We start from the raw sequence: 115,343 nt of genomic DNA, 5'->3' as shown, positions 1-115,343 counted from the left end.
TCGTCATTCGGTATGAGTTTGAGGAGCCGTTGATGGATCCATTCGAGAATGTGCCGAACAGCGACTTCGCCCTGCTCGCCACACGCCAGAAAATGCAGGCGGACCTGGCCCAGGTGCGCGCCGAGCTCGGCCGCGAAGTGCCCCTGGTCATTGGTGGTGCCGCGGCAACCACCGGGAACTGGGGCACCTCGGTGAACCCTGCCCGGCCGAATGAAGTTGTCGTGCGCTACGCCGTCGCCGATGCCGAAGCCGTGGACCGGGCCGTTGCCGCGGCTGAGGCCGCCTGGAGCGCCTGGCGCCGCGAGACGCCGTTCACACGTGCCGCCGTACTGCGGCGCGCCGCGGAAAGCCTCGACGTGCGGCGGTTCGAGTTGGCCGCACTGCTGGCATTCGAATGCGGCAAGACATGGCGCGAGGCGGACGCGGACGTCTGTGAAGCGATTGACTACTGCAACTATTATGCGCGCGAAGCCGAGCGTTTCGCCGAGTTCCCGCGACGGCGTGACATCGAGGGTGAGACAAACGAGTATTTCTACGCCCCGCGTGGCGTCGTCGCGGTGCTCAGTCCGTGGAACTTCCCGTTGGCGCTGCTCGCGAACATGACAGTGGCTGCCGTGGTGATGGGTAATACCGTGGTGTTGAAGCCGGCGAGCGCGGCGGTCGGCTGTGCCGCCAAGTTTGTGGAGGTGCTGGCGGCTGCGGGCCTGCCGGCGGGTGTCGTGAACCTGGTCGCGGGTTCGGGCGCGGAGGTCGGCGCCGCGCTGGTGCAGCACCCGGGCGTGGACGTGGTGGCGTTTACCGGGTCACGCGCGGTGGGTGAGGAACTTTATCGCACGGCGGCCGGGGCCCCGACACGGCGGCCGGGGCTGAAGAAGGTGATTCTGGACCTGGGCGGAAAGAACGCGGTGATTGTCGACGGTAACGCAGACCTCGACGAAGCGGTGAAAGGCGTGCTGGCGAGCGCGCTGAGCTACGCGGGGCAGAAGTGCTCGGCCGCATCGCGGGTCATCGTGCTGGAGTCGATCTACGACCGCTTTGTAGAGCGGCTGGTCGAGGCGGCGCGGTCGAAGGCCGTGGGCCCCGCGGACGAGCCGACCACCGCGATACCGCCGGTGATCGACAAGGCAGCGCGTGCCACGCTGCTGGCGGCGATTGCCCAGGCGCAGCAGGTGGCCCGTTGTGTACTGGCGGTCGACGTGGAACGCCTGGTTGCGGAGACCGGCGGCTATTATGTCGGCCCGCACATCTTCGCGGATGTGCCGCCGGATGCGCCGCTGGCACAGGAAGAGCTGCTCGGTCCGGTGGTGGCCGTCATTCGCGTGGCGGACTTCGACGAGGCGCTGCGCGTCTTCAATGGAACGGCGTATGCGCTGACGGGTGGAATCTTCTCGCGCAGCCCGGCCAACCTGGAGCGCGTCCGGTCGGAGTGCGAGTGCGGAAACCTGTACATCAACCGGCCGATCACCGGCTCGCGCGTGGACTTGCAGCCCTACGGTGGGTTCAAGATGTCGGGGCTTGGCACGAAGGCGGGCGGCCCGGACTACCTGTTGCAGTACGCTGTGCCGCGCACCGTGACGGAGAATACGCTGCGCCGTGGGTTCGCGCCGAGTGAAGAGGTGGTCGAAGCGCTGGGGTAGACCGGCACGGCACGCGGGGTTCGGCAGCGCGTCGGTGGGCGCTACCGGCGGCCGGAGCGTGCGGAGCGAGACCCGGAACTGTGCGGGCTCGCTTACGGTGAACTCGTACTGCTCAGGTGTTTCCCCACCGGATCGCACGGCGGATCAGCTCGTAGCGCACACCCCACACCGCCAGCCACAGGGCGCTGATCAGCACGCCCAGGATCAATGGGTACGCGATCAGGAGCAGGGGATGGACCGCGGGGAGCGCCCAGCTCGATCCAAACGCACCGAGAAGCAACAAAACCGACAAGAGCAGCAGCAGGTGTGGCCACACCGTCTCGTACCCCATGGCGCGCGCCAACCACCCGCTGTCCGGTATCGCTTGCCAGCGGTGCCAAATCAGGAAACACGATGCCGCCAGTGCCCGATGCACAAGCCATCCGACGATCGGCAGGGCAACGGCCAGATTGAGCACGTTGACCAGCAAGAGGATGACATCCGACAACAGGGTAAACGGACTCTGCGAGAGCACTACAAACAGTGCCACTCCTGCGATGCCCAGGGACAGCGCGTGCAACGCGAGCAGACCGTAGCTCCAGGCGGCGAATGTTTGCGAGGGATCGTTCGCGCTGCGCAGCGGTAGCTGTCCGTAGAACAAGCGCGGCGCACGCAGGATCAGGAACGCCAGCCGCCACCACGCGGCGTGCCGCTGGTACAGTGGGGCGTGGCTCGTGAGCACCGTCAGTGCCGGGTGCCTGCGGCGAGACCGGTCGGGCAAAAGGGAATCCGCGACCTCGCGGCCGCACTCTGAGCAGCGCTCGGCGAGCGTTCTCCCCACCAGGAGATAACCACAATACTCGCAATGAGGCGGCCGCTCTGCGAGGTCTGGAGGAGGCGGAACGACGGCATGCACCGCCCGACGGCCCCACGCGATGGCGGTCGCGAGCGCTGCCGCTGCGAACGGAGTTTCGAGGAGCAGGTAAACGCTTTGGCTCCAGTGCCACGACCAGTTCGGCTGCCCTGCGCGGTATGCAGCGAAGGCCCCATAGATCAGCAGGTCGACAGTGAAGAGCACCACACCTGCAAGCATCTGAAGCAGCAGCACGGTCCATGCCGCCGACCACGACAGCCGCAAGCCCCGCCGAAATGCCGGCCCCAGAGGTCCAGTGCGGTGCAGCAGGGGCAGGTTGAACCACGCGTAGCCGCACACGCACATGGCCACAGCCAGCGCGCAGAGGCCGACTTCGAGGATGGCCTCAAGGATCGCTTCGGGGCCGGTGCCACTCCCATCAAGCTCGTTCGCCAGCCACATGTGCAGGCGGTCCAGTGCCTTGGGCCAGTACTGCGGTTCCAGCAGGAAATCACGCAGGTACATGACGTTCAGCGTGTCCAGCAAAAGCAGTCCGACGACGATGCCGAGCCACGAGCACGCCACGTAGCAGAGATAGGTGCGCCGCTCCGCGGTCGTCACGAGTTGGGCCGCGCGGCCCGGCGCACAGAGGTCAACCACCGGGCTCAACAGCAGACGTATCAAGGTCGGAGGCGACACCGGGAATCCTCCCACGGACGGCTGGCGTGGGCCCACTACGGTGCCAGCACGACTTCGCGCCCCGTTTCGGCGGATGTGTACAGCGCCTCCAGCACCCGCGCTACGATCAGACTCTGCTCCGCCGGCACCGGTGACGGCCCACCGCTGCGTATCGCCGCTGCGAACGCGAGCATCTCGTTCTTATGGCCGTCATGTCCGAGCTCGTTCGCCACCTGGCTGTCGAGCAGCAGATTGCCGGCCGTGCGGGAAAGTCGCAGGTCGGGCCACTGCACGCCGCCGGCTGTGCCGTAGAGCCACACGCCCCACAGCTCCTTTTCGAGCATGTTGAGCAGCCAGCTCACTTCGAGCGCGAGTGCCGCCCCGTCGGCGAAGCGGACCAGCCCGGCGGCGAACTCCTCGACCTCGAAGTCGGCCGGATCGTAGGCACCCCACTCGTTTTCCTGGCCAGCGTGCTCCGCGAGGTGCCGGACGGAAATGCCACTCACGGTGACCGGCCGGGGAAAGTCGAGCAGGTGCAGTGCCAGGTCGAGCACATGGACGCCCAGGTCCATGCCGGGGCCGCGCCCGGCCTGGGCTTTCTTCAGGAAACCCGGCGTACTGGGGGCGCGTCGCCGGCGCAGCCACCAGGCGCGGCTGTAGTACACCGGCCCGACCTGCCCGGTGGCGAGCAGCCGACGCAGGGCCTGCGTGCGGTGCTCGAATCGCATGTGCTGGGCAGTCATCAGCAGCTTGCCGCTGGCGTCGCGCGCGGCGATCATCGCCGCGATATCCACCGGCGTGACTGCAAGCGGCTTCTCACAAAGCACGTGCCGACCGGCACGCAGGGCCGCCACCACCGCCTCCCGGTGAAACATGTTCGGTGTGGCCACGACGACGGCCTCGACGCGCTCATCTCCCACGGCGTCCGCGAGCGTAGGAAATACCGTGGGGATTTCCCACTGGCGCGCCGCCGCCTCGGCCGCGGAGGCCTGCAGATCGTACACACCCACGCACGAGACTTCGGCCAGCTCGTGCCAGAGGCGCAGGTGATAGCGGCCGATGCCGCCGGTACCGATGAGCGCGACGCGCAGCGGAGCGGGGTTCATAGGGGGTGATCCTTTGGCAGTGTGAAGCGGGAACGATACGGCCGACGGTTGGCCGCGGGCAAGGGGACTCCCCCCGCTGCGGCGTCAGATCAGCGACCGGAAGCCGTACCAACGGTTATAGAGCCCGTTCAGCAGCACCCCGAGGAACAGGTCCAGCAGCAGGATCAGGATGAAGCTGCTGACGAAGCTTCGTGTGCAGGCGCGGCCGACGCCTTCTGCGCCCGGCGCGCAGTGAAAGCCGTTGTAGCAACTGAGCAGACCGATCGCCCCGCCGAAGAAGAGCGACTTGAAGAGCCCGGTATGGACGTCCCACAGCTCGACCGTCTGCCGCGCAAAGTACCAGAACGCGCTCGCATCGCCGCCATAGAACAAATAGACACCATACGCGCCCAGGGTCCCGACCAGGTTGGCGTAGCAAGTCAGCAAGGGGGCGAGGACCACGCAAGCGATGAAACGCGGCGTTACGAGATAGCGGACTGGATCGGCGCCCATGGACCGCAGGGCCAGCAACTGCTCGGTGACGTTCATCGTACCCAGTTCGGCCGTGAGAGCCCCACCCGCACGTCCGGCGAGCATCACACCCGCCAGCACCGGCCCCAGCTCGGAACACATGGAGATGATGATGATCGCGCCAAGGCGGTCGGTCATGCCGGCGGCATCGAACTGGGCCCAGCCCTGCACGGTCAGCACCATGCCGATGAACATCCCCGTCAGCATCACGACCGGGGCAGAGCGTGTCCCGATCTGATAGGCCTGCGGGAGCAGCCGGCGCCAGCCCCGGACCGACAGCAGCTCCTCCACGATGAACGACATCGCGAAGAGACTGAAGACCCAGAACCGCCCGAGCCGCTCGAGCATACCCACGATGGCCGCTCCGAGAGATTCGATCTGGCGAAGCACGGGATTGCCGTAGGCCATGCGCACTGCTCGGTTCGCGGGCCGACCCAGCGCCGTACGGAGCGGGGCCGGGGATTCCGTCGGGCAGGGTTAACACCCCGCGTGGGCCGACGCCGCGTAGATTATCGAATTCGGCTGCGGATTGCGATATAGTGCGGAACGCGCCCGGCGCGGGTGCGGGAGCAGTACACGGATGGCGACCACATTGCGCACGGATGAGCGCTCGGCGGCGTTGAGGTTCTGCCTCGTGGCGCTGGGGTGGCTGGTCTGCCTCTTCGGCTGGGCCTGCCTCCTCAGTTTTCATGTGGCCGATCCGCCGGCCACCGTGATCTGGCAGCATTCGACCGACGTACGGAACCTCTGCGGTCCGTTGGGCGCCTGGCTGGCCTATCACGCCTTCGAGCTTTTCGGGGTTGCGGCCTACCCGATGATGGCACTGCTGCACGGTGCGGTGCTTGCCGCCGGCCGTCCGGGACGACTCAACGACCTCTGGCTACGATTTTTCGGAACGCTGCTTGTGCTGGCGTCCTCGGCGGCACTCGGTCGGGTGTTCCTCACGCCGACGGATCGCTGGACGCTCGACGGCCCCGGCGGGATCCTGGGCCAGGCGACCGCTGGCTTGTTGCTACCCTATCTCGATCAGTTTGGCACGGTACTCATTCTGGCACTCGTACTCCTCGTCGGGCTGCTGTTGGCCGCTGACAACCTCGTGATGGCTGTGCTGCGAGGCCTGCGCTGGGCCGGCACCCAGTCCGGGCCGGTCCTTGTCCGGGGCGGCACCGCGGTGGCGGGCGCCGGGGCGGCCGTGGTGCAGACCGTGGCGCATACCCTGACCACCCGCGAAGATGCGCCCCGCACCCATGTTCGTCCGGCCGGGGTTCGCGTGCTCAAGAACGTGCAGAGAGGCCGCGGAGATGCGGCCGGACCATCCCCGTCGCGTCGCGACCACGCCACCGTGGAGCCACCCCATGGCCGCCGTCCCGCGGCTGTGCCCGAACCGGAGGAGGCAGACGAAGAAGACGATCCGGCCGCGCTGGCGGAGGAAGAAGAAGAATTCGAAGAGACGGATGAGGAAGTCGTCGACGAAGAGTCCGAGGAGGAGGTCGAGGAAGCGACGGACGGAGAGGAGGAGGAAGACGATGTCCCGGCCGCGCCGCCTGCTCCGCGCATCCGCGAGCCCGTCGGTGTGAAGGACCTGCGACCTGTAGCGGTGCCGCGGTCCAAGCCCTTGCCGGAGCGCCGCACCGCGGATGACAGTGATTACCACCTGCCGGCGATGGCGCTGCTCGAGCGTCCGATCCCGCTGGATCGCTCGCTGATCGAGCAAAGCTGCCGTGAAAAGGCCTTCGTCCTCGAGCAGACGTTGAATGAGTTCCGGCTGGAGGTCGAGGTGGTTTCCATCCAGACCGGCCCGGTCATCACGGTCTTCGAGCTCAAGCTCGCACCGGGCATCAAGGTCAGCCAGATCCAGTCGCTTTCGAACGATATGGCCCGCGCACTCAAAGCTCCCGCGGTGCGCGTGGTGGCACCGCTGCCAGGCCGCAATACGATCGGCATCGAGGTCCCCAACCTCGACAAGGAGAAGGTGCGGCTGCGCGAGGTGATGGAGCTGTCGGGCGCGCGGCTGGAGCAGTGCGAAATCCCGCTGTTTCTCGGGAAGGACCCCGCGGGGCAGCCGTTGCTCGCCGACCTGACGCGCATGCCGCACCTGCTCATCGCGGGCACGACCGGGTCGGGTAAAAGTGTCTGCGTCACCAGTCTGATCATGTCGATCCTGATGACGCGTACACCGGCGCAGGTGCAGCTTATCCTCGTCGACCCGAAGGTGGTCGAGTTGTCGATCTACAAAGACGTGCCGCACCTGATGTGCCCGATCGTCACCGAGGTGAGCAAGGCCGAAGGCATCCTGGAGTGGGCCGCGACGAAAATGGATGAGCGCTACGCGCTGCTGGCCGAGGCCGGCGTGAAGGACATCAAGTCTTACAACCGCCTGGGACCGGCCGGCCTGAAGGAACGGCTGGGGATCGAGGATGAAACCGAACTCGCGAAGATCCCCGTCAAGCTGCCCTACATGGTCATCATGATCGACGAGCTCGCCGACCTGATGATGATGTCGCCGAAAGAAGTCGAGTTCTACCTCTGCCGCATCGCCCAAAAAAGCCGCGCCGTCGGCATTCACCTGATTGTGTCGACACAACGGCCACAGGCCAACGTCGTGACCGGCTTGATCAAGTCCAACCTGCCCTGCCGGATCGCGTTCCGTGTATCGTCGCGCCTCGACTCGCGGATCGTACTCGATCAGAACGGTGGGGAACTGCTGCTGGGCCAGGGTGACATGTTGTTCTTGCCGCCGGGCAGCTCGAAGCTCGTGCGCTCACAGGGCACCTTCGTCGACGACGATGAACTGCGGGCGGTGGTCAAGCACTGCAAGGGACAGGGGGGGCCGCGCTTCGACCCGGAACTTGTCCGGATTCCATCGGCCGGCGGCGGCGGCGCGGGCAGTGCCACCGAGCGCGACGACCTGTTCGACGAGGCCGTCACACTCATCATCGAGGCCGGCCGCGGCTCGGTAAGCTTACTTCAGCGCAAGCTGACGATCGGCTATGGCCGGGCGTCACGCCTGATCGACCAGATGTACGAGTCCGGCATCGTCGGCGAGTACAAGGGCAGTCAGGCGCGCGAAGTCGTCGTGTCGATGGAGGAATGGGAGCAGATCCGCGCTCAGCGCGACCGCGAAGAGAGCGCGGCTGAAGGTGACTAGTCAGGAAAGGCCCGCGGCCCGCTTCGTCTGACCCGTGCCCAACCGCCCCCGGCTCACAGGGGCCGGCGGGCTGTACACCGCCTGCGTTGGCGTACGCAGCCGAGCTTAGGCCCCTACCAGTTTCGGCGTCCGCGGGCTCTTGGTCCCCCGCGCCCACGCCGACAGCCGCTCCAGTTCACGATCCCAGCGCTGCCCCAACCGCTGCTCCAGGAACAACTCAAAAAGAGCATCCAGCAGCGTGGCGGCGTCGGTGACCGACTCAAACCGCTGCTCGAACCGCACGCGCGGATCGCGTTCGGCCGCGTCTTCCGGCAACACCAGGCCGGAGATGGCAAAGGTATCGCTCGTCAGCGTCAGCGCGAACTCGCCCAGAGGGCTGCCGAGCACCAGTCCGGCACGCACGGGTTGCTTCCCGATCCCCAGCGCCGCGCGCTTCGGGCAGCGTGGTTGGCTGATCGGCCGCGATGGTATCCACGCCAGTGAGCCCGAAGTCGCACTTCATCCGTAGCAACTTGTCGAACAGCACGGTGACGTCGTCGCCGGAGCGCAATTGCACCGGGCCGTCATTGGCATCGGCCTGCGCCCACAGCCAGGTCAGAAACTCCTTGCCCAGGAAATTCACGTCGCCGCGGAACCCGCCGGCGCTTTCCTCGTAGCCCTGCGGCGGTTCAACCAGCACGCCGGGGGTTACGCCCTCCAGGGCACGCGCCCGACCGGCGCGCTGCGCGTAGCGCGTGGCCAGTTCCTCGGGTGTCAGCGGCTGAAGACTCGCCCCACACGTATCACCGAACAGCGCCATCAACCGGTCGGCCGCACTGTTCCCTGAGGTGCCCAGGTACACCATGCGATGGGCCACATCGATCAGTACGGGGTAGCTGCGCATGCGGCGGAAGTCGCCGTTGTGGGCTTCCTGTGTTGCACGCTCCCGGGCCGTGAGTCGGGCCTGTCGCTGCTCGCCCTTGCTCAGGTAGGGGCGTCCCGAGGCGGTGCGCAGTGCTTCCTCTTCGAGTTGCACGTAGGCCCGCACGACACCGGCCGGTGCCCGCAGGGTGTCCACGCGCAGCGCCAGATGAACGTAGTCACCGTAGATCAGTCGCTCGGCTGCGAGGTCGGTTTCAAAGAGGTGCCCCGGCCCGATCCAGCCCATCTGCGTGTCGTCGGATTGTACCGGCGCGCGTCCGAAGGTGCGGTTCTGCAGAGCGCGCAGCAGCGCGTCATCGCAGGACTCGGGGAACGGGCCGGTAATGGCGAAGCGGCGGCAGGTGACCGCGCCGGAAGCGAAAGCCATGCGAAGTTCTCCGTGATGCCCGTGACACACGGGTGCTGCGGAAACGTAGGAGCCCGCGCATGACGCGTCAAAGCGCCGCCCTGTGCATACACCTGTCAAATGCCTGTGTGTTAGCTGTCACGAACGCGCTTGGTGTCTGCGGCCACAGAAGTTGCGCGCGACACCCAGCAGGTGCCTTTTTTCTTGGCAACGTGCTGTTTTCGTGTTTCGCACGAGCACTGCGACGCAGCCCCCTGTGACCCACTCCGCTCACCAACCGGCCGGCATTACTCGAAAGATATGTGCCAGCGTGAAATACGCGCCGAGCAGAATAAAGAGCACCCCCGTCACGCGGCGCGCCCAGCGCTCAAACGCCGTAATCTGGTTGAACAGGCGTGCCATGGCGCTCGCGCTGCACACGATCAGAATCGCGAATGCGACCACCGGCAACGCGGTGGTCACGCCGTAGACCATCGGCAGCAGCACGCGTGACTCGTGTTGTATCGCCAGCGGAACGAGTCCGGCGAAGTAGAGCGCCGCAGACGCGGGGCAGAAGGACAGCGCGAAGAGCACGCCCAGCGCCAGACCTGACCAGACGCCACAACCGGAGACGCGCGTGCCCAGCCGCGCTCCGAGGTCGGACCCGCGGCTCTGCCAGTGGATCAACCCGAGCAGAAACATGCCCAGCAGGATCAGCAGCGGGCCGAGTATCTTGTTCATGTACTTCTGGAGGAAGCCGGACGCCGCCGGCGCCGCCAGCAAGCCCGACACCAGCGCCGCGGCGATGCCGATGTAAACGACCGTGCGCCCCACCGTGTAGAGCAGGCCGGTCACCAGCGCCGCGCGCGGGCTCGCGACACGCCGCCCGATGAACGAGATGGCGGCCACGTTGGTTGCCAACGGACAGGGACTGATCGCGGTAAGCAGGCCGATCCAGGCAGCGGCCGCCACGCCAACGAGGAATTCGGGCATCGCCTCAGGACTCCAGGTAGTGGCGCGTCTCGGCCACGACGTAAGTGCCGAAAGACTCGGCGTCGCTCACAAGCTGCCAGACCTTCTCCAGGTTGACCCAGGCGTCCTCGACCCCGTCACGGAAGTGGACCAGGATGAGCGAACTGGTGACGAGCTCGTATTTCTGGGCGAGCTGCGCGTTGGCCGGCTCCTGCACGTCCACCGCGCGCCATTCGAGCGTACCGTCGGCAAACGCATCCGGGAATGCTGTGCGCAGCGCTTCCTCCGCCTGCCTCTCAATCGTCAGGCACGTGCGACAACGCATCGTCCAGTGCAGGTAGTAGGCGATGACCTTGCTGCTGGGTGCCGCCACCTCTGTAGCGCCCGCGTCACCGCCCGCTTCAGCAGCCTCTGAAGGGCTGCTCCCTGAATGACCGGTGGCCACGGCTGCTGCGGGATTCCCCTCTGGGGCCTGTGGTTGAGGCGCAGCGCTTGTTTCCTGAAATGCCATGTACGCGACGCTGACCGCCACAAAGGCGACGAGAACCATACTGATGATGCCCTTCACGTTCATGCTCCTAGCTCCTGTGCTTGCTGTATTCATTGCCTCTTCCCGCCCCGCGCGATCCCATTCGTAAGGCACCACTCACTGCTTACTTGCTGATGCGGAGAGCGTAGTCCTCGCATGATCCGCGACGCGCCGGGTGTGGAGTACAAAATGGGGATTCTCCGGCTGCTTCTCGAGGCCGAGTGCCGTGACATCGACGTGCAGATCGACGGGAAGGTCAGCGGCTTCGAGCACTTTCCGCGCACAGTGCGCATCGCAGCCATCAATGACGATACGACCGGCCGCGGCACCGGCGCGTTGCAGCTTATCGGGTATCCGTGCAGCGACAGCCGCGGTGCAGAACAACCTCGCGACACCTTCCTGCGCCAGAAGCACGCCGACGCGATTGGCGATCTGCCCGCTGTAGGCGGCGCCGGCGCAAGTGAAGGCCAACACTTCGGCTTCCTGCCCCTGGCAACCGCTCGATACCATTGGATTGTCCTCTTGCTTGACTGTGCGACACGGTGCTCTACCCGAGCACCCGCGTGGTCTCAGGACTTCTGTAGTAGCTGGCTTAACTCCGACTCGCTCGGCACCTTGCCGACGACTTTCACCTTGCCGTCGATCACGAGTGCGGGCGTCATCATGACGCCGTAATCGGTGATCTTGCCGATATCAGTTACGCGCTCGAGCGTGTAGGCGATCCCCAATTGGTCGGCGACCTTCTTCGCAGCGTCGGCCAGCGCGTGGCACTTCGGACAACCGGTTCCAAGGACTACGATTTTCATGTCGGTGTGCTCCTCAGGCAGCGTACGAACCATAGATCAGTCCAGCCGTCGTGGAGAGCACCACGACCAGGACGACGTAAACGACGGTCTTCTGCGTTCCCATGACCGAGCGGATGACGAGCATGTTCGGCAGCGATAACGCCGGTCCCGCGAGTAACAGCGCGAGCGCCGGTCCGCGCCCCATGCCTGCCCCCAGCAGCCCCTCGATGATCGGCACTTCGGTCAGTGTGGCGAAATACATGAGGGCACCGGCCACCGCAGCGAACAGATTGGCACCCAGGCCATTACCGCCCAGCAGTCCGGCGATCCAGCTCTCGGGGATCAACGCCGGATGCCCGGGCCGCCCCAGCAGCAGTCCCGCTACCAGCACGCCCACGAACAGCAGCGGCAGAATCAGCTTCGCGAACGACCACGTGCTCGCGAACCACTCATGCAGTTCGGTGCGCGTAAACCAGAGGGCATTCATCACGACCACCCCGAGCAGGCACAGCCCCGTCAGTACCCACTTCACCCGCCAGAGCGTCGCCATCACACTGGGAACCGGTGTGAAACTAGCCACCTCACGCTGCGGCAGGAGCAATTCCTCGCCCACAGTCGCTCCCGCCGTCAAGGTCAGTCGCCAGTGTGGTGCGTGGTCCGTACCCGGCTCTGGCACTGCCACCACGACCGCTTGGATTTTGTCCCCGGCGATCGTGGTGAAGGTGTACTCGCTTGGTCGAGCCCAGTTGGCGAAGACCAGCACACCGATCAGCGCTGCGAAATAGAGTGCCGTCAGTCCGAGCGACCGGCCTTTCTCATCGTCCGGCAGGGCGAGTTTGCCTGCGCTTGAGCGTGCGGCCTCCTCCTTGCGATAGATCAGATGCATCGCGAGGCCGATCGCGACGGCGAACACGACCGCCCCGATGGCGCGTGCCAGCCCCAACTCCCACCCCAGGACGCGCGCCGTCAGGATGATCGCCAGTACGTTGATCGCTGGTCCGGAATACAGGAACGCCGTGGCCGGTCCAAGACCCGCCCCACGCTTGTAGATCCCTGCGAACAACGGCAGGATCGTGCATGAACAGGCCGCCAGGATAGTCCCCGAGACCGCGGCTACCGAGTAGGCGACGGCCTTGTGTGCCCTGGCGCCGAAGTACTTAATCACCGCGGCCTGCGAGACGAAGCATGCGATGGCGCCGGCAATGAACAGCGCGGGGATGAGACAGAGGATGACGTGATGCTGGGCGTAGTCCTGCAGCATCAGGAGTGCTTCGCGCGACGCGGATGGAAGGGCACCAGTCGTTGGGAGCTGGGCAAAAGGCAGAAAAAAAGCCAGCAGAAAGACCGTCAGCATCAGCAGGAAAATGGCAGTCGTCCGGGCACTTGAGCTCCACGTCTTCATGGCAAAAAGGCCATGGATGGAGCTAAAAAAGGAGACGAACTGGACGGTCAGGCGCTGATCGCGGCCTGCTGGGTCCGCAAGTTGTCCTTCAACACGTTCTCGATACATTCCCATAATCCCTGCAGGCAGCAGATTTTAAGTCGATAAAAGGTCATGGTCCCCTCTTTGCGATCGGCCACGATGCCGGCGTTGCGCAAGACCGCAAGGTGCTTCGAAACTGTGGACTGATCGACATGCAGCCACGCGGTGAGCTCGCATACGCAGCACTCGCGCTGGCTGAGCGCATCCAAGATTAATAGGCGAGTGGGGTGCGCCAAGGCCTTGGCAACCTGGGCCCGGGCTTGGTAGCGCTCGATCGGATGGAGGGTCAATTCGTTCATGCGTATATGTTCATTATCGCATCAATAGGTCCATTTATCAAGGTCTTGCATGAATTCTGTCGGGGAGTGGCGGGACTCCGGCCCGTGCGATACAGATTCGCAACACGGTGACTCTCAGCGGCGGTCGGATGTTGACGTAGGAGTCGGACACATGGCAGTTTCTTTGTTTGCGCGCTGGTGGCAGCGGCGCAATGCCTCCCAGCGCCTGTCCCGCCGGGACTTCCTCGCTGGAGCCGGGGCTGTTTCGGCCACGGTCCTGCTGGGCCGCCTGCCCGGGTGTACCGTGCCGCCGCGCGGGCCAGCCGCCCAGCCGGGCAGCGCCGATCGCCGCATCATTATCATCGGCGCCGGATTCGCTGGTCTGGCCGCCGCTTACGAGCTGCGGCAGGCGGGTTGTGAGGTTGTCGTCCTCGAAGCCCGCCGGCGTGTTGGTGGCCGCGTGCTCAGCTTCGGCGACCTGGTTCCGGGGAAAACGGCCGAGGGCGGTGCCGAGCTGATTGGCGCGAACCATCCGCAGTGGCTCGATTATGCCGATCGCTTCGGTCTCGACTTTCTCGCGGTGGAGGAGGACGAACTGGAGTTTTCGGTCACCCTCAACGGTCGGCGGCTCACGGCGGCAGAAGTGGATGCCGTCTTTGAAGAGCTCGAGACGGTCTTGGGTCGGCTTACGGATCTGGCCCGGCCCATCGACGCCGACCGTCCCTGGTTGAGCACGGACGCAGCGCGGTTGGACCAGCAGAGTGTGGCCGAGTGGCTCGCGGCGCAGCGCGATATTTCGCCTTTGTGCCGCCGCGCGTTTGAGGTGCAACTCGAAGCCGACAACACCGTACCCCTGGTGCGGCAGAGTCTGCTTGGTCTGCTTGCTTGCATCCGAGGCGGCGGGCTGGAGAAATACTGGACCGAAAGCGAGGCGTTCCGGTGCCGCGGGGGCAACCAACAGCTTGCGCACCGGCTGCGTGCCGCGCTCGGCGAAGAGCACCTGCGGTTGGAGTGTCCGGTCGCAGCGGTTCGCAGTGACGACCGCGGAGTTGTCGTGGAAGCGGCTTCGGGCGAGTGCCTCACCGCGGACGCTGTCGTCGTCGCGGTGCCCCCGAGTGTCTGGGACCGCATTCGGTTTGAGCCCGCTCTGCCGGCCCAGTTGCGTCCACAGATGGGTGTCGCGGTGAAGTATCTCGCGGCGGTGGCACGGCCGTTTTGGAGCGCTGCGGGCCTGTCACCGTGGAGCTTCGGTGACGGGCCGGTTAGCTGGACATGGGAAGGCACCGCCGGTCAGTCCCGACCCGCCGGTCCGGCCGTGCTGGTTTCGTTTTCGGGCGGTGCCGCGGCCGAGGCGTGCCGTCGATTTCCGACGGACACACGCGACGTGCGATACGCCCAGGAGTTGGAACGAGTGTATCCCGGCTTCACGGCCGAGCGACAGACAGCGCGCTTCATGGACTGGCCATCCGATCCTTGGACCCGGGCGGGCTACTCGTTCCCGGCGCCGGGCCAGGTCACCTTGCAAGGGCCGATCCTGCACGCGGGCTTGGGGCCGGTGCATTTCGCGGGCGAGCATGTCTGCTACAAGTTCATCGGGTACATGGAAGGTGCGCTGCAATCGGGCGTCGCTGTCGCACGGCGGGTGCTGAGCGCGCCTGCGACTGCGCGGGTCGCGATGGCAACTCGATGAAGATTTCCAGCAAAGGTCGTTGGGCCAGGTTCGTCACCACCTGGCCCAGCAAGGCCGTGAACAGTATGAATGGTGAGAAGGCCACCAGCAGCACCGCGCGGAACGCCGTCGAAACCACCGTCCACATCGAGTTCAACACCTGCCCGAGTACCGTGACGAGCACGCTGTTCAGCACGATGATCGGCACGAGCAACAGCACCGCCAGTGCGGCACCCTGACTCCGATCCAGCAGTTTCGCGACCCCGCTGCTTACATCCGGTAGTGGAATGGAAATGCCGGTCTGCCGTTCGATCGCGGCGGCCACCTCCGCGGCCGTGCGCGTGAGATCAATCTGCAGGGCGAAGGTCTCCGTGCTGCCGGAGACCGCGTCAAACACGTCTGCCGAGGCCGTCAGGCGCAGCGGTTCCGCTTCCGCGTAGGTGATTCGTACCGAACTGCCGTCCGCAGCGAGCAGTCGTACGGGGCGCCCGAATTCAAAGTGGATCTCGGCTTGACCCGCGGCTGTCCGGATCAGGATGGCATCGACTTCCCCAATTCCACCGGCGCTCGTGCGTGATCCGTATACGAAGAACGCGTCGCCGTTTACCACCCGACCAGCCGCAAGGGGTTCGCCGGCGGTATCAGTGTTCAGGAACAGGCCGACAGTGGTGCGGCCGTCGCCCGGAATCAATGGCCACTCAAGAGTACAGCCGACCGGAGCGACGGTCAGTGCGAAGGTAAGGACTCCGAGAAACGCTGCGCCTGTGTGCCCGCGCGTCGCTGCGCCGATCCAATTCAACACACCGTACCTCCTGAGTGGGGGTGCCGAGCACATGGTATCGGCTGCCGGGTGTCCGCACGCCCGGGGTGGATCGCCAAGTTTCTGGTGAATAATCGGTGGCCGTAAACGCGCACGATTTGACTCTGCCCCATGCGCGAGTTACGTTTCTAAACAGGAGCACTTCGAAGGGAGCAAGCCGGCTCTAGGTGTTCGAGCCCGGCTTCCATCCCATCTGATGTTCGGCCGAGGCACCCGATGGAGGCGTGTAAGATGGCTCGTGCTCAAGCACTTGTCGTAACCGCTCTCGCTGTGGCATTGCTGGGCGGCATGTTCAACGCGTCCGCGTGGGGCGCATCCGTCACTGTTTCCCTCGTCAATCCCGGCCCCATGCAGGTTACGCCCGGGACGCCTATTACTCTGGAAGTGCGGGCCACATTCGATACGCGGCTCTCCGGGATCGCCTTCCGGCTCAGCGCTGCCGGGGCACCGGGGGCGCTGTTGACCGCGCGCTCGCTCAATCCCACCGGACCCAACGGACTCACGTACGTCTCGCGCACATCGCAAAACCCCTTTCAAGCCAACTTGCCGCACGACTTGAAGTCTGCCGCGGTGCGTGAAGTGGCCTACGACAACGATTTCGGCGGCCTGCCGGGCAGTGCGGGGGATGGTCTCGCGCCCGGAGCGGGTGTCCTGATTGAGGAAATCACGATTGTCCCCTCCGGCACCGGCGTCTTGACCATTGTGTTGTCGGAGGTGAGCGCGGTGCATACGACCCAGGCACCGCACGGAAAGTTGTTCGAGCATGCGGCCATCGGCACAGGGCAGGTGCAGGTATTTGTCGGCGCGGGGTTGTTCGGTGATTTGAACGGCGACGGGGTGGTCAATTTCGTGGACTTTACGGCCTTGGCGGGCTGCCTGAACGGCCCGTTCGTCGGATTCCCGCCGCCGGGCTGCTCGCCGCTCAACTTCAGTTTGGCGGACCTTGAAGGCGACGGTGATGTGGACATGTCGGATTTCGCCTTGTTCCAGGCCGTCTTCGGAACCACGCGGTAAGTGGCAAGAGCACAGGACTTCGGGCGCAGTGGGACTGAGCGGCCGACGGGTGCAGCGGGCTGTCCGACAACGGAAATGCGATGGAGTGCATGCAGCGAATTGTTGGAGCTCCAGTGTTTCCAGCGGAGTGACCGGAGGAGGAAGTGGTGATGGCGCGACGACGCAATGACCGCGGACATTGGCGCGGACGGTGGGCAGCCGGTTGGGTTTGTGCGGTGCTGGCTGCCATGGCGCCGGGGGGCACGATCACCACTTGGCAAGGGGGCACTGGTCTCTGGAGCAACGCCGGCGCGTGGAGCGGTGGGGCGGTACCGGACAACGGTGGTGGCAGCACGTGGAACGTGTTCATCACGAACCCGGCGTCCGACGTCTCCATTGACCTGAGCGCCACGGTGGACACGGTCAGCAACGCGGGCACGCTCTGGTTCATGGCGGGGAATACTTTGACGGTGCTGGACCCGGCCGGATTGAGCAATTCCGGCTCATTGCGGGTGAGCCACGGCGGGACATCGACTCTTTCGGGCCGCCTGCACAACACCGGCTTTGCCTGGGTGGAGGCCGGGTCGCTGCAGCTTACACACGACGTGCTGAACACAAGCACGTTCTGGGTCGGCAATGGTACGAGCGGCGCGAACACCGCGACGCTCCGGGTCTTGCAGGATCTCACGCTGAGCGGTGGTGGCGAGTTGTATTTCGCCTCCTCCCAGATGGGTACCACGCAACGCCCGGCGGTGGAAGTCACCGCGGGCGCGACACTGACCAACGCGGCCGATCACCGGATTCATGGTGGCGCGGGTATTTTGCGCGGCGCCGGACGGTTGGTGAATCACGGGCTGATCGATGCGGATGTGCCGCTCCGGACGTTGACGATCGAAACGGGTGAATTGACCAACTCGGGCGAGTTGTGGGGACGCTCTGGGAATCTTGACATCCGGGTCAATCTCTGGACGAATGAAGGCGTGGTTCGGGCAAGCGGCGGCAGTCTTTCGACGATCACCGGCAACTGGCTCACGAATGCTGCCGGAGCTCAGATCGAGAGTGTCGGTGGAGCTCAGTTGGCCATCGATCAGAATGTACTGAATTCGGGCGACATTGCGGCGGTCGGCGGTGGTACGGTTGTCTTCAGCGGAAACGCGCGGATTCTGACGAACTTGCCGCAGAGCGGCCTGCGGGCCGAGAGCGGCAAGCTGCGGTTCGCCGCCACAAACGGTCTGGTACAGAACATCGGAACGCTATACGCGAATAGCGGGGAGATCGAGTTCGCGAACAACCACGGGCTGCTCGGGGGTGTGCTCGACCTGCACGACTCTAGCCGGGCGACTGTGCTGACCGGCACTTCGGCCCTGCGGCAGGTGGTGGCATCCCTCGATGCCACCAGCATGCTGGGCGTACGTGACGATGGCGCCGGAACGGCCACGATGACGTTCGACGGTGAGCTCCACAACAGCGGAGGTACGTTGTTCGCGGTTTCGCGGCCGGTGAACACCGCCACGTTCAATCTGAACGGGGAGATCTACAGCCAGGGCGGACAGCTCTTCGTCGATGGCGGGGATCTCAACGTTGCCAACGCCACGTGGTTCCAAACCGGCGGGCCCCTGTCGGCGGAATTGCGAAACGGCGGCGACCTGCGGTTCACAAATGTCGATGCCACCATTGCGCAGTTGCAGATGCAATGGAATGGTGTCGGAGGTGAGTTGCGGTTTGAGAATTATCGCAAGCAGGGCCCACGCACGCAGCTCGGTCTGGCGGCGTGGTCGGCGCACGGTAGCACGCTGAATGTGCTGACCGGTTCCGACCTACTGGCGACCGGGCCGCTCGCGCTGCCGACCAGCAGCACCGTGAATGTTACGAACGCCTTGCTCCAGATCGACCAGACCACGAGTCTGGGCGGCAACAGTGCGGTGAACCTGTCCGGTGCCAGCGCCGTCCTGCGCATGCCGGCACTGACACAAACGGCCGCGGGTTCTCTCGTCGACCTCACCGGTGGCAGCCGGCTGGAGACGGCGGGGCTGGTCACGGTGGGGGGGACAGTGCGCTACCGTGGCGGACAGATCGTCGGCGGGCTGCATCTGCTGCCGAACGCTGGGTTCGAAGTCACGACCGGAACGAACACGCTGACGGGGCCGCTGACCTGGGAAGGTGACCGCATCATCACGCTACTTGGCAGCAGCACGCTGAATGTGTCGGGAACGACAACGATCCCGGCGGGCTCGACTTTCGCGTTGCGGACGAACAATGCGCGTTTCGGCGGTAGCGGCACCGTCGTCAACAGCGGATGGATGGAGGGCGGAGCGACCAGCAACGGATCGAGCACATTTCTCGATAAACCCGTGACGAATCTGGCGGGGGGCGTCGTACGGTCGTTTCAGAACGGTGCGGCGACGAACACGTTCCTGCAGGTGCTGAGCACCGTGGACAACCAGGGTCTTTTCGAGGCCGATGGTGCCAATCTCTATTTCAATGGAGTCGCCTCCCAGTTCACCAACCGCGGCACGTTGCGCGCGGTCGACAACCCGGCCGGCAGCCGACTGATCTTCCTCAACAACGCCAGAATGTTCAACCAGGGTGGCGCGACGGTGCTCAGCGGCCCAGGCAGCAGCTTTGAGGTCAGCGCGGCGGCCCAGGTGGAGTTCGGAGCGCTCACGCTGGCGAACAATGCGGGCGGCACGGTCACCGGCGCCAACTCGCTCGTCGCGGCCACCGGCGCCACGACGCTCGGTCCGGCGGGGACACTGAACATCGTGACGAGCGGGCGCTTCCGCGCCGACTCCCTGCTGGTTGATGGCACCGTCAACCTGACCGGCAGCGGTACGCTCGAGGCCAACACGACGTTGCGTCCTGGCGGACGACTGCTGATGAACTCGGGAACAGGTACGCAACTCGGTGACCTGACTCTGCAAGCCGGGACGCGGGCCGATCCGGGACGGTTGGCGCTGCTGGCGAACAACGTGACCCTGGCCGGCGCGGGGACCGTTTTCAATGCGGGCCTGATCGAAGGTGGCGCCACGACGAACAACACAAGCGTCACGCTCGCGAAAGGATTGCGTAACGAAACCGGAGGGGTCGTGCGTGCCATTCGGAACGGGGCCACGCTGAACACCACGTTCAGTCTGACCGGGCCGATTGAGAACTTTGGACTGCTGGAGGGCGTGGGTGCGAACGTGCAGGTGGCGGGTAACACGGTGCTGAATGCCGGTACGCTGCGCGCGGCTCCGCATCCGGACGTGGCCAGCAAGGTACTGATCGCGGGCGGCGCAAACGTGCAGAACCAGGGAGGACACGCCGTCATCGACGGGCCTCTCAACATGCTCGAGGTTTCGGGTGCGAGTACGGCCGAGTTCAGCAGCGTTGGACTGCTGAACGGCGCTGGTGCGCTGGTCACCGGGGCAGGCAGCCGACTGACCGCACCGCTCACGGTACCGCTGGGTTCAACGGTGACGGTTGCGGAACAGGGCGTTCTGGCGGGTTCGCACGTGACCGTTGCCGGCCAGTTCGTGTCGTCACGGGGGACGGTGACCGCACCCGTGACGTTGACCTCCACGGCCAGCGCGCGCTCCACCTATCCCAATGTGAGCTTTCCGGCGCGGTTCGAGCAGAGCGTGAACATCGGACCGGGCGCCATGTTTACACTGCAGGGCAGTGGCGCGGGATTGGGCGGTGGCGGCGTGGTCTCCAACGGGGGCCTGCTCGAAGGAGTAGCCACGAGCACCAACGGCGTAACGTATCTGTTCAGCACGGTGCGCAACGAAACGGACGGCATCATTCGTGCCCGACAGAGTGGAGCATTCACGGGCACACGGCTGCAGGTCTCGGGGCGGATTGACAACCACGGCCTGATCGAAGCGGACGGTTCCGAACTGTACTTCACGGGTGCACAGGTGACCAACCGCGGAACTCTCCGGACGCTCCCGGGCGGCAGCTTTTCGCTGCGGGATGCCGCACAGTGGGACGGCGACGGGCTTGTACACATCACGCCCGGAACGACCGGGTTGGTGACCGGGGCGAATACGCGCGCCACCGTCGGCGATCTCCGCATCGATGGTATGTTGACGTTGCAGACGGGCGCGCGGGTCGAAGGGCCGGTGACCGTCAGCCCGGGCGGACAGCTCCGCGGTGACAGCGGGGTCGGAACGCTCGACGGGGTGTTGCATGTCGAGCGGTTTGGTGATGCTTTCGGCCGCCTGTCGCTCGTGACCTCGACCGTGCGCTTCAATGGTGGGGCGGTGGTCTACAACAACGGTCTGATCGAGGGGGGCTCGCCCACCAGCGGCGGCAGCACCTTCCTTGACTTGCCCGTGTGGAATGAGGTCGATGGAGTGGTGCGCGCGTTCGCCCCCGGGGCTGTGACGAACTCGCACTTCCGCCTTTCCGGCGCGGTCACGAATTTCGGGGTCCTCGAAGCTGAGGGTGGCAATCTCTGGTTGGAAGGGGCCCAGGTTGTCAACCACGGTGTGGCCCGCGCGCTGGCCGGTCGGCAATTGCGTTTTGTCGGCGGTGCGACGCTCCAAGGCAACGGCGTGATCCGAGGCGATGGTGCCGGTGCCCTCGTCGAGGTGAGTGGTGGCGCCGTCATCCAACCCGCTCTGTTTGAGCTTGTGAATGGTGCGAACGCCCTCTTGACGGATGCCGGTTCGCGCTTGGTCAGTCAGGTCCAGATTGCCCCCGGCAGCCAGTTGACAGCGCAAACCAGCGCCCGGCTGGAAGGCCCAGGCGTGGCAGTGGAGGGAACGCTGCTTGCCAACGGGGCCGCCCGGCTGTACGCGCCGGTGAGCATCGGCGCCACAGGCCAGGTGCAGATCACGAGCGGCACGGCCTTCTTCGACCAAACCGTCAGTGTGGCCCGGACCGGGGCCGACACGGCGGGCCGCTTTCGACTGCTCGGAAACAACGTCGTTCTGGACGGTGTCGGCAGTTTCGAGAATAGTGGTGTGATCGAGGGGGGGGCTCCCACGGCGAACAATGTCACGACGTTCGCGAACGAGATCCACAACCTGACGGGGGGCGTCGTTCGCGCCTTCAGCAACAACGGTGTCGCCAACACCACGTTTCGCCTGACCGGCAACATCACCAACCACGGACTGCTTGAAGCGGATGCGGCCACGCTGGATCTGAACAACCTCGTCGTAACGAACCAGGGCGGCCAGTGGCTGGCGCGCAATGGCGGGCGTTTGCTCAGTACCGCCGCATTCGTCAGCGGTGGCGGCACGGCCACCGTGGAGGGTGCCGGCAGCCGGCTCGAACTGACATCGACCAGCGTGGCTACGTTCGACGCGCTGGCCCTGTTGAACGGGGGGGCTGTCACAGCGACGGGTACGAACACGCTGCTGCACGTCGCGTCTCCCCTGAGCTGGGCAACGCCGAGTGCGGTCACCGTAAGTGCCGGCGCTCGGCTGTTGACGCCGAGCACGACGGTCGGAGGCGTACTGAGTCTGCAGACGGGCAACGTCACCTCCAATGTGCAGGTCGCCGGCGGCGGAAGGATCGAAGCCACTGCCGGCGCGTCGCGCATCGATGGGCCCCTGACCATCGGGACGGGCGGGCGCCTGGATGTCACGGGCGGGGCGACCACGCTCGTGCATGACGGTGTGCTGCTGAACGCGGCCGGCGGCATTCTCACGCTGAATACCAACGGCACGGCGCTCAGTGGAGCTGGCACCTTCACGAATGCCGGCCTGTTCGAGGGCGGCGGATTCAACAACGCCAATACGACCACGATCAGCAAGATGCTGATCAACCAGGGCGAGGTGGTGGCAAGCCCGCCGAACGGTGCGACCACCGCCTGGCTCCAGATCAGCGCGCCGACCACCGCGAACAGCGGTGTGCTACGGACCGGCACCGGCAACCTGCTCTTCACGGGCGGTTCGATCAACAACAGCGGGCAGGTCCGCGCTCTGGGCGATCGGATCGTGCGATTTCAGAGCAATGCGGTCGTTACCGGCGGTGGTACGGCGACCGTCGACGGTGACGCGAGCCGGCTGGAGCTTTTGAGCGGTGCGAATGTGCGGCTGGGTGGGATGTCATTGTTGAACGGTGGCGATGTCTCGATTTCAGGAGCACGTCTCGAAGTCGTGACACCGTTCAGCATCGGCGCGAGTTCACTGCTCAGTCTGGCTTCGGCCGGGCAGTTGGCGGGCGGACCAGTGACCGTTACCTCGGGTGTCCTTGATCTCAACAACGGCACGGTGTTCAACGCGTTGACGGTGGCGCCGACAGGTACGGTCACAGTGCCGGGCTCGACCGCCACGTTGGACGGCCAGGTGGCCCTGCAGCGCAGCGGTGCGGATCGCGGTCGGCTCACGATTTCCGGCAGCGGAACCATCGTGCGAGGCGCGGGCACGCTCAGCAACAGTGGCCTCATCGAAAGCGCTTCGACCGGCAACAGCCAGAGCGTGTTCCTCGACAGCGCCTACAACAACACGATCGACGGTCTGATTCGGGCCCGGCAAGGCGGCAGCGCCACGAATACATCGCTGATCATCCGCGGCGCCGGCTTGAACGCGGGTACGCTGGAAGCGGAGGGTGCCATCCTGAACCTGAGCGCAGCGAACCTGCTCAACAACGGTCTTCTGCGAGCCCTCCCCCACGCGGCGGGCAGCAAGATCACCATGTCCAGCACTGCCCAGATCACGAATCCGAGTGGGGTCGGCGCCCTGAGTGCCAGTGGTGCCGGCAGTGCCTTCGAGGTGCTCTCGAACGCGGATGCGTTCTTCAACACCGTCACGCTCACTAACGGGGCCACCGGCCTCATCAGCGGCACCGGCTCCACGCTGGCTGCGGCGATGACTGTGAATAGTGGCTCCACGCTGACGATTACCAGCGCCGGCGAATTGACCGTCACTGCGGGAGGGCTTACGAATTCCGGTCAGATCAACGTCACCGCCAATGGTCGCCTGATTGCGAACGGTCCCTTCTCGTCGGCCGCGGGCAGCGTGCTGAATCTTTCGGGTGCCGCCCTGCTGGACTTCAATGCGGCTGTCACCAGCGACGGCGCCATGGACCTCGCGAACCGGACGCTGGATGTCGCGGGTCCGTTGAGTTTGGGTCCGAACGCGACGCTCATCGCAAGCAGCGGAGCACGCCTGTTGACGGCCGGAGACGTGCTCATCCAAAGCACGCAGGCGAACGCCTTCGCTTCCCGCAACACCATCCTGGAACTGAGTGCGGCCGCGAATGTCGCCAACCCGGTTCAACTGGAAGCGGCCGGTGTGGATCTCGGCAGCGGAATCGGTGGTCTGACCAACAACTTCGCCTGGGGCACCCTGCTGATCTCGGGCATCGACGGCCATGTGCGGCTTGTCGATCTGGCGGATAACCCGGGTAACGGAGCCGGAAATGATGCCCTGTACGTGAGCACGCTGACGCTCACACATTCCGGGGCACGGCTGATTCTGAATGGCGTCAACGTTTACTACGGTACTTTCAACGGCACGCTGGCGCAGATCGACACGTCCGGCGGCGGCACCTTTGTGCAATTGACCGGGCTTCTGCCCGAGCCGGGTGCAGCGGTGCTCTGGCTGCTTGGTGCGATGCTGGTTCTGCGGCGGCGGAGATAGATAAGGTCGAAAAGGGTCGCGGGCTCGGCGGTTTAGTCGAACCGAGTCCGCCCGAGATGAGGTAGCTTGGGCATGAACCGAGCATCTTGGAAGGCCGGCCCGCGCGGACAAACACCGTGGGCGCTGGCAGTCTGCATCGGAATCACCCTGGTGGGCAGCGCGGTCACTCTGGCGGAACCGCCGGGCGATGCCGATGGCAACCAGGTCGTGGACCTGCGTGATCTGATCGCGATCCGCAACGCCTTTGGCCAGACCGGTCCCGGTGGGTTCAACGACGCCGATGTCAACGGCGATGGCGTGGTCGATCAGGCGGATCTGCTGCTCTGGCGGCAGAATTTCCCTTCTGTGGGCTCGCCTTTGGATCCGCTGCTGTTCATCCAGTTTCCGCTGGACGGCACACAGATCGGCGACCGCCGGCCTGTGATCCTGGTCGATTACCGCCCCGTAGGTCTGCCTATTGATGTAAACTCCATCACCGCCCGGCTCAATGGAGCGGATTACTCCGCGTCCCTCCTGCGGGGGTTTACGGGAGCGGCTCTGCCGATAGAGACGGCCTTGCCTGACGGACCCCACACCGTGGAGATCACGGTTGCGGACATTCTCGGGAACGCAGTCTCTGCGTCGAGCACCTTTACGGTGTCTGGGCTGACACTGCTGCCGACGGCCACGCCGCGGACCGGGCCTGCCCCCTTGACGGTCACGTTCCGCCCGGATGTGGTCTGGGCTGACTCGGCCCCGGCGTGGTATAGCTGGGACTGGAATAACGACGGTACGTACGAAATCGTCGATCCGCGGCCTGATCTGCGCGAGTTCACGTTTTTGGAGGAAGGCCTGCACACGATCCGTTTCCGTGTGCAACTCAGTGACAACTCGCTCGCGACGACTACGCTGACCGTGGCGGTCACGGAGACCCACGCCACGGTCTCACCGAGCAACGGGCGGGCGCCGTTGACTGTCTTCCTGCATGGCATCGCGGCGAATCTCGACGACCCGATTGTGCTCTACGAATGGGACTACGACTACAACGGCGTCGTCTTCACGCCTGATTTCACCTCCACCACCCAGCCCAATACGCTCCGGGTGTACGCGCTGCCAGGAATCTACCGGCCGCGCTTCCGGGCGACGCATCTTTCCGGAGCGGTGATCGAGCACCCGATCGTTCAGCAGGAGTTGCTCGTCACCGGTGCCGGGGCCCCGACGGCGATCGCATCGGCGGTGCAGAGCGCCCTGCCGCTCACGGTGAATTTCGTGGGGACGGGCAGTGATGCGGATGGGACGATCGTCCTGTACGAATGGGATTTCGAGAGCGATGGCGCGTGGGACTACGCCAGTGCGGTGACCGGTGCCACCACCCGGACTTTCGACACGGCCGGACGTCGGGTGGCCACGCTCCGCGTGACGGACAACAGCGGTCTGCAGGCGGTGGATCGCGTGGCGCATGAGACGTTTGCGCCGGGCGCGCTTGAATTGCTGAGCGACACCCTCATACCGGCGAACGGGGAGACGGTGACGGTTCGCACCCTGCTGACGACTCCCGCGACCGTCTGGCTGTACATCCGTGCGCCGGATGTGGTTCGGCCGGGAGGATTGGTTGAGCGCGGCCGGGTGATTCGTACGCTGGTTGACCATGTCTTGCGGGCGCCGGGTACCTACGACGACCCCTGGAACGGCCTCGATGACGAGTTCGAGGTGGCGCGCCCCGGGGCTTACTACGCGGTGCTGGAATACAGCTACCCCGGCCGGACGGATACGCTCGATGATGCGAACACGACCGGAGGCAATCATTCGTTCGCGGCGAAGTTGCCGCCGGATGTAACCGTGTTCGATCCGCTCGCGAACAACCCGTTACCGATGCGCTTCCGGATCACGCGGTCCTCACGTGCTGCGCTGTACATCCTGCCGGGCGGTACGAATCGCACGGCCACGATCTTCGACAACCTGCCCCTGGGAGCCGGTGACTATCTGTACTACTGGTCCGGCCTGACCTCGGACGGCAATTTCGCTCCGGCGAGCACGTACCTGTGGACCGTGAACCTCTGGACGCTGGGTGACAACGCGGTGGTGGTGCGCGGCCAGCCCGCAATCCACACGGTGTTCATCACGCCGACACGCCTGAGCCCGACGGATCGGCCGCTGGGTTCGGCGGTAGCCGAAGTTCTGTACGAACTGAACGCGCCGGCCTCGGTAGCGGTGGACATTATCCGCATGGACAACGGTGCCACGCTGCGGTCCTTCCGCTTCGCCAATCGGCCGGCCGGGGTGAATACGTTCCTCTGGGACGGCCGGACCGCGGACGGAGTATACGTATCACCCGGTTACTACCGGCTGTCGCTGCGCGCGGTCGATCAGGCGGGGAATCCGTCGATCGAACGCGAAGGTATCATGGAGATCCGCTACTAGCGCCCCGGTGAGTGACGCTGCGCGCGGATGTGTGACGCGCCGGCCGCGGGTCGGCGCCGAATCCTTCGGGAGAGCTGATGATGTGCAGCAACAATGCGCAACGGGCGAGTGCCCTGCTGGTCACGACCATGCTCGCAGCGCTCGGCCCACTCGTGGTCTGGGCCAACGACAACCCGGCGCTGGGGATCGGCGAGCCGAACACGCCTTGGGGACCGCCATGCACGGGCCCGAACTGCGACCCGTGCACCGGGTTGCAGTGTGATCCATGCAGCGGCTCGGGGTCCCCGGTCTTCGTGCGCACCGGGCAGCTTTACCACCAATTCCTTGACATGCGGCACGACATTGTTTTCGACGAGTTTCAGGTGCAGCGCGTGTTCCTCAGCCAGGAGTTCTACGTCGGACTCTTCGGCAAGCGCATGGTTTCGCTTTTCGACATGATGGCGATTCCCACCTTCCGGGGAAACCTGACGAACGAGGTGGTCATTCTCCGCTGGCCGGACGGGCAGCGCTCGGTATTCACCAAGCAACCGGACGAGACCTATTCGCAGTCGCTGGGGCGCAACGAGCGACTGGAGAAGGTCGTCGGCGGGTATCGTCTGATCACGCGCGACCAGGCCGTGTGGGAATTCGACGACTTCACCCGGTTGCTGCAGATCACGGATCACGTCGGGCGCAGCGCGACTTTCAGCTACGACGCCGAAGGTCGCCCGGCGGCGGTGACGCTGCCCGGGAATCGCACGTTCACGCTGGCCTATAACGCCGCGGGTTTTGTCTCGGCGGTGGCGGACTTCACCGGGCGGGAGGTGTTCTACGAATACGACGAGACTGGCCGACTGACGGCATTCACGGATGCGGACGGTTATGTGTGGACGTATCTCTGGGACGACAATGATCGCATCACGCAGATTCGCAGCCCGCTGAATGAAGTCGTGCTTGCAGTGACCTACGATTCACAGGGGCGGGCGAGTCGCGTGATCAGCGACGAGGGGGACTTCACCTACTCCTACACGTCAGCCACCGAAACCCGCAAGACAGACAACCAGCGCGGGGTCACATGGCAGTTCTTCTTCGATTCGCAGGGCGTCATCACGGAGATTCGCAACCCGCTGGGCGGCCGGATGCGCTTCACCTACAACGCGATGTACCACCTGACACAGATCACGGACGAAGCCAACCGCATCACCCGTTTCACCTATGACGGTAACGGTCGGCGGCTGTCCCAGATCGACGCCTTGAACCAGACCACCACGTACACCTACAACGCCGATGGGCGGGTGGACACGATCACCAATCCGCGCGGGGCCGTCAGCAAATTCTTCTACGATCCGCAGGGACGCATCATCGAGTCCTTCGTGGCGTGGGGCACCGCTCAGCAGGCCCGCACGCAGTACACCTACAACGCGCGCAGCCAGATGACGAGCCGTACCGACCCCCTCAATCGCACGGCCCTCATGGACTACGACGCGTTGGACAACCTCAGCCGCACCGAGAGTCCCGCCGGGCAGGAGGCGTTCTTCGTCTACGACCCGCTCGGGCGCGTGTTGAGCCGATCGACCGGCGGCGACCTTCAAATCACCATGACCTACGACGGGCGCGGCAACGTGCTCACCGAGACGGATTCGCGCGGTGGGGTCACAACATACGTATACGACGCGGCCGGCAACGTGATCAGCCGCACCGATCCGCTTGGCCGCACGACCACGATGCAGTTCGATCCGTGGCGGCGGGTGGTGGCCATGCAGCGGCCGAACGGCGCCGAGTACACGTATGCCTACACCTCGCACGGCCAGATCGCGACCCAGACCGATCCGCTGCTGAATGTGACGACGCATCTCTACGATGGTGCCATGCGGGCCATTGGGGCGCAGTTGCCGCTGAGCGCGGTGGTGTCGGCGACGCTCGACGCCGCCGGCCTGCCGACTTCGGTCACCGACGCAGGCAACCACACGATTGTGGAGACCTTTGACGCCATCGGACAGTTGCGTTTGGTACGGGACGGGCTCGGCCGGGAAACACGCTACACGTTCGACGGCGCGGGCAATATCCTGACTCGGACGAATGGGAAGGGCGAGGTTACAACCTACGTACATAACCTGCGCAATGCGCTCACGCAGATCAACTACCCGGGCGGCGTTTCCGTCGTGCTGGAGCGCAATCTCGCTGACGAGATCACGCGGGTGCTCGCGCCCGGCTTCGATTTCTCGTATGTGCGGGATGCCGACGGCCGCATCCTCACGGAGACGGACAACCTCCGCAGCCGCACCTACAGCTACACGTATCACCCCTCCGGCCGTGTTGCAACCAAGCTCGATCCCGAAGGTGTGCTGACGGAGTACAGCTACAACCAGGCGGGCGAACTCACCGAGGTGCGCGAGGGGGGGGTCGTGCTGCAGACGAACACGTACAACCTCGGCGGGCAACTGGTGGCCAGCACCGGCCCCGGCGGACTGACGACGACGTACCAGTACAACAGCGTGGGGGATGTGCTCGTGCAGGAGACGCAGCGCGGTGCGCAGCTCGTATCCAGCACCGTGTACGAGTATGACCTCATGCAGCGGGTCACGCGGAGTGTGCAGCGGATGCGGCTGCCGGATAACACGGTTGACGCGAGCGTGACGCGCTATACCTATGACGCACTGGGGCGCATGACCAGTGAAACACGCAAGAACGAGTCCGAATCGCTCACCTACTACACACGCGTCTATGAGTATGATCTCGCCGGCAATCGCACCTCGCTGACCACCGAAGACGGGACCGTGACGGTCTACACCTACAATGCCGGCCGGCAGTTGATCTCGGAGACGACGACCCCCGGGGGCGGCGGCCCACCGACGACCATCGAATACACCTACGATCAGAACGGTTGCTTGAGCAGTGAAACCAGCGGCGGTCAGACGGTTACGTACAGCTATAATGCCGACGGTCGCGTGGTTGGGGTGCAAACGCCCACCCACACCGTCGCGCACGTGCTGGCGCCGGACGGGAAGCGCCTCGCCACCACGCTGAACGGACAAACCACGCTGTTCGAGTACGACAACCTCAACGTCGACCGGGAGTTGCTGCCGAATGGCGACCAGGTGAAGTATACGCTGGCCCGCCACATCGACGGACTGATCGCGCGGCGGCTCAACGCGGGTCAGCACTATGCCTATGTCCAGAACCGGCTGAACTCGGTGCTGCAATTGGTCGACAACGCCGGCAACGTCGCCAACGCCTACGACTACGAGGGTTTCGGGGCTCCGTTCCAGACCGCGGAGACGGTGGACAACCTGATTCGCTTCGCCGGTCGGCGGCTGGAATCCGAGACGAACCAGTACTACTTCCGCGAGCGACAGCTCAGTGTCCGGGCCGGGCGCTTCACGTCGCTCGACCCGATGGAGGCGTACGCCCAGCGCAGTCTGCCGATCGGTTCGCTCGGCGGGCCGTCCGGCGACCGCGACATGTCGCCGCTCTTCGCCGCTCGGCAGATGGTCGGCTCTGCGACGATGCAGTTCGCCCCGACCCAGTACATCTATGTCGGTAATGATCCGTCCAATCACATGGATCCCACGGGTGAAGTGCTTATCTGGAACCCGATCAGTCTGAGCGCCCTCAGCGGCTGTGCCGCCAGCGCCTGCGGTGGCAGCGGTTGTGCCATCAGCGGTTGCGGTCTGAGTGGCTGCATCGCAAGCGGTTGTGGCGCGAGCGGCTGCGGCGGCAGCGGCTGTGCCGGCAGCGGCTGCGGCGGCAGCGGCTGCGGCGGCAGTGCCTGTGCCGGCAGTGCGTGCTTCGGCAGTGCCTGTGCCGGATCGGCCTGCGGCGGCAGCGCCTGCATGGGCACCGGGTGCCTCGGCAGTGCGTGCATCGGGTCGGGTTGTGGCGCCAGTGCCTGTGTCGGCAGCGTGTGCCTCGGCAGCCAGTGCTACGGCAGCGCCTGCGCGATGAGCAGTTGTGGATTGTCGGCCTGTATCGAAGGTTCGGCTTGTGCGGCCAGTGCCTGCGGCGGCAGCAGCGGGTGCGGGACGATCAGCACATGCGCGAACAGCATCTGTACCGGTGTCTCGAGTGTCTGCACGGGCCAAAGTGGTTGCAGCGGGCCCTCCAGTTGTGGCGGCAGTCGTTGCGGTGGCTGACGCCGGTCGGCGCCGAGGATGACGTAACCTTCCGGTCCCGCTAAGTTGTACGCACCCCGGTCGGTGCTCCGCCGGTCGCACTTCGGAGAGCCATGCCGCCGCGCAGTTACGTGGTTGTGCCCATCGTCATCGCCGCGCTACACCTGCTGGCCGGCAATCTTGGCCCGGTGAGTCCGTTGTCAGGGCGCGCGTGGGCGCTGTTGGCGCTGGTCGTTGTGTGGGTGCTCTGCGGGGCCGCCTGCCGCTCGGCGAGGCCGCCGGGTGTGCCGCTGCCCCCTCCCCAGCACCGCGCCGTGGCCGCCGCGTGGTTGGTCGCGCTTTTGGGGCTCACACTCTTGCTCATACCCCAGGGGCAGGCGGTCTGGCTCGCGGGGCTGACACTGCATCTTTATGGTGTGACAGGATTGATCGAGCGCCGCGTACCGGTTCTCGGGTGCGCGCTGCGCGCGCTGGGCCATATGAGCGCCGCTTATCTGCTGCTGGCGCTGGTTCTCTGGCATGTACCGATGGCCTGGAACGGCTGGCAAACGCTGAGTCTGAGTCTCTCTACACGCCTCGGAAGACGCGCGGGTACTTTCGTCCAGCAAGGCGCTGCGACGGGTGGGCTGCTGCTGAGTATCTCGTTCGCCGGCTATCTCCTGTTTCGTGCGTGGCCGTTGCTGCGATACCGCTGGTGGCTCGCACTGGTGGGGCTGGGCGGTGTGATTGTGCTGGCTGCGATCCAATTGGGACAGGGACCGTGGTTGGCAATCCGAATGATGCAGGTCGCGGGGCGTACCCTGGCTTCACAACCGCAACAGAATCTCGCAGCCGAAGTACCCACCGCGGTGATGGCCCTGTACTCGCCGCTGCTGCTGCTGATCGCAGGCGGACTGTGGGTGGCGCTGCTCGAACCATGGTGGCGACTGGGCTCTGCGTCACCACCGGTCAGGGTGGCCGCGTCCCCGCCCGCACCACGATCGGGTCGCTCGTTCATCGGAGCGCCGCTCGGTCTCGCCTGTGTCGTGGCCGGTGCCGTACTCATGATGATCCCGCACTGGCTCGGGGGGCGGCCCCTGCCTGCGGAGCAGCGCATCTTGTTCTATCAGGGGGCGGCCGAAAATCTGCGGGCGTTCAACGAACCATCGTTCGAGGCGCTCGGGTTGATGTCGGCCGGCATGTTCGGGCAATTGCCACACTACCTTCGGAGTGTCGGCTTCGTTGCCGAGGTCACGGCGGAGGGTGAGCCCCTGACGCCGGAACGCCTCGGACAGGTCGCGGTACTCGTGATTATCAATCCCGACGAGCGTTTCGAGAACGATGCCTGGCGGGCGATCTGGGAGTTTGTGGCGGCGGGCGGCGGCTTGCTTGTTCTGGGGGACCACACCGACATTGGCGGATCGCTCGACCCTCTGAATCACCTGTTGGCACCGGTGGACATCCGCTTCCGATTCGATTCGGCTTTCACCGCGACGCAGTGGGCGTACGCCTGCGAGTACTTTCCGCACCCGCTGGTGCGCGGCCTGGATCACGCCAACGAGAAACTGCAGCACAGCACGGGGGCATCACTGGAGATCGGACCACGTGTGCGGCCGGTGGTCAACGCGCGCTGGTCCTTTTCCGATCTGGGTAACCGTGCCCGGCCGGAGGACGCCTTCCTGGGTGACTACCGTTATCAGTTGCGTGAACAACTGTCTGACCTGGTCATCGTGGCCGAGGCGGGCTATGGCCGTGGGCGTGTGTTGGTGTTCGGTGATACCTCCGCGTTTCAGAACATCGCCCTGCCGCACTCCGCAGACATGCTCGTGCGCGCCTTCCGTACATTGACGGATGGAGCGCCTCCTGCAATGTGGTATGGTCAGGGCGGCGCTGTCCTGCTGCTGATCGCGTTCTCGACGCTTGCATCGAGGGGTGCCCGGGGCTCACTTGGTCTGCGACCCGCGGTTGCCGTACTGGTGCCGCTTGCGGGCTTGGCGTGGGCCGCGCCACAACTGACTCAACCGGCGCCGGCACCCCTCAGCGGTCCCCGTCCGATCGCGTACCTCGATGCTGCGCACGCTAATCGTTTTTCACTGGGGGCGTGGACCGATCGTTCCGTGGGTGGCCTGCTGCTGAATCTTGCGCGGAACCAGTATCTTCCGCGGGTGCTGCACCGCGGCGATTCGCTCGCCGACGCCCTGGCCCAGGCAGAGTTGCTGGTGGTCATCGCGCCAACGCGGCCCTACCTGCCGGAGGAGCTTGCGCAGGTGCGCATGTTCCTTGAACGAGGCGGCCTGCTGATGCTGACCGTTGGCTTTGAGGAAAAGGCCGGTGCCGAAGGTTTGCTCGGATTGCTGGAGCTCGACATCGCGGGACTGCCGCTCGGTCCGGTGCCCATTGAGGAACCGGGCGATCCGATCGCGAAGTTGCGCGAAGCCATGCAGCGCCCGCACTTCCGTGAGGCCTGGCCGGTCGTCACGCGTGGCGCTCCACTGGAGGTGCTGCATCAAGTGGGCGCGTTTGACGTGCTGGTTTTTCGCGCCGTTGGGCGTGGTGGCGCGCTCGTCGTCGGCGATTCGTACTTCCTGCATGACAAGATCCTGGAGGCCGAAAAGGCCTATTGGCCAGGGAACATCCAACTCTTGCGCGACCTCTTCGAACAGTTTCGCGCACAGCGGGGGCGTGACTGATGCTTGCATGGCTCGGGCTGGTGCTGGCGGCGGTCGCCTGGCTCTACGTCGTGGAGCTCACCGTACCGCCGCGTCCGGGGCACGCCTTGGCCTTGGGCATACTGGCAGCCGTCTGTCTCCTGTTGGATGCGGTGCTCCGCGGGCGTGCTGTGGAGGATCGCACGCCTTGGTGGCAGCGTCTGGGGGTGGCGTCTGGACTTCTGATCGGTGTGTTCGCCGGGCAAGCGGTTTTCCACATGAGCTATGAGCGGGTGGCGCCTTTTTACCGAGTCGCTTTCCTGAGTGCGCCGCTGGCAGCCCTGTGGAGTGGGCTCGGGGTGGACGCGGTCGCGACTGAGGATCTCCACCCGGAGGCGACCCGCGGTCTGGAGTCGGGCAGTGTGGGCAGCGACCCCCTGGTGGCTCTGCAAACGTTGCGGAACACGACCCTGCTCCGGCCGGCGCTGGAGCGGTTCGGCGTATACCCGCTGGGGCAGGTGCTCGCGGGTGGTCTTGTACTTGGCCTGACGCTGGCGCGCCGCCGTTGGCTGGTGCTGCCTGCGCTGTTTGTGCTGATCTGTGCTTATGCCATCGTGCGGATGGTGCTCCTGGGACTGCTTGCGGCCGAACTCGCGCTGCCCGCCATTTTCTGGAACCCATGGACCGTGCTCGTCTCACTGTTACCGCTGGTCCCGCTGCTCGCTGCCGGCCTGCCGCGACTCTCCTATGGGCGCACCAAGGTGGTGCCGCGGCCGGCTCTGCTGGTGAGCGCTGGGCTATTGGCAGCGGCCGGAGCAGCGGGGGCGACTCTGTGTCTGTACGGGGAAGTGCAGGGCGCGCGGAAACCGGGACGAATTCTGATCAACGACCTGCACAGCGATTTCTGGGAAGTCACTACGGGCGTTTTCGACGAGGAGGCGCTGGGGGAACGGACGATCTATACCTACACCTCGCTGCGCGACTGGCTGGACGAATTCTACGATGTACGTGTCAACACGGAGGCACCAATTTCCGATGCGCTGCTCGCCGATGTGGACGTCTTTCTATTGAAGACGCCCCTGCAACCGATTCGCCCGGATGAGCAGGCGGCGATTCTGCGCTTTGTCGAGCGCGGCGGCGGACTCTGGCTGCACGGGGACCACACGAATCTCTTTGGCATGAGCACCTTCCTCAACCCGACCGCGGCACCCTTCGGTTTCCACTTCCGGCATGACGATACGTTCGATCTGACCAGCGGCCAGCCGAGTCCCTACGCCGCCCCATGGCTCGGGCGCCATCCAGCCGTCGGGCGTGTGAACCATTTCATGCTGCAGACCACCTGCACAATCGCCGCACCGCTCCATGCCCGCCCCGTGCTGGTCGGCCGCCGCATGGGCAGTGAGATGGTGGACTACGGCCACACCAACTTCTTCGGGAACATCAAGGCCGATCCCGAGGATGACTTCGGGTTGTACCTGATTGCGGCCGCCCGCGCTTACGGCGCCGGGCGCGTGCTAGCTTTTGGCGACAGCACGATTTTTTCCAACTTCACAATGTTTCTGCCAGGCATCCCGGAGTTTGCACTCAGCTCAGCCGAGTTTCTGAATTACCACGCGGGCGCGCGTGACGGGCTGGTGTGGGCCGGATGGTTCGGAGTGTTGCTGGGAGCTGCGGCGGCCGGGCTCGGCGTACTAGCGCGTTCGCGTTGGATCGTGACTTGCCTTGCGCTCGGGTTGCTGACTGGGCATGTGGCGGCCGGTGTGTTTGTCACATCGCAGGCCCGCATGGTCTCGCCGGAGCCAACGCCCCCCGATCGCACGCGCTGGGCGGTGATGGATCAGGTGATCTGCTCGTACCGCCTGCCATCCAGTCTGGAGTACGAAGTCTTCGACTCCGATCGAAGCTATGACGCCTTCTACCTGAACTTGGTGCGGCTTGGCCTGCGGCCACGGCTTGGGCCGGGCATCGGCCCCGAGGCCTTGCCGGCCGGCGTCCGTATCTTTCTCCTGCCGACGCGGCCACCGACAGACGAGCAGCTTCGCGAGCTTCGGAGGTTCATCGAGGGAGGCGGCCGGGCGATCGTGTTCGAGTCGTCGCAGTACCTGGCACCGGCGACAATCACCCTGCTGAAAGCACTCGACGTGCAAGTGTCGGGCGGTGCCGGCCGTGTGCGCGTGAGCGGGGCTGACTCTGTCAGGATCGATGCCACGGTTCAGCCGCGCGTGGCGCACACGTTGAGTGTGCATCGTCGAGACGTCGGTTCCGGCCAGGTCGTATTTGTGGCGGGGGCAGAGTGGCTCAACCGGCGGTACATGGGCCAAGTCTACAAGACACCGGATCCGCTCGAACGCGAGTGGTACCGTATGCAATTTCATATCTTCCACCAGTTGCTGGACGTCACCCAGGAGAGTCGCAATGGCTCTGCCCCCCGTTGATCCGATTGGCCCGCGTCCTCTGGACGCCACCCAACAAGTGCTGCGCACCAACCGTATACTGATGGTGCTCGTCGCGGTGCTGCTCGTCGCATTAGCCGGACTGGGTGGTTGGGTCCTGGGACGTGGTTGCGCCGAGCACGGTTCGACGGCACATCCGAGCGCATCCGGTTTGAATCAGGTGGCACCGCGCGCGGTCGCCCTGCTCCGCGGAATTCGCTGTTCACACGGCACCCCCATCATCGAGGCCCAGTGCCCGGATGGCGAAGAACTGCGGCGCTATGTGAACGAACTGCTCACGCAGGGACTATCGGATGATGACATCAAAGTTGCAATGTTGCGGCGTTTCGGAGAGTCCGGCTTGGCCGGGCGGGAGTGGTAGCATGCCGTCGTTCTCGCACAATTCAACCGTTTTCATACGCTGGCACACCGGTGCCGCTTTCGGAATCTGCGTGAGTCTCCTCGGACTCTGGCTGTGCATGCCCGCAGCGTGGTCCCAGGACGCCACCCCACCAGTTACCACCGGCCCCGCTCTGGCTGCACCGGCGCCGCTCACCCTCCGCGAGGTGACGATTCTCGGCGGGCCGTTTCGCGTAGCCGCAGAAGAGCGTATTCCTATTCGATTTGAGCTTTCGCGCCCCGCCACCGTCACACTCACGATTCACGGTCCGAACCGGGAACTGATCGCACGGGTGGCGGATGGCGTCCCTCAGCAGGCCGGCGTGTGCATTCTCGAATGGGATGGTCGGGACGTGGACGGCGTCAATGTGCCCGATGAGGCCTACAGCGTGCACCTCCAGGCCGTCGCGGGGGAGGAGACGGCGATCTGGGCGCCGTGGCTTCATTCCGGTGGCGAGCGCCTGAATGCCGGTGAGGTTCGGCCGTTGAGTGCGACCGAACTCGGCTACACTCTGCCGCGACCCGCCCGTGTACTGGTACGCGCGGCCGTACTGAACGGTCCTCTTTTGAAGACGATTGTGAACTGGGAACCGCGTCCCGCCGGTTTGAACATCGAGCCGTGGGACGGTTATGACGAACAGCGCGTGCGGGTCGTCACAGGCCTCGCCCAGTTGCGTGTGGGTGTGATTGCCTTTGCGCTGCCGGACGCGGCCATTCTCACCGTGGGTAACACCACCGAGCGATATGGCGCCTACTACACACGCGTTGCAGCCACACGCCCGCGGCACCCGGAAGTCACGCGCGTTCGAGACGCAGCCACCGTTCTCTCCCCGCACGCGGCCATTCCGCCGCACCTCAATCGGGATCCGGGTCTCACGCTGGAATTTCTGGGACAGGAGACGCCTTCCACGACTGCGCCGGCGACCACTCAACCCGCGGAACCAGGCGCACCTCTGAAGCTCCGTGGCGACACCATCCTGTTTCGCGTGGACGTGCCCGATCCGGCCGAGCGAAGTTTTCTCAATGACCAGCGCTTCGAGTTGATCATCTACGTGAATGATCGTCGCCTGCTGGAGGTCGAGCAGGGGCATGTACCGTTCACCTACCCCTGGGACGTTGCTGCGCTGGCACCGGGGCGCCATGTGCTGACCGTGAACCTGGCCACGTTCCGCAATCACGTCGGGACCGTGAGCCGTGTCGTGGAGATCGAGCGATGACCGATACGCCCGCCCGTGCCACGCTCTGCGCCGCACCCCGTCATCGAAATCTTCGCTGCGCGTCGGCGACGGCATTGTTACCGGTGCTCACGTGTGTGGTGCTGGTCACCGCCGGGCAGGAGGTTGAACGCTCTGCTAGCCCGGCTCCGCTGCAGCCGACGACCGCACCGGCGCCGACGTTCGATCCGCCCGCCGACACGCTGCTGGTCTTCTGCGCGGAAGTTGAGCGCCAATGGGACCTGTTCTCCTGGAACCTTGATCCCGCCGTGCCTCCTCGCCGGCTGACACAGACCCCCTACGACGAGGGAGCGCCATCGCTCGCGCCGGATCACTCGCACATCGTGTATGAGACGGTCGACGGCAAACTCTGGCGACTCGATCTGCGGGCGGGATCCACACCGCAGCAGCTCCCGTTCGCCTCGGCAGAACGCTTCGATATGCACCCCGCGATCGGACCGGATCATCTGCGGATTGCGATGGCCACGAGTCTGGACCGCACGACCGACAACACCGACCTCGTAATCTATCACCAGGCGCGGCGCGCGTTTGAGCCGCATCTGGAAAAGATCTCGTACCAGCATTACCCCACCTGGTCGCCGGATGGCCTGTGGCTGGCGTACTCGAACCTGCACGCCCGAGCGGCGACCGCCATCACCATCAGCGAAATCTGGATCATGCGTACCGAGCGCCAGGAAATGCGACAGCTCTCGCTTCTTGACGCCTATTCGATTCAACCGGCCTGGTCCCCCGATGGGCAGGAAGTCTGCTTTGCAAGCAACGCCGGCGGGCACTTCAATCTCTGGACCGTGTCCGTGGCAAGCCGGCGCCTGCGACGCCTGACCGAATCCACCGCGAGTGACATGCACCCGTGCTACAGCCCCGACGGACGCTGGGTTGTCTTCACCTCCAGCCGCGCCGGGGGGCGGCTGGGGCTATGGGTGCTTCCGGCGGCTGGTGGCGCAGCGCAACCGATCTTTCCATTCGGAGCCGATGATCCGCGTCCGTGCCGGGACCCGGACTGGAAATAGCCATGCGCTCTGTGGGCGCTGCTCTCATCCTGGTGGTTTTGGTCGTGCTTGTGACCCTCCTGCTGTGGTCATCCGATCCCGCTGCGCCTTTCGCCACGGGGCCAGAGTCCGAGTCTGCTCCGACAACCGCCCGCGGCGCTGAACTGCCAGTGTACCGTACCAGCCGCCGGCTCGAACCCGATACGGCGGTGGCCGCCTGGCTGCTGACCCGGATGGTGTCCCCGGGTGCCCGAGCCCTCGTAGCCGAGTCTTGGCCGGGGAGCATCCCTTTCGATGAACCGGGCGCGGAGTTGGCGCGGCGGCCGGGGCGGTGCGCCGCGCGCATCATTGTGGAGCGCTTCGGACTCCATGATCCATTCGTGGAGGCCCTTGTTGAGGTTGTGCAGGAGCTCGAAATCGCACCCTGGTCGCTGAATTCTGAGCCCTTCTTCGAGCGTGTCCGTTTCGGTCTCGGCGATGCCCTCAACACCGCACCCGACCCGCAAAGCTGTCTCGACGCGGCCCTGCAGTTCCTCGATGAACTACGGGCTGCTCAGGACGCCCTCCCGGGAGCGACCGCGGTGCCGCCCATGTGAATCTGTGGCACGCACGTTCTCCCTTACAATGATCTGCGATGACACCGCGCACCCGACTCCTGACCGCGTTGCGGCGCAGTACGCCGGACCGTGTTCCGGTCACGCTCTACGAGTACTCCCGGTTCAACGATGACTGGCCGAACCGAGAATCGTCTTACGCTCCGCTCCTCGAGCTCGAAGAGCGGTACGGTGACAGTTTTATCTTTCTCCCGCTCGAACTGCCGGTGTTTTTTACGGCGCAGGAGCCCGGCCGGGTTCAGTTCGAGGTGGCAGCGCAATCCGTCGGGAGCATCGTACGCGTGACAACCGTGCAGACGCCCCGCGGACCAGTGCGCAGCGTAGCGCGGCGCGATGCGGGCCTGATGACGAGTTGGCAGATCGAACCGCTGATCAAAACGGACGCGGACATCGAGCGTGTGCTGGCATTACCCGATCCGCCGTTGCAGTACGACGTGGCGGCGCTGCGTGCCCTGGCCGCGTGCGTGGGAGAACGCGGGGTGCTTTGTCCGAACCCGGGAGATGCGGTCGGACGCGTGGTGGGCCTGTTTGACTATGCTGACTTCGCGCTCCGCTGCACGCGCGACGACGCCCCGATCCAGGCACTGCTCGCACGTGCGAATGACCAGTTGATGCGCGGCGTACGAACGCTCGGCCCGCACCTGGAGAATGCGGCCTTCCGCCTCTGGGGGCCGGAGTATTGCAGCGCACCGCTGTTGAATCCCCGCCGCTTCTTTCCGCGCTACGTCGTGCCGTACGATCGGCTACTGATCGACGAGATTCACGCGACTGGCAATTTCGCAATCATCCATTGTCATGGCATGCTCGATGCGCTGCTGGAGATGGTTGTTGAGACGGGGGCCGATGCGCTGGAGCCGCTCGAAACACTGCCAATGCCGACGGCGGACGTCACGCTGGCGGACATCAAGCGGCGCGTCGGAGTTCGGCTCTGCCTGATGGGTGCCGTGCAGGCCCGCACGCTGGAAGCAGGGACGCCTGCGGAGATGGAAGCCGAGGTACGGGCGGCTCTGCGCGACGGGTCGCCGGGCGGGGGATTCGTCGTCCTGCCGACGTCCGCGCCGTTCATGGTGCCCCTGACAGCGCGTTGCCTGGAAAACGCGGAGGTCATGTACCGCACAGTACATGCGCACGGGCGCTACACGTAGAGTGCGCCCCTATTCCGCGCGGACACCTGCTTGTCGAGGGGCGCGGTGCCCGGGCTTGTGCCAGTGAAATTCGCTTGGCTACTGGGTGTGGACCCCGCGACCGGAACACGCGGAGCGCGGTACGGTGCAACCGGGGCGCATGGAATAGCCCAGTGAAGAATGCAGGGTAGTGCGGGTGATCATCGCGGAAAATACCGGGATGCTGCGCGGAATGGCGCGGCACGGTGTGACATTTCCGAAGCGCGCCCGGGTGGACTCGAACCACCGACCTGCGACTTAGAAGGCCGCTGCTCTCTTCCGCAAGCGCCTACAGACAATGCACTTACGAGCGGTGCCGAATCGGTGCCGCCAGTAGTGCCGACGGTTGGCGACGATTCGGAACTCGCCGAAGTGCTCGCGGCGTGGCCGACGCTGGCACCGCCGCTACGCCGGGCGGTGCTCGGCATCGTGCGAAGTGTTCGCGCTGGCGGTGCTGGCGACTGAACGGCCGAGCTACGCGGCTCCTGACGGCGACGTAGGTTCTTTTCGCACCCCCCCCGGCGGCTGCGAACAAGAGCCGCAGATATTCTAGCGAAACAAGGTATTCAATCCGAATGGCGGCGAGCCTTGTTGGGACGCTAATAACGGGTTTTTCTCTAGATATTCGTAGCATCGGGTACACTTCAACCCGCCATTTGTGGGGTGCGCGGCAAGAATTGGGGCAATCCTGCAAGGTGGCCGTGGGGGTCTGTAGTGGTAGCTACACAAGTAGTTGACTCTACATTATGTACCATGTACAATTCTGGTCATGTCGATGGACGCAAGCACAATCGGAAAATGGCTGCGACGCAGGATTCTGCTGCAACCGTTGGCCACGACGGCGAAAGGCGCGGGAGTGAGTAGAAGCACACTTCGTCGAGTCGTCGAAGGTCGCGGATGTAGTTTGCGCACCGGCGAAAAGCTGCTGGTTTATTTCGGCACACAACCTACTACGGGAACACGAAAGGTGAAACAAAAATGACGCGTGCAGAAGATCTGGCAATTACACACCTTAGCAGAATGCTGGCTTTTGCCAAAAACCAGCGCGTGCCACTACCAACATTGATGCGGGGGCTGACGGACGAAGAAATTTCGCTGATGAATCTGCACGCCACCGACCGTCGCATCAGGGACAACCTCACGCGCTCGGTCAACACTACCCCGACGAAGCCGACGCGCAGGAAGGGGCGATAGCATGGCGCGACGATCTACAACCATTGAACCCGCCACCGTTGTGCACGATCCGCTTGACGTACTACTTCAGCACCGCGCAGCCGAGCGCGACGAAGCTTTAGCCGACGAGCGGCGAGAGCAAGCACGACGTGCAGACTGCTGGTACGCAGTCGTGGCCGCCCTGGGCAAGGTTGGCGCGACTCCCGGCGAACTCCGCGCGGCCGCCGAAGCGGCGGCGGAGCTTTCGTTGAACGAGGACGCACTCCGCGATGTGCACGAAGCGCTCAAAGAGCGTGAGCGGCTTGAATCGCTCGCATCCGAGCTTGCAGCGCGTGAAGCGGCACGGCAACAGGCGGTGCGGGAAGTCGTGGCTTTCGCCGAAAGCGCGGAACGGCGCCTTCGCGAGTTGAAGTTGACTTCTTCGTGTGCTTCCGCCGCAAAACGCGCGGCAATGGCCGCACGCGATGAATTGGCAAGGTGGCCAGAGCGGCACCCCGAGTTGCACGCGGCACTGAACAACGAATCACACTAGTCTTAGCTGCCGGCGCGACAGACTCCCGCGCAGGCGCTCTCCGGCCGGTCCGGCGTCCGAACCAAGCCGGGCCGGTTTTTTTGTGTTACAATCATCTATCGGCCGGGCTGCGGTTCGCTACCACAGCGCTTCGGCGCCGCGTCGCGTGCACTACTACCCTCACGCGACGCGGCGCCGGGCTCTACCGGCGGGAAGGGTAGAAAATGGCAATTAGACTCTTCAGTGTGTACGCACGCGACGTTCTCGCCGACTTGGGCAACGTCCGATTTCGAGCCGGCACGGCCGCCGGACTCTCACAAGCGGCGACGTTCACCGACGATTGCGTGCGGCTTCCGGAATCACTTTTCGATGAATCAATCGCGATTGAGCGTGCGTTTTCTGAGCACGTTCGCGCGGCGCTCACAGCGCTTTCCGGCTCACCGCCGTACGCGACCGCTGCCGTGCTGAAAGCCGCGGCGAGAATACGCGAGCTGGCGCGCGTGGTACGCGGCCGGGCTGGCTTTGCGGCGGCGTTCGCCGCAGTCGGCAAATCCCTTCGCGAACTCGACATGCTTCCGGACGCGGTGGCAACAGAGGGAGCGAAGCGACTTCGGACCGGCAAGCGTGGCCGGCCGCGGCAGATCGGCGGACGTGTGGAACACCGCATCTTGAATGCGTGGGCAACCGGGCACTTCCGGAGCTACGCGGAGTGTGCGGACGAGTTAGGCGACGTTCGCGAGCAGGACGTGCGGCTAGTGCTCGACCGTCACCGGAAGCGCGAGCGGCGCGACCGACTCGCCAGCTAGTCAAGGGGGTTATTTTGTCCGTCGGGGGAATCGGGAGCCGGGTTTCGCCATAGCGTGCAAACACGCGAAGCGGCGTACCGCCGGACAAAATCGCTCTGAATATTTCCGTCCGTCCAAGCATGGATACTTCCGGTGTGACGCATGGTGCATCACCTTGGAGGTATCAAAATGACGGAACCATTAGCAATGTCGCTTCCGCGAGCGGCCGAAGCCGTGGGGGTAAGTGCCCGCACACTCTGGAGCGAAGCTGCTTGCGGCCGGCTCCGCATCACGCGCTTGCCCGGCCGGCGGCGGGCGCTGATCAAGATCGAAGATCTAAGGTTGTGGCTCGACGGTAAATCAGTTCCCGCCGCCGAGGGGGTGCCCCATGACAAATAATGGCAGAAAACTTTCTGACATTCTTGCCAGCGGTCAGAGCGGAAACTTGCGCGACGCGTGGGACCGCACGGAAGCCGCGGCCGACTTCGCCCCGCTGCCACCGGCGACGTACACGGCCCGCGTGCTGAGCGGGGAGCTTTTCAACGCCAAGAGCGGCACGCCCGGCTACAAGCTCGCCTTCCGCGTGCTGGAAGGTGAGCACGCCGGCCGGCAATTCTGGCATGACCTTTGGTTGACGCCGGCGGCGTTGCCCATGAGCAAGCGCGACTTGGGCAAGCTCGGCGTGACTTCGATCGAACAGCTTGAACAGCCGCTTCCGGCGGGCATCCGCTGCACGGTGAAGCTCGCCCTGCGGCGCGACGATGGCGGCGCCGAGTACAACCGCGTCCGCGGCTTCGACGTAATCGGCATCGACGCCGACCCGACCGCAGACCCGGACTTCGCGCCGGGCGCCGCTACGTCGGAAGGTGGTGCGAAATGAACGGCCCCATGCGACACGGCTACCGTATCGTCGGCCCGTGCTCGGCCGAGCGCCGGCTTGTGGACTGGTCCGCCGCGTTCCAGGCATACGCCGAGTGCGACCCGCGCGCCCGCGTTGAATCCGAAGCTTACTTGTCGGCGTTCACATTCGGCGGTGACTTCGCGGAGCACCTGCGCAACACTGGTTCGACGCGGGGCTTCGCGGGGGCGTGCTGGGCGCCGTGGTTGTGGTTCGACATTGACCGCGCGCCGACCGCCGGCGGCATTGACGCGGCGCTTCAGGATGCCCGCAAGCTCGCAGTTGCGTTGTCGGACCGCTATGGCGTCGATGACGCGGCGCAATTATGGTTCTACTCGGGCGCAAAGGGCTTCCATGCAGGCATCCCGGCGGCGTTGTGGGCGCCGGCCCCGAGCACGGACTTTCACCGGGTCGCGCGGCGACTGGCCGAGACAATCGCCGAAGCCGCGGCCGTGATTATCGACGCAGGCGTGTATGACAAAGTACGCGCTTTCCGGGGGCCGAACTCCCGGCATCCTGGAACCGGTCGGCACAAGGTGCGGCTCACGACGGATGAGCTGATGCACCTAAGCGCCGCGGCAATTCTGGACCGGGCCGAGAAACCGGCGCCGTTCGATCTGCCCGACGTGCCGGCCGACAGCGCCGACTTTCTCGTGGCGCACTGGGATACCGCCGCGGGGCAAGTGCGGGAGCAGACCGAAGCGGCGGCCCAGCGCCGCGCCGCGGTGACGGACGGGGACGGCACGACGAAGCTGAACAAGCTGACGCTGGACTTCATCCGCAACGGCGCCGCGCCCGGTGCAATCGGCGCGGGCGATGAAAACCGACAACGGGGCGCGGGGCGGCATCGGCTGTGCTACAGCGCGGCGGCAAACCTAGCCGAGCTGGGGGCCCCGCTGCCGCTGTGCTTCTCGCTGCTGGAAGAATCCGCGCTCGATTGCGGCTTGCCCCCGGCGGACGTGCGCCGGGCTGTTGAAAACGGCTGGGCGTCGATGCAACCGGGCGTGCGCGAAGCGTGCGACGTGTTCAACGGTGAAGTAATCAACGTGCAGTCGGCGCCGGCTGACACTTCGGCATGGCCCGCGGAAGGGGGTGCGGCGTGACCGCGACGCCGAAATACCAAACTGCGGCCGACGTGTTCGATGCGTGGCGCGACGCGCTGTTCAGCGGGGCCGCGCCGCCGCTGTACGCGGTCGGCACTGGCGCACTTGCTACCGTCGAAATCGGGCCGGGGCGTGTGGTGCTGGTTGGCGGCTTGCCGGGGGGCGGGAAAACAGCGCTGTCGATGCAATTAGTAATCGACGCGCTGCGGGCGGCGCCGACGCTGCGGGCCGTGGTCGCGAATGTCGAAATGTCCGCGGCCGTGCTTCTGGACCGTCAGCTTGCCCGGCTGTCTGGCGTTCCGCTCGACGCAATCGCCAAGCGCAAGCTCGGCGCCGAGCACGCCGACCGTATCGACCGCGGGCTTGCGACGCTTGAATCCGTGGCCGACCGGCTGGCGTTCGTCGCGCCGCCGTTCGACCTGGGCAATATCGCCGCAACGGCCGATGACTTCGGCGGTGTTTTGCTGACGCTTGACTATCTACAACGCATCCGACCGCCGGGCGAGCACGCCGACAAGCGCGGTTCGGTCGATGCCTTGATGGACTACCTACGTCAGTTCGCGGACGCCGGCTGTGCGGTGCTGGCGGTGTCCGCGGTGGCGCGGACGAAAGACAAGCGCGGGCGTTCATCCTACGCGGCCGACGGGCTGAGCCTGGCGAGCTTCCGTGAAAGCTCGGAGCTTGAATACGGGGCCGACACCGCTTACGTGTTGGTGCCGGGCTGCGACGATCCCGAAGCTGTGACGCTGCGCTGCCTGAAACACCGGCACGGCGAGCCGGTGGACGTGAACTTGTGTTTCGAGCGGCGCATTCAATCGTTCCGCCCGACCGAGCCGGAGCCGGCAACGCCGGCGGACCGCGGCAAGCTCACGGCATCGCTGCGGGCGTTGTGGGGCTCGACGCCCGCGGCGGCGGACGATGACGGGGGCGATGAATGATCGACCCGCGCATCATCCCCCCCGGCGAAGTGCTCCGGCCGATGGACCTGGGCGAGCGGCCCGCACACCGCAACGGGCGCGCTCCGACGGATGCCGAGCAACACCTGAAGCGAAAACCCCGCGGGGGCGGCGGCGCTGTGCGGCGGCGGTTTGCACTGCTCAATGGGTTTGTCGATTGCGAGCTTGCCCGGTTGGGGGCGGTGGCCGCGGCGGTATGGCTGGTGCTCTATCGGCACGGCCAGCGTGACGGGACCGCGACGGCCGCGGTATCTGACTTGGCGCGCCGGACGGGATACGCCGATCGGGCGGTACGCCAAGCGCTTCGGCGGCTTCGGGACCGAGGGCTTATCGACCGGGTGAAGCGCGGCACACTGGCCAGCGGCCCAAGTGTTTATCGCTTACTGATGCCGTCCGGGGTGGCACCATAACCGGCACCGCCGTGCCGCTTACAACCGGCACCGGGGTGCCGCTCACTACGGCACGGCGGTGCCGGTATCACAGTACCCTACGGGTACACATACACCCGCGGGGTTACATGCTGACGCATCCCGCGCGGGGTGTGGGGAAAAAGAATCCCGGCTTGACGGCCGCCCCGCCGCGCGGCACGGTGCCGCGCGCTGATAAGCTCATGGACGCGCTCGGCTTGGCTCTGGTGGCGGTGCGCGACGGTGCACGTATGGCCGAAAAACGGCCGGAAACGGCCCTAGGTTCAACGCGGACGGCTTCCAAGGGTGTCGGCAAGGCACGAGGCCGAAAAACGCGGCAGACGCCGCGGAAACGCGACGGAGGATAGCACAACATGGCGAAGCAACGCGGAAAGCACGCCGGTTCGCTCTATCGCCGAAAGGCCGGCGGCGTGTGGTACGGCCGGTGGACGGCGGCGGATAGTTCGCGGCCGGAGCGTTCCACGGGTACGCGCGACCGGAAGGACGCCGAGCGAATCCTTCAGAAGTGGATATCTGACGAAGCTCTGAGGCGCCGCGGCATCATCGACGAGACGGCGGAACGCTTCGCGAGTGCCGGCCGGATTGCGCTTCGAGTGCATATCGACCGGTGGCTTGATTCGCTGCGAGCGGGCGGCATTGCCGAGAAAACGGTGCGGACACTCGGCGTACGTGCTCGCGGCGTGCTGATCGACAAGCTCGGCTGCGAGCGCTTCGCAGACGTGGCGGCGGCCGCGGTTCAAACCGCTGTTGGCGGGCTCGTGGCCGGCGGCATGGCTCTCCAGACGGCTCATCACTACCTGCGAGCGTCCCGACAATTCACGCGGTGGGCGCACCGCGAGCGGCTCACGCGAGAGAATCCGCTCGCGCACCTGCGCGGCTTGCGATTCGACGCCGACAAGCGATATGAGCGGCGAGCGTTCACGACCGAAGAAGCGCGGCGCATCATCGAAGCGGCCGAGCACGGCGCCGATTTCCGCGGCCTGAGCGGACACGGCCGCGCGGCGCTGTATCGGACGGCACACGGCACCGGCTTCCGTGCTGGCGAGCTCGCGCGGCTGCGCGTGTCAGATTTCCGGCTCGACGGCGACCGGCCGGCGGTGCTGCTCGTGGCTGGCTCGGCGAAGAATCGACGCGAGACACTGCAACCGATTCGGCACGACCTGGCCGACACGCTGCGGACGTGGCTCGACGGAAAGCCGGCCCGCGCGGCGGCGTTCCCTGGAACGTGGGCGCAACGCTCCGCACACATGCTGCGGCTGGACCTGCGCCGGGCGCGGTGGGCGTGGTTTCGCGAGACGGGCGGCGGCAAGGCGACGCGCGAGGCGTGGCAAGCGGGCTTCCTGGCCGATCAGGACGCCGCGGGCCGACTGGCCGATTTTCACGGACTGCGGGTGACGTTTATCACGGAGCTGGTGCGCGGCGGCGTGAACGTGCGGACGGCGCAAACCCTCGCGCGGCACTCCGATCCCAAGCTCACGCTGAACGTCTACTCGCGGTTGGGCGTGACGGACCTCGCGGCCGGACTCGACGTACTGCCGGACTTGAACCGGCCGACGCTGGAATCCGAGCGGCTTCAGGCGACCGGAACGGAAGATTCGAGGCCGGACCATGCCGCCAGTAGTTCCGACGGTAGGGGCGCGTTTCGTCGCGCGACGGCGCACAAGCTCGCGCGTACGGCGACACAATGTAGCGCTGGCGACAATCGGCAAAAACGCCTAGACGTTTCACGAAAATGCGCGGGAGTGCACGACAATTCCGAAGCGCGCCCGGGTGGACTCGAACCACCGACCTGCGACTTAGAAGGCCGCTGCTCTATCCAGCTGAGCTACGGGCGCATCACCGGCGACGGCACCACCAGATCTGAATCTGGTGTGATTACCCGGTGATTTTAGCCGTCTCGTGTCCCGGATGTCCGAGCGGTGTGTTCTCCGGAGCACTGCAACCACGCGGACATCGTTCTTGTTCCTCTGCCGGCGACCGCGCCGGGGCTTACTCCGATCGCCATGGCCCCACAAAGGGTGAACGGTTGCCAAGCGAATCGACCTGCACGGCGTACAGCTCAACCTGGTTCAGGGGCAGTGGTGTTCGCACGACCGGGATGGCCGTGGTCAGTTTGCCACTAGGCGGTGCGTAGCGGACCTGGAATCCGGCCCAGCCGTCCAGTTCGTAGTAATCGACTCGCAGGCGGTGCAGCCCGGATTCGAGCCGCACGCGACCGAGCTTTGTAGACATGCCGTGTTGCCCCCAGTGGTCCACGACGAGTTCGTCGTTGAGATAGAGCCGCGAACCATCGTCCGTGTGGAGTTCGAAGGTGTAGAGTCCGGCCTCGGTGATCGGCAGCAGTGCGGCGGCACGATAGGAGAACCCGTCGTTTGGCAGGCGTGCATCGGGCACGCCGCCGCGCCAAAGGCGGTTGATCTCGGGCCAGGCCTCCACGTAGACCTGTTGTTCAAAGGCCACTCCGCGATAACCGGTCAAGGTCCAGCCGGGGAGGCGCGGGTCGGGGAATGCGACGGTGGCGCGCCCCTCATCGTCCGCGCGGGCGCCGGCGATGGGGGCCACGGGGGCGCCGTCGAGTCCCCACCACACCTCCAGTTCTGCTCTTGGCTCGCAGGTGGCGACCAGGACGTCGGACTCCCACTCAAGTACGGGGGCTGCGGCCGTCCGATCGAGCGTCAGTTGAAGCGGCGCGCTCTGGATCGCGGTCGGCGTACCGTCGGGCGTTGCCACGCGGGCGCGCAGCGTGTACGTGCCATCCTGCGCCAGTGCCGGTGTGACGAGCAGGACGGGCCCCGGGCCGACGCGGGCACCGACCACCTCCTCGGCCAGCAGGACTTGCACGCGGGTCGTCGAGTGTACGCCGAGTACGTCGACCGCGGGCGCTGCCGCGTTGGTGAGTGCCGGTCCGCGCAGCAGAATGCGCTCAGGGGCTGTGGCGGGTTTCACAAGACGACTGGCGAACATCGTGTGATGAGGAGTGAGTGCGGCCTCCGTGCCGTCGTCAAACTTCATGATGAAGTTGAAGCCGATGCTGCGGCCGGTCACCAGCGTGAGCCCGTCGGCCACGTCGGCCAGCTCGCGCGCACCACCGTAGTTCAACTCTTTGCTGCCGCCTTGTCCGAGTGCGGCGGGAATGGTGACGTCGAGCACATAGCCATCGCCCTGGTGCGGTGGCACAGCGACGGCCGTGGCCCCGGGGACATCGCCGCGCAGACTCAGGCCGGTGAAGCGGACCTCGCCGTCCCTGGCCCGGAAAACATAGGTATCGCCACCTTCCCAGAAGCCGTTGGCGGCGCTGCCGTCGATCTTGATCTCGACGCTGAACGTGCGTGGGGCGATGAACCAGAGCCGCAGCAGATCTTCGTTCCAACCGGCGTAAACCTGGATGTCGCCACCTGCGTCGTTGCGGGCGAAAACGGAATCCAGCAGCAGTGCGCCATGCTGTTCTGCGGCCGGCGTAGCGGGAGCGAGGTACGTGACGTTCGGGCGGATGGCCACCAGCGGGTAGGGATCGACATCGTCCGTGAGGCCATCACCATCGGTATCGGGGCGGGTGGGATCGCTGCCGGCGTAGCGCCCGGCGGTGAATTCGCCGAGATCGTCGAGCCCGTCCCCGTCGGTGTCCTTCTTGGTCGGGTCGCTGCCGAAGCGCCGTTCGTCCATGGGCAGGCGGGCATCATCATCAGGCAGTCCATCGCCATCGGCGTCGACCACCTCCAGAAACTCGTTGCGCAGGCCCCGGATGGAAAGGTAATCGTCGAACTCGCGCAGCGTGACGGCGATCCAGTCCCAGTGCTCGCCCCCGAGGTAGTAACCGCGAAAGTGCGGCTCGAGGCGATCCACGTAGGGATGGGAGTGCAACATCTTCAAGCCGGAGTGTTCGACGATCACGAGGTCGAGGGCGTGCTGAAACTCGTGTGCGAAGATCCATGCCCAGCCGTAGCCGGTATCGGCGTCATACTCCGGATAGCCGACACCCGAGAAGCCACCGATGCCGAAGCAGCCACCGGCGCCGCCGAGGACGCGGAACCCGCCCCAGTTGCCCTTCAGCCCGATCCCTGTCGCGATGAGGCCGTCGTAATCGCCGTCCTGCACGCCGTGGGCGCGGAGTTGTTCCTCGATCAAGCGCATGGTCGGACCGCCGTTCTCGGCTGTCTCGGGGGCGGACTCATCGAATATCTTCCAGTCGAGCTCGATGTTCAGACGCGCCCGGCTGTTGCGGAAATAGAAAAGTCGGGCGAGTTCGAAGCCGCGGCGACACGCCTCCACATCGTGGTCCGCCATGCGTTTCTCATCGTCCGGGGCGCCGCGGTAGACGGCCGCGAGTACCTTCAGGTTCTTCACCCGCAGGGTGTCCTGGGCCTGCAGTGTGGGCAAACCCATCCCGAGCACGAGGAGGAGAAAGACCAGTTTCCGCATCGCGAAACACTCCTTGAACGCAGCGCCTGTCAGCATCCACCCTCCCACGGCGCAGCCATCGTATCGGATGAACGACGGATCGGCGACCGGTATGTGATGCGCGTAGCCGGACACGTACGCACTCGTATAATGGCTCTGACGGTGCTGACGGCCGTGTCCGCCGCCTGGGTGAGGAGTGTCACGTGAAGCACATGGTGTTGTGCGGGTGCGTGGTGGGGTTTGTGCTGGGTGGCTGCCCGGGGAATCTGGGCGACGCGACCCAAACGGGTCCGGTGCAGGCCCGGATCGCGGCCTCCGCGACGCGCGGGCCAGCCCCGCTGACGGTGTATTTCACGGGGGCACAGTCCACTTCCCGCAATAGCGGCGTGCTCGAGTATGCCTGGGACTTTCGGGATGGGGGCACGGCCGAGGGTGTCACCACGACGCACACGTTTGAGCAGCCGGGGCGGTACCTCGTGCGGCTTGAGGTGCGGGATGCGACTGGCGCGCGGGGGGTGACCACCAGCGAAATTCGGATTGAAGGCGCGGGGCTGAGCGCGCGAATCGATGTCAGCGCGACGCGCGGCGCAATACCGCTCACCGTGGCATTCAGTGCCGCCGCCAGTGAGACATTCGGAGATCGTATTCTCGACTATTACTGGGACTTCGGCGATGGGGCGACCTCGCGGGCTGTAGCGCCGCAACACACCTACACGCGGGCGGGCGTGTTTTCGGCCACGGTACGGATCGTGAGCGGAGGTGGTTTGGAGAGCACGGCTGCCGTCACGATCGAGGTCGGGGCGCGCACAGCTTCACTCCAATTTGGCGGCACGGCGGTTGCAACACTGCCGATCGATCTACCGGCCGGCGAGCCCCGCCGCGCACTGACGTTCGAGGCATGGGTGAAGGCGGCGGGCGCCGGGGGCGCGATCGCGGTCCTGGGCTCGGGGTTGGCACTGGAGGTGGCGCCCGGCGGGGGCGGCTTGCGCCTGCGCACGGGTATCAGCACGACAGACTTCCCTTACCACGCGCTGGTGGATACGTGGCGGCACGTGGCGGTCGTGCGAGAGCCAGTGGCAGACACCGGCGACCCGGACAACCCTCCGGCTGAGGGCACGTACACGGTGTACGTGGACGCGGTAGCACTGGGTTCGGTGCCCGTGGCCACGGCGCCGGTAATCGACGGTCTATCGCTGGGGGTCGGATTCGCGGGTCAACTCGCCGAGATTCGCTATTGGAACGCGGCTCGCACCCCGGCGGAGCTGGCAGCACGTAAAGATCGCCGGATCGATGACTTTGAAGCGACGCTGCATGGTTATTGGCGGTTGGATGAGGGCAGCGGGCAGATTGTACGGGCGCGGAGTGCCGCGCGGGACGGTTTGTTGGGGCTGTCCATCAACGTCGAGGCGAGTGATCCGGTGTGGAACAACGAGGGGCCGCCCGTACGGTAACAAGGGCGATTGTGGACGGCTCCAGAGCCACGTGATTCGCCCAAGAATGAACAAGAAGCAATCCCAGAACTTCCCGGCCTTCACAGGAAGAGGTTGGGGCAGGTCGAGAATCCGCTGATTAGCGCCTCTTCACAAAGGGCGAGGGGCATTGGAAGAGCATCTAACGCGCTGTCACGGATCGTATGGCCCACACCCGGGCGGTGTGACTGTCCCCTTCCCACACTTCCTCGCTGCGGAAGAGCTCGAAATCGGGCAGCAGGGCGGCGAGTTCTGCGCTGCACAGCACACGTGTGGCTGCGGGCCGGCCATGCCGCATACGGTGTTCGGCGGTGAAAGTCTCCCAAAGGAGCGACCCGCCGGGGCGCAACCACCTGCCGCAGTGTGCGAGCGCCACTCGGGAAAAAAAACGTACGCCCAGCACAAGATCCAAGCTCGCCGGGGGAACAAGGTCGGCCGTCTCCGCTTTGTTCAGGTCGGCCTGTACCCAGCTTATACATGCCGAAGGCCCCGCGTATCGCACAGCCCGGTCCGCAGCGCGCTCGAGGGCATCAGGCAAAATATCGACACCGGTGACCTTCCAGCCGGCCGCTGCGAGGTAGACCCCATCGCGGCCGCTGCCGCAACCGAGATCGAGTGCCCGGCCCGGTGTGAGGTGCGGGCAGACCGCGGCCACGAGCGCGGCGGGCCGCCACAGGCGGTACCGCGGCACCGGTGCGTGCGGGTCGGCCGGTTGCCATGCGGTGCTGATCTCCGCCTGCCAACCGTGTGTGTGGAGCCAGGCGAGCGTACGGGGGGCTTCTTCGGATGGTCCCGCGATACGGATAGGGACTGACCGGGACGGCAGCTCGTGCGTACGGCGCGGCAGTTCGTCGAAGGGCAGCATTACTGCGCGCGTGATCGGGCAAGCGCCGGCTTCCGCAGCATTGCGCGGGTCAAGCAGGTCGGTCTCGATGAGGTCGGCGGGTGGCATGGGGCCTACGCAGGCGCGGGATGTTGCGGATGGGCAGTTGACTTTGTGGGTAACATGGTCAGAGGCGGTGGGCGAGTATCACGGTGATGTCGTCCGGCTGGGCACCACCCTCGGTGAAGTTGCGCAGGTCGCTGAGCATCTCCTTGAGCATGACGCTCGCAAGCTGGCCGAAGCCGTCGCAGAGGATGTTCACGAAACGGTCGTGGCCGAAGGTTTCTTCCTGGCGGTTTTTCGCAGTGGTCACTCCGGGGGTAAAGAGCACGAGCGTCTCACCGGACTCGAGCTGTTCGGTGAGTAACGGATACTCGGCGGTCTTGTTGAGACTTAGCGCCGGGTCCGGTTCGTCGGTGCCGAGTGGACGCTCTTCGCCGCGCTGACCGATGATGTACGCGCCCAGTTCACGGCCGGCGATCGCGTACTGGAGCAGCCCGGACTTCGGATCGAGGTAGCCCGCGAAGCATTCCAACGCATGGTCCTTCTGACCGTCATAAAGGATCCAGTTCAACATGCGCAGGAAGACGTTCGGGGCATCCAGGTGCATCCCGGCTGAACGGAAAGCGGTCTGCGCCTGGGCCATCAGCATGGAAGGGAGGGCGCCGCCGGCAGGGGTGTGGCAGATGAGCACGGCCGCGTTGTGGTTGGCGAGCCGCACGATGTCGTACATATTGCCGGTGCGCTCGCGGCCGGGCTCGCGGAACGCGCCGAATTGCAGCTCGCCCTCCCACTGTGGCAGCTTACGGGGTGTAAGGCGCGACTGGATTTCGTGGGCGACGCTGACCTGGCCTTCGATCATCGCGGCCCGGGCCCGGGCCGTGGCTTTGAAGATCGCGTCAAGCTGGTACGCAAACACGCTCATGAGCAGGACGAAGTAGTCGAGCTCACGCATGTCAAAGCGGCGGCCGCTGTCGCCACTGTCGAGATAGACCATGCCAAGCACACCCTCGGGTCCGACGAGCGGGCCGGCGAGAATCGAGGTGCGGTCGGTCGCGCTGACGACCGGCACGAGGATGTACTGCGAGCGATCGAGAATGCGTGGCTTGAGTTCGTGGCCGATTTCGCTGAGATCGGTGGGCTGCCCGGTGATGAGCCGGCCTTCCTCGTACTCCATGGGCCCGTAGTTCACGCGGCGCAGGCCGATCCAACTGCGCTGCGCGGCGAACGTGGCAACGAAAGTCCGCAGCGCGTGGTCCATCAGTTCCGGCACGGTGGCGATGCCGGCGAGGGCCACGACGGTGCGGCCGACGATGTCGAGTTGACCAGGTAAGACGGTCAACGGCTCGTCGGTTTTTTTCAGGATCGCGCCGACGGGGAGGCGGGCCTGTGCGAAGCGTTCGAGGGCCGCACGGGAGGTGCCGATGGCGGTGCGCGCCGGAGCCGCGTCGGCGAACTCCGGATAGATTCGGAGCAGGTAGTCGCCACATTGCACCTCGTCGGCATTGCTCAGGGTGGCCTTATCGACGACGAGGGTGCCGTTCACGCGGATTTCACAACGTGTGTCGAGTTGTTCGAGTAACCAGCCCCCATTGGCGTCGGGGTAGAGGACGGCCTGTTGTGCGGCGATCCGGGCATCGTTGAGATGGATGCGGCAGCCCTCGCGCGAGCCGATGAACAAGGCCTCCTGGCCGCAGATCACGTCGGCGATCATGGCCTCGTTCTGGAGAACGATCACGCGCATCGGGGAGCAGACTCCGGGGCAATGACGGAACCGCCACCCGTACTACGCGTGCCCAGTCGACAGGTTCCAGCGCGGCGTCGCTGCGCCACGGTGGCCGGCAAGCGCGCCATAGCGGCCGTCCACAGCCGGGCGGCATCGTACCGTTGGGCGCAGCGCGCGGCCAGAGGCGTCAGCGCACTTCCCGCGGCGCCATCGAGATCGCCGCGCGTGTAGTGACGCGCCGGTTCAGGTGGTCGCGGCGGCCGGCGCGAGCGTGCTCTTCACTTTTGCCGCGAGCTGATCGGGTGAGAACGGCTTGATAAGGTAGTCATTGGCACCGGACTTGATGGCTTCGATGACCCGGAGTTTCTCGGCTTCGGTCGTGACCATGATGACCGGAGTCTTGTTGCCGGCCTGTCGCAGGGCGCGCAGGGCATCGATTCCGCTCATCTTGGGCATGTTCCAGTCGAGCAGGATGACGTCGAACTGCTCGGTCTGCGCCGCCTTGACCGCCTCGGTCCCGTCGGCGGCTTCGGTGGCCTCAGCGATCCCGACCATGGCGAGGGCCTTGATCACGATGCGACGAATCGTCATGGAGTCGTCTACAACAAGCGCTTTCATGCAACGGCCTCTAGTTCGGGTTGTAGGTCACTTCCATGGTGAAATCCCCGGCGTCGGAGCTGAAGGGCACCTCCAGCCAAACGGATCGGCTGGGGTATTTGAGCCGATAGCCGGCGCCTTCAACCACCGTCGGCAGGCCCAGCTCGAGCGGCGGGTCATGGTTGAACCGGGCCTTGGCCGAGCCGGCCACCATGTTCACCATCTCGGCCACCGCGTCGGTGACCTCATCGCTGACCGCGTTCATATCGCTGCCCAGCATGCGGCTGGCCAGCGCTAGCGCGGTCGGCGGCGGGAACCGCAAGGCGACCACTCCGCTGACCTGGCCGCTCAAGCCGATCAGGGAGGTGATCAACTCGCCCTTGGCCTTGCCGTCGCTGACTTTTAGACCATTGCGGCGCGGTTGTACATGCAACATCGTCGTGAAGACCGTGTCCACTGCTTCAATGAATGGGTTGATGTAACTGACGTCCACGCAGACTGTCCTCCACCGGACTCCATTCCGGCCAGCGCGGCACGGGAAAGACCCGGCCGCACGCCTGGAGCCGGCGGCCGATTCCCAATCGGCTCGCCACGACTCGCTAGGGTCGCATCGTCCGGATCGGGGTGCGGGTTTGGCAATGCGTACTTTGGGCTCGGGCGCGGGAAAGGGCTGGCGTGCGGGGCTCGATAACCGCACAACGGTGGCCGGTCCGGCAATGTCGCCGGGGGATTTGACAGCCCCCGGGAGGCGTGCGATACTCAAGGACTGTCGCTGGTGACCACACGTCACGGGCGGCATGCGACTGGGGCCGTAGCTCAATTGGTTAGAGCGCCGGCCTGTCACGCCGGAGGTTGCGGGTTCGAGTCCCGTCGGCCTCGCTTCCCCCTGTCGCGAGCAACCGGGTGAGGTGGTATCCCCGAAAGGGGTCCCATAACATTTTACTCAGACGCGTTTATCGGGTTCTCGAATCGGATTGCTACGGGTGTGTTCCGGGAATCCCCGAGCCGGCGAGGTTGGGCTGGTAGTTTGCCGCGCGGGAGTCCGGTGCGACTTCCGGCTCGTGATCCGGTGCCGACGAAGCGCAGGGCTCGAGCGGCAGGGCGGGACGCACGCGAGCGCCGCGGACACGGTGGAGGGCATCGCTCAGCCGTGCTTCGAGTGCCCGCAGGCGTTCGTCAAGGGGAGTATCGCTGAGATCAAAAGGTGCATCGTCATCCGTAGAAGGCGTTGCGTCCACGATCTCCACCTCCGCCATCGAATCGGAACGAACACTCTCCGTGGCGGGCTGAACTTCGCAGAAATCCTGCGTTGCGGCTTGAGGGGGGATGGGCGCCGCGGTGTTTTCCGGCGGGTCCCGGGTCACGGTGACGGGCTTTGAAGCCACCACGCGACGAAGACCCTGAGTGCTACGAACATCGTCGAACACTGTGCGGTGAGCGGGCTGGGTATCGACGGGCTCGGGTAAATACCGCCGGCGCTGCAGGCCGCCGGTGATGTTGTGTACGGTGGCGACGATGTGGGGTGCCTCGATCACGACGCGATCTTCACCGAAGGCATCGACCAGGGCATTGTCGCAGAGCTGGTTGATGAGGGCCGGATTGCCGCCGGTGAACCGGTGGATGAGATCGACTGCCGTAGCGGTGAAGAGTTCTCGCCCGTCACCACCGGCCGCTGAGAGCCGGTGGGTGATGTAGTGGCCGACCTCGATGGGCAACAGGCGTGCCAGTCGGCACGTTCGGAACATGCGGCGCTGCAGGCGGATGAAGGCCGGAGCAGCGAGAACTTTGAGCAGATCCGGCACGCCGAGCAGCACAAAGGTTGGCGCGCTGGTCGTGAGGTCGATTGTGGCAAGTGCCAGCAAGTCGCGCCAATTGTGCGCCTGCAAGCCGTCTGCGTTGTCACAGATGATGAGGGCGTGGGGCAGTCGTGCGCCGGCGGTCCGGGCCCATTCGGCCAGCAGGCAATCGTGTGGTTCCGGAGGGGTCGCGCTGCTGGTGCGGGCGGGCCAGTACACGGCCCGGGTGGCGTCCGCGGGTTGACCCAGGCCATGAATCCAGAGGACGTCACGGCCGCGGGTGCCACGCATGGCGATCCGTGCCAGCAGGGTTTTGCCTGTCCCGGAGTCGCCCAGGATCAGGGTACAGGTCTTACGGTTGCGGACGGCGTATTGAAGTGTAGCGAGCGCCTCGTTGTGGCCGGTGCTGGGATAGAAAAAAGCTGGGTCCGGAGACCCCTCGAACGGCGCCCGCTGCAGACCGAACTGTTGCCACGCATTGACTGCCGTCACGGTACGAAATCTCCGGGATTCAACCCTTTATCGGCGCGGAGTGGGAGGGGTCTGAACGCCGGAAAAAAGTGCCGTCGGCGCGGCGCTACGGCACGAGACGTGTCCGCCGGGGTCGCGTTGCTACATTCTCCGGGCGTCAATTTCATGCCGCGGTGGATTCGGTCGATAACTGCCGTGACAGGAGTTGCTGACGGTGGCCAGGGATGGCCTGCTACCACGTGAGCCAAAGTGGCTCGAGGAAGCAACATGCGACGGTCCATCCGCGGAGCGCAGTGGCCCGCGACCTTCCGTCGATGGTTCGGTATTCCCCTCCTGGGGGGGCTGATCCTCGCGGGCGGTTGCACGTCCACGCACGACCAGAGTGTCGCCTTTGTGCGATCCGACGAGGCCGAAGTGGCCGTTGGGACGTACATCGTGCGAGCGCCGGACGCATTGTTGATCCACGCACCCGGGGCGCCGGAGATTGATGGCGCCATCTATGGAGTGCGCCCCGACGGAAAGATCGTGCTGCGACTGTTGGGTGAAGTCGATGTGGCCGGATTATCCACGGAGCAGATCAGTGCAAAACTGCGGGCGCAGCTTTCGCGCTATTACGTGGAGCCGGAGGTGGCCGTTGCGGTCGCCAATTATCGCAGCCAGTACTACTACGTCTTCGGGGAGGTCACGAGCCCCGGGCCGCGGATCTGTACGGGCCGGGACAGTCTGTTGCTCGCTCTGGCCGATGCCCAACCGAATTTCTTTGCATGGCGGAGCCAGATTCGCGTGGTGCGACCCTCCCCGGATGGTGGTGAACGGCGGGTGTTGATCATTGACATGGACAAAATGGTGGACGCCGGCAACACCGAGCAGGACATGCTGCTCCAGCCGGGGGACATCATCCACGTACCCCCGACGCCGCTGGCGTGGGTTGGACATCGGGTGCGTGAGTTGCTGTATCCGGTACAGCCGGTCCTTGATGCCTACAACGCGCCGGCCCAGGGCATTGATTCGACGCGGACCTATGAGTCCGAGTTCGGCAGCGGTGGATCCAGTGGCGGCGGCACGAGGCGACGCTTCTCGCCGTAGACAGCGGGACAGCCGAGACAAGTAACTATGGCCAATCAGCAAGGCCAGGCATTCGATGATCTCCGCAACACGCTCCACGAGTGCGGACGCATTCTACGGGCGCGCTGGCGGCTCGCCGTGGTGGGACTCTGCGTGGTCGGAGCCGTGGCGTTCTGGTACAGCCAGTACCTGCCGCGCGAGTATGTTGCGGCGACGCTGTTTGAGCGCCGCGACGACGCCGTCCTCCAGAACCTGGTGCAGACCAACTCACCGTACGGCTTCGGACACCTGAAGACGACGCTCGCGCTCGACATGGTGGGTTCCCGGGCGCTGGCCCGGGGCGCCGTGCGTGCGGGCCTGTTGGAGGCGACGGATTTTCCCGGCACGGGGGCGCTGAGCGAGACGGAGCGCAGCAAGTTGGACGCGTTGCTCGGGCGCTATGACCTGGCCCCGAACGTGCGGTTGCTGCAAAGCTCTCAGAGTCTTGACACGATTTCGTTAACTTGCACGGCCAACGATCCAATGGTGGCACGCGAGTTTGTAACGGCCCTCCGCGATGGCTACATCGAGGAGAGCCGCCAACGCATCCAGGAAATTCTCGCGAGCACACGGGCGTTCTTCGAGGCCGAGGTCCAGCGGCTGCACAACGAGCTGAACCAAGCCGAGCAGCACCTCCGCAGCGTGTTCGGCGAATTTGCCGGCGTCGCAGACCCCACCGACATCGCGGCACTGGGCACGCGACTCGAGACGATGCGGGCCCACCGCGACACCATTTTCCAGCGGAAGACCGAACTCGACGCCCAGATGGCCGCGCGTGAGACGTTCCTCGCTTCGGTCCCCACATTCCTGGCGTCCGAGCGCGGCGTACAGGAAGGCGGCAGCGCGGCCGTACCGGCGCCCCCGCCGCCACTCGACCCGGCCCTCGAGGCGAGCATCCGGACGGTCAAATCACAACTCATCGAGCTGGTCACCACGCGTGGCATGACAACCGAACATCCCGATGTGCGGCGACTCTTCGCGAAACTCGAGGCGCTGGAAGGGCTGCGGCAGGCCCTGGCGGCACTGTCACCGGTGATCCTGGATACCACTCCGACGCCGGTTGCGGGCATCGAGCCCACCAAGGCCGAGCTCGAATGGCGCACCCAGCGCATGCGGGTCGAGATGGAACTGGATGCGCTGCGACGGCAGCTCGCCATCACCTCGGCTCAGTGGCAGGAGACGAACGAGCGCACGGAGCGTTTCGCCGCGTTGTACGAGCAGTTGAGTGCCGATACCGAAACCCTCCGCCTGGTACGCGAGAAGCGGGGTGGCTCTGCGTCAGAACTGGGTGTTTGGCAGGGTCATTTGACGTACCTCGAACGTGTATTGACGGCCGAAAGCGGCGAACGCGGCACACAGTTCACCCTGATCGAAGAACCGAAGGATGTCACGCGCCCGACACGGCCGCGTGTCGCGACCATCTTCGCGGTCTGCACCGGCCTCGGACTGGCGGCCGCAGCGCTGCTGGTCGCGCTAGCGGAGTTGTTCGACAGATCGTTCCGGTCCGTGAGCCAGGTCACGCGTGTACTGGGAGTGCCGGTACTCGAATGCATCGGCGTGATCCCGACGCCGCGCGAGCAGCGCCGGGCCCTGCGTGCACGGCTGTTGTGGACGCCGGCCCTGGCGGTCCTGATCGGTGCCCTGCTCTTGTCGGCCGGCTTGGCGTACACCGCCGTAGAGCGGCCGGCGCTGCACCAGCGCACCATGGAGCGTGTCGGGGGGCTGCTGGGTCCCCTCGGCGCGGCGGTGGTACTCCCTCTGCCGCGCTGACGGCGCGTGAGGTCTTGTCATGGGTTCGATGACGAAGGTGATGCAGAAGCTGCAAGACGCCGAGGCGGATGCCGCGGCGCTGGCCGCCGATGTAGATAGCGCCCCGGCGGCCGGTTTTGATGCCGCCCCCGCCGGCAGCGACACGCCGACCGTCAGCGAATCCGACTTCACACCGGAAGCCAAGACACCGGCAACTGCGGCCACTTCCGGCTTTGTGGCCGCGCCGCTGCGCGCGACTGCCCCTCCCACACCACAACCAGGAACCAATGGTCAGGCCGTGGCCTGGGATGCCCAGCGGGTGGATCCGGTGGTGGTGGCCTTTCACGACCGTTACTCGGCCATCTGCGAGCAGTACCGATCGGTGCGTGCGCGGCTGCTCACGATGAACCCGACTCATGCACCACAACTTGTCGCGATCACGAGTGCGATCCCGGAAGAGGGGAAGAGCGTCTCCACCCTCAACCTTGGTCTGATCATGGCCGAAGGTGGCGAGCACCAGATCCTGATCGCGGACGCGGACTTCCGGCGCTCCTCGATCGGTCGAATGCTGGGTGTGCCGGACCATCCCGGCCTGGCGGAAGTTCTGCGTGGAGAGCTGACGCTCGAAGCAGCCCTGCGTTCGACGCCCTTCCCGAATCTGAAGCTGTTGCCCGCGGGGCGAGTTCGGGAGAACGCGTATGGTGAGATGCTGAACGGCCCGAACACTGCGGCGGTACTGGGGTCGTTGCGGGAGCGTTTCGACTACGCCTTCATCGACACGCCGCCGGTCACGACAGTGTCCGACGTTTCGCAACTGGCCCCCTACTGTGACGGTGCGATCCTGGTGGTGGAGATGCGCCGCACCCCGGAGCCCACCGTTCAACAGGCGGTGCGCACGCTCCAGGCCAACAACGTGAAGATTCTGGGTTGTGTGCTGTCGCGCTATCGCGATCGCGGGGCCGGTTATTATGCCAACTACTACTCTTCCTACTACTACCGCTGAGCGCGCCCGGGGCAGCGGGGTCACGCCGGCAGCCCGCACCGCTCCGCGTGCGAGTCTCACGACGTTGCCGGCGCCGGTCGAAGTGCGCCGCCTGCACGCCCGTGATGACGCCGCGGCGTGGAATGCACTGCTTGCCACGCGGCCGGAAAGCACCGTTTTTCACACGCCGGCATGGAGCGACGCGGTGGCCACGGCGTTCGGACATCGCTCGCTGCATCTCGGGGCGCTAAGGGACGGAACGCTTGTGGGCGTGCTGCCGCTGATGGAGGTGCGCAGTCTGTTGGCGGGTTGCCTGCACATCAGCGTGCCCTATGCGACTTATGGTGGTGTCGTGGCTGTCGATGCGGAGGCACGTCGTGCACTGGCGCTGGCCGCCGCGGCCAGTGCCGTGACGGCGGGTGCCCAGATGCTCGAACTGCGCTCGGCCGAGTCCGACATTTCCGACTTCGAACTCTTCCCGGGTTACGTGGGCTTTCTGCGGACACTGCCCGACGACCCGGCGGACGTTCCCGCCTTCATTCCCAAGCGGCCGCGCGCAGCGGCCCGGCACGCCCGCGAGCGCGACGGTGTCACCATCACCCACATCCCGGAGCATGCGCGGCTGGTCTGGGAGCTTTATACCCGCAGCATGCGGCGGCTCGCATCCTTGAGCTATCCTTGGCGGTTCTTCGCAGCACTGCGCACGCGGCTGGCGGAAAGCTGCTGGGTGAGCGTGGCCTGGCGCGGCCGGCGGCCTCTTTGCGGCGCCATCAGTCTTGTCCACGGTGACACTGTGACACCCTACATCATGGGTGCCGATGAACGTGTCCGTGCGGACGGTGCAGCCAACCTGCTATATCTCAGTCTGATGGAGCGGGCCGTGCGTGCCGGACTACGCGGTTTCGACTTCGGTCGCAGCCGGGCGGACAATGCGGGAGCCGTCGGCTTCAAGAAGAACCAGGGCTTTGAGCCACAACCGCTCGGTTACCAGCGCTACATCACACCCGGCCACACGGCACCCGATCTGAAGCCGACCAATCCGCGGTATGCGTTGGCGCGGCGTTTCTGGCCGCACTTGCCGTTGCCGGTGTGCCGCCTGCTGAGTGGCTGGGTCGCGCGGGCGATTCCGGGGTAGGAGGCCGATGGCACCGATGCGAATTCTCATGCTCACGCCCCGCTTGCCGTTTCCACCGGATCGCGGTGACAAGGTGCGGCCGTGGGTGATCCTGCAGGCACTTGCGCGTCGGCACCAGGTCTGGCTGGCCTCGTTGGGAGAAGAGCCGCCCCGGCCGGAGGATCTGCAACACCTGCGGCGTTTGTGTGCGGACGTAGCCGTTTTTCCGCAGTGGCACGGGCCACGGCTGTGGCGTGGGGGCGTGAGTCTGCTGGGCGGGCGCAGCGTGACGGAAGGGTGGTTCGGTGATCCGCGCATGGTGGCGTTGCTGGACCGCTGGCGGCGGGAAATCCAGTTCGACGCGCTGTGGACCTACTCTTCCGGTCTGGCGCGTCTGGGTGACCAGGTGCCGTGCGGCCGCCGGATTCTCGACCTCTGTGACGTAGAAAGTGCCAAGTGGCAGCGGTACGCCCGCAATAGCCATACACCCCTGCGACTGCTCTACCGCGTGGAGGCCGCGCGCGTCGAGGCCCTGGAGCGCGTGGTGGCGCGGTCGTGTGACCTGTGTTTGATGGTGAATGAACGCGAACGGCGCAAGCTCATTGCGCGGGTCGGCCCGATCGAGGCCGAGGTCCTGCGCACGCCTGTGGCGATCGAGGAATTTTCGGAATTGGCGCCTCCGGCAGCGACTCTTCCGACGGCGCCTGTGGTGGGCATGCTCGGATCGATGTTCTTCCCGCCGAATGTGCAGGGCGCGCTCTGGTTCGGCCGGCACGTGTGGCCGCGCGTGCGCGCCGTGCTGCCGGATGCCCAGTGGCGCGTCGTCGGGGGGCGGCCGGTCCGCAGGGTGCGGGCGCTGGGTCGGCTGCCCGGGGTCGAAGTCGTGGGCTACGTCCAGGATATCCGCGCGGCGCTCGCCGAAATGCGCGTGTTCGTGAATCCCGTCATCGGTGATCTGGGCGTTCAGACGAAACTGATCGTCGCAATGGCGGCCGGCCGTCCCGCCGTGGTTACCCCGGATGCTGCCGCGGGCATCGACTACAGCGATCCGCCACCATTCCTGATCGCTGGTGCGCCGCAGGCGTTCGCGGATGCGGTGGTGCGACTGCTGCGGGACGACACCCAGGCCCGCCGCCTGGCGATCCGGGCGTACAAAGTGGCGCACAGTGGGTACGACGTGCGTGTGTTGCTGCCGCGCATCGAGCGCTGGCTTCGCGGTAGTACGGACGAGGTGCAACCGGCCGCGCGCTCCATCGTGTCGGCTGAGCGTCCGGATCCCGTGATCCGGCGGGAGGTGGCGCGCCTGTGATCAGCGGCCGCCAGATCGTGTGCATTGCCAGCAACTGGCACGATCATCCCACCAGCAAGCACCACGTCATGCGTCTGCTCGCCGAGCAGAATGATGTGATCTGGGTGAATTACCATGCGTCGCGGCGGCCGCGTCTGAGTGGCACCGATACCCGCCTGATCTGGCGCCGCATTCGGCAGGCCCTGCGCCCGCCGGAGCGGGTGTTGCCGCGGCTGACGGTGCTGTCACCCCTGCTGATTCCCTTGCCCGCATCCCCGCTCGCGCGGCGGATCAACGGTTGGCTGTTGGCGCGGCAGATTCGTTCGGCCCTACGGGCTTCGGGGGACGCCTCCCACTCCGACACGGCGCATGCTGCACGACCGGTGCAGCTCTGGCTCTTTGCACCGGACATTCCCGAGGTGATCCGACCGCTGGGCGCGGAGCGCAAGGTTTATTACTGCGTGGATGATTTCGCCGGATTCAGTGGATACGACGCTGCCCTGGTCGAGCGACTGGAGGCCGCGACCGTTGCGGCAAGTGATCTCGTCGTGGCGACGTCACCCGAACTGTTCGAAGCTCGTCGGCGGCAACACACACGTGTGCATCTGGTTTCGCACGGCGTCGACTATGAGCACTTCGCGGTGACCCCCACCCTGCCGGCGCATGAGATTCCACTCGAGCTGCGCGGACACCCGCGCCCGGTGTTCGGTTACATGGGGCTCATCAGCGACTATGTGGACCTCGCGCTGCTTGCGGCCGCGGCCCGGAATCGACCGGACTGGTCGTTCGTCCTGGTCGGCGAGGCGCGCTGTGAGCTGGGTGAACTGGCCGGTCTGAGCAACGTGCACGTGCTGGGCGGGCGATCGTACGCAGACCTGCCGCGTTATTGTCGTGGATTCGATGTGGGGTTGATCCCGTTCCGCATGAGCCGCCTGACACGTGCGGTCAACCCGATCAAGCTACGGGAGTACCTGGCAGCGGGTCTGCCGGTGGTTTCTTCGCCGATGACCGCGGTGCTGCCGTACCGGCCGGCGGTGCAGACCGCCGAGACGCTGCCCGAATTCCTTGCGGCCTGTGAGGCGGCCTTGGAGCAGGCGGCGCACGTGCCGGCGGTCGCGCGGCAGGTCCTTGTCCGTGACGAGGGTTGGCGCCGCCGCATCACGGATCTTGCGCTGCTGGTGCAGGAACTACCCCTTACTCCAACGGGTGCTCAGGAGCAACTTGAGCATGCCCCCGCGGGGGACCCCGTGCGCCGACAGGTGCCTGTGGCGGTGTAGCCGCAGCGCGACTTGCCGGGGAGCATTCTCCATGCTCAGGCCGTGTGCAGGATGGCAGCGCCCAGCAGCAGCAATAACGCCACAAAGAGCACGGCCCACACGGCAAACAGGCGATGATGCTCGTGTGATCGCAGTGGTCGGCGCCGCTGACGTACCGTTCGTGTGACGTTCGCAGCGCACTCCATCTCGCCGGCGCACACTCGGCAGGTGTGCGGCTCATTGAGAATCCGTGTCGGTACGAATTCCCCGAAGCCGCAGGTACCGCAGGTGATTCGGGTGTGAGCCGGTACGCTCAGTCGCCGTCCGCAACCCGGACACGCAAGCCGGTGTCCGCGGAGTGGTACATGCAGCGGTTCCTGGCAGGCACAACAACGCAGCAGCCCGACGCGCGCCCGTAGTGGGGGTGATCCTGCCCGGTGCTCGACGCGCACGCTCCGACCATGATCACGCCTGAGCGTTGCCAGTGAGGTGCCCGCAGCGGGAGTGGACCGTGGAGTCGGCGGCGCAAGACTCATCATTTTCCATATCGGCACCTTGCCGGAGCGGACTATGGCGAAGCCGGTGGTGATACGAAGTGCGTCACGGCAGTCCGACCTGCCGATACCACGGCTATGGGTGCTCTCGATGTGGTGGTGAAGCCGGTCAACACGGCCGGCGCGGGAACAACGCATCATCCGTTGCTGGCCTTCTCTGTGGACGTGGAAGAGTACTACCATGCCGAGACTTTCTATCGGACGGTGCCGCGCACGCAATGGCCGGAGTTGCCGCGGCGGGCGGCGCCCTGCCTGGAGCGTCTGGCGGGACTGTTGGAGCGCAGTGAGTGCCGGGCAACGTTCTTCGTCCTGGGTGACACGCTTCCGCAATTGGGTCCGTTGTTGACCGAGTTCGCCCGCCGCGGGCATGAGCTCGCCTGTCACGGGTATGGGCATGATCATCTTGAGCGGCTTACGCCGGCCATGTTCCGCACGGACGTCCGCCGTGCCCGCGACGCGCTGCAGCAGCACACCGGGGTGACGCCGCGCGGCTACCGCGCGCCGACTTTCTCCATCACGGCGCGTACCGCCTGGGCGCTCGATGTGCTGCTTGACGAGGGGTTCAGTTACGACGCCAGCATCTTCCCGATCCGGCACGACCGCTACGGCGTACCGACGGCACCGGCGACTCCCTTTCAAGCCATTGCTCCCTCCGGCCGCGAACTGCTGGAGTTTCCCCCGCTCACGCAGGCCTGGCCGGCGGCGCAGCACGCGCTGTTGCGCCTGCCCTTGGGCGGCGGCGGCTACCTGCGTCTGTTGCCCGTACGGTGGATCATGCGGGCCCTCCGGCGGGCGACTCGCGCGGGTGAACCGGCCGTGCTCTACGTGCATCCGTGGGAGCTCGACCCCGGCCAACCGGTCCTGCCCCATGGACGGCTGGCGCGGTGGCGGCACCGCGTGAACCTGGGCCGGACAGAAGCGAAGCTCGCACGCTTGTTCGCAGCATACCGCTTCACCACCTGCGCACGGGTGCTGGGAGGCCTGCGGCCGGAAACGCTGCCGCGGTTCGACCTGGCCGGGACGAATCTCAGAGCGTAATGACCTTTTCTGCGGTCGCCAGCTCGTGCACGATCTCATCCATATTCGAGACCTGCCCGATCGCCGGAATGACGCCGTAGAAATCGAGGCACGTGCCGCACGGGCGCAGGTCGACGCCGTTATCGTGCAATTGGGTGAGTTCGATCAGGACGGGTGAGTCGGCCGCCACGAGTCTCGCCCCACTGTTGAACAACACGATTGCGTGGAGTTCCTGAAGCGCCGGGGCCTTTCGCAGAAACGTACCGAGGATCTTGCGACCCAGAGCCGGATCGCCCTGCCCCATCTGGTCATGGTTGAGTACAAGTACCGTTCGCATCGGGTCCTCCCCGGCGTGGCGACTCAGTGAATCCAGCGGACGTTGCCGAAATCCGGCAGTAACGGGACCCCGACCACGGGCATCCGCAGAAAACCCGGCCAATAGACCAGGAATGCGCGGCCGATGAGCTGATCCGCTGTAACCGTGCCCGGCTGATATTCCCCCGCCGCCGCGGCGGCACGCAGATGCGGGCCGATGGCACTGGCCTGGTCGCGGCCGAAACCGAAGCGCGAATCTTGACTGCTGGGGCTGTTATCTCCCAGAAGGTAGTACTGGTGGCGGGCCAGTGTGAGTGCGCTGCCCTGTGTGCCGTAGTGACCGTGCTGCACTTCGGAAAGGTAATACACATCGCGCTCGATCAGGAGGTGCCGCAGCGTGAGGGCGGTGCCGACTGCGGTGATGCGCAGACGCGCGGTGGGCTGCTCGATGGAGAGGCGTCGTGCGTTCTGCGAGGTTAACCTGTAGCCCGCGGGCTGCGGTAGATCCAGCGTTTCACCATCGAGTTGAACACCTACACGGCCATCAACATGGTAGACCGCGAGGTGTCGGGGGTGGGTAGTATCGATCCCGGCGCGCTCGCCACAGAGCACGGGCTCGACGATGTCTTCAGCGCGCGCAGTCGCATGTCGGCTGTGTAGCAGTTGAATCCGACCGTCCTGATGCAGGCGGGCGTGGAACTGGTGGGTATCGTAGGTGGTACTCAGTTCCACGTAACCGCCCGCAGGCGCAGCGGAGTCGAAACGAATTTCCGTCGACAGGCGTACATCGCACACATTCTTGACGGGGAAGTCCACCCGCGGCTCGTTGTAGCCGTAGACATCCTGCACGCGACCGGGCCGCTGTGAATCGAGCGGATCGGAGGCGAAGTGAATCGTGGCCGGGCCGCTGCCTGCGAAGTGTGGCGCGCGGGTGTCGAGCGCTTCCCAACCGGTTCCTCCCAGTGGCGCCCATCGCGGCCAATAGTTGGCCTGACCTGCCGGCTGGCGCGGGGCGAAATCGTGGTTGTAGTAGGGAAACCAAAGGGAGCGCTGCACGAGGTCGGGTTTGGCGGCGAGCTCGTCGTTGATGAAGACATCACCGTTGATGAGTTCCACGCGCTCGCCGGGTAGTGCGATCAGGCGCTTGATGTAGTTGGTCTGCCCGTCGGTGGGCACCTTGAAAACAACGACGTCCCACCGGGCGGGTCCCAGTCCGGGTACGGCCGCGAAAGGCCAGTCATAAGTCCAGCCGTGCACGAAAATACGGTCACCGGCTGTGGCCGCGAGCGGACGGGCGGAGCGGTTATCCGGTTGCCCGCGCGGTGGGGCGATGGCGGCCGGTGACTGCGGTGACTGGCGCCAACGGCAGTTGGGGCACTGGGTAACGGGGTGGTAGGGTTGCATGCCGTGCAAGGGTTGCCAGCCGACCGCGAAAGCGACGCCGCAGTTGGGGCATGTGCAGAAGGCATGGGCGCCGCGCAGCGTCTCCGCCATTGATCCGGTGGGGATAATGAAAAGTGGCAGGAAGAAGCTCTTGAGAATCAGCAGATAAATGAAGAAGCCGATGAAGGAAGCGGATTGCTCGATCCACGACTCTTTTTGCGGCTGTGCACGACGCGATGGCCGGGGCTCGGAAGTCTTCACACGCGAATCCGGTAAACGGGGCACTCGGTGATTTAGGGCATCATCGTAGCGTACCGGCCGGCTTGGGGCAGGGCAATCCGGGGTACGGATGTAGCGAAGGGCCGGTGTGCGCGTCAGAATGCGCGGGCGTTGACACGAATGAAGGCACCACCGATTCACAAGTCTGACGGATGCGAGACATCATGCCGGACTGGCACAGTATGCAGGTGACGCTGGAGCGCTGCGGAGTGGTGGCCGTGGCCGGTGGGCTGGGATCGGTAGCACGCTACCTGCTCGCGGGCTGGACACAGGCGCTGGTGGGACCGACGTTTCCCCTCGGAACGCTCGCGGTGAACCTGAGCGGTTGCTTCGCGATCGGTGTGCTGTTTCCGCTGCTCACGGAACGGCTGCTGGTCCCTGAGCATGTGCGCATCGCGTTGTTGATCGGATTTCTCGGCGGCTTTACGACGTTCTCGACACTCGGACTGGAGACGTACAAGCTGCTGGAAGCAGGACAATTGCTGCGAGCGCTGGCCAATGTGCTGCTCAGTGTGGTCCTGGGATTGGTGGCCGTGTGGGCGGGGTTCCGCCTCGTCGTCTGGTGGGGTGGGAGTGGAGCACCATGAAGATCCCGGAACAAGGTTGTCTGCTGCGGATTTTCATCGGCGAGAGCGACCGCTGGCACGGTCGACCGCTGCACGAGGCACTCGTGCTGAGGGCCCGGGAACTGCACATGGCCGGCGCGACGGTCCTGCGCGGGCCGATGGGTTTCGGGGCGCACAGCCGGCTGCACACGACCAAAATCCTGCGGCTGTCAGAGGATCTGCCCATTTTGATCGAGATCGTCGATAGTCCGGCCAAGATCGAGGCCTTCCTGCCCGAGGTGGACGCGATGGTGACGGAGGGGCTGGTCACCATGGAAGATGTGCGTGTGCTCAAGTACCGCGCCGACGGGCCACCGGAGTAACCTCGGTTGACAATCCTCCCGCGTCCACCGTCCAACCCTGGCCGGTGCCAGCGATACCCAGTTCCGTGAATCTAATCACCAACTAATCGGTCTTGCGATCTGTTGTTCCCGGCGGCAATTCTCGAATGCGGATGTTCCGGTACCACACCCGGTCACCGTGGTCCTGTAGCACCACGTGTCCGCGCGGAGCACGGCCGAAACCCGGCATTTGTGAAAATTTGCTCGCGGCGACACGGCGCTCCCAATCCTCGCTTCCGATTTCATACTGCACGATCCGCTCCCCGTTGAGCCAGTACTCGACTTGCGCCCCCTGCATGCGAATACGGGCCTCGTTGAATAAACCTACCGGTCGGGTTACGTCCCGCAGCGGTGCATGCAGGGCGTAGTCCGCGCCGGCCGACGTGAGCGGGCTGCGGCCGTCAGCGTGCTCCGCGTTGTCGAGCACCTGCATTTCCGGCCCGGTCTCCCAGGGGTAGTTGCGCTCTTCCGAGGCACGGAAGAAGATGCCGCTGTTACCACCCGGCGAGATGCGCCATTCGAGCACCAACTCGAAATTCTCGAACTGGTCCTCCGTGCAGATGTCCCCACCGGGGCCGACACGCACCAGGCAACCGTCGCGGACTTCCCAGCCCGCGGGGGCCGTGTCGCGTCGCCAGCCGCGCCAGCCCGCGGTCGTCCGGCCGTCAAAGAGCAGGCGCCATCCGGCGCGAACCTGCTCAGGGCTTAGAATATTCTGTGGTTCGATGGGCGGCGCTGGGCGCGGGGTGCCGCGCCGCTCCGGTAGCGCATTCAGGGTCAGCCACGCTTCGGTTGTCCACGGCAGAGCACCTTGCTCTGACACGCACGGCGGCAGCAGCCGGAGGTAAACCACATGCGATGTTCGCAATTCGTCCGTCTCGAGGAACACCTGGCGGCGATCCTCCGAGACGGTCGCGGACTTCACGGGATAGACGCGTCCGTCACGCTGTGGTTCGCGGTTGGCGCGAAGGTCGAATGGCCATTGTTCGAGGTAGTACGCCTCAGTCTCCCAGCCCACGCGCGGATCGAGCGGTTGGGTGAACTCGAGCTCCAGTCCGTTGGCCAAGGCACGCACGTCGCGCAGCTCGAACGCGACGTCCCCGCTTTCGACCATGCTGGATGGCCCCCCCAGGCCGAATCGGAACACGACGCCCTGGGGAGGTGCGGCACCGTCGTCAACGACCACGATACGTTTCGCCTCGCCGCCCTGTACGAGCCAGACGGCAACGTGATCGGCGTAAGTCGCCCCTAACAGCGGCATCGCGACGCCATAGAGATATGGTCGTTCCTCCGGTGGCAGCCAGACAACAACGGGTCCGGCGCCTTCCGGGCGCGGCGTGCCCATGTGGGACAGGCGGCCATCCTTGAACCAGGAGAGCAAATAGGGATCGAGCTGCGCACCGCGTGGTACGCGCCGGAATGCGGGGTGCAGTTCTGTAAGCGGCCGACCGTCGCCCGGGCGACCGCGCCGCAGGGCGGGTATGACGTGCTTTCTGCCCGGGGAGGTCTGCGGCGTGGGCGTTGCCGTATGCCAGAGAGCGTCGGCCGGCACGAGGGTGAACGCGTCGGGACCATCCTCGGGTGTAGCCCATTCGAGCGTGAGTTGAGCGCCGGCACCGGCCTGAAAATGCCGGATGTAGAGCGCATGGTCACCGGGCGGCAGTTCAAAGGGGGCGCTGTCCTTCGGCTCCGGACCGTGCAAGCCGTCATGATCGATCAGCAGCCGTCCGTTGAGCCAGAGGAGGGCGCCATCGTCACAGCGCAACCGCAACCGGTAGCTGCCGGGCGCCGTGGTGCGCAGCAGACCGCGCACCTCGGTGACGAATTGTTCGCGCAGATCGCCGAAATCGCCCCGGTCGAGAACGAGATCGAGCGTCGGAACGGTACGGACGTGGTTGGGGGTCTGCCCGGTGACCAGTTCGGGTACGGAGCGCAGATCCACTCCGACGTCGTACAGCTTGACGAGCAGCCCCGGCTCAAGCTCTGCTTGCACTACTCCCACAAACCCGAGCAGCACGCCGAAAATCACACCACCGCGCGCAGCATTCATGTTGTACGCCTCACGTCCCCCACTGGATGTCTCAGCTTTTCAAACTGTCGGACCGGATGCACTCCAGTCCGCCCATGTACCCGCGCAGGGCCGCCGGCACGGTGACGCTGCCGTCGGCGTTCTGATTGAGCTCGAGCAGCGGAATCAGGATCCGTGGGCTGGCGATGACGGTGTTGTTCAGAGTGTGGCAGTAGTCCGGTTTGCCTGTGTCTCCACGGCGATACCGCAGATTGAGCCGCCGGGCCTGGAAATCGTGGAAGCGGCTGGCGCTGTGCGTTTCGCCGTAGGCCTCGCGGCTGGGCATCCAGGTCTCGATGTCGTACATGCGCACCTTGCCCTGCCCCATATCCCCGGTGCAGACCTCCATCACGCGGTAGGGCAGTTCAAGCTTCTGGAGTACCTCTTCCGAATTTCGGAGGATGATCTCGTGCCAGCGGGCGGATTCGGCCGCCTCTGCTGCGCAGATCACCACCTGTTCCAGCTTGTCGAAGTAATGGATTCGGTAAAGGCCGCGGGTGTCCTTGCCGGCAGCACCGGCCTCGCGCCGGAAACATGTGCTGCGGGCTACGTAGAGCTTGGGCAACTCCTCTTCCGCGAGGATTTCGTCCATGTGATAGCCGGTTACGGGCACTTCGGCCGTACCGACCAGACTCTGGGCGTCACGCTCGCAGAGGTACACCTCGTCACGATGCAGCGGGAAGAAGCCGGTGCCCTCCATGAGCTGATCATTGACCAGGACCGGAACGGTGAGCGGTGTGAAGCCGCGGACCATCATGTGGTCCCAGGCCAGCCGGAGTACGGCTTCGTGCAGCAGGGCACCGGCGCCGCGCAGCACGTAGTTACGGCTCCCGGCGATCTTCACGCCGCGATCAACGTCGATGATGCCGAGCCCTGTGCCCAACTCGAGATGATCGCGAAAAGCAAAACCGAAGTCCGCGCGCAACCTCGGCGTGCCGTGCCGGCGAACCTCGACGTTGCCGGTTGCATCCGGGCCCACGGGCGCAGCGGGGTCCGGAATCTGCGGAACCAGCAGGAGCAGGGCCCGCAAATCACGCTCGACCGTTTCGCGCTCGCTGTCGATCTCCTTGAGGCGCGCCTTGATCTGGCCGAGGGCCTTGCTTAGCTCGGCTTTCCGGGCGCCGGGCGCCTTGGCGACCTCCTCGCCGGCGGTCCGTTGGCGGTTGCGAAGCTCGTTGAACTCCGTTTCCAGGGCACGGCGCCGCGTGTCGAGTGCCAGCAGGCCGTCAAGATCGAACCGGATGCGCTTGTCGGTGGCGGCCTTGCGGACAAGCTCGGGTTGCTCACGGATCAGCTTGAGATCGATCATCGGCGTCGGACTCATCAAGGGTTGCGCCACGGAGCGCCGTTCAACCGACCGGCACCAGCGCCGACCGGGGGCGAGCGGGCATTATACGTGCGGTGCGGACCGGCGGTGAGGGCGTACGAGCGGGTGGCCCGGTCCCGGTTTGCCCGCACCCGGTGAACGTGCTACAAAACACCTGCGCGACCAGCCGCGGCCGCTGCGGATACGAACCCGGCCCGGCGCGGGCCGCTACCCCCGGCCGTGGTCCCGCGCCGGCTCCTGCGGCCCAGCGTGAACCCGAAGTGAGCACCCATGAGCTTTCTCGATCTCGGCAATACGTGCGTCATCGGCCTGCAATGGGGGGATGAGGGCAAAGGCAAGGTTGTCGACCTGCTGCTCGAGGACTACGACGTCGTGGTGCGCTACGCCGGCGGCGCGAACGCCGGGCACACCGTGGTGGTGGGGAACGAAAAGTTCGCCCTGCATCAGTTACCCAGCGGGATTCTGCGGCCGAGCGTCGCCAGCATCATCACTGGCGGTGCGGTGATCGATCCCGCCATCCTGTTGGCGGAGATCGCCTCGTTGCGGGAGCGCGGGGTGACCATCGGCGACAACCTGCGGATCAGCGATCGGGCGCACGTCGTGTTTCCGTACCACCGGCGGGAGGATGCCCTGGCAGATGCGGCCTCGCCGGCCGCAGCCCGGATCGGCACGACCGCGCGTGGCATCGGTCCGTGCTACGCGGACAAGTACGCGCGTTACTGGGCGATTCGGCTGTGCGACCTGAGCCCGGTGGCGCGTTTTCGCGAGCGTCTGGCGACGGTCGTGGCCCACAAGAACGCCTACCTGCGCGGCGTGTACGAGGACCGCGAGCCGTTTGATGCCAGCCAGATGGCGGACGAGTACCTGGCTTTTGCAGCCGAACTGAGGCCGTTCATCTGCAACACCACCCCGCTGCTGTATAAGCTGCGGCAGGCCGGAAAACGTACGCTGTTCGAAGGCGCACAGGGCAGTCTGCTGGACATTGATCACGGGACCTACCCGTTTGTGACGAGTTCGAGCGCGGGTGGTGGCGGTGTCGCCAGCGGTGCGGGCGTGCCGCTGGCGGCCAGCCAGTCGGTGGTCGGAGTGCTGAAGGCCTACGTGACACGGGTCGGCGCCGGGCCCTTTCCGACGGAGTTGCGCGACGCCGTGGGAGACGCGATCCGGCAGCGGGGCAACGAGTTCGGCACGACTACGGGGCGGCCGCGGCGCTGCGGCTGGTTCGATGCTGTCGCGGCGAGTTACGCGACGATGTTCGGCGGGCCGACTTGCCTGGCGATTCTGCATCTCGATACGCTCTCGGGCTTCGAGAGCATTCCGGTCTGCGTGGCGTACAAAGTCGATGGGCAGGTTCTGGAGGAATTTCCGGCCGACATCGACGTGCTGGCGCGGGTGCAGCCGGTGTATGAGTCCCTGCCGGGCTGGACCGAAGAGCTCGGGGACTGCCGCCGGTTTGAAGAGCTGCCCGCCGCCGCGCGCGATTACGTGCGGTTCCTCCGCCAGCGTCTGGCGACACCCGTCCGGATGATCGGGGTCGGACCGGGACGTGCGCAGATGATTCTGGTGGAAGGCGAGGTCTGAGACCATGCCGACGCAGCCACCGCTCGACCCGGTCGCGGTGCTCGGCCTGCCGGCGCACGCCCTGCCGCGCCACATCGCCATCATCATGGATGGGAACGGCCGGTGGGCCCAGCAGCGGAACCTGCCGCGCATCGAGGGGCATCGCCACGCGGCGACGGCTGTCCGCGACGTGGTTACACACTGCGCGCGGCTGGGGATCGAGTGCCTGACGCTCTACAGCTTCAGTCTGGAGAACTGGAAACGTCCCAGGCCGGAAGTGGACGGCCTCATGGCGCTGTACGCGCACTATCTGGCTTCGGAACGGGCCGAGATCCTGGCGAATGACATCCGTGTACGACAGGTGGGCCGGCGCGCCGGATTGCCGGCGGCGGTGCTGCACGAGCTCGACGTAACCGAAGGTCTGAGCAGGAACAACCAGGGCATGACGCTTTGCCTGGCATTGAACTATGGCGCGCGGGCCGAGCTGGTGGATACCTTCCGGAAACTCGCGGAGCGCGTTGCGGCCGGCACGCTCGCACCGGACAAGATCGATGAGCAAATCGTGGCCGGGGCACTCTACACGGCCGGGCTGCCGGACCCCGACCTGGTGATCCGGACGGCGGGGGAGCTGCGCATCAGCAATTTCCTGCTCTGGCAGATCAGCTACGCGGAGCTTTATGTCACCCCGGTGCTCTGGCCGGACTTCGCCACGGCGCAGCTCAACGAGGCCTTGCAGGAATACGCGCGGCGCGTCCGACGGTTCGGCGATGTGATCGCACCGCCGGCCACGGGACATGCTGCGGGTGGTGAGCCCCAACGGACTTGATATGCGGAAACGCCTGATTGTCGGCATAGCGCTGGCATTGGTCATCCTGGTCGGGGTCGGTCTCGATGGCTGGCTCGCGAACCGCCGGCCTTTCTCCTTTCCCATGCCCGGCACAGGCCTGGATCTGGGCATCTGGGCCTGTCATGGCCTGATCAGCACGGCCATCATCTTCGTACTGACCTTCAGTGCGACCCGTGAGTTGGTCGCGCTGGCCCGGGCGCGGGGTTATCGCCCATTCGGGCGTACGGCCCAGTTCTTTGCGACGATCCTCGTGCTCGGGCCGTACATTTCGTTTCATCTCAAGCCGGTGGCGGGCGCCTACGACGAATCCTGGGGCTTATTCTGGATGGCCAACGCACTGGCGTGCGTATTCCTGTTGCAGGCCCTGCTGCATAAAACCGAGAAAGCGATGGAGAACATCGCGACGACCATTTTCATCGTCTTCTACGCGGGTGGCCTGGGCAGCTTCATGACGAAGCTGCGCATGGAGGTCGAGGGCAGCACCGGGGTCTTGCTGCTGGTGTTCTCCGTGTTCCTCGTGAAAATGACGGACACCGGGGCGTACTTCGTGGGTTCACTGACCGGGCGGCACAAGATGGTGGCGTGGCTCAGCCCAAAGAAGACGTGGGAGGGATTCGCCGGCGGTATGGCGACGACGATTCTCTGCGCCGTCGGCGTCGGGCTGTGGCTGCAGAGCGCCGGATACCTGGTGCTGCGCGAGCCGCGCGTTCCGTTCGTCCTCGCGATGGTGCTGCTCGGGCTGCTGCTGGGGCTGTTTTCCGCGGCCGGAGATCTGTGTGCGTCCCTGCTGAAGCGCGATGCGGCTGTCAAGGATTCGGGTCAGGCATTGCCGGGTCTGGGCGGCGTGCTGGACGTGCTTGATTCGCCGCTGCTGGCGGCGCCGGTCGCATGGGTCTTCTGGACGCGCTTGTTTCACGTCGCTCCGTAGGCGGAGCACTCCCGGTACCCGGAAAACTCTCAAATCCCGTCGCCGAGATGGCCCTGCTGAAGTTCCTGTCCGGGGGGCGGGCGCACTTTCAAGACGGGCGGGGTGATCGTGACCTGGTGTCCGGAGGCGACATCACGCGTCAGAAACACGGAACCGCCGATGATCGAGCCATCGCCCAGTTGCGTGTCACCGCCAAGCACAATCGCATTCGCATAGATGGTAACGTGGTTTCCGACGGTCGGATGGCGCTTGTAGCCACGAATCAGCCGGCCGCGTTCATCCTTCTCGAAAGACAGCGCGCCCAGCGTCACGCCCTGATAGATCTTGACGTGGTCGCCGATTTCGGCCGTCTCGCCGATGACCACACCGGTACCGTGATCAATGAAGAAGCAGCGGCCGATACGGGCCCCGGGATGGATGTCGATTCCGGTGAGATGATGGGCATGCTCGGCCATGATGCGCGGCACGAGCGGGACATGCAGCCGGTACAACTCGTGGGCGAAGCGGTAGATCGTGATGGCGAGCACGCCGGGATACGCGAGGATCACCTCGGAGGTCGATTCTGCGGCGGGATCGCCGTCGTACGCGGCTTGAACGTCTTCAGCCAGACAGGCGCGCACCGCGGGCAGGCGGCTGAGAAACTTCGTCACCAGCGCCACGGCCTCATCGCGGCAGGGCGGCTCGACGACCTCATCCCGAGAACCCTGGCCGCACTCGTGGCGATGGCACAGGCAGCGTGTGACCTGATCCGTCAGTAGCTCCCAGAGCCGGGGCAGGAGCTCGCCCACATGGTAGCTGATATTGTGACGAGTAAGACCGGTACGACCGAAGTAGCCGGGATACGTGAGTTCAAGCAGCAGTTCACAAATCTCGACGATGACGTGGCGCGCGGGCAGATACTCGCGGTCGATGTACTGTGTGCGCTCGTCGGAGGCGTAACTGGCGACAAGCTGCGCGACAAGGCGCGGCAGACTCTCACCCATGTGTCGTGAATCCATGGACCCGATCTCCGGAAACGGAGCACGCCCGGTCTGTTGTGCGCCGCCGCGGTTCTACTCATGGTAGCGCGGTGGCGGCACTGTGGCGCGCGGGATCCGCGCGCGGAGCGGGCACGCGACCCGCTCCGCGCACCGAATTGCTAGGTGTAGGGCACCACTCGGCCGCGGGCGTCGGTGCAGGTCACCTCCACCTGGTCCTGACTGAAACTCGGATCCGGTCGGATCGAGACGATGCGCCGATGCCGGGTTTCCAGTTCGTGAATCAGGGCGCGCTTGCGGTTCTGAAGCAGGTAGGCCACATCTGGCGCCACGGCCACCTCGACCATGCGGATATGCTCGCGGGTCACCGCGAGTTGGATGATCCGCATCACGTCCAGCGTCACCGACTCGACCGTCTTCACGAGACCTGTGCCGCGGCAATGCGGACAGTCGCGGTAGACACTGCGTGTCAGACTGGCCCGCTGCCGCTGTCGCGTCAACTCGATCAGCCCGAATGCGCTCGTCCGCAGAACCTTGGCCCGTTCCTTGTGCGCCTTCAGGTTTCCAATCAACCGCCGCTCAATCTCCCGGCGGTGTTTCTCAAGCCGCATGTCGATGAAGTCGCACACCACCACGCCGCCGAGATCGCGCAGCCGGAGCTGGCGGGCGATCTCGTCCGCGGCCTCGAAATTGATTTTGTACGCGGTCGTCTCGGCATCGTCCTCCGAGCGGAACTTACCGCTGTTCACGTCAATCGCGACCAGGGCCTCGGTCTGCTCGATGACAAGTGAACCGCCCGACTTCAATGGCACGTGCCGTGAATGCAGCCGCTCGAGTTCCGCCTCGATGCTGAACTTGTGAAAGATCGGTTCGGGTTCGCGGTAGGTGACGACGATGCTTTCCGACTTCGGGCTGAAGATCGAGAGGAACTCGCGCGCCCGGGTCGCGACTTCTTCGTCGTCGACGAGGATCTTGTCGATGTCATCGGTGAACACATCGCGGATCGTGCGAATCACCAGGTCCGACTCGCGGTAAAGTTCGGCCGGTGCCGCATCGTTCTTGATCCGCTTCTCCACGGCGCGCCACAACCGCGTCAGGTACAGCAGGTCATTCTGCAACTCGTCCAGCGGGCGATCGATCGCCGCCGTGCGCGCGATGAAGCCCACACCCTCCGGCAGCTCAAGCTGCGCCAGCGTGGTGCGCAGCCGCTCACGCGCGCCGTCATCCTCGATCCGCCGTGACACACCCAGTCGCCGCATGCCCGGCATCATGACCAGGAACCGGCCTGGAATGCTCAGGTAGGTCGTGAGTGTCGGGCCCTTCGTGCCGATCCCTTCCTTCGTGACCTGCACGAGCACTTCCTGTCCGCGCCGCAGGCACTTCTGGATCGGCGGTCGGGCGCGCCGTGGCATCTTCCGCCCAACGTTCTCCGTGTTGCCTTCACCGTTCGGGAAGTACTCCGGGTGCAGGTCGGAGATGTGCAGAAAGCCGTTCTTGCCCTGGCCGAAGTCCACGAACGCGGCCTGGATGCTCGGCTCGACGTTCGTGATGATCCCCTTGTAGATGTTGCCGACGTGGTTTTCGGCCGCCGCCCGCTCGAGGTAGATCTCCTCCAGCCGGTTGTTCTCCGTGATCGCGATGCGGCACTCCTCGCGCTGCAGCGTGTTGATGATCATCTCACGCCGCACTTTCGGACCCGCCGCCACGCCCGCCGTCGGGGTGTCAACCAGCGTGGCTGCCTCCGGGCCTTCGTGTCGCCCGCCGCGCCGGCCACCACGCCGGCGCCGGCGACCACGGCTGGGACGACTGTCGTCCCCTTCCTCGGTGACGGTGGCGATTTCCCGCTCCGGCCCGGCCGCACCTTCGTCGTCGTCTTCGTCCTCGTCGTCTTCGTCCTCAGCACCAATCTCGGTGGCGGTGTAGGCCTCGTCCGGCTCGAGCACCTCGACCTCCGGGGCATCGAACTCGTCGATTTCGGCCTCAAGCGTGTCGGCGTCATCCAGCCATGTGGGGTGTTCTTCCTCACGCGGTGGAGCCCCGGAGCTTACCACCAACTCTTCGTGTTCCTCGGGCTCCCATGTGTGGCGCGCTTCGGGCGTGGCCGAGGCACTGGGGCTCGGCCCTGGGCCCGCGGCAGGGGCACCTTCGCCACCCCCACCCCGGCGGCGGCGGCGCCGGCGGCGTTGGCTGCGCGACAGACCGAGATCACCGTCGGAGCCCTCGTCGGCACCCCGCCCCGCTGGCCCACGGCCGTCACGGTCGTCTCGCCGTGGTTCTTCACGGGGGGCACCCCGATGATCGTCGAGACGCTCCCCGCGCCGTGCGTCCGGGCGCTCGTCCCGCCGGATTCCGTCACGGTTGTCATCCCGGCGCGGTTCTCGGCGTCCAGCCCCCTGACGACCTCCACGGCGGTCGTCCCGCCGCTCGTTCGGGCGCTCATCCCGCCGCTGGTTGTCCTCTCGGTTCGTACGTCCCTCCGGGGCGCGTTCGTCGCGGCGGTCCGGACGCGGCGGATGACCGCCGCGACTCGAATCACGGTCCCGGTCACGGCCACGCTCGCGATCCTGATCCCGACCGCGTACTTCCGAGGTAACCGCGGAAGCTGGTGGTGGGACACTCGCTGCCGGCTGCGGCACCGGCTTCACCGGGCCCGGGCGGGGAGTCTCCGCGCGAGGCCGACGAGCTTCCGCAAAAGGTGAAGGTGCCACGGGTGGAAAACGGATTACGATCGCGCCGTTGCTCTCCTCCACCTGCGCATCGGGCGCGTGTGGCTTAACCTCGATGCCGCGCCCGGTCGTGGGTTTCACCTGTGGTGCCTCCGGTGCCACCGCCGTAGTCATCACGGCCGTGGCCGGCGCTTCCGGCTTTGCTCGTCCACCGCGCGCGGCCTTCTTCACCGTCTTGCGGGTTGCGGTCTTGGTCTCGGCCGCGACCTCCGGCGCCGTCTCGGTATCGGGCTCTGCCGCGGTGGTCTTGCGCCGGGTGCTCTTCTTGACCGCCGACTTCGCGGCGGCTTTGGCGGTCTTCTTCTTGGTAGTCTTCTTCGCTGACACGCTACGTCCTTTCATCTGCGGAGGCGCCGGTGTCCGGCGACCGCGTATCGGTCCACAGTACCTCGCCACGCTCGAGTCGATCGTGATACAACTCGGGGGCAAGACCCAAGGCATGCAACACTTCCACGGGCCGAGCCGTTCGCGGCGCACCCGTTCGCAACCGGAAACGCAACCGGCTGCCGACCCATTCGAGTTCCTCCAGAGAGGGGCGAATATCCACCGTTCCCGGTGCCCGCCCCGGGCCGAATTCGCGCGGCACGATGCACGTCGCCCGCGCCTGCAGCTCCGCCACCGGGGTACCCAGCGGCGGGGCATCATCCCGCAGAGTCACCCAGTAATCCGCCGCCCGCACCTGCGGAGTCACCTTGCCGCGCCGCAAGTGCACGCGCTCCAAGCGGACACCTCCCGGCAGTGCCGCCCCGAGTCGCTCCTGCAGCGAAGCGGGTGCCTCCGCCCGCTGCAACCCGCACCAGGCGAATTGCTGCGCGGCGGCCAGCCCCAGGTTGCGCGGCAGCGGAATTCGCACGCGCGGTTGGGGATTGAACCCCCGCGAGAACGCCAACGGCCAACCGGCCCGCACGACGGCCCGTTGCAGCATGCGCAACTCGTCCTGGTGTGACAAGTAGCGCAACTCGCCGCGGAGTGCGTACACAACTTCCGCCCAAAGGGGCGCGGCGGGAGGGGGTACCTGCGGAGGCACTGCGGTCACGACGCAGCCCTCCCGCCGGAATCGCCGTCGCGCGGCCGCGAACCCTCGCCCCGGCGTGAGCGTGCCGCGCGGCGCGTTCGCGCGGCGGGTGCCGGACTGGTCTCGCCGTCACCCTCACCCAGCTCCTCCTGCACACGACGAATCTCATCCCGCAGGAAGTTCAGCACTTGACGATCGGTATCGAAGCGGCTGACCTCGCGGGCGATACGTTCGCAGCAGGGGATATCCGTCGCCCGCACAATCTGCTTCACCGCGGGGATGTCCTTGGGAGCCATGGAGAGCCGCCGAAGGCCCATTCCCAGCAGCAGTTGCGTGTAAAGCGGCGTGCCGGCCATCTCACCGCAGATACTCACCTCCACCTTGCGCCCGCGCGTCGCCCGGACCACCCGCTGCACCAGCGCGAGCACGGCGGGATTGTGCGACGAGTAAAGGTGTGCCACTCGCTCGTTGCCGCGATCGACCGCGAGCGTGTACTGCGTGAGGTCGTTGGTACCGATGCTGAAAAAGGCGGCCTCGCGCGCGAAAGACGACGCAAGCAGGGCAGCGGCCGGCGTTTCGACCATCATGCCGATCGGCAGGTCACGTCTGAAGGGAATGCCTTCCTCGCCCAGATCTTCCATCACGTCCGCCAGGGTGGCCTTTGCCTGGCGCAGCTCCATGACCGTCGTGATCATCGGGAACATGAGCCGCATATCCCCATGCACGCTGGCCCGCAGGATCGCCCGCAGGTGCGTCTTGAACATATCCAGGTGCAGCAGGCAGTAGCGCAGGGATCGCAGGCCCAGCACGGGATTGTGATCGTGGTGCCCGCTCGCCATGGCGGGCGAGAGTTTGTCGGCGCCGAGATCAATCGTGCGGATGATGACCGGGCGATCGCCCGCGGCGACCAGCACGTCCCGAAACGCCTCGTACTGCTGCTCCTCGGTGGGTAGCCGCGGGCTTCCCAGGAACAGCAGCTCGGTGCGGTAGAGGCCAATGCCGTCGGCGCCGAGTTCGACCGCATTGGGTACCTCTTCGGGCACCTCGATGTTGGCAAGCAACTCGATGGTCACGCCGTCGCGCGTGGTCGCCGGCAACCCGCGCAGCTTGCCGAGGCGCCGCTCGTTGCGTTCGTGTTCGCGTCGGCGGGTCTCGAAATGGGTAATCGTGGCGGGATCGGGACTGGCGACGACGATACCGTTGGTGCCGTCGACGATCAGGGTTTCCCCCCCCGAGACGTCCGATGTGATATCGCCCAGGGCCACCACGGCCGGGATGCCGAGCATGCGGGCGATGATGGCCATGTGGGAGGTTTGGCCGCCGACATCGATCGCGAAACCCAGGATGTGCGCACGGTCGAGCGAAATCGCCTGCGAAGGGGTGATATCCGTGGCAACGATAATGACCGGCTCGGTCAGCCGGGTCATGTCCTCCCGATCGCGGCCAAGGATGTGCCGCAGGACGCGCCGCTCGATGTCGTGCAGGTCGCGAACCCGCTCTTGCAGGTACGGGTCGTTCACGCTGCGGAAGCGACGCTGTTGTTCGCTCATCACCTGCCCAAAGGCATAGGCGGCGGAAAACTGCCGGCGGGTGATCAGCTCCTCGACGCTGGTGCGGAGCTTGGGATCGGCAATGAACTGCTCGTGGAAGGCAAAAATAACAGCGGTCTGATCCCCCAGCTTGCGCGCTGCGGCGACGCGCAGCTCCCCTACCTCCTGGCGCGACGCTTCCAGCGCGACCTCGAGGTTGCGAACGTGCGCCGGAACCTGACTGGGATCGATCGTGCGGTGTGGAATCCGGTACTCTTCGGTATCCAGCACCAGCGATGGACCAATCGCCACGCCAGGCGAGGCGTTAATCCCTTTCTTCGTAATCATCGGCCGCGGTGTCCGCGGGGTGCGCGCCGCGACCGGGCCGGCCGCCACGCGGTATGCCGTGTTGCACTGGTTCTGATGCTTCCGGCCCGGCGCCGGTGGCTACCCAGGGTGCCGCCCGCGACCGCAAGCATCGGGAATCTTGTTGCTACGCTTCGCCGAAGCCGGACTCCACGAGACTTGCCAAGGCCTCGAGCAGTTCGCCGGCATCAGCCCCGTCCGCGACCACGCGGACCTTCGATCCCTGCGTGGCGACGAGCATCAGCATCTCCATCGGGCTGCGCCCATCCGCCGACCGGTCCTCGCAATGCACCGTCACCCCCGCCTGATAGCGTTGGGCCACGTCGACAAACTGCATGATTGGCCGAAAGTGCAGCCCTTCCTTGTTCGGGATGATGACTTCTCTTTCGACGGCCACGCCTGATCCATCCGTGCCATTGCGGTCCGGCCACGAGCACGCTACGCCACCGGGGCGCGCTCGTCCGCTTCGTTCAGCAAATCGTAAATCTTCTCCGTCGTATCCGATTGTCGCAGGAACTTCCGGAACTGCTCCAGTTGCAGGTGCCGGAAGATCAGATCCATCGCCCGCAAATGCTCCTCCGGCTGGTCTTCCGGACTGACGATCAGGAAGATGCCAAACACGGGCTGCCCGTCCAGCGAGCCGAAATCGACCCCCGCGCTGCTCCGCCCGACCGACGCCACGACCTTCCGCAGTCCGTTGATCTTCACATGGGGAACGGCGACGCCCTTGCCGAAACCGGTGGTGCCGCGCGTCCGCTCGCGCGTGATGATCGACTTCACGATCCCGTCGACCGCTTCCGCGGTGATCAGCTTGGCTTGGGCCAGGATCTCGACCAGCTCACGAATAACGCCATTGCGGTCGGAGCTGCCCAGTTCGGGGATAATCGCAGTTCGATCGATCAGGTCCAGCAGCTTCATGTTGTCTCTGCTCTCTCCGCACACCCCTCCGCGCCGTTGGTCAGGCCGGCAACTCGTTCTCCGCCGACCGCGGCGGATGTTTGCGGTTCCTCATCCGCTCCTTGTAACGCCGCAACTGCTGCTCGATTTTGTCCATCAACAGATCAAGTGCGGCGAAGTTGTCCTTGTCTTCCGCGGTGGCGACGAAGGGAGCGCTCCCCGCCACATGCACGATGACTTCCACCGTGTGCAATCCTTCATGGCCGTCGATCACGACGTCCACCGATTGAATCCGGTCCAGCAGTCGCGGCAGGCGCCCCACCTTCTCTTCGCAGTACAGCTTCACATCGTCCGGGACGCTCATGTGCCGGCCGGTCACGGTAATCTGCATACTGTCCTCGCACCTCGGGTCGCGCGGTTCGTAGCGACTGCTGCGGCTGGACGCCACGGACGGCCACCCGCAGCCCCCGTCCACGGATCAACCCGGCAGGGCGCGGACACCCCCCGGCGGTAAGCGCAGCCGGCTCCCAGTCTCGCAGGAAATGTAGCGGAAGAACTGCAGAACCGTCAAGCGGATCGAACCGCCACCGCCCGCCCCGAGTGAACACGGCGGCAGCCCTCCCGACCCTCTGAGGACCGGCGTAGTGTACACCTTTCACCCCAACCGCCGTTACATCATCACGTTGGCGGTAGTGCCTCGTTCCAGTATCTGTGGTGCCACGGCGATCCGCTGCGGCCCGTCCTGACGCGACTTGGTCACCCGCTGGAGAGCCAGTTCCATTGCTCGCTGTCCGGTTTCCTCGCCGCTGAGATCGATGCTGGTCAGCCCCGGTGTCAGCGCCGTACCGGCCGCCTCGTTGCCTACGCCCATCAGGGCGTAGTCCCGGCCGGCCAGACGACCCCGGAGAGCCATTCTTACGAGGATCTCGATCGCCAACAGGTCATCCCCGGTAGCGATGCGCGCCGCCCCTGCCAAGCGCTCAACCACGGCATCAAGCCGATTCGGGCTGCACGAATCCGGCACCGTCAGGCCGACTCCAAAGGGATCGATTCCCTGCATTTGGAGGACTTCGTCAAATCCGGCACAAAAATCCGCTGACGTGCCGGCGCGGGTTACCCGCAGGATGCTTCGCTCGCCGCCGCGCGTGAGCAGCCGGGCGGCCATCCGGCCCGCTTCGCTCCAATCGGGACCGAGAACATCACATTCGATCGGACAATTCGCCGAGGCCGCCACCATCGGGTGCGCAGCCAACGCACCGGCGATGCGCTCGGTCAGGGTGCCCGGGAGCGGATCCGACACGAGCAACGCATCCACCCGTTCCGCGAGCAGACTCTGCACGTAGGCCGCGCCTGGGTCGTGTTCTTCCGTGCAGACTTCGATCACGTGGACGGCGTAACGCTGCTTCCGCGCTACATTCAGCACTCCACGTAGAAAGGCGGCCGCGTAAGTCGAGCGCAAGTCGGAAACGAGGACGGCCACAGCGAAACGCCGCCCGGTCGCGAGTGAGCGGGCGGCGTGACTGGGCACGTAATTCAACTGGCTGCACGCCTCCAACACGCGCTGCTTGGTCTGCTCGCTGATGTCGGGGCGGTCGTTCAGCGCGCGCGATACCGTGCCACGTGAAAGACCTGTCTGCCGGCTGATATCCTCAATGGTTACCTTTGCCATGGCCCAGTCCACCCTTGCTGTTCATTGCGGGCCGAGGCCCGCAGGAAGTGAGGCCGTCGCAGCCGAACGCCTTCACTAGTTTAGCAGATTTGAATCGCTAATCAATTCTCAATATTGGCGTGGCCGCTGCGTAGTCCGAAAAAAGGCGATATCAATCGCATTAAAGCCACCTGTGAACGATTTTGCGGCACGATTCTGACCAAAGCAGCGCAATCGCTCCCGAATGCCCTGCTGGGTGATTTCGGAAACGCGAACGCGGCTCGCACTGAACCAGTGCGAGCCGCGGGAGTGTGCCGGTGTGCGCAGTCACCGCTGCGACGATTAATTGGGTCCGACGAGTTCGAGCAGCAACTGTGGTGCGTTCTGTTCGCCGATCGCCGTCATACCGGTCAACGGTGCGAGGGGGGCCGCGGTGAACGTCAACGCAGGATCGATGACCACCTGGCGGCGAGCGGCTGTACCCGTGTTGGACATCACGTCGGTGATGGAGCCGACCGGCTGCGCCGTCTGTCGCAGGCCCGTCAGTAGGCCCACCTGGTGCGCGGCGGAATTGCCGAGTGCCACACCGAGCTCAGCGTTGGAGAGTGCCGGGAACGCGGCGGCGATTTCGCTTGCGGCAACCGCGGCACGCCCGCTCAGCGTGAAGTTGCGCGGATCGATGTAGCCGGGCAGGCCGAACATGGTGAGGTTGGCGACGTTGGTCACGCCCGGAATCTGAACATTGAGCAGGCGATTCTGGCCATCAAAATAGATTGTCAGGCGTGGAGTGTTTGCAGCCGGCGGCGGATCGGTGGAGACGTCGAACCCGTAGGGCGCCAGCAACGTCGTGACACGTTGTACGAGTGCCTGCCGAATCTGGATCATGTCGCCGTCCGTCTTGCCTGTGATCGCGAAAGGCGACAGATCAAACGGCGTCGAACCCGCGATCGTGAGATTGGATGCGCCTGTGAAGTTCAGGTGCACGTACTGCCGGCGCGGAAGTGATGTGTCGGTAAAGTCGCGTTGCACACGCACACGCATGCTCGGCACGGGTCGCGCGCCGAGCGAGTCGATCACGAGAAAATAGCGGGGGCTGTTGTGTCCGACGATCAACTGCGTCTGGCGCGAGAACAAGGTGCGACCGGAATCGTACCAGGCCACCATCCGCTCATCCGCGTCGAGCAGCAGCACGCTGAAACCACCACCCGTAGCCGTGGGATTGAGTTCTGCCAGAGTGAACGCTTCGCCGTAGCCCGGTGTGGTCAACAGACTGAGGAAGACACGGTCGCCGACGGCGAGCGGCCCCAGGTCGAAAATCTGCCGTGTCGTCGTCGCCGGGAGCACGATGTCCGCGGCGTCGTCGCGCAGCGGGATCACAGGGGGATTCTCGGCGATCGTCGCCGGGAAGGACGGAATCACCCGAATGGTCGTGTCCGTACGGTAACGCCGTTCAGGCGACGAGCGATCGGTGCTCAATTCGACCCACAGATAGAACTCGGTGCCACCGGGGGCTGCCGGTACGTTCGCCAGATTGAGGGCCTGCGGCGTTCGCAGTATGAGGTCGTTGCCCTGCGATGGCACCGTATTGAGCGGAATGGAATTCGCGGCGGCAATGCCGGTCAGCAACTGGCTGCCATCGTGTGAATACTGCACCGTCACAATCGGCGACACGCACGGCGACAGCGTCTGCAACGCCTGGTTCATGGTGACCGACCACAGGCGCGCTGTGGTGTCGGCACTGCCCGAAGCCAGGCGCGTCCCGTCGGGCGAAAACGCCAGCGCCAGCACGGCGGCCGTATGGCCGGTGTAGGTCGCCAATTCTGCGGCCGTCTGGGAATTCCAGAGCTTGATGCGCTGGTCCGAACTCCCGGTTGCCACGATCGTGCCGTCAGGGGAGAAGGCCACCGCGTTCACGCTGCCATCGTGTCCGGCCACGAGCACACCGTCATTGATGACCGGTGCGAAATCCTGCAAGAGCGTACCCGTCACGGTGCTCCAGGTTCGCGCGGTGCGATCCTCGCAACCGGTCAGCAGTTGCTCGGGATCGGTCGGCGAGAACATCGCGGAGGTGATCGGTGCCGGATGCCCATAGGTAAACAGTACCGTGCTAGCCAGCGTCCGCAGGCGACCGACCCCGGCCGCATCCCCGCTGAAGAGCCAGCCGCCATCGGGCGAAATCGCAACCGCAGTAACCGCGGAGGCGTGTCCGCCGAAGGCCTGCAGCACGGCGTCGCTCAGGGCGTCCCGTAGCAGCAGACTGCCGTCGGAATGACCAACGAGCAGGGTGGTGCCATCAGGGCTGAAGGCCAGCGCCCGGACAGGACTGCCATTGTGCAGCAGGTTGCGCAGCAGATCCCCGGTCGCAAGGTCGTGGATGCGGACCACGCCGTCGTCCCCGCCGGCAGCGAGCACGAAGCCATCGGGTGAAAACGCGGCGGCCCGCACGCGGTCCGCGTAACCCAGCAGCCGTTCCACCAGTGTGTGGCCTACGGTCTCGAAGACGGCGACCTGCGCATCGCAGGGGTCACGATCCACGTCGAGCCCGGCCGACATCTTGTAGGGTACCAGCGGCTCCACATCCCACTCGGCCGCAACCCAAAGCGGTGAATTCTGCGTCACGACAAGGTTTTCGACCGTCCGGGGCGGCACGCGCACTTCCAGGGCTGGTTGCGTAATTCCGACTTCGATGACCTGCTCCGCGAAGCCGGTAATGCCGACGGCATCGGTCACGGTGAGTCGCACGCGATACACACCGGACGTTGAAAAGGTATGTGCGGTGACCGGCAGAAACTCGAGGGAGCCATCCCCGAAATCCCAGCGATACTGAAGGACATCGTTGGGCCCCGCATCCGGGTCGAACGAGGCCGAGCCGTCAAAGTTGAAGATGGCGGGCGCGGTTTCGGCGAACGTTCGATCGACGGTGAAGATCGCGACTGGACGCTCGGTCACACTGATGACGATCGATCGGCTGGACGAAGCGCCCCGGTCATCGACCAGAGTGAGTTGCACGGTGTAGTTGCCGGTGCGGGTGTACGTATAGGTGGGCTCGATCTCCCGGCTGGTGCCGACGCCGTCCCCGAAATCCCAACGGCGTTCAATGATGATGCCGTCGTCGGTACTGCCCGCAGAAGAGAATCGCACGGTGAGTGGGGCGACCCCCTGTTGCTGATCCACGGACAGAATGACGGACGGCGGCAGGTTGAACAACCCACCACCTCCCCCAGTGCCCGGGATGCAACCCAGCGGCACGACCGCGGCGACTACGGCCAGAAAAGGCGCGGCCAGTCCGAAAACGCCGAGAGTTGCGGGACTACGCATCGAGGGACTCCTCGCTACAGGGCTACCACGGACCCATCAGCGTCGTAAGTATGGGGCGGGCAGGGAGTCGCTTCAAGAGCCGAATCGACCCACTCTGTTCGCACGATATAATGGATGTGCGGCGACCTTGGGAGGTCGCCCCTCTTCCGGGCCTCAAAATGCGGAAAGGCGCTCCAGTGAAGCGCATCGGGTTGCAACTCGGACTTTGGAGCACGCTTTTGGTGCTCACTTCCGCGGGTTGTCCGCGGGCGCCGTTCGAGGAAATTCCCGGACTCGACAATGTTTCCACGACTTCCGGCTCGGGCAATCGTGGTTCGGGCTCCGGCAACAGCACGACCACTGCGGTTCCCGGCACCACGGACGTCGGACCGCGTGCTCCCGGATCGGGAGCGGCGATTCCCGCCCTCGATGACGTCAACGGCGGGACGGGCACGCTCGTGGGCGGCAGCCAGGTCACCTCTGTTCCCGACGCCCTGACGGCAAGGTTCTCGGGCTGTGAGGAGCCCCCGGAGGTCCAATTCTGGCGGGCCGAGATCTTCCGACTTGTGAACCAGGCCCGCGCGGCCCGGGGATTTGCGCCCCTGCAACAGAACAATCTGCTCGAGGCGCAGGCCACCCAGTACGCGTGTGAATTGATTTTCTACCGTTTCTTTGCCCACGAAAATCCGGTCACCGGCTCTGCGCTGGGAGATCGAAGCCGCGAGTTTGGTTACGACTTCTGGATCGTGGGTGAGAATCTCGCCGCGGGGCAGCGCACCCCCGTGGAGGTGTTTGAAGCCTGGATGGCCAGCCCCTGCCACCGTGAGAATATTTTGAACCCGGCCTTCACCGAGCTCGGCATCGGCATCCGCTATGGAGGGGACTACGGGTATTACTGGGTGCAGGAATTCGGCCGTCCATTTGCAGATGAGCCGTATCGCGATCGCCCCTTCAGCGATCCTGAATGCAACCACGGCGCGTAGCGTCCGCTGCCCGACCCGGCGCATACCTTGCGCGTTTTCCCCGGCATTCGCACCCTTGATCGGACCTCTGCAACCGGGCGTCCTTCCCCGCCTATAACACTCCGGCCCAGGCCGCTTTCTGTGCATTTGCGCCGACCCAAGTCGAAAACCGCCGGTGGCCGGCGTACAACCTGGCAGGAAAAGAACGCCGTCCCGCGGGCCCTCTGGCCCGCCGGATGCATCGCCCCAGGAGGCCGAAAGATGCTCTTCATGTGGACCCCCCAGCGTATTCGCATTGTCGTGTACTTCTTTGCCGCGTACATCGCCTTGTGCTGATGGCCCGCGGCCCGCGCCCTCTCCGCAACACACGATGCGTCGCCCGTCGGTCTGTTTCGGGACTGGCGTGCGACGCATCTGCGTGGGTACCCTGTCCGCGCGTGCATGAGTATTCCAGGCCAAGGTTGGGTGGCACGTGCTTATTCCCACACTCGAAACACTGCTGCCGTGGATTGAGCTGCGCTATGATCCGGCCAGTGGTCCGGGCGGGCAGAACGTCAACAAGGTCGCCACGCGCGCCACGCTGTTGTTCCACTTCGAGGCCTGCACCGAATTCTCCCCGGAGGAGAAGCTCCGCCTCGCACGGCGGCTTGAGAACCGCCTCTCGGCGGACGGACGTTTGCGCATCGTCGCGCAACAGGAACGATCGCAAAGCGGCAATCGCGCGGTTGCAGAGCAGCGTTTGCTCGTGCTGCTGGCCGAAGCGCTGCATGTGCCGAAAGCACGGCGATCCACGCGCCCCACGGCGGCTGCGCGGCGCCGCCGCATGGACATGAAGCGCCGCCGCGGCGAGATCAAGCGTCAACGCCGCGGCGCAGGGGAGTAGGGCATCAGTCGGGTTGTGAAGGGTGGCGAAACGGTCCGCATGCGGCGATGCGGCGGCCGAAGGGCGGCCTCAAGCGGCTTTTCAGGTCCCGCGTCGCCCACCCGTAGGCGCCCCAGTCCGGAGCGGCATTCATCCTCAGGGTGTGGCTGGTACATCTGCCTGATCAGGCAACACGGGCAGGGTGGACAAGGTCGGAAATGCCGCCACAGCGGGTACGGGTTTGGGTTCCCTGTTCCAGAGCCGTATGTCTACCAATTCGGTCTCAATCCCCTGAACGCGCTCGGCGCTGCCGCGGATGGCGACGGCCACACGGCGCGTATTTCCGGGCAGGATCGGGCCGCGCCACTCGCCATCGAACGCGACCGGGGTTGCCAGGTAGACGCTATCTTCTCCAACCGGCGCACCCTTGCTGTCCAGCGTTACGACCCGCAATACGAGCATCGAAACCGTTTCCGCGCCCTGGTTTGCGACTGTCACGACCACGCGGCTGTGGCCGCGCCGTTCGCTTTCGGTGGCGGCTTCGGTTGTGATGGTGAGCTGGTCGCGGTAATCCGGCGCCCGGTGATCGTCGAGGGCTTCGGAGATCTGTGGGGGCAGGGCGCGCTGCCATTCGGGCAACATCGTAATGACCCGCTCCGCACCGTCGAAGGCCCGCATGAGCACCGTGGCGGCCTGATCCTGCACAGTGTTCAGCGCGTAGACGGCGATCAATGTGCCGCAAATGATCACGGTGATGATCGTACCGAAGATACCCTTCACAATGGCACTGAAGAACCCGCCCTTGTTGACCACGACCGATGGACCCATGTTCATCACTCTGCTCCTCTGCTACAACCGACGCCCGTTGGCGGGGTGTGGACCCAAGGGGGATTCGGGGCTGGCCGCGGGATATTTTCAGGTCCCGCACCCGTTTCGCGTAGCCCGCGGCAAGGGGGCGAAAGCCGGCGGTAGCGTCACTGGAAGCGACGCAGCAGGTCGCGGCACTTGAGGATGCCCGCCAGCTCGTCCGCGTCCGGACCCTCATATTCGATGCCGACCCAGCCGTTGTAACCGGCGTCGAGTACAACTTGCATCATCCGGGCATAGTCGGTGCGAATCTCCTTGCCGTCCGCGTCAAATTCGTGGCACTTCGCGCTGACCGCCTGCGCGTACGGCATCAGTTGCCGGACGGCCTCGTAACGGTCGATAGCCGGGGGGAAATTGCCGAAGTCCGGCAGCGTGCCCAGCAGCGGGTCTTTTGCGTACTGGATGATCTTCACGATGGCGCGCGGATCGGAAGACAACCCCCCATGGTTCTCGATCAGTACTTTTAACTTATCCGGGCGAGCCAGTTCACACAGCGCAGCACAGCTTTCGGCACAGCGCTGCAACGCATCTTCATCCTGCGGATCGCCGGGGCCGGTGTTGACGCGAATCGAGTGGCAGCCGAGCACGGCCGCGATGTCGAGCCACTTGCGGTGATTGCGGACGGCCTGGCGGCGTTCGGCCGCATCCGCCGCCGCGAGATTACCTTCGGCATCACACATGATGAGCAGAATCCTGACGTCGTGGTCGGCGGCCTTCTTGAGCAGTTCGCGGCAGTAGTGGTAGTGCGGGCTGGGGAAGAAGGAGTTGACCAGCTCGAGACCGCCGAGGTCGAGCTGCTCGCGGCAGAACTTCGGGAGCTCGATCTGCGGAAGTTTGCCGGCGTAGAACAGGCGATGCACGGACCAGGCGGCGAGTGAGATCTGGAACTTCGGTGTCACGGCGGGACTCCTGGTCGGGTTGGCCGCGGGTGTCTGTGCACGTCCGAAGCGCGGCAGTCCGGCCAGTGCCAGGCCGGCTGCGGCCTGCATGCTGAGACGCAGGAGCGTGCGGCGATTCAGGGTTTCATGAGACGATTCGTCGGTATGGGAGTAGGCGAACATCATGCGACTAAGCGTACCGCGCCGACGAGCCCGGAAACAAGCCGAAGGCGCCGCAGCCCAAGAGTGGCCGGGTGCGGATCAGGGTTGAACAGCGGCGAAGGCCGGTTGCTGCGCGTGACGCAGGGCCGCTTCCACGAAGGGTTGGAGTGCCGAAATGGTTGCGTGCTCGGCGAGTCTCATGATGTAGGTCACGGAGAGGCGTTGAAAGCGGTTCTCCATCAGTTCACGGCGGATTTCTTCCTGAACCTCGCGGAAGTCGCGTCGCGTGGCCGGTTCGATCGCACCGCAAGCGGCGATGTAGAGACCGTCGGGCAACTCGAGCACGTCGCTGTACTGGCCCTCGGCGAAGTGGAAGATGGGCGTGCTGAGCTGATCGAACGGGGCCTGCAGCGGTCGGCCGATGCGGCCCCAGGAACCACCCGCGGCCGCTTTCGGACTGCGGGAGAACTCCGCCGCCACCTCCGCGAAAGCCCGATCGGCGAGTGCGGCGTGGGCTTCACGGGCGGCGCGTGTCGCGCGAAGCTGCGCGGCCGCCCGTTCCCGTTCACCTGCGGTGGCCCACACCTGCCCCTCGGGCAGAAAGGCGCCGAACGGCAACTCGATGACGAGCAGTTCGCGCGTTTCCGAGGCCGTATATCGTGGCAGATTGGCCTGGTAGTGACCGAGGAGATCGTCGCGTCGGACCTGCACCTGAGGCATGAGTTTCTCACGGGTGTACTGCTGCACGAGCAGGCGTCGCAACAGGGCGCCCCGCCACAAGTCCCGCGTGAGGCCGTACTGCCGGAGGTGGTCGTCAAAACGGGCCTGGCTACCGCCGAAGTCGCGGGCGATGATGGCGTCGGTTTCACGGTCGACCGCAAAGTCGAAGGCACGGCGGCGCTGTTCGTCGAGTTGACCGTGGGCTTCACGGTAGATGAGCAGGCGACCGATCTCCTCCTGCGCCTCGCGTCGAATCAGCGTGCGGGCCTCTTCGGCGAAACCGATCGCGGTGCGGGTACGGCGCAATTCGGCGAGCCGATCCCGGAGCGGGTAGAGCACTTCCGACACGGTGATTACCGCGTCGTTGACGATGAGCACTTCCCCTTCGATGGCGCCCGGAGCGGCGACGGTGGGGGCCTGGCCGCGGGTGGCGGGGGCCTGGCGCTGCGTATGGGCATCACCAGCCGGCGTGATTTCGCCGCGGCGGATGCGCTCTTCCCGGGCGGCTACCAGCATCTGCTCCGTGCGAAGCTCGGGGCGGCGGGCTTCCGGCGGGGGCGTGGGCTCGTTCGTCTGGCAGCCGCTCAGCAACAAGCTTGCCGCCAGCAGGCCGACGGCAAGCGGAAAACGGAGCGGGCACGTCATGCGGATGGTGTGGGAAGGTGCCATGTCCGGAGTATACCGTCCGGAGCGGGTGCGGTGAGAGGGTGACCGAATCAGCCGGCACTGGTTCCGTCGGTGTCGGCGGCGGCGGTCTCGGTCGCGTTGAAGCCCTCGCCCGTGGATTCGCCCGGTGCGGGGAGCTTGGCAAGCTGAAGTTCAGTCGGCGCCATCAGTACGCGCTGTCCGGCCTGCAGCCCCCCCGTGATCTCCACCATGGTGGGCGTGGCGCGACCCAGGCCCACGGATACCACCTCAGAGTCATTGCCGCGTTGCACGAAGGCGTAGTGCTGGCGCCCGCGGGAGAAAATGGCCTGCACAGGTACTGCGAGTACGTCGCGCACTTCCTCGATCAGGATTTCGATGCGAGCGGTGTCGCCTGGAGACAGCGCCGGATCGTGTTCATCGAGGCGGATTTCTGTCGCGTGCTCCTTCAGGTTCGGATTCAGCCAACTTCGCTCCGAGTCGGCAAAGCGGGCGATCTTGGTGACCGTGCCGGTGAAGGTGCGCCCGGGCACCGCCGGCACCGTCACGATGCAGCGCAGACCCTCGCCGACCTTGTGACGATCGGCTTCGTGGATGCGCGTGGAAACCATCATCTGGGACGTGTCGGGCAGGGTCATGATGATCTGACCTGGAAAGACCTGCTCTCCGACGCCCACGCGCTCGCTGCGCCAGCCGCGGCCCCGGCCGGACTCCCCGTACTGCACGACGCCATCGACAGGGGCGCGAATTTCGCAGCGATCGAGCTGTTCCCGGCGGCGGTTGTAGCGTGTCTCGCGAATGGCGAGCCCCTGGAACTGCTCTTGCACCTTGGCGCGGGCCTGCGATTCACGGGACTGCGCGCGGGCCCGCTCCCGTTCGAGCTCATCCCGCGCCTGGTCAACGGCGGAAGAGCGTTCGAGCTTGTTCTTCTCCCATTCGTAGTTCTCGTGGATCGCTTTTTCGAGCTGGTAGCGTGAAAGCGTCATCTTCAGGCGTTCGATCGTGTCCTCGATCTCCTGAATCTTGGCCCGCGAAACGAATCCCATCGCCTCGAGCCGCTGATTCTTCACCAGCTCGTCTTCCTTTCGGGCCAGGTCGGTCTCGGTCTGCTGGATGTTGATGTTGATGGCCTTGAGCGCTTTTTCGTATTCACCCTCGGTGTAGCGGGTGTACTCGAGTTCGGCGATCTTCAGGTCAATTTCGGCTTTCTGAATGCGACTCTCGTTTTCGCTCAGCGTGAGTTCGAGCTCCTTCTCGGCCTGCTCCAGCGCGGTCTTGCCATTGCTCAACTCGAGCTCGTCCATCTCCAGCCGATCACGAATATCGTCCGAGGCCAGCTTGACCAGCAGGTCTCCCGCGCTGACACGCGTGCTTTCCGGAACCAGCCACTCGATCGTCACGCGTTCCCCCTGCACTTCGTTCTTGATCTCGATCGATTGGACCGGGCGCAGCTCTCCATCTTCCTTGAGGGTGATCATCATCGTGGTGGGTGCCACAACGAACATATCAATGACGCTGCCATCGGAGCGGAACCAGGGGCGCAACCAACCGGCACCGGCCGCTCCCAGAATCCCCAGCGTGAGTAACACCGGCACGACCCAGACGACCCGCCGGGCGCGCTGTGGGGGGGCATGCGAGGCGGCCGCAGGGGCAGTGACGGTAGCGGTTCCGGGATGAGTGGTCATTTCAGCACTACTCGCAAGTCTGAGCTCGCCGGCTCGGTGGGCGGACTTCCTTGTCCGAAACGCAGTATACTACGAAATCGGCTGCGTTGCGCCGTACTCGTGCCCCCCGGTTGTGGATTGTAGTCGGTTCTCCAATCACAGCGCATTTCTGAAACTGCTCGGCTGAAGCTGCAAGCATCGTGGCGCGCGGGGGTACTTGGATCCCACGGATGGCATGACGGCCTGTGATGGTTGACATCGTGCAGACCTGCCCTTCGTCGCGTACACTTTCTTGGGGTACGGTCGCCCCGAAGCAGGAGCGCGAACCATGCGGGCCAGAATTTGGATCGGGTACACCGCCGCCACAGGGATAGCCCTCCTCGCGGGTTTGGTGGGTTGCCAGACGACTCCTGCCGACGCTCCCCCGCCCGGTCAGGTATCGAATGACTCCCAGACGACCGTCATTGCCGGTGCGGATGCCGATCGCGCCAAGGACGCCATTCAGGAAGAACGCGCCAAGATGTCCGGTGAGCGGCAACCTGCGGCCCCGCCCGCCGGTCGTCCCGTGGATCAGCCGCGTGCTGGAAGTGGGCGTCGCTGATGCGCGGACTGCCCGTCCTGCTGTTGCTCGCTGTGAGCGTGGCGCTCGACGGCGTCATGTGGGCCCAGGCGCAGGAAGCGGCGGTTCCGCGTCCAACCCTGCCACGCCCGGGGAATGCGGACGAAATCACCGCGCTCGACGAGTTGCTGGTCGCGGCCGGAATTGCACCGACCGATGCCGAGCAGATCGTTGCGTTGAGCCGCCTGCTATCGTCGCCGTGTGATCAGGTCATCTGGCTGGCGCGGCGGATCGCGGCACTCGATACAGAGGATGTGGCGGACGCAGCGCAGGATCTTGCGACGCGGGCTCAACAACGGGCGGAAATGCTGGCACCGTGGTTGGCGGCCTGTCCGGGTTACGAGTTGACATGGCTACTGCCGCCACCGCCCCGCCCCCCAGGTCCGCGGCCCTTGTTAGAAGTGTCCGACCCGACGGTTCTATCGGAGCGGATCGCGACCCTGCGGGCTGAGGGGCAGAACCTGCATGCCGCTACAGCCGCAGAGAAGTTCGCGCTCTTGGCGCGCGGTGTCGCGCCGACGCTCGTGTTTCCGGGCGGACGCACGTTTCAACCGCCGGCCTGGGATGCCCCGCGCCGCGTCTTGACGGATTTACTGGCGGCCACGGAGACACCGGGGTTCTCCCGCCTGCTGACGCTCAAGCAGCAATTGGTCAGCGAGTACACCCGCTGGCAGGCGACGGCGAATGAAGCGGACGCACCCTCCGAAGGCACCGTGGCCAGCGTTTTCCAGTTGGCCGCGGCGCTGCTGGATCGCGCCTTGGGTCTCGATCCACTTGATCGCGCCGCGCAACCTGGTGAGATTCCTTACGACGATGTGCCCGCAGCGTGGGCGGCGCTGGCGGCGGATTTCGACGATCAGGCCCTGCGCCTCTGGGCGGCGCTGGGGCGCATGCTCGCGGCGGCCCCCCCCGCCGGCGGGACGGTGGACCCGGATGTGTTCAACCGCCTGCAAGCGCTCTGGGGAGAAGTACGTACGGTCAACACGGAAGTGTGGCCTGCGTTGGATGCCGCGTCCGACGGCTGGCTCGTGCGGCTGGCGAGTGGCCGGCTGGTGGAAGCCGGGCGGCAACCTCTCGCGGCGGATTTCAACGCAGGCCGCCGGGCCGCACGGCGCGCCGCCGAGCGAACCGGGCCGGGAAGCGCCGCCGAGCTGTTGGTGCGGGCCGAAGCGGCGCCGGCGGATCGCGGTATTGCGGATGGGTTGTTGCAGGCCATGCAGCGGATGAAGGCTGCGGACGCCGGCACGGATGTCAACCCTCTTACGCTCGCCGAGGTCGTCCTGGCGTTGGGTGGTGAGGGGCGCAGTTGGGTGTACCTGTACCTTGAGCTCGGCGCGCTGCGTGCCGAGGGTGGAACGCGTCACTTTGGCGTGGCGTTGTATCCAACCGAGTACAGCAATCCGCTCGCAGTAAACGATGCCAGTCGCTTCGCGACGTACATCGTGACTGGCAGCACGCCGCAGGACGTCGTCGAAGCGGCTTTGCGGGCGCCCGGACTGCCGCTCGCCGGTGGACAGGTGCGGCGTGACGCGCGCCTGATCCTCGCCCCGGATGGACCGCCCGCCGCGGAGTGGTTCGGGTATGAGACGACGCAACTCCTGCCGCGCATTCAATGGCCTGAGCGCTCCCCCGATATCGGGTGGGTGGTTTATGTCCCGACCGCGACAGCGCTCAGCCACGCCGAATGGAACATGGAGCTGACGGCACGTGCGTGGTACCGGCTGGGAGTGCTCGAGGGATTGCCGCCGATTGCGTTCGATGGACCCTTGCAGGTGAGTTTGCGCCCGGGGCCGCCGCTGGATCAGCGCGGGGCGGAGACGGGGGTATATCGGCTTTGGATCGGTAGCGAGGGACAACCCCCGCCCCTGCGGGAATTCCGTGACCTGCTCGAGGCGAAGCGCCAGCGCGCGGTGACCGCACTGCCGCTATGGGTGGCGCGCTGAGGCGGGACCCAGCGACGATTCTGCGGGCTGCCACGGTCCCATGTGGTAGTAGCGCGGTCCGAGGATACGAACCGAGAGCCCGACGAGCGCTGCCGCCAGCAGCCAGCCGGCCACTACGTCTGATGTGTAATGCCAACGTGTGACAATGCGTTCGAGGCCGAGCACGGCGGCCCACAGGTAGAAGATCCAGCGGAAACGGGGGAAGTAGATCCCGAGGAGGAGCGCGACGATGGCGGGCGCGGTGGTGTGCCCGGAGGGGAACGCGTCGAGATACTTGTATGTTTCGTCCCCGCACAAAGCGGGCCACGCCGCGGGGACAAAATGAAACGGCCCCTCGCCTCGCATGGGGCGGGCGCGACCGATGATCCACTTCAGCCCATGCAGAATCGGCAGGTGAACGACGAGCGGTGTGAAGAAACCGATCGCGAGGCGTTTGCCGTTCGGAAGATTCGCAAACACCACCCCCAGCATCAGCAGTGGGAATACGGGTTTCAGTTTTTCGATCGCGGGAGTGAGTTTCGGACCCCAGGTAACGCCCAGAAATTGATCCAACCACGCATCGAGGAAGAATACTGCGAAGAGCGCGGCCAGACCGATCCACAGACCACGCCACCGGACAGTGGTACCGCGGTGGAACACAGGGGGGGGGCTATTGGCAGCGCATTCAGCCGAGTCGGAGGTCATCACGCTGCGATCTTAGCGGACCTTCTTAGAATCGTCAGGTCATGGGTGCACGGGTTCAGCGGTGGGTCCGAGAGGGTCTGCCGCCAAGCGTGCTACTTGACCGAAAGCGGTTCATTCCAAGTCAAGAACACAATTTGGATTTGTATTGGGTCTGCCAGGACGGCTATACTGGACAGGGAAACAGGCTCTGACGGTCTGCCGGATTGCACTTCGCGGCCCCGCCGGTGCTTCCTGTTCGTTGTATCCTAATCATCGTGCTCACAAGCACCCTACGGAGGAGAATCAGCATGAAGAAGCTTGCCTTGGCGGCAGCGCTGGCGGTGTCGGCCGCGGCGTTCGCGAACATTCCGCTCCTGAACGCGGACATCGAGAGCAATGTGACGGGCCAGTTTGGCGCCATCGCCAACTGGGGACCCAACGGCGGCTGGGCGCCGCATGCCGGTTTCCCGACGCCGACGGGTCTCTCGGGTGACCTCGGCGGTAATTTCGGCTTCTACAGCGCCAACACGACCGAAACTGTCGGCCAATTGCTCCCCGTGGTCTTCGAGCCCAACACCACCTATCGCTTCTACAGTTATGCTATCGGTGGTGGCAACCGCCTCGGGGCGATTCCCTACCAGATCGGTTATGCCGAAGCCGATGGTCCGCCGGAGGGCCGGGCGGATTTCTCCCTGCTAGCCACGCAGGTCTATGATCTCGACGGCGTCGAGGACTTCATCCTGCTCGATGGTGTCACCTACACGACCGGCGCGACGGGCGACGAGCTCGGCAAGCAGATCTGGGTGCGCCTGGGTGACGGTGCGGCCGGCGGTCGCAGCGACATCTGGTTCGATAGCTTCGCTCTGGTTCCGGAGCCGGCGAGCTTCCTGCTGCTGGGTCTGGGGCTGCTCGCAGCGCGTCGTCGTTAAAAAATGCAGCGGGACGAGTATCCAGAGGGGGACGGAGGTGCAGCGGGGCCGGGCGCAACAGCGCCGGCCCCGCTTGCTTATGCGCGGGGTGAGAACGGGTGAGCAGGGATCGGGGGAACGAGGGGGCGCCCGTCGGTGGGAGCACGCAGAACTGCGCGCGTCGGGCCACTGCCAATTCCCCTTGGAAAGACACTTCTCAGACAAGGTCCGCGGACGGCTGCGCGGCGCTCGTTTCATCCTTTGGCCGGTGCTTCCAGCGGCGGTGGACCCACAGATACTGCTCCGGCCAGCGGCGGATGGCCTGTTCCAGTGCGGTGGTGAACTCCTGTGTGATCCAGCGGAGCGGATCGTCGTGCACGTCCCATTCCTCGGGCTGAATGATCCGCTCGACCGCGAGCCGGTAGTGGAAGCCGGTGCGCACGCGGGTGGCGTAGCCCACCACGATCGGAACGCGCTTTGCCATGGCCAACAGGCCGATCGACTTGTACGTAGAGGCCTTGCGGCCGAAGAAATTGACGTACATTCCTTTGCGCCCGGCATCCTGATCGGCAATGAAACTGAGCCCGCCCCCCGCGTCGATCACTTGTCCGGCAACCGCGCTGACGCCCTTCTTGTAGAGCAGCGTCAGGCCGCCGCGGGCGCGGGCCTCGACGAGGAACTGGTTGATGAGCGGACGGTCGAGTGGGCGCATGACGGCGCTGAGCGGCAAGCCGAGCTTGCAAATGGTGTAACCGAGCAGTTCGTAGTTGCCGAAATGGCCCGTGAGCAGCACGGCCCCGCGCGGGCTGAGCAGCTCGCGTAGCGCCGGCCCCATGTCCTGCAGCTCGACATAACGGGACCAGGAGGATTCATGGATCAGCCGCGGTGTCTGAAAGAGCTCGACGGCGTAGAGTTGGGCGAAGTGCTCGAAGGATTCGCGCGCGATGCGGCGCAGCCCGACCTCGTCGTACCGGTCGCCCAGTGCCGGGCGCAGGTTGTCGAGGGCCCGCTGGCGGTGGCGGGGGCTGGCGTACCACCAGATACGCCCGAAGAGCCGCCCGGTGTGCAGGTTGACATCGACCGGAAAGCAGTTCATCAGGGTGGTCCACGCGCGGACGAGGGCGTACTCGCCGATGCGTACCAGCGCCGTGCCGACGGTGGGTGCCTGGGCGTAGCGGCAGAGGCGCGTGGCGAGCGTGTGGATCATGCTGGGTCGGTCTCCTCCGCTGCGGCCGGTGTGTCGGAGGCGGGCGCTGGGGTCGGGGGCATACCGGGCGCCTCTTCGTTCGCGTTCTCGGCAGGAATGGAACTGGACTGGGCGGGTACTCCGTCGGAAGCGCCGATGGGGAAGGCGGCGCCGGCGGCTTGCAGACGGGCCGCGAGCTTCTCAGGCAGACGGAGTGGTGGAGCAGGGAAGGGGGGTGGTCGATTGCTCACCAGCAACATCTGACGATCAAAATTACCGTAGCGCGTCTGGAGCCAGAGATAGTGCGGAGGCATGGCTTCGTCGCGGGCGGCCAGCTCTGCCGGGGCACTCGCGATCAAGAGCACGTACGACTCGAACGGGAAGACGTAGAGCACGAGTTCCGTCCCGCGCAGGCCGCGGATGATTTCTTCGCCATACCGTTGTAGTTCATAGTCGAGGTCGCGCCTTGCAGTCTGCTGCCCGTTCTGGACACGCTCCACCTGTTCCCGGAGCAGGGCCAACTGGTCGATGATGCGCGGGAATCGCAGATCACCGAACCAGTTGATGCGTGGATCGTGCGTGCCGATCATCCGCAGCGCCGACCGCTGTTCGGCCGGCACGTGCTCCACAAGCTGTGTGGCGAAATCGCGGAACGGTCGCTGGGAGAGAAATCGCGGCATCACCATCGGCCAGGCCCATAGCCAGAGCGCGAACATCCCCACAACGATGCAGCCGAAAGAGGCGTGCGTTCGACCGCGCAGATAGAGCCACGCAGAGACCGCCAGCGCGATGTACAGCAGCGCGGCCGCCACCGCGACTTCCATGGCTACCGTCGGCAGCGTCACCAGCCCGTCGAGCTCGAACTGGCCTCGCATGGCCCACCATTTACGTAGTCCGATCGTGAGACCGACGCCGACCGCGAGCGGATACCCGATCCAGATGCCCAGGACACCGAGCCGAGCCAGGCGGTGGGAATGACCGGCGGGACGCGGGCCGAAAAAAGCCGCCAGTTCAATCCCCAGCAGGACGAACAGTGGGGGTAGCGCGGGTAGAAAATAGCGCCACTCCTTGCCGGTCGAAGCGGTGAAGAAGACCAGCAAACCCACGAACCAGAGCAGCATGAAGACCCGCCCCCGGCGACCGATGGAATCGCCACCACCGTCCGGACGCGTAGTCGCCGCGGGTAACGCGAACGCATCCCGTCGAAAGACGCGCGCGAGCGCGCCCGGCAGTGAAAGTGACCACGGCAGGCAGAACGCAAGCGGCATCGGCAGGTAATACCAGGAGTATTTCCAGCCGCCCTGATCCTCGACATTCGGCAGGTCGCCGGTGTAGCGGTCGAGGTATTCGACCAGCCATTTGTGCAGGGCCGCGTGCTCGAGCTGGGCCGCGGCGAGCGCCCACGGCAGCCACGGCACAAGAAACACGGCCAGCCCCACCAGGTGGACCCAGTGTGCCAGCACGGACCAACGGCGCAACACGAGCACATACAGCAACGCGGGTACCCCGACCACCGCCAACGGCATCGGCATCTTGTAGAGCATGCCGACCCCAGCCGCGAAATAGGCGAGCAGGAACAGCGCATTGCGCCCGGCGCCGGCACGGCAGCGCTCGGCCGCCACCCACAGTGCCGCGAGTGACAGTGTTGTGCAGGCCGTCAGCCCGAGGTCGCTGGCGCCGCGGTGTGACCACCAGAGGACACAGACGCTCGCGGAAGCAGCGAAACCGGCGAAGATGGCGGGGCGATCCCCGGCGATGTGCCAGGTCAGCCAGAAAAGGGTCGCAACCAACAGCAGAGCAGCAAATGCATTGGGGATGCGCGTTGCGACCTCGTCGATCGTCGCCTGGCCGCGCACCCAGGCCGTCAGCATCACCGCCCAGTAGGGCCCGGGCGACTTCTGCATGCGCGTCTCGGCGGAGAAAGTGGGGACGATCAGGGTGCGCGGGAACTCCCCCTCGTACATCTCGCGCGCCGTTTGGCCCACCCACGCATCGACCGGCTCGAACCCGGCCCCGCCGTCGAGGTGATAGAAGGACAGCGCGGCCGTGCTCAAGAGCAGCACACCGAACCACGCCATGGTGTGGCGAGCCATACGTTTCGGTGTTAGCTCTGCAACCGGTGACGACGACGGCGGAAGGGTCAAGACTGCGGACTCCCCTGTCGGAGGCGCGCGAGTGGTTCTTCCATGGCGGCATTGACCTGATTCATCAAGGCGACATAGTCCGCCTGTGCCCGCATGAGGCGCTTGAGCGCATCGCTGCTGGCCATCTGCTGCTCCAGGGCTTGGAGCTTGTGCTTGTCCGCCACTTCGATCGGCTGCTGCTCGGCCTCAAGCTTCTGGATGTGCTCAAGCTGCTGCTGGTAGTCCCGGAGGACGCTCTGGGCCGAGTTGTCGCTGCGCGCCTGGTGCTGGGCACCGAAGTAGGCCACGACCACGGGGTGGGCGGCGAGGGCCTCTCCCAGGCCGCGAGCCCGCTGCACAAGATCCTGCGCGTCCGGCATGTTGCACCCATACGTTGAAACACGGATTGTGCGGCGCCGCGCCGCATGGTTGCTGGGGATTGTAACGTTCCGATAGCGGGGGGGCACGGCAGGAATGGCGCGGCGCGAGTCGGCGGTCGCCAGCCGCAGTTCACCTTCGGAGTGCGCACGGGTGTGATCGTGCGTTCGTGTTGGCCGGTGGCTGCTGGTTGGGGGCTCTCATCCCCGGGCTGGAGCCGGCACTCTCGGGATACGAGACCAGCAGGAGGGCTCCCCACCATCCTCGACTGGCGGAGGGTGCCACGAGCGGACATGATGCACTGCGCGAACGGAGCGACGGTTGCCGGCGGAACGTATGAGCAAACCCCTGCACATCCTGATAACCGCCGGGCCGACGCACGAGCCCATCGACGCCGTGCGCTACCTGGCGAACCGCTCGAGCGGCAAGCTTGGCGTAGCGCTGGCCGCGGCCTCCCAGGCCGCGGGGCACGTGACCACGCTGCTGCTCGGACCAGTGGCCGTGGAACCGCCAGTCGGCGTAGCCCTGCACCGCTTCGAATCGACGTCTGATCTGGCCGCCCTGTTGGACGGGCATTTTCCGGCCTGTGACGTGTTGATCATGGCGGCGGCCGTCGCGGATTATCGACTCGCCCGGCCGACCGCGGGGAAATTGCCGCGTTCGGAGGGTACGCTGCGGTTGGAGTTCGAGCCGACCCCGGATCTGGTTGCAGCCTGCGCCGCACGTCGGCGACCGGAGCAGCGTATCATCGGTTTTGCGCTGGAGGAGCCGGGCGTGCTGTGCAAGCGGGCCGGTGAGAAACTGCGGAGCAAGGGGCTCGCGGCGATGGTCGCCAACCCGCTGGAGACGATGGGCGCGGCCGGCATTCAGGCGACGGTGCTCACGGCTGACGGGCACGTAATAGAACCGGCCAATGGCGCGGCCATGAGCAAGGTGGAGTTCTCCCGCTGGCTGATTCATTGGATCACGCCGGGTGGCTGAGATCGGGTTGCTGCGATCCCGGGGCGCCAAAGGAGGCGAAGTTTGCCGCGGATTACGAAGGTCTATACCCGGACCGGCGACGACGGACTGACCATGCTGGGCAGTGGCGCGCGGGTCCCCAAGACCGCGGCGCGCGTCGTCGCGTACGGTTCGGTGGACGAGTTGAACGCCCAGATCGGAATGGTGCTCACGAGTGGTGTCGAGGAGGCCCTGGTTACGCCGCTGCGCACCATCCAGAACGAGCTGTTTCACGCCGGCGCCGAGTTGTGCATGCCGCCGGGTCCGCAGGCCCGCCCCGGACCGCGCCTCGAATCACGGCACGTCGCCGGGCTCGAAGCGCTCATGGATCGGCTGAGTGAGGGGCTCGAGCCGTTGCAGAATTTCGTGCTGCCCGGTGGAGATGCCGCCGCGGCGGCACTGCACGTGGCGCGGACGGTCTGCCGACGGGCGGAACGAGACGCCTGGCTGTTGGCGGCCCAGGAGCCGGTCGGCGCCGATCTGCTGCACTATCTCAATCGCCTCTCCGACACGCTGTTTGTCATGAGCCGCTATCAGAATCAGCAGCGCGGCGTACCCGAGCCGCTGTGGGACAGTCGCGCATGAGTACCGTCGCTACCGCGGATCATCCTCGCTATCGCTACGTCGTGCTCGGGGCGGGGCGGCAGGGCCTGGCCCTCGCCTATGACCTTCTGTGTCGCGGTGAGGCCGCCGCGGTGACCCTGGTGGACACGGACCGGGCGGCGGCCGAGCGGGCGATCGTGCGGCTGCACGCGCTGGTTCCTGGAACGGCTTGCCAATTGACGGCGGTGGGGTGCGACGTGTCAGACGCCGACCAGGTCGTGCCCCTGCTGCGCGGTGCCGATGTCGCGCTGTCGGCCGTACCCTACCGCTTCAACGAAGACTTGACGGATGCCACGATCGCCGCGGGCGTTTCGCTGTGTGATCTCGGCGGGAACACGGCGATCGTGCGCGCGCAACTGCGGCGACACGCGGCGGCGGCGGCGGCGGGTGTGAGCGTGGTGCCCGATTGCGGCCTCGCGCCAGGGCTCGGGAACATCCTGGCGGCGCATGGGATCGCTGCCCTGGAGGAGGTCGATGACGTTTACGTGCGCTGCGGGGGTTTGCCGGAGCGGCCGGTGGGACCGCTGGGCTACAAGCTGGTGTTCAACTTCGACGGGCTGCTCAACGAGTACAGCGGCTGCGGAGAGTTTCTGCGCGGCGGGGAATTCTGCCAGGTGCCGGCCCTGACGGAGTTGGAGGAGCTGGAGTTTCCGCCCCCGCTGGGACGGTGTGAGGCCGCCGTGACCAGCGGCGGAACCAGCACCTGCGCGGAGTCGTTTGCGGGGCGCGTGCGGAATTTCGATTACAAGACGGTGCGCTACCCCGGGCACTTCGCAATCGTGCGGGCGCTCTTTGAGCTGGGGGCCTTCGGAACCGAGGCCGTGGCGCTCCCGGATGGGGCGCGGGTGGTGCCGCGGGTGGTGCTGCTGGCGCTGTGCGAGCGGGTGCTGGCATTTCCCGACGTGCCGGACTTGGTGGTGCTGCGCTGCATTGTGCGCGGGCGCCGCGCGGGCCGACCGGTCGTGCGGGTGTACGATCTGCTCGACCGGCACGATCCGGTCACGGGCTTCTCGGCGATGGAGCGTACGACGGCGTTTCCAGCGGCGCTGGTGGCGCACCTGCAGGCGCGTCGCATGATCGCGCCCGGGGTGCGGCCGCTGGAGTTGGCGCTGCCGCTGGCGGTGTACTGGGCGGAGTTGCCGGGGCACGACCTGCGCATTGCGCTGCGGGAAGCGGAAAGTGGAGCAGGGATGGGCGGGTGTTGAAACGTGGGCAGGCAACACCTCAGCATGTTAGAATACGTGGCACGCCACGGGGCGTAGCTCAGCCCGGAAGAGCGCCGGCTTTGGGTGCCGGAAGTCGCAGGTTCAAATCCTGTCGCCCCGAGTCTTCTCGGAAAACGGCCCTTCGGCAAGCACGTCGAAGGGCTTTCTCTTTTGTATACAAAGAGTTACGTCGCTCAGGGTACGGTTCAAACTCACCGCGTCGAGGATCTTGCGACGCGTGGCCGAGTTTGAACCGCGCCAAACCTCCGCGGCGTTCTGCGAAAACTCGAACAGGGTCATGGGCTCGGTCCGTGGCCCCCTCGTCCAACCGCGTGACCCCCTCCAGGGCCTCGGTGACCCGGGCCATGTCACCCTTCAGGTCGTCCGATTGGGATGCCGAGAACCGGCTCGTGACGGTGCGGCCGATCGAGGGCACGGAGGCGGCCGGGATGAGTCGGGTGGATTTCGGGTATGATTCGGCTTGGCGGCGGGTGCGGAAGACCGTGACGCCGTGGGATGCGAACACGAGCAACTGGGCGAGTGCGCCGTCGCTGGACCGGAAGTACCTATGGTCCGGGTGGCGGCTGTTGCTGGAGACGGACGTGCTGGCGAGCGGCGGGGAAGCCGTGCTGCGGAGTTTCACTTGGGGCCTGGACCTCGCGGGTCTGAATGGTGCGGTGAACTCGCTGGAGCAGGCCGGGACCATCGGCGGCCTGCTGGCCGTGCGGGAGTACGACGTCAGCGGCGGGCCGTCGCCGGCCGATCCGGTGGCCTACGTCTACCTGTACGACGCGAACGGCAACGTGGGGCAGGTGGTGGACTGGTCGCATACGGCATCCGACCCGGCCGGCGCCATCGTGGCCCACTACGAGTACGACCCCTACGGCGGCGTGACGAAGGCGGCGGGCAGCTACGCCGCCGAGAACGCCTGGCGCTTCAGCACGAAGCAATGGGATGATGAGGCGGGGCTCGGGTACTGGGGCTACCGCTACTACTCGCCGAGCTTGGGAAGGTGGATGTCGAGGGATCCGATTGAGGAGGAGGGCGGCTACGGCCTCTACCTATATACTCATAACGCAATGCCTAGCAAAGTCGATCCGTTAGGGCTCTGTGAAGGACGGTACGAAGTATCTTGGTGGGTATGCGTGCGCCTAGATTTCTCGGACCCTCGGACTAGCACCCGCCCACCCGACTACTATTTAAGACACCCGTTTAAACTGCCTCCTCGCTATTTTGTGTGGGTAACCTGAGCGATGGCCGGCAGCTTGAAGTCGAGTTTTCCGGCGATCAGGTAGACCATGGTGATCAGGTAGTGGGTCGAGCGGAAGCCGCGGGCTTTTCTCTTGGCCGACTGGATCAGGCTGTTGATCGCCTCCAGCGGTCCGTTACTGATTCGCGAAGTGAACCAGCCGCAGCACGCCGCCCAGTGCTTCTTGATCGTCTTGGCCGCCTTGATCATGGCCGGAATCCGGCTGTGGGTGGCCCAGAAGTACCACTGCTTGAGCAGCGGTTCAGCCTCTTCCACGGTGTCGCAGGCGAAGAGATCCTGGAAGACACTCTTCATGTGCGTGGCCCGCACGGTCGCCAGCTTGCTGGAGCGCAACTCGTCAAAGACGCGGGCCTGCTTCTCGGTGCGGTTCCAGTCGTTCTTCAACCAGACGTAACGCGTGCCCTTGAGTTCCGGGTGTGTCCGCTGTTCCTCACGCCGGACCTGATCGACCGCAGCCCCCAGCAGCTTCATCAGGTGGAAGTTGTCGAAGGTCAGTTGGGCCTCCGGGAACTGCTCGCGCAGACCGTTGATGAACGCCGCCGACATGTCCAGGGCAGGCGCTCCTCAATCTGCTCGGCCCGCCCGCCGTGAGCCTCCAGGTCGCGCTTGAACGCCGCGACGGTCCGGGCATCCTTGCCTTCGGTGGCGAACAGCACCCGGCTTGGCTCGTTGCCCAAATCCATGAACACGCTGATGTAGTTGTGGCCGCGCCGGCGGGAAGTCTCGTCCACGCCGATGGCGGTCACCGGCGAGAAGTCCGCCGCGGCGCGGGCCCGCTCGACATAGTGCTGCAAGACCCGCCACACCCGCGTGTCGTGCTCACCGATCAGAACGGCCACCTGCGCCGGCGTCATGCCGCCCTGCACCAACATCAGGATGAACGCCTCCATCAGCAGCGTAAAACCCGAACCCGGCCGCGACCACGGCACTTCAACCGTCTTGACCCCGTGGTCCGGACACTCGACCCGCGGTTGCCGGGCGTGCAATAGCGTCTTGTGCTGAAAGAAGTTCAGGTGCCGCCAGGTCCGCTCCGTGCTGTCGTAGGCCCCGCAACCGGCGCGTCCGCACTCCGGGCAAGCGAAGCGGCTGCCGGAAGGGAAGTCCAGCCAGAGTTCCAGCTGCTGCCGGTCCCCGGAAAACTCGATCTTGCTGACGACCCACGGCTCGGCCAGCCCCAATGCCACCCGGAACAGCTCCTGCATCTGATCGCGCATCACTCGGCTTCCTTGCAGTCTGGCCGCGAACTTCCGGCGGCTTCCTTCTCACCGGAGGGAAAGAAGCCGGGGTTCAGGGGCAGAGCCCCTGGCGGGGTTTGGGGCGGAGCCCCATCGGATGCCGCTGCGGCCGCCTGATCCGCCGCATCCTCTCCGACCGCCGCCCGATCGAAAAGCGCCAGACCCCGCACAACTTACGTCACCAAGCTCACGGTCTTACCCACACAAAACAGCGAGGAGCCTTTAAACTTGACATTGAGTCTCTCTGCGTGCAACATCGTATTGAAATACAATGCCAGTGTACAGAACACGGCGCCTGCGGCGTAGTGGACGGCGTCCCGTTGCGCTCACGATACAGTCATGAACGCACTCGGGGCCTTGTGTATCCCGGAGTAATCAACCCAGGAGGAAATCTGCGAACCGACAATGTCAATCGGAAGGCGAGACTGCAACTGATCAAGGCCTCGACGCACGGGTCAAGAAATCGGGTGTGTCCGGGGGGCCAAGAGGGCTATACCGCAACAATTGACGGCCAGGCAAATTTCCTGCAAAGGCGTAGCAGGATCAAGCACGGACTTACGGTCGGTGCAAGTTGGAACGCAGGAAGCAAGTATCCGACGATCGGAGCAGCATACTCAATCTCGGCAGACGATGTCATGGAGGTTGCCGCGACGGCGACATGGGCGTATTTCTTCACTATCTGCTGTGGTTGCGATGGGATCACTGTTAGTGAGTCTGAACTAGGGCGTGAAGACCGAGGCATAGAATACACGTGCGACAAGAGACTGCTGGGAGGGGTTGACCGTGCCCAAGTTCATAAGCTGTAACATGAGGCTATCTCAAAACCTCTGAAAGCAAGAGAAGCGTACAGGTCATATGCAAGAAGCCGCTGAACAGGCAGCTCGACTTCTCCCAACGGATGCAGAGCCGACGGTAGTTCTGGATCCAGGAGATCGTCCGCTCCACCGTCCAGCGCCGCTTGGCTGCAGCGGCCGGGCGGTCCTGTGTCACATTCTCCGGCTTGCGGTTGCCGCGATGCGGCGCGATCATTTCCATGCCGCGCTGTGCGAGCTCTTCGTCGAGCTTGTCGCTGTCGTACGCCTTGTCGCCGATCACGCGCGGCGGCGTCTCGCGCGTCAGCACGAAGTCGAACAGCGCCTGCACGCAGCGGCTCTCGTGGGCGTCCGCCTGCGCGGTATCGATCGCCACCGGCAAACCGCGGGCATCGACCAGAACCATGATTTTCACGCCTTTTCCGAGGTGGCCGCGCCGATCCCATCACCGCCGCCCCGGGCCTTGGCGAAGGTGCCGTCGATGAAGCATTCGTACACGCGGTACGCGCCGCGCCGTTCGACCAGGCGTCCGGCGGCCCGCATGGCCTGCTCAAAGAGCCCTTCGCGCGTCCAGCGCTGGAACCAACGGTGCACCGTGGCCCGCGCGCCGAACCGCGCGGCAGGTCCTTCCACTTCGCGCCGTTGTCCAGCATCCAGAAGATGCCGCGCAGCGTCCGCCGCTTGTCCGCGACGGGCCGGCCGCCCTTCGGACTCTTCGGCCGATCCGGAATCCTGTCCGCCAGCCAATCCAATTGCTCATTCGTGAGTGTCAACATGCATCATTGTACAAAGTCAACAGGTGTCCCGGTTTTGAGATAGCCTCATGGCAACGTCATTGCCATTGTGATGTCATGACGATTCGGTATGCAGACAACAGAAATGCGCGTGGTCGCATGTGGTGGCGGCGGCTCCGATGCCTGACTATAGTCGTTGCCTTGCTGGTGGTTGCAGCTGCAGCGATGAGGTCGGGCCCCACACTCGTAGTCGCCGCAGCGCACCGGTTGATGTCTTCGGAATCACTCCTCCAGCGATACGTCAATCGAGGCTCCGCAGAAGCGGCCGATGAGCTATGGCGGCGACATCAAGGTGGACACCTCAAGAGTGCGCTGCGTGAGCGGTTTCTAGACTCCTGGCTGACATATCGCACGGGGTCATTTTTGATCGCTTCTGATGGTGATGACGCAATCGATCCGGAGAGTGGGCTCATTCGTAGTTATCGTCTCGACGTCTCGCTGCAATGGAATCCTCCGCCAGCTGCGTGTCGCACGATAAGACTTGAGTGTCGGATTCTGTCCTTGTCCTTGTGGCAGGGTACGGAGTTGATCCGCGAGTACTCGCCAATTGAGTATTCGGAGCATATCGTTATTCTGAGCACCCTTCACCGAGAACCCTTCATAGATCCACGAGATCCGGTGCACGTAAATGCGGAGTTCTTGGTGCGGGATCTCAATGGAGTACTTCTTCACTGGTGGCAGGTTTCCGACGAGGTGGCGGTGTCGCGAGAATCGCATCCGGTGCGGTGATTGTGAAATCAAGCGACCCCGATCCCGCAGACTTTCGGGTACAATGACCGCAACGAGCTGACGTCCTCGGAGCGCGGCGACGACATCTGGGGCTTCGTCTATGACCCGATCGGGAACCGCGTGACGCACGAGCGGCAGTACCGCGACGAGCAGAGCCAGCTTGTGCAGCTCGCGACCGGGTACGTGGCGAACGCGCTGAACCAGTACGAGACTGCGATGCTCACGGGCGGCGCGCCCGGCAAGTCGAAGTACTATCATGATGCGGACGGCAACCTGATCATGATGACGCTGGCGGGCGACATGAACTGCGACGGGGTGATCAACAGCACGGACACCGGTCTGCTCCTGCGGGCCATTCGTTATTTCAACGGCACCGACACGTGGCCCTTCGAGTGCCCCGCGCTCAACGGCGACTTCAACGGTGACGGGGTCGTGACGGTTTCCGACATTAACGGCTACAGTGCGGCGCTCAACGCCGGTTGGACCGGGCCTTCGACCGCCTATGATTGGGATGCCGAGAACCGGCTCGTGACAGTGCGGCCGGTCGCGGGGACCGAGGCCGCGGGTGTCAGCAAGGTCGAATTCGTGTATGATTCGTCCTGGCGGCGGGTGCGGAAGACCGTGACGCCGTGGGACGAGCAGACGAGCAATTGGGCGAGTGCCCCGTCGCTGGACCGGAAGTACCTCTGGTCCGGCTGGCGGCTGCTGCTGGAGACGGACGTGCCGGCGAGCGGCGGGGAAGCCGTGCTGCGGTCGTTCACCTGGGGTCTGGACCTCGCGGGCTTGGGCGGGGCGGTGAACTCGCTCGAATCGGCGGGCACCATCGGCGGGCTGCTGGCCGTGCGGGAGTACGACCTGAGCGGCGGGCCGTCGCCGGCCGATCCGGTGGATTACGTCTACCTGTACGACGCGCTGGGCAATGTCGGGCAGGTGGTGGACTGGTCGAAGCCGGCCGGTCAAGCGTCCGCGGCCATTGTGGCCCACTACGAGTACGACCCCTACGGCGGCGTGACCAAGGCCGAAGGCGCGTACGCGTCCGAGAACGCCTGGCGCTTCAGCACGAAGCAGTGGGACGACGAGACCGGGCTGGGGTACTGGGGCTACCGCTACTACTCGCCGAGCATGGGAAGGTGGATGTCGCGGGATCCGATTGGGGAGAGCGCGGATAGTCACGTATATAGGTACATTGGCAACGCTGCCTCGCTCGCGTTTGATGCACTTGGTCTCGATATGCAAAAGTGCATCAGTTGGTGGCAAAATACCTTTGTGTCACCATTCCTGGCGGTTCGCGCGGCCCGCAACGAGGCGCGCCAGCTTATTGTGAACGACATCGCGACGATCAGGAAAGCACACGATGAGTTCCGTAAAGGGCTCATCACATACCAAGCGTATCTAGCACAGACTGAATCGCTTAGTGCGGACATTCGACGGAACCAAAAGGTGGATGTGTTGGGTGACTTGAGGCTATCTCAAAACCGGGACACCTGTTGACTTTGTACAATGATGCATGTTGACACTCACGAATGAGCAATTGGATTGGCTGGCGGACAGGATTCCGGATCGGCCGAAGAGTCCGAAGGGCGGACGGCCCGTCGCGGACAAGCGGCGGACGCGCGGCATCTTCTGGATGCTGGACAACGGCGCGAAGTGGAAGGACCTGCCGCGCGAGTTCGGCGCGCGGGCCACGGTGCACCGTTGGTTCCAGCGGCTGGACGCGCGAAGGGCTCTTTGAGCAGGCCATGCGGGCCGCCGGACGCCCTGGTCGAACGGCGCGGCGCGTACCGCGTGTACGAATGCTTCATCGACGGCACCTTCGCCAAGGCCCGGGGCGGCGGTGATGGGATCGGGCGCGGCCACCTCGGAAAAGGCGTGAAAATCATGGTTCTGGTCGATGCTCGCGGGTTGCCGGTGGCGATCGATACCGCGCCGGCGGACGCCCACGAGCCGCTGCGTGCAGGCGCTGTTCGACTTCGTGCTGACGCGCGAGACGCCGCCGCGCGTGATCGGCGACAAGGCGTACGACAGCGACAAGCTCGACGAAGAGCTCGCACAGCGCGGCATGGAAATGATCGCGCCGCATCGCGGCAACCGCAAGCCGGAGAATGTGACACAGGACCGCCGCCGCTGCAGCGCCAAGCGGCGCTGGACGGTGGAGCGGACGATCTCCTGGATCCAGAACTACCGCCGGCTCTGCATCCGTTGGGAGAAGTCGAGCTGCCTGTTCAGCGGCTTCTTGCATATGACCTGTACGCTTCTCTTGCTTTCAGAGGTTTTGAGATAGCCTCTTGTTACTCAATCAGACGCTTCCAATGGCAGCCTTTGCAAAATGGATGACACTTGAAGGATGCAAATGCCCGGAACTCCAGAGAGTAACCTCTAGTTTAGCGAACAGAGGTGTGGTCCGGCACGCAGCGAGCGCTATGGAAGCATATATGACGTTTGTTTCAGGTGGGGCCACGTCGGCTCCGGATGTCGCGATAATACTTTACGGCCCGGACAAGAAGACTGGTGAAGCGAAGATAAGCTGGATGGCAATGATGCCTGATGCGTTGAAGAATGCGTTACAGCACTGCTGCATGGATACCGTCGCCGACCCGAAGGGTGACAATACTCTCCAGAGACTTGGAGATGTATGGCTTCAAGGCCGCCAACCTACGGTCGAGAACTTCTGCGCGCAGGGGCCCGGTGACTATGTAACGGTCGACGACTCCTGTATCGATGCCGAAATGTAGGTTGTGCTATGCCGTCAGGGCTAGTCCTTGATCGCCGATTTGCGTCCTGGAGCGCATACGCCGTGGCCGTTGCGTGCGCCCTAGGCACTACGGCATCATATCTCGTCACGGTGGGTCTTTATTGTCCGCGCTTTGACATTGAAATGACTGAGTGCTCTGTACGCCTCTGGTTCAAGAGCGCGCGTGCGGAATCATCCATTGACCATACGGTGTTTGTCACGCCGCGTAGCTGGCGTAAGGTCACGTGGATGCCGGAGTGGATCAGAATCCGGACGTCTGGCATCCTGTACGTGCGTGTTCCAATCTGGTGGGTCACGGTGCCACTGCTACTGATTTGTGGTTGGGTTGTGCTGAAGCCCAGGAATCAACTGCGGCTTGGTGCGTGCCGAATGTGTGGATACAACCTTACAGGAAACGTAAGTGGAATATGCCCAGAGTGTGGTCATCACTGTCAACGCACGGCTGGTGATCATGGAATCAGATCATGAGACCATGCCCTCATAATAGTGTTGGCGTCGCTGTAGGTGCGGCATGGCGGGGCGTGCGGCGTGTTGTTGGTGGCAGTCGTTTGGCGAGTGGGAACAAAACAGCCTTGGATTGATCGGCTAGGCGCGGAATTATTGCGATGCCGACGGCAACCTGATCATGATGACGCTGGCGGGCGACATGAACTGCGACGGGGTGGTGAACTTCGCCGACCTGACGCTCTTCATCCGGGCGATCAAGTATTTCGCGGGCACCGAGACCTGGCCGTTCGACTGCCCGGCCCTCAACGGCGATCTGAACGGCGACGGGACCGTGACCACCGCGGACCAGTCGATGTTTATCGCGGCGATCACGGCTGGCTGGACCGGACCGGCCACCGCCTACGACTGGGACGCCGAGAACCGGCTGGTCCGCGTGCGGCCGGTCGCGGGGACGGAGGCGGCCGGGATGAGCCGGGTGGATTTCGGGTATGATTCGGCTTGGCGGCGGGTGCGGAAGACCGTGACGCCGTGGGATGAGCAGACGAGCAACTGGGCGAGTGCGCCGTCGCTGGACCGGAAGTTCCTGTGGTCGGGCTGGCGGATGCTGCTGGAGATCGACGTGCCCGCGGGCGGCCCTGAGGATGTGATCCGCAAGTTCACCTGGGGGTTGGACCTCGCGGGTCTGAATGGCGCCGTGAACTCGCTGGAGCAGGCCGGGACGATCGGCGGGCTGTTGGCCGTGCGGAAGTACGACGTGAGCGGCGCGCCCGAGCCCGACGATCCCGTGGATTACGTCTACCTGTACGACGCGAACGGCAACGTGGGGCAGGTGGTGGACTGGTCGCATACGGCATCCGACCCGGCCGGCGCCGTCGTGGCCCACTACGAGTACGACCCCTACGGCGGCGTGACGAAGGCCGAGGGCGCGTACGCTTCCGAGAACGCCTGGCGCTTCAGCACGAAGCAGTGGGACGACGAAACCGGGCTGGGGTACTGGGGCTATCGCTACTACTCGCCCGCGCTGGGACGGTGGGTGTCGAGGGACCCGATTGAGGAGGAGGGGGGGATGAATCTCTACGCGTACGTCGGTAACCGTCCTGGGCAACTCTTCGACGGGCTGGGCCTAAGCAGCGAATGCGCGTGTGGCGTCGATGTCACTCGAAAATTGGACAAGCTGCTTGCCCGCCTTGAATGGGCCTTTAACGCGCTTCAGCCACAACAGCAGTATGTCCTGTGCCATTCAAAAATGCTAGATCCTGCGCGCGGCTGGGATATTCATGAGTTCTATGCCGCGGGGAGCGGTGACTCGCTGGCTTTGGCTGGCTTCCGCGCCGGAACATG

Annotated in this window: 91 protein-coding genes, 4 tRNA genes and 3 pseudogenes (2 of these 98 only partly in view); 53 read left to right on the top strand and 45 right to left on the bottom strand. The window is 65.2% G+C overall.

Annotated elements, in window-relative coordinates; all coding sequences use genetic code 11:
• Positions 1 to 1,637, top strand: partial view of a proline dehydrogenase family protein gene (locus IPM18_05950; protein ID MBK9119130.1) — the 3' portion only. Its footprint begins 1,489 nt before the window's first position; the window shows 1,637 of its 3,126 coding nt (coding positions 1,490-3,126); its start codon lies off the left edge, out of view; the stop codon is at positions 1,635 to 1,637.
• A gap of 112 nt (positions 1,638 to 1,749) precedes the next feature.
• Here the strand turns inward: IPM18_05950 and IPM18_05945 are convergent, their stop codons facing one another.
• The 3 genes from IPM18_05945 to IPM18_05935 form a co-directional block, all read right to left on the bottom strand.
• On the bottom strand, positions 1,750 to 3,168 hold the full coding sequence (locus IPM18_05945; GenBank protein ID MBK9119129.1) for a hypothetical protein: 1,419 nt from the start codon (positions 3,166 to 3,168) through the stop codon (positions 1,750 to 1,752).
• Between the two features lie 35 nt (positions 3,169 to 3,203).
• Entirely contained in the window at positions 3,204 to 4,253 is a 1,050-nt protein-coding gene (locus IPM18_05940; protein MBK9119128.1) for a Gfo/Idh/MocA family oxidoreductase, read from the bottom strand.
• Between the two features lie 84 nt (positions 4,254 to 4,337).
• On the bottom strand, positions 4,338 to 5,171 hold the full coding sequence (locus IPM18_05935) for an ABC transporter permease (GenBank protein ID MBK9119127.1): 834 nt from the start codon (positions 5,169 to 5,171) through the stop codon (positions 4,338 to 4,340).
• Positions 5,172 to 5,343: 172 nt separating this feature from the next.
• Here IPM18_05935 and IPM18_05930 point away from each other — a divergent pair, with 172 nt between their 5' ends.
• The gene (locus IPM18_05930) at positions 5,344 to 7,911 is read left to right on the top strand and encodes a DNA translocase FtsK 4TM domain-containing protein (protein MBK9119126.1); all 2,568 of its coding nucleotides are present in this window, start codon (positions 5,344 to 5,346) and stop codon (positions 7,909 to 7,911) included.
• A gap of 105 nt (positions 7,912 to 8,016) precedes the next feature.
• Here IPM18_05930 and IPM18_05925 read toward each other — a convergent pair whose 3' ends face one another.
• From IPM18_05925 to IPM18_05890, 8 genes are all read right to left on the bottom strand, one after another.
• The gene (locus tag IPM18_05925) at positions 8,017 to 8,193 is read right to left on the bottom strand and encodes a hypothetical protein (GenBank protein ID MBK9119125.1); all 177 of its coding nucleotides are present in this window, start codon (positions 8,191 to 8,193) and stop codon (positions 8,017 to 8,019) included.
• Complete coding sequence (rdgC, locus tag IPM18_05920; protein MBK9119124.1) at positions 8,171 to 9,199, bottom strand: recombination-associated protein RdgC; 1,029 nt, start codon at positions 9,197 to 9,199, stop codon at positions 8,171 to 8,173. Before rdgC ends, IPM18_05925 begins: the two co-directional genes overlap by 23 nt.
• 249 nt (positions 9,200 to 9,448) lie before the next feature.
• Positions 9,449 to 10,150 (bottom strand): sulfite exporter TauE/SafE family protein, encoded by a 702-nt coding sequence (locus IPM18_05915; protein MBK9119123.1) that lies wholly within the window; start codon positions 10,148 to 10,150, stop codon positions 9,449 to 9,451.
• A 4-nt stretch (positions 10,151 to 10,154) separates the two neighbouring features.
• A complete protein-coding gene (locus tag IPM18_05910; protein MBK9119122.1) occupies positions 10,155 to 10,703 on the bottom strand; it encodes a hypothetical protein in 549 nt (182 codons plus the stop codon).
• A 72-nt stretch (positions 10,704 to 10,775) separates the two neighbouring features.
• The gene (locus IPM18_05905) at positions 10,776 to 11,168 is read right to left on the bottom strand and encodes a putative zinc-binding protein (protein MBK9119121.1); all 393 of its coding nucleotides are present in this window, start codon (positions 11,166 to 11,168) and stop codon (positions 10,776 to 10,778) included.
• A 59-nt stretch (positions 11,169 to 11,227) separates the two neighbouring features.
• The gene (locus tag IPM18_05900; GenBank protein ID MBK9119120.1) at positions 11,228 to 11,464 is read right to left on the bottom strand and encodes a TM0996/MTH895 family glutaredoxin-like protein; all 237 of its coding nucleotides are present in this window, start codon (positions 11,462 to 11,464) and stop codon (positions 11,228 to 11,230) included.
• 13 nt (positions 11,465 to 11,477) lie between these two features.
• Complete coding sequence (locus tag IPM18_05895) at positions 11,478 to 12,845, bottom strand: permease (GenBank protein ID MBK9119119.1); 1,368 nt, start codon at positions 12,843 to 12,845, stop codon at positions 11,478 to 11,480.
• A 47-nt stretch (positions 12,846 to 12,892) separates the two neighbouring features.
• Complete coding sequence (locus IPM18_05890; GenBank protein MBK9119118.1) at positions 12,893 to 13,225, bottom strand: winged helix-turn-helix transcriptional regulator; 333 nt, start codon at positions 13,223 to 13,225, stop codon at positions 12,893 to 12,895.
• A gap of 151 nt (positions 13,226 to 13,376) precedes the next feature.
• On the opposite strand from IPM18_05890, the gene IPM18_05885 reads away from it, so the two are divergent.
• Positions 13,377 to 14,894 carry an FAD-dependent oxidoreductase gene (locus tag IPM18_05885; protein MBK9119117.1) on the top strand — a complete coding sequence of 506 codons (1,518 nt, stop codon included), beginning with the start codon at positions 13,377 to 13,379 and terminating at the stop codon, positions 14,892 to 14,894.
• Here the strand turns inward: IPM18_05885 and IPM18_05880 are convergent.
• Entirely contained in the window at positions 14,794 to 15,675 is an 882-nt protein-coding gene (locus IPM18_05880; GenBank protein ID MBK9119116.1) for a hypothetical protein, read from the bottom strand. The two genes, IPM18_05885 and IPM18_05880, sit on opposite strands and share 101 nt — an antisense overlap.
• Before the next feature lie 249 nt (positions 15,676 to 15,924).
• On the opposite strand from IPM18_05880, the gene IPM18_05875 reads away from it, so the two are divergent.
• The 11 genes from IPM18_05875 to IPM18_05825 all read left to right on the top strand — a co-directional run bounded on the left by IPM18_05875 (position 15,925) and on the right by IPM18_05825 (position 40,192).
• The gene (locus IPM18_05875; GenBank protein ID MBK9119115.1) at positions 15,925 to 16,707 is read left to right on the top strand and encodes a dockerin type I repeat-containing protein; all 783 of its coding nucleotides are present in this window, start codon (positions 15,925 to 15,927) and stop codon (positions 16,705 to 16,707) included.
• 149 nt (positions 16,708 to 16,856) lie between these two features.
• The gene (locus IPM18_05870; protein ID MBK9119114.1) at positions 16,857 to 24,260 is read left to right on the top strand and encodes a hypothetical protein; all 7,404 of its coding nucleotides are present in this window, start codon (positions 16,857 to 16,859) and stop codon (positions 24,258 to 24,260) included.
• A gap of 72 nt (positions 24,261 to 24,332) precedes the next feature.
• On the top strand, positions 24,333 to 26,660 hold the full coding sequence (locus IPM18_05865) for a hypothetical protein (GenBank protein ID MBK9119113.1): 2,328 nt from the start codon (positions 24,333 to 24,335) through the stop codon (positions 26,658 to 26,660).
• 77 nt (positions 26,661 to 26,737) lie between these two features.
• Entirely contained in the window at positions 26,738 to 30,772 is a 4,035-nt protein-coding gene (locus tag IPM18_05860; GenBank protein ID MBK9119112.1) for a hypothetical protein, read from the top strand.
• 92 nt (positions 30,773 to 30,864) lie between these two features.
• The gene (locus tag IPM18_05855) at positions 30,865 to 33,420 is read left to right on the top strand and encodes a hypothetical protein (protein ID MBK9119111.1); all 2,556 of its coding nucleotides are present in this window, start codon (positions 30,865 to 30,867) and stop codon (positions 33,418 to 33,420) included.
• Positions 33,420 to 35,813: a hypothetical protein gene (locus IPM18_05850; protein MBK9119110.1), complete on the top strand. Its 2,394-nt coding sequence runs from the start codon at positions 33,420 to 33,422 to the stop codon at positions 35,811 to 35,813. The genes IPM18_05855 and IPM18_05850 overlap by 1 nt, the downstream gene beginning before the upstream one ends.
• On the top strand, positions 35,794 to 36,192 hold the full coding sequence (locus IPM18_05845) for a hypothetical protein (GenBank protein MBK9119109.1): 399 nt from the start codon (positions 35,794 to 35,796) through the stop codon (positions 36,190 to 36,192). The genes IPM18_05850 and IPM18_05845 overlap by 20 nt, the downstream gene beginning before the upstream one ends.
• Before the next feature lies 1 nt (position 36,193).
• On the top strand, positions 36,194 to 37,426 hold the full coding sequence (locus IPM18_05840; GenBank protein ID MBK9119108.1) for a hypothetical protein: 1,233 nt from the start codon (positions 36,194 to 36,196) through the stop codon (positions 37,424 to 37,426).
• Positions 37,423 to 38,454, top strand: coding sequence for a PD40 domain-containing protein (locus IPM18_05835; protein ID MBK9119107.1), 1,032 nt, complete (start codon positions 37,423 to 37,425; stop codon positions 38,452 to 38,454). Before IPM18_05840 ends, IPM18_05835 begins: the two co-directional genes overlap by 4 nt.
• A 2-nt stretch (positions 38,455 to 38,456) precedes the next feature.
• A complete protein-coding gene (locus IPM18_05830; GenBank protein ID MBK9119106.1) occupies positions 38,457 to 39,029 on the top strand; it encodes a chromate resistance protein in 573 nt (190 codons plus the stop codon).
• Positions 39,030 to 39,067: 38 nt separating this feature from the next.
• Entirely contained in the window at positions 39,068 to 40,192 is a 1,125-nt protein-coding gene (locus tag IPM18_05825) for a hypothetical protein (GenBank protein MBK9119105.1), read from the top strand.
• A gap of 241 nt (positions 40,193 to 40,433) precedes the next feature.
• Here the strand turns inward: IPM18_05825 and IPM18_05820 are convergent.
• Positions 40,434 to 40,499, bottom strand: a tRNA-Arg gene (locus IPM18_05820).
• Between the two features lie 35 nt (positions 40,500 to 40,534).
• Here IPM18_05820 and IPM18_05815 point away from each other — a divergent pair.
• The 10 genes and pseudogenes from IPM18_05815 to IPM18_05770 all read left to right on the top strand — a co-directional run bounded on the left by IPM18_05815 (position 40,535) and on the right by IPM18_05770 (position 47,560).
• Positions 40,535 to 40,675 (top strand): hypothetical protein, encoded by a 141-nt coding sequence (locus tag IPM18_05815; GenBank protein ID MBK9119104.1) that lies wholly within the window; start codon positions 40,535 to 40,537, stop codon positions 40,673 to 40,675.
• A gap of 513 nt (positions 40,676 to 41,188) precedes the next feature.
• Positions 41,189 to 41,404, top strand: coding sequence for a hypothetical protein (locus IPM18_05810; GenBank protein MBK9119103.1), 216 nt, complete (start codon positions 41,189 to 41,191; stop codon positions 41,402 to 41,404).
• Position 41,405: 1 nt separating this feature from the next.
• On the top strand, positions 41,406 to 41,915 hold the full coding sequence (locus IPM18_05805; GenBank protein ID MBK9119102.1) for a hypothetical protein: 510 nt from the start codon (positions 41,406 to 41,408) through the stop codon (positions 41,913 to 41,915).
• A 203-nt stretch (positions 41,916 to 42,118) separates the two neighbouring features.
• Positions 42,119 to 42,700: a hypothetical protein gene (locus tag IPM18_05800; protein MBK9119101.1), complete on the top strand. Its 582-nt coding sequence runs from the start codon at positions 42,119 to 42,121 to the stop codon at positions 42,698 to 42,700.
• 186 nt (positions 42,701 to 42,886) lie between these two features.
• Positions 42,887 to 43,078, top strand: coding sequence for a hypothetical protein (locus IPM18_05795; protein ID MBK9119100.1), 192 nt, complete (start codon positions 42,887 to 42,889; stop codon positions 43,076 to 43,078).
• Between the two features lie 46 nt (positions 43,079 to 43,124).
• A complete protein-coding gene (locus IPM18_05790; protein MBK9119099.1) occupies positions 43,125 to 43,559 on the top strand; it encodes a DUF669 domain-containing protein in 435 nt (144 codons plus the stop codon).
• Positions 43,556 to 44,680 carry a DNA primase gene (locus IPM18_05785; protein ID MBK9119098.1) on the top strand — a complete coding sequence of 375 codons (1,125 nt, stop codon included), beginning with the start codon at positions 43,556 to 43,558 and terminating at the stop codon, positions 44,678 to 44,680. Before IPM18_05790 ends, IPM18_05785 begins: the two co-directional genes overlap by 4 nt.
• Positions 44,677 to 45,618 (top strand): AAA family ATPase, encoded by a 942-nt coding sequence (locus IPM18_05780; GenBank protein ID MBK9119097.1) that lies wholly within the window; start codon positions 44,677 to 44,679, stop codon positions 45,616 to 45,618. Before IPM18_05785 ends, IPM18_05780 begins: the two co-directional genes overlap by 4 nt.
• The gene (locus tag IPM18_05775; GenBank protein MBK9119096.1) at positions 45,615 to 46,046 is read left to right on the top strand and encodes a helix-turn-helix domain-containing protein; all 432 of its coding nucleotides are present in this window, start codon (positions 45,615 to 45,617) and stop codon (positions 46,044 to 46,046) included. The genes IPM18_05780 and IPM18_05775 overlap by 4 nt, the downstream gene beginning before the upstream one ends.
• Before the next feature lie 371 nt (positions 46,047 to 46,417).
• Positions 46,418 to 47,560, top strand: a pseudogene (locus IPM18_05770) (tyrosine-type recombinase/integrase).
• A gap of 265 nt (positions 47,561 to 47,825) precedes the next feature.
• On the opposite strand, the gene IPM18_05765 reads toward IPM18_05770, so the two are convergent.
• Positions 47,826 to 47,899, bottom strand: a tRNA-Arg gene (locus IPM18_05765).
• 154 nt (positions 47,900 to 48,053) lie between these two features.
• Positions 48,054 to 50,483, bottom strand: coding sequence for a hypothetical protein (locus IPM18_05760; protein MBK9119095.1), 2,430 nt, complete (start codon positions 50,481 to 50,483; stop codon positions 48,054 to 48,056).
• Between the two features lie 182 nt (positions 50,484 to 50,665).
• On the opposite strand from IPM18_05760, the gene IPM18_05755 reads away from it, so the two are divergent.
• On the top strand, positions 50,666 to 51,913 hold the full coding sequence (locus tag IPM18_05755; GenBank protein ID MBK9119094.1) for a PKD domain-containing protein: 1,248 nt from the start codon (positions 50,666 to 50,668) through the stop codon (positions 51,911 to 51,913).
• 160 nt (positions 51,914 to 52,073) lie between these two features.
• On the opposite strand, the gene IPM18_05750 is transcribed toward IPM18_05755, so the two are convergent.
• The 4 genes from IPM18_05750 to IPM18_05735 form a co-directional block, all read right to left on the bottom strand.
• Entirely contained in the window at positions 52,074 to 52,883 is an 810-nt protein-coding gene (locus IPM18_05750) for a class I SAM-dependent methyltransferase (GenBank protein ID MBK9119093.1), read from the bottom strand.
• A gap of 58 nt (positions 52,884 to 52,941) precedes the next feature.
• On the bottom strand, positions 52,942 to 54,558 hold the full coding sequence (locus IPM18_05745; GenBank protein MBK9119092.1) for a SpoIIE family protein phosphatase: 1,617 nt from the start codon (positions 54,556 to 54,558) through the stop codon (positions 52,942 to 52,944).
• Positions 54,559 to 54,783: 225 nt separating this feature from the next.
• Entirely contained in the window at positions 54,784 to 55,158 is a 375-nt protein-coding gene (locus IPM18_05740) for a response regulator (GenBank protein ID MBK9119091.1), read from the bottom strand.
• A 10-nt stretch (positions 55,159 to 55,168) separates the two neighbouring features.
• Positions 55,169 to 55,630, bottom strand: coding sequence for a chemotaxis protein CheX (locus IPM18_05735; GenBank protein ID MBK9119090.1), 462 nt, complete (start codon positions 55,628 to 55,630; stop codon positions 55,169 to 55,171).
• A 312-nt stretch (positions 55,631 to 55,942) separates the two neighbouring features.
• Here IPM18_05735 and IPM18_05730 point away from each other — a divergent pair.
• Positions 55,943 to 56,016: transfer RNA gene (locus IPM18_05730), tRNA-Asp, on the top strand.
• Between the two features lie 98 nt (positions 56,017 to 56,114).
• Here the strand turns inward: IPM18_05730 and IPM18_05725 are convergent.
• Positions 56,115 to 57,425, bottom strand: coding sequence for an AAA family ATPase (locus IPM18_05725; GenBank protein ID MBK9119089.1), 1,311 nt, complete (start codon positions 57,423 to 57,425; stop codon positions 56,115 to 56,117).
• Positions 57,426 to 57,671: 246 nt separating this feature from the next.
• On the opposite strand from IPM18_05725, the gene IPM18_05720 reads away from it, so the two are divergent.
• The 7 genes from IPM18_05720 (at position 57,672) to IPM18_05690 (ending at position 66,489) form a co-directional block, all read left to right on the top strand.
• Positions 57,672 to 58,490: a polysaccharide biosynthesis/export family protein gene (locus IPM18_05720; GenBank protein MBK9119088.1), complete on the top strand. Its 819-nt coding sequence runs from the start codon at positions 57,672 to 57,674 to the stop codon at positions 58,488 to 58,490.
• A gap of 27 nt (positions 58,491 to 58,517) precedes the next feature.
• Positions 58,518 to 60,278 (top strand): hypothetical protein, encoded by a 1,761-nt coding sequence (locus tag IPM18_05715; protein MBK9119087.1) that lies wholly within the window; start codon positions 58,518 to 58,520, stop codon positions 60,276 to 60,278.
• 19 nt (positions 60,279 to 60,297) lie between these two features.
• The gene (locus IPM18_05710; GenBank protein ID MBK9119086.1) at positions 60,298 to 61,260 is read left to right on the top strand and encodes a CpsD/CapB family tyrosine-protein kinase; all 963 of its coding nucleotides are present in this window, start codon (positions 60,298 to 60,300) and stop codon (positions 61,258 to 61,260) included.
• Positions 61,226 to 62,374: a GNAT family N-acetyltransferase gene (locus tag IPM18_05705; GenBank protein ID MBK9119085.1), complete on the top strand. Its 1,149-nt coding sequence runs from the start codon at positions 61,226 to 61,228 to the stop codon at positions 62,372 to 62,374. The genes IPM18_05710 and IPM18_05705 overlap by 35 nt, the downstream gene beginning before the upstream one ends.
• A gap of 7 nt (positions 62,375 to 62,381) precedes the next feature.
• Positions 62,382 to 63,662: a glycosyltransferase gene (locus IPM18_05700; GenBank protein MBK9119084.1), complete on the top strand. Its 1,281-nt coding sequence runs from the start codon at positions 62,382 to 62,384 to the stop codon at positions 63,660 to 63,662.
• Positions 63,659 to 64,918: a glycosyltransferase gene (locus IPM18_05695; GenBank protein MBK9119083.1), complete on the top strand. Its 1,260-nt coding sequence runs from the start codon at positions 63,659 to 63,661 to the stop codon at positions 64,916 to 64,918. Before IPM18_05700 ends, IPM18_05695 begins: the two co-directional genes overlap by 4 nt.
• Before the next feature lie 611 nt (positions 64,919 to 65,529).
• Complete coding sequence (locus IPM18_05690) at positions 65,530 to 66,489, top strand: DUF3473 domain-containing protein (protein ID MBK9119082.1); 960 nt, start codon at positions 65,530 to 65,532, stop codon at positions 66,487 to 66,489.
• Here IPM18_05690 and IPM18_05685 read toward each other — a convergent pair.
• Both IPM18_05685 and lepB read right to left on the bottom strand, forming a co-directional pair.
• Positions 66,479 to 66,805 (bottom strand): DsrE family protein, encoded by a 327-nt coding sequence (locus IPM18_05685; GenBank protein MBK9119081.1) that lies wholly within the window; start codon positions 66,803 to 66,805, stop codon positions 66,479 to 66,481. The genes IPM18_05690 and IPM18_05685 overlap by 11 nt on opposite strands.
• A gap of 23 nt (positions 66,806 to 66,828) precedes the next feature.
• A complete protein-coding gene (gene lepB / locus IPM18_05680; GenBank protein ID MBK9119080.1) occupies positions 66,829 to 68,427 on the bottom strand; it encodes a signal peptidase I in 1,599 nt (532 codons plus the stop codon).
• 200 nt (positions 68,428 to 68,627) lie between these two features.
• Between lepB and crcB the strand changes: the two genes are divergently transcribed.
• Positions 68,628 to 69,032, top strand: coding sequence for a fluoride efflux transporter CrcB (crcB, locus tag IPM18_05675; GenBank protein ID MBK9119079.1), 405 nt, complete (start codon positions 68,628 to 68,630; stop codon positions 69,030 to 69,032).
• Positions 69,029 to 69,373 carry a DUF190 domain-containing protein gene (locus IPM18_05670; protein ID MBK9119078.1) on the top strand — a complete coding sequence of 115 codons (345 nt, stop codon included), beginning with the start codon at positions 69,029 to 69,031 and terminating at the stop codon, positions 69,371 to 69,373. The genes crcB and IPM18_05670 overlap by 4 nt, the downstream gene beginning before the upstream one ends.
• Positions 69,374 to 69,455: 82 nt before the next feature.
• Here IPM18_05670 and IPM18_05665 read toward each other — a convergent pair whose 3' ends face one another.
• Positions 69,456 to 71,441 (bottom strand): DUF1080 domain-containing protein, encoded by a 1,986-nt coding sequence (locus IPM18_05665; GenBank protein MBK9119077.1) that lies wholly within the window; start codon positions 71,439 to 71,441, stop codon positions 69,456 to 69,458.
• Positions 71,442 to 71,472: 31 nt separating this feature from the next.
• Complete coding sequence (gene serS / locus IPM18_05660; protein ID MBK9119076.1) at positions 71,473 to 72,768, bottom strand: serine--tRNA ligase; 1,296 nt, start codon at positions 72,766 to 72,768, stop codon at positions 71,473 to 71,475.
• A gap of 288 nt (positions 72,769 to 73,056) precedes the next feature.
• On the opposite strand from serS, the gene IPM18_05655 reads away from it, so the two are divergent.
• The 3 genes from IPM18_05655 to IPM18_05645 are packed head-to-tail and all read left to right on the top strand — an operon-like array spanning position 73,057 to position 76,121.
• Entirely contained in the window at positions 73,057 to 74,367 is a 1,311-nt protein-coding gene (locus tag IPM18_05655) for an adenylosuccinate synthase (protein MBK9119075.1), read from the top strand.
• 4 nt (positions 74,368 to 74,371) lie between these two features.
• The gene (locus IPM18_05650) at positions 74,372 to 75,172 is read left to right on the top strand and encodes an isoprenyl transferase (protein MBK9119074.1); all 801 of its coding nucleotides are present in this window, start codon (positions 74,372 to 74,374) and stop codon (positions 75,170 to 75,172) included.
• Position 75,173: 1 nt separating this feature from the next.
• A complete protein-coding gene (locus IPM18_05645; protein MBK9119073.1) occupies positions 75,174 to 76,121 on the top strand; it encodes a phosphatidate cytidylyltransferase in 948 nt (315 codons plus the stop codon).
• 29 nt (positions 76,122 to 76,150) lie between these two features.
• On the opposite strand, the gene IPM18_05640 is transcribed toward IPM18_05645, so the two are convergent.
• From IPM18_05640 to IPM18_05600, 9 genes are all read right to left on the bottom strand, one after another.
• Positions 76,151 to 77,119, bottom strand: coding sequence for a serine acetyltransferase (locus IPM18_05640; GenBank protein MBK9119072.1), 969 nt, complete (start codon positions 77,117 to 77,119; stop codon positions 76,151 to 76,153).
• Between the two features lie 140 nt (positions 77,120 to 77,259).
• On the bottom strand, positions 77,260 to 78,786 hold the full coding sequence (locus tag IPM18_05635) for an Rne/Rng family ribonuclease (protein ID MBK9119071.1): 1,527 nt from the start codon (positions 78,784 to 78,786) through the stop codon (positions 77,260 to 77,262).
• 1,366 nt (positions 78,787 to 80,152) lie between these two features.
• Complete coding sequence (locus tag IPM18_05630; protein MBK9119070.1) at positions 80,153 to 80,860, bottom strand: DUF2344 domain-containing protein; 708 nt, start codon at positions 80,858 to 80,860, stop codon at positions 80,153 to 80,155.
• Positions 80,857 to 82,764 carry a phosphoenolpyruvate--protein phosphotransferase gene (ptsP, locus tag IPM18_05625; protein MBK9119069.1) on the bottom strand — a complete coding sequence of 636 codons (1,908 nt, stop codon included), beginning with the start codon at positions 82,762 to 82,764 and terminating at the stop codon, positions 80,857 to 80,859. The genes IPM18_05630 and ptsP overlap by 4 nt, the downstream gene beginning before the upstream one ends.
• A gap of 97 nt (positions 82,765 to 82,861) precedes the next feature.
• The gene (locus IPM18_05620; GenBank protein ID MBK9119068.1) at positions 82,862 to 83,131 is read right to left on the bottom strand and encodes an HPr family phosphocarrier protein; all 270 of its coding nucleotides are present in this window, start codon (positions 83,129 to 83,131) and stop codon (positions 82,862 to 82,864) included.
• Positions 83,132 to 83,172: 41 nt separating this feature from the next.
• Positions 83,173 to 83,652 (bottom strand): PTS sugar transporter subunit IIA, encoded by a 480-nt coding sequence (locus tag IPM18_05615; protein ID MBK9119067.1) that lies wholly within the window; start codon positions 83,650 to 83,652, stop codon positions 83,173 to 83,175.
• Between the two features lie 40 nt (positions 83,653 to 83,692).
• Positions 83,693 to 84,022 (bottom strand): ribosome-associated translation inhibitor RaiA, encoded by a 330-nt coding sequence (gene raiA, locus IPM18_05610; protein ID MBK9119066.1) that lies wholly within the window; start codon positions 84,020 to 84,022, stop codon positions 83,693 to 83,695.
• Positions 84,023 to 84,301: 279 nt separating this feature from the next.
• Positions 84,302 to 85,300 carry a LacI family DNA-binding transcriptional regulator gene (locus IPM18_05605; GenBank protein MBK9119065.1) on the bottom strand — a complete coding sequence of 333 codons (999 nt, stop codon included), beginning with the start codon at positions 85,298 to 85,300 and terminating at the stop codon, positions 84,302 to 84,304.
• 321 nt (positions 85,301 to 85,621) lie between these two features.
• Positions 85,622 to 88,597, bottom strand: a complete 2,976-nt coding sequence (locus IPM18_05600; GenBank protein MBK9119064.1) for a PKD domain-containing protein — start codon at positions 88,595 to 88,597, stop codon at positions 85,622 to 85,624.
• Positions 88,598 to 88,647: 50 nt separating this feature from the next.
• Between IPM18_05600 and IPM18_05595 the strand changes: the two genes are divergently transcribed.
• On the top strand, positions 88,648 to 89,559 hold the full coding sequence (locus IPM18_05595) for a CAP domain-containing protein (GenBank protein ID MBK9119063.1): 912 nt from the start codon (positions 88,648 to 88,650) through the stop codon (positions 89,557 to 89,559).
• Between the two features lie 451 nt (positions 89,560 to 90,010).
• On the top strand, positions 90,011 to 90,421 hold the full coding sequence (gene arfB / locus IPM18_05590) for an aminoacyl-tRNA hydrolase (protein ID MBK9119062.1): 411 nt from the start codon (positions 90,011 to 90,013) through the stop codon (positions 90,419 to 90,421).
• Between the two features lie 135 nt (positions 90,422 to 90,556).
• Here the strand turns inward: arfB and IPM18_05585 are convergent, their stop codons facing one another.
• The 4 genes from IPM18_05585 to IPM18_05570 form a co-directional block, all read right to left on the bottom strand.
• A complete protein-coding gene (locus tag IPM18_05585; protein ID MBK9119061.1) occupies positions 90,557 to 91,234 on the bottom strand; it encodes a hypothetical protein in 678 nt (225 codons plus the stop codon).
• A gap of 140 nt (positions 91,235 to 91,374) precedes the next feature.
• Complete coding sequence (locus IPM18_05580; GenBank protein MBK9119060.1) at positions 91,375 to 92,331, bottom strand: sugar phosphate isomerase/epimerase; 957 nt, start codon at positions 92,329 to 92,331, stop codon at positions 91,375 to 91,377.
• Positions 92,332 to 92,406: 75 nt separating this feature from the next.
• Positions 92,407 to 93,696 (bottom strand): peptidyl-prolyl cis-trans isomerase, encoded by a 1,290-nt coding sequence (locus IPM18_05575; GenBank protein MBK9119059.1) that lies wholly within the window; start codon positions 93,694 to 93,696, stop codon positions 92,407 to 92,409.
• Positions 93,697 to 93,743: 47 nt separating this feature from the next.
• Positions 93,744 to 95,357 carry an efflux RND transporter periplasmic adaptor subunit gene (locus IPM18_05570; GenBank protein ID MBK9119058.1) on the bottom strand — a complete coding sequence of 538 codons (1,614 nt, stop codon included), beginning with the start codon at positions 95,355 to 95,357 and terminating at the stop codon, positions 93,744 to 93,746.
• A 307-nt stretch (positions 95,358 to 95,664) separates the two neighbouring features.
• On the opposite strand from IPM18_05570, the gene IPM18_05565 reads away from it, so the two are divergent.
• Complete coding sequence (locus tag IPM18_05565) at positions 95,665 to 95,937, top strand: hypothetical protein (protein ID MBK9119057.1); 273 nt, start codon at positions 95,665 to 95,667, stop codon at positions 95,935 to 95,937.
• On the top strand, positions 95,937 to 97,898 hold the full coding sequence (locus IPM18_05560; GenBank protein ID MBK9119056.1) for a hypothetical protein: 1,962 nt from the start codon (positions 95,937 to 95,939) through the stop codon (positions 97,896 to 97,898). The genes IPM18_05565 and IPM18_05560 overlap by 1 nt, the downstream gene beginning before the upstream one ends.
• Here IPM18_05560 and IPM18_05555 read toward each other — a convergent pair.
• Positions 97,881 to 98,582: a phosphatase PAP2 family protein gene (locus IPM18_05555; GenBank protein ID MBK9119055.1), complete on the bottom strand. Its 702-nt coding sequence runs from the start codon at positions 98,580 to 98,582 to the stop codon at positions 97,881 to 97,883. The genes IPM18_05560 and IPM18_05555 overlap by 18 nt on opposite strands.
• Before the next feature lie 287 nt (positions 98,583 to 98,869).
• Here IPM18_05555 and IPM18_05550 point away from each other — a divergent pair, with 287 nt between their 5' ends.
• Complete coding sequence (locus IPM18_05550; GenBank protein MBK9119054.1) at positions 98,870 to 99,490, top strand: PEP-CTERM sorting domain-containing protein; 621 nt, start codon at positions 98,870 to 98,872, stop codon at positions 99,488 to 99,490.
• Positions 99,491 to 99,686: 196 nt separating this feature from the next.
• Here IPM18_05550 and IPM18_05545 read toward each other — a convergent pair whose 3' ends face one another.
• From IPM18_05545 to IPM18_05535, 3 genes are read right to left on the bottom strand one after another with little or no spacing between them, the layout of a single operon-like run.
• Complete coding sequence (locus IPM18_05545) at positions 99,687 to 100,676, bottom strand: lysophospholipid acyltransferase family protein (protein MBK9119053.1); 990 nt, start codon at positions 100,674 to 100,676, stop codon at positions 99,687 to 99,689.
• The gene (locus tag IPM18_05540) at positions 100,673 to 102,748 is read right to left on the bottom strand and encodes a glycosyltransferase family 39 protein (protein ID MBK9119052.1); all 2,076 of its coding nucleotides are present in this window, start codon (positions 102,746 to 102,748) and stop codon (positions 100,673 to 100,675) included. Before IPM18_05540 ends, IPM18_05545 begins: the two co-directional genes overlap by 4 nt.
• A 47-nt stretch (positions 102,749 to 102,795) precedes the next feature.
• Positions 102,796 to 103,158 (bottom strand): YlbF family regulator, encoded by a 363-nt coding sequence (locus IPM18_05535; GenBank protein MBK9119051.1) that lies wholly within the window; start codon positions 103,156 to 103,158, stop codon positions 102,796 to 102,798.
• A 334-nt stretch (positions 103,159 to 103,492) separates the two neighbouring features.
• On the opposite strand from IPM18_05535, the gene IPM18_05530 reads away from it, so the two are divergent.
• The 4 genes from IPM18_05530 (at position 103,493) to IPM18_05515 (ending at position 106,084) form a co-directional block, all read left to right on the top strand.
• Entirely contained in the window at positions 103,493 to 104,137 is a 645-nt protein-coding gene (locus IPM18_05530) for a phosphopantothenoylcysteine decarboxylase (protein MBK9119050.1), read from the top strand.
• 42 nt (positions 104,138 to 104,179) lie between these two features.
• A complete protein-coding gene (locus tag IPM18_05525) occupies positions 104,180 to 104,740 on the top strand; it encodes a cob(I)yrinic acid a,c-diamide adenosyltransferase (protein ID MBK9119049.1) in 561 nt (186 codons plus the stop codon).
• Complete coding sequence (locus tag IPM18_05520; GenBank protein MBK9119048.1) at positions 104,737 to 105,963, top strand: saccharopine dehydrogenase NADP-binding domain-containing protein; 1,227 nt, start codon at positions 104,737 to 104,739, stop codon at positions 105,961 to 105,963. Before IPM18_05525 ends, IPM18_05520 begins: the two co-directional genes overlap by 4 nt.
• A 47-nt stretch (positions 105,964 to 106,010) precedes the next feature.
• Positions 106,011 to 106,084, top strand: a tRNA-Pro gene (locus tag IPM18_05515).
• Here IPM18_05515 and IPM18_05510 read toward each other — a convergent pair.
• Positions 106,066 to 106,263, bottom strand: coding sequence for a hypothetical protein (locus tag IPM18_05510; protein MBK9119047.1), 198 nt, complete (start codon positions 106,261 to 106,263; stop codon positions 106,066 to 106,068). The two genes, IPM18_05515 and IPM18_05510, sit on opposite strands and share 19 nt — an antisense overlap.
• A gap of 65 nt (positions 106,264 to 106,328) precedes the next feature.
• On the opposite strand from IPM18_05510, the gene IPM18_05505 reads away from it, so the two are divergent.
• A complete protein-coding gene (locus IPM18_05505) occupies positions 106,329 to 107,213 on the top strand; it encodes an RHS repeat-associated core domain-containing protein (GenBank protein ID MBK9119046.1) in 885 nt (294 codons plus the stop codon).
• Here the strand turns inward: IPM18_05505 and IPM18_05500 are convergent.
• The 3 genes and pseudogenes from IPM18_05500 to IPM18_05490 all read right to left on the bottom strand — a co-directional run bounded on the left by IPM18_05500 (position 107,192) and on the right by IPM18_05490 (position 110,056).
• Positions 107,192 to 108,435 (bottom strand): annotated as a pseudogene (locus IPM18_05500) (ISL3 family transposase). The gene IPM18_05505 and the pseudogene IPM18_05500 overlap by 22 nt on opposite strands.
• A gap of 846 nt (positions 108,436 to 109,281) precedes the next feature.
• Positions 109,282 to 109,695, bottom strand: a complete 414-nt coding sequence (locus IPM18_05495; protein ID MBK9119045.1) for an IS5 family transposase — start codon at positions 109,693 to 109,695, stop codon at positions 109,282 to 109,284.
• A 172-nt stretch (positions 109,696 to 109,867) separates the two neighbouring features.
• Positions 109,868 to 110,056 (bottom strand): annotated as a pseudogene (locus tag IPM18_05490) (transposase).
• Between the two features lie 867 nt (positions 110,057 to 110,923).
• Between IPM18_05490 and IPM18_05485 the strand changes: the two are divergent.
• From IPM18_05485 to IPM18_05465, 5 genes are all read left to right on the top strand, one after another.
• The gene (locus IPM18_05485; GenBank protein ID MBK9119044.1) at positions 110,924 to 112,294 is read left to right on the top strand and encodes a hypothetical protein; all 1,371 of its coding nucleotides are present in this window, start codon (positions 110,924 to 110,926) and stop codon (positions 112,292 to 112,294) included.
• 16 nt (positions 112,295 to 112,310) lie between these two features.
• Entirely contained in the window at positions 112,311 to 112,535 is a 225-nt protein-coding gene (locus IPM18_05480; protein MBK9119043.1) for a transposase, read from the top strand.
• Between the two features lie 219 nt (positions 112,536 to 112,754).
• Positions 112,755 to 113,084, top strand: coding sequence for a transposase (locus IPM18_05475; GenBank protein MBK9119042.1), 330 nt, complete (start codon positions 112,755 to 112,757; stop codon positions 113,082 to 113,084).
• 247 nt (positions 113,085 to 113,331) lie between these two features.
• Positions 113,332 to 113,535 carry a hypothetical protein gene (locus IPM18_05470; GenBank protein MBK9119041.1) on the top strand — a complete coding sequence of 68 codons (204 nt, stop codon included), beginning with the start codon at positions 113,332 to 113,334 and terminating at the stop codon, positions 113,533 to 113,535.
• Between the two features lie 645 nt (positions 113,536 to 114,180).
• Positions 114,181 to 115,343 carry the 5' portion of a hypothetical protein gene (locus tag IPM18_05465; GenBank protein ID MBK9119040.1) on the top strand. 433 nt of this gene lie beyond the right edge of the window, so only the first 1,163 of its 1,596 coding nucleotides appear in the window; it begins with the start codon at positions 114,181 to 114,183; its stop codon lies off the right edge, out of view.

Source organism: Phycisphaerales bacterium, from assembly GCA_016716475.1.
Lineage (GTDB): Bacteria > Planctomycetota > Phycisphaerae > UBA1845 > Fen-1342 > JADJWG01.
Note: the sequence above shows the minus strand (reverse complement) of the source record. Positions and strands in the feature narration are given on the sequence as shown.

Excerpts from the sequence above, each read along its gene's own strand:
- IPM18_05940 (MBK9119128.1), bottom strand. The coding sequence starts at position 4,253 with ATGAACCCCGCTCCGCTGCGCGTCGCGCTCATCGGTACCGGCGGCATC.
- IPM18_05935 (MBK9119127.1), bottom strand. The coding sequence starts at position 5,171 with ATGGCCTACGGCAATCCCGTGCTTCGCCAGATCGAATCTCTCGGAGCG.
- IPM18_05930 (MBK9119126.1), top strand. The coding sequence starts at position 5,344 with ATGGCGACCACATTGCGCACGGATGAGCGCTCGGCGGCGTTGAGGTTC.
- rdgC (MBK9119124.1), bottom strand. The coding sequence starts at position 9,199 with ATGGCTTTCGCTTCCGGCGCGGTCACCTGCCGCCGCTTCGCCATTACC.
- IPM18_05915 (MBK9119123.1), bottom strand. The coding sequence starts at position 10,150 with ATGCCCGAATTCCTCGTTGGCGTGGCGGCCGCTGCCTGGATCGGCCTG.
- IPM18_05910 (MBK9119122.1), bottom strand. The coding sequence starts at position 10,703 with ATGAACGTGAAGGGCATCATCAGTATGGTTCTCGTCGCCTTTGTGGCG.
- IPM18_05905 (MBK9119121.1), bottom strand. The coding sequence starts at position 11,168 with ATGGTATCGAGCGGTTGCCAGGGGCAGGAAGCCGAAGTGTTGGCCTTC.
- IPM18_05900 (MBK9119120.1), bottom strand. The coding sequence starts at position 11,464 with ATGAAAATCGTAGTCCTTGGAACCGGTTGTCCGAAGTGCCACGCGCTG.
- IPM18_05895 (MBK9119119.1), bottom strand. The coding sequence starts at position 12,845 with ATGAAGACGTGGAGCTCAAGTGCCCGGACGACTGCCATTTTCCTGCTG.
- IPM18_05890 (MBK9119118.1), bottom strand. The coding sequence starts at position 13,225 with ATGAACGAATTGACCCTCCATCCGATCGAGCGCTACCAAGCCCGGGCC.
- IPM18_05885 (MBK9119117.1), top strand. The coding sequence starts at position 13,377 with ATGGCAGTTTCTTTGTTTGCGCGCTGGTGGCAGCGGCGCAATGCCTCC.
- IPM18_05875 (MBK9119115.1), top strand. The coding sequence starts at position 15,925 with ATGGCTCGTGCTCAAGCACTTGTCGTAACCGCTCTCGCTGTGGCATTG.
- IPM18_05870 (MBK9119114.1), top strand. The coding sequence starts at position 16,857 with ATGGCGCGACGACGCAATGACCGCGGACATTGGCGCGGACGGTGGGCA.
- IPM18_05865 (MBK9119113.1), top strand. The coding sequence starts at position 24,333 with ATGAACCGAGCATCTTGGAAGGCCGGCCCGCGCGGACAAACACCGTGG.
- IPM18_05860 (MBK9119112.1), top strand. The coding sequence starts at position 26,738 with ATGATGTGCAGCAACAATGCGCAACGGGCGAGTGCCCTGCTGGTCACG.
- IPM18_05855 (MBK9119111.1), top strand. The coding sequence starts at position 30,865 with ATGCCGCCGCGCAGTTACGTGGTTGTGCCCATCGTCATCGCCGCGCTA.
- IPM18_05850 (MBK9119110.1), top strand. The coding sequence starts at position 33,420 with ATGCTTGCATGGCTCGGGCTGGTGCTGGCGGCGGTCGCCTGGCTCTAC.
- IPM18_05845 (MBK9119109.1), top strand. The coding sequence starts at position 35,794 with ATGGCTCTGCCCCCCGTTGATCCGATTGGCCCGCGTCCTCTGGACGCC.
- IPM18_05840 (MBK9119108.1), top strand. The coding sequence starts at position 36,194 with ATGCCGTCGTTCTCGCACAATTCAACCGTTTTCATACGCTGGCACACC.
- IPM18_05835 (MBK9119107.1), top strand. The coding sequence starts at position 37,423 with ATGACCGATACGCCCGCCCGTGCCACGCTCTGCGCCGCACCCCGTCAT.
- IPM18_05830 (MBK9119106.1), top strand. The coding sequence starts at position 38,457 with ATGCGCTCTGTGGGCGCTGCTCTCATCCTGGTGGTTTTGGTCGTGCTT.
- IPM18_05825 (MBK9119105.1), top strand. The coding sequence starts at position 39,068 with ATGACACCGCGCACCCGACTCCTGACCGCGTTGCGGCGCAGTACGCCG.
- IPM18_05810 (MBK9119103.1), top strand. The coding sequence starts at position 41,189 with ATGACGCGTGCAGAAGATCTGGCAATTACACACCTTAGCAGAATGCTG.
- IPM18_05805 (MBK9119102.1), top strand. The coding sequence starts at position 41,406 with ATGGCGCGACGATCTACAACCATTGAACCCGCCACCGTTGTGCACGAT.
- IPM18_05800 (MBK9119101.1), top strand. The coding sequence starts at position 42,119 with ATGGCAATTAGACTCTTCAGTGTGTACGCACGCGACGTTCTCGCCGAC.
- IPM18_05795 (MBK9119100.1), top strand. The coding sequence starts at position 42,887 with ATGTCGCTTCCGCGAGCGGCCGAAGCCGTGGGGGTAAGTGCCCGCACA.
- IPM18_05785 (MBK9119098.1), top strand. The coding sequence starts at position 43,556 with ATGAACGGCCCCATGCGACACGGCTACCGTATCGTCGGCCCGTGCTCG.
- IPM18_05775 (MBK9119096.1), top strand. The coding sequence starts at position 45,615 with ATGATCGACCCGCGCATCATCCCCCCCGGCGAAGTGCTCCGGCCGATG.
- IPM18_05760 (MBK9119095.1), bottom strand. The coding sequence starts at position 50,483 with ATGCGGAAACTGGTCTTTCTCCTCCTCGTGCTCGGGATGGGTTTGCCC.
- IPM18_05750 (MBK9119093.1), bottom strand. The coding sequence starts at position 52,883 with ATGCCACCCGCCGACCTCATCGAGACCGACCTGCTTGACCCGCGCAAT.
- IPM18_05745 (MBK9119092.1), bottom strand. The coding sequence starts at position 54,558 with ATGCGCGTGATCGTTCTCCAGAACGAGGCCATGATCGCCGACGTGATC.
- IPM18_05740 (MBK9119091.1), bottom strand. The coding sequence starts at position 55,158 with ATGAAAGCGCTTGTTGTAGACGACTCCATGACGATTCGTCGCATCGTG.
- IPM18_05720 (MBK9119088.1), top strand. The coding sequence starts at position 57,672 with ATGCGACGGTCCATCCGCGGAGCGCAGTGGCCCGCGACCTTCCGTCGA.
- IPM18_05715 (MBK9119087.1), top strand. The coding sequence starts at position 58,518 with ATGGCCAATCAGCAAGGCCAGGCATTCGATGATCTCCGCAACACGCTC.
- IPM18_05710 (MBK9119086.1), top strand. The coding sequence starts at position 60,298 with ATGGGTTCGATGACGAAGGTGATGCAGAAGCTGCAAGACGCCGAGGCG.
- IPM18_05705 (MBK9119085.1), top strand. The coding sequence starts at position 61,226 with ATGCCAACTACTACTCTTCCTACTACTACCGCTGAGCGCGCCCGGGGC.
- IPM18_05700 (MBK9119084.1), top strand. The coding sequence starts at position 62,382 with ATGGCACCGATGCGAATTCTCATGCTCACGCCCCGCTTGCCGTTTCCA.
- IPM18_05690 (MBK9119082.1), top strand. The coding sequence starts at position 65,530 with ATGGGTGCTCTCGATGTGGTGGTGAAGCCGGTCAACACGGCCGGCGCG.
- IPM18_05685 (MBK9119081.1), bottom strand. The coding sequence starts at position 66,805 with ATGCGAACGGTACTTGTACTCAACCATGACCAGATGGGGCAGGGCGAT.
- crcB (MBK9119079.1), top strand. The coding sequence starts at position 68,628 with ATGCAGGTGACGCTGGAGCGCTGCGGAGTGGTGGCCGTGGCCGGTGGG.
- IPM18_05670 (MBK9119078.1), top strand. The coding sequence starts at position 69,029 with ATGAAGATCCCGGAACAAGGTTGTCTGCTGCGGATTTTCATCGGCGAG.
- IPM18_05665 (MBK9119077.1), bottom strand. The coding sequence starts at position 71,441 with ATGAATGCTGCGCGCGGTGGTGTGATTTTCGGCGTGCTGCTCGGGTTT.
- serS (MBK9119076.1), bottom strand. The coding sequence starts at position 72,768 with ATGATCGATCTCAAGCTGATCCGTGAGCAACCCGAGCTTGTCCGCAAG.
- IPM18_05655 (MBK9119075.1), top strand. The coding sequence starts at position 73,057 with ATGAGCTTTCTCGATCTCGGCAATACGTGCGTCATCGGCCTGCAATGG.
- IPM18_05650 (MBK9119074.1), top strand. The coding sequence starts at position 74,372 with ATGCCGACGCAGCCACCGCTCGACCCGGTCGCGGTGCTCGGCCTGCCG.
- IPM18_05645 (MBK9119073.1), top strand. The coding sequence starts at position 75,174 with ATGCGGAAACGCCTGATTGTCGGCATAGCGCTGGCATTGGTCATCCTG.
- IPM18_05640 (MBK9119072.1), bottom strand. The coding sequence starts at position 77,119 with ATGGATTCACGACACATGGGTGAGAGTCTGCCGCGCCTTGTCGCGCAG.
- IPM18_05615 (MBK9119067.1), bottom strand. The coding sequence starts at position 83,652 with ATGAAGCTGCTGGACCTGATCGATCGAACTGCGATTATCCCCGAACTG.
- raiA (MBK9119066.1), bottom strand. The coding sequence starts at position 84,022 with ATGCAGATTACCGTGACCGGCCGGCACATGAGCGTCCCGGACGATGTG.
- IPM18_05605 (MBK9119065.1), bottom strand. The coding sequence starts at position 85,300 with ATGGCAAAGGTAACCATTGAGGATATCAGCCGGCAGACAGGTCTTTCA.
- IPM18_05600 (MBK9119064.1), bottom strand. The coding sequence starts at position 88,597 with ATGCGTAGTCCCGCAACTCTCGGCGTTTTCGGACTGGCCGCGCCTTTT.
- IPM18_05595 (MBK9119063.1), top strand. The coding sequence starts at position 88,648 with ATGGGGCGGGCAGGGAGTCGCTTCAAGAGCCGAATCGACCCACTCTGT.
- IPM18_05585 (MBK9119061.1), bottom strand. The coding sequence starts at position 91,234 with ATGAACATGGGTCCATCGGTCGTGGTCAACAAGGGCGGGTTCTTCAGT.
- IPM18_05580 (MBK9119060.1), bottom strand. The coding sequence starts at position 92,331 with ATGATGTTCGCCTACTCCCATACCGACGAATCGTCTCATGAAACCCTG.
- IPM18_05575 (MBK9119059.1), bottom strand. The coding sequence starts at position 93,696 with ATGGCACCTTCCCACACCATCCGCATGACGTGCCCGCTCCGTTTTCCG.
- IPM18_05570 (MBK9119058.1), bottom strand. The coding sequence starts at position 95,357 with ATGACCACTCATCCCGGAACCGCTACCGTCACTGCCCCTGCGGCCGCC.
- IPM18_05565 (MBK9119057.1), top strand. The coding sequence starts at position 95,665 with ATGCGGGCCAGAATTTGGATCGGGTACACCGCCGCCACAGGGATAGCC.
- IPM18_05560 (MBK9119056.1), top strand. The coding sequence starts at position 95,937 with ATGCGCGGACTGCCCGTCCTGCTGTTGCTCGCTGTGAGCGTGGCGCTC.
- IPM18_05555 (MBK9119055.1), bottom strand. The coding sequence starts at position 98,582 with ATGACCTCCGACTCGGCTGAATGCGCTGCCAATAGCCCCCCCCCTGTG.
- IPM18_05550 (MBK9119054.1), top strand. The coding sequence starts at position 98,870 with ATGAAGAAGCTTGCCTTGGCGGCAGCGCTGGCGGTGTCGGCCGCGGCG.
- IPM18_05545 (MBK9119053.1), bottom strand. The coding sequence starts at position 100,676 with ATGATCCACACGCTCGCCACGCGCCTCTGCCGCTACGCCCAGGCACCC.
- IPM18_05540 (MBK9119052.1), bottom strand. The coding sequence starts at position 102,748 with ATGGCTCGCCACACCATGGCGTGGTTCGGTGTGCTGCTCTTGAGCACG.
- IPM18_05535 (MBK9119051.1), bottom strand. The coding sequence starts at position 103,158 with ATGCCGGACGCGCAGGATCTTGTGCAGCGGGCTCGCGGCCTGGGAGAG.
- IPM18_05530 (MBK9119050.1), top strand. The coding sequence starts at position 103,493 with ATGAGCAAACCCCTGCACATCCTGATAACCGCCGGGCCGACGCACGAG.
- IPM18_05520 (MBK9119048.1), top strand. The coding sequence starts at position 104,737 with ATGAGTACCGTCGCTACCGCGGATCATCCTCGCTATCGCTACGTCGTG.
- IPM18_05510 (MBK9119047.1), bottom strand. The coding sequence starts at position 106,263 with ATGACCCTGTTCGAGTTTTCGCAGAACGCCGCGGAGGTTTGGCGCGGT.
- IPM18_05505 (MBK9119046.1), top strand. The coding sequence starts at position 106,329 with ATGTCACCCTTCAGGTCGTCCGATTGGGATGCCGAGAACCGGCTCGTG.
- IPM18_05480 (MBK9119043.1), top strand. The coding sequence starts at position 112,311 with ATGTTGACACTCACGAATGAGCAATTGGATTGGCTGGCGGACAGGATT.
- IPM18_05470 (MBK9119041.1), top strand. The coding sequence starts at position 113,332 with ATGGCAATGATGCCTGATGCGTTGAAGAATGCGTTACAGCACTGCTGC.